Origin of the sequence: Yersinia sp. 2545 StPb PI, from assembly GCF_052217125.1 — a bacterium.
Taxonomy (GTDB): domain Bacteria; phylum Pseudomonadota; class Gammaproteobacteria; order Enterobacterales; family Enterobacteriaceae; genus Yersinia; species Yersinia enterocolitica_E.
In genome coordinates this window covers 4376123-4491465 of record NZ_JAZGPY010000001.1, presented here as the reverse complement: position 1 = coordinate 4491465, position 115343 = coordinate 4376123, and the positions used below count along the sequence as shown (strand labels likewise).

Here is a 115343-nt window from a genome sequence, read left to right as displayed (position 1 = left end):
GTGGCAAGGTCAGGCGATACCGCCGTTATTGTCCTCTTTTTCGTTTGATGCATTAGCTGCAGCCCAGCAGGCCGCACCTGAGCTGCCACGTGGTTTATTGTTGGATAAATGGGATGACAACTGGCAGGCGATGACCCGTCAGTTGGATTGTGTCTCTTTGCACATTAACTACAAACAGTTGACCGCGGAGCGAGTAGCGTTACTCAAAGCCGCCGGGCTGCGTATTTTGGTCTATACCGTCAACCAACCAGCGCGTGCGCAGGAATTGTTAAAGTGGGGCGTTGACTGTATCTGTACTGACCGTATAGATTTGATATGCCCTCGTCCTTGAAGCTACAGGGGGTTAGCTTGCTGCATACCTACCTGTAACTCCAATGACTTTGATATAAATAAAACAGGAAACAGAGTAGGTCAGTCATTCTTACATTTACGGGCTGACCTGGCCCGGCTTGACAGGAAGTGAACCATGCCCGCCTTTGTTATTTCGCTCTGGCACCAGATTGTGTTGTCTTCACCGTTATTTGTGCTGCTTGCGCTGGGTTACTGTTTGGTACGATTTGGTAAGTGGCCCTCTGCCATAACTGATGGCCTGACCCGCTTTGTTTTCTCCCTCGCATTGCCCGCTATGCTGTTTCGTATGATGTGCGATTTCTCTGAGCGCCCAGCGGTGGATGCACGCCTGCTGATTGCCTTTTTTGGTAGTTGTCTAGTGGTGTTTGTTATCGGGCGGATTGTTGCCAGCCGGATATTTCATCTGGATGGCGTGTCCGGTTCCGTTTTTGCCCTCGGCGGCATTTTCTCTAATAACGTGATGCTGGGCCTGCCTATTGCCACCATTATGTTGGGGGAGAAATCTATCCCAGCAGTGGCGCTGGTTTTGGTGTTTAACGGCCTGATCCTCTGGACATTAGTCACCATCTCGGTGGAGTGGGCGCGCAATGGCTCGCCAACACTGGAGGGCTTTGCGAAAACTGCTCGTAGCGTGCTGACTAACCCTCTGATTATAGGAATTATTTCCGGCACTTTATTCAGCCTGACTGGTCTGCAATTACCGCAGTTTATTGATCAACCTGTAACCATGTTAGGGCAGGTAGCACCGCCGTTGTCGCTGATTGTATTGGGAATGGGGCTGGCGGAATATCGCGTCACGGAAGGCTGGCAAATCAGCAGTGCGATCTGTTTTCTCAAATTGATTGTTCAGCCGATGGTGATCTGGGCATTGGCATGGGCGATGGGCCTGCCAGCGCTGGAAACGCAGGTGGTGGTATTACTGGGGTCAATGGCTACCGGCGTGAATGTGTATCTGATGTCACGCCAGTTTAATGTACTGACTGGCCCAGCCGCCGCCAGTTTGGTGATGTCTACAGTGCTTGCCGCGGTCACAACACCGTTAATCCTGACCATTATCGGCGTGGGAATGTAACTCTTAGGTGATTATTGGAATAGTACCTGAGATGAAGATAGTTCGACTGGGTTAAATACGAGCAGATGTAAACCTAGTTTGTGCAAAGTTGCGTTGTGGCTTCCGCTACAATTGCACTTTATCATTCTCAATGAGCCAAACTATCGTGTTGTTACTGGTCGTTACCACCATTTTATGGGCATTTTCATTTAGCCTGATTGGCGAATATCTGGCAGGACAGGTGGATAGTTGGTTCTCTGTGCTAATGCGGGTTGGGCTAGCCGCGCTGGTCTTTTTGCCGTTCTTGCGCTGGAAAAACATCCACTGGCGGGTGATTCTGCTGTACATGGCCGTGGGCTCAATTCAGTTAGGTATCATGTACTTGTTCAGCTTCCGTGCCTATCTCTACCTGACGGTACCGGAATTCTTGCTGTTCACGGTGATGACCCCGCTGTATGTCACTTTGATCTATGATTTACTGCGCCGCCAGCGTCTGCGCTGGGGCTATGCTCTGAGTGCGTTACTGGCAGTAGTCGGGGCGGCTATCATTCGCTACGACCATTTGAGCGAGCATTTTTGGTGGGGGTTACTGCTGGTTCAGGTGGCAAACCTCTGTTTTGCCATCGGACAAGTGGGCTACAAACGCTTGATGGAAGTCCACCCGATCCCACAGCATGTGGCATTCTCATGGTTCTATATTGGTGCTTTCGCCGTCGCGGTTGTTGCCTGGTTTGCCTTTGGTAACCCACAAAAACTACCCACGACGCAATTGCAGTGGGGCGTGTTGGTGTGGCTGGGCGTCGGGGCTTCTGCGCTAGGTTATTTCATGTGGAACTATGGCGCGACACAAGTCGATGCTGGCACCTTGGGGATCATGAATAACGTGCATGTTCCGGCTGGGCTGCTGGTGAATCTGGCGATTTGGCAAGAAAAGCCCCATTGGCCCAGTTTTATCATTGGGGCCATTGTGATAATGGCTTCGCTATGGGTACACCGGCGTTGGGTCGCTCCGCATTCTTTACAAACGGCAGACTCTCGCAAGCGTGTTGCCGGGCCGAACGAATAAAAGCTTCAGTAACCGGTTGGCGCTGCTCTCCATCACGGACGGCCGCGTATAACCGGCTCCATAAACCATTTCCCAGCGTTTTAGTGACGACCAATCCCTGACGTTCGAAACTCTCTACCACCCAATGTGGTAGGGCGGCGATCCCCATGCGTGCTGACACCATTTGAATCAGTAGCAAAGTATTATCCACATTCTTCAGCGGCGGATTTACCCCCGCGGGTTGCAGGAAATGCCGCCAGACATCTAACCGTTGCCGCTGTACCGGATAAATCATTAACACTTCTTGCGCTAAATCTTCCGGCTCGATGCGGGCCTTATTGGCTAATGGGTGGTCTGGTGCCAGCACCAGACGCACCTCAAAATCAAACATTGGCGAATAGTGCAGACCACTGCGCGGCAAGATATCTGATGTCAGCACCAGATCCAGCTCCCCTTGCTGCAAGGCGGGTTGAGGATCGAAAGTCACGCCTGATTGGAAGTCCATCGCCACTTGCGGCCAGTTTTTGTGGAAGTTATCCAAGGCAGGTGCCAGCCACTGAATACAGCTATGGCATTCGATGGCGATGCGCAGCGCAGTTTGGTGCGGCTCATTGCAGGTTTGCAGTGCCTGTTTAATTTGTGGCAGCACTTGTTCTGCGAGTTGTAACAAGATCTCTCCCTGCGTAGTGAAACGTAGCGGCTGGCTTTTACGCACAAACAGACGGTAGCCCAGACGTTGTTCCAGATCGCTGAATTGATGAGACAAGGCCGATTGTGTCTGATGAAGTTGCGTTGCCGCCGCCGCCAGCGAGCCGGTATTACGCAAAGCTTGCAGGGTGCGTAAGTGTTTCAGTTCGATCATGAGAGTCCTTCACAGTGACAGTGAACAAAATGCGCTTGTGGATTATACAGTACCTGCTGATTATGGATGTGTAAACATCTGGATGGCTAAATGGGAAATATGACGATGACAATTTTAAATCACACACTGGGTTTTCCGCGTGTAGGTCTGAAACGTGAACTGAAAAAAGCACAAGAAAGTTACTGGGCAGGCAACTCCACGCAAGAAGAACTGCTCAATGTGGGTCGTGAATTGCGCGCCCGCCATTGGCAACAGCAGCAGCAAGCAGGTATTGATTTGGTGCCGGTCGGTGACTTCGCGTGGTATGACCATGTATTAACCACCAGCCTGCTGTTGGGCAACGTCCCAGAGCGCCATCAAAATACGGATGGTTCTATTGATTTGGATACGCTCTTCCGTATTGGCCGTGGCCGTGCACCAACCGGTAAGCCTGCGGCAGCGGCGGAAATGACTAAATGGTTTAACACCAATTATCACTACATGGTGCCAGAGTTCCAACTAGGTCAGCAGTTCAAACTGGGCTGGACTCAACTGCTGGATGAGGTGGACGAAGCGCTGGCATTAGGTCACAAAATCAAACCAGTATTGCTGGGCCCGGTAACGTATCTGTGGCTGGGTAAAGTTAAAGGCGAGCAGTTTGACCGTCTCTCTCTGCTGCAAGATATCCTCCCGGTGTACCAACAAGTGCTGGCTGAATTAGCGAAACGTGGTATTGAGTGGGTACAGATTGACGAACCTGCACTGGTACTGGAGTTACCACCAGAGTGGCTGGGCGCTTATCAGTCGGCTTATCAGGCGCTGGAAGGCAAAGTTAAATTGTTGCTGACCACCTATTTCGACAGCATCGGCCATAACCTTGACGTTATTCGTGAGTTGCCAGTGCAAGGTCTGCATGTTGATGTGGTTGCAGGCAAAGATGATATTGCTGTTCTGGATGCAAAATTGCCAAAAGGGTGGCTGCTCTCGCTGGGGGTGATTAATGGCCGTAACGTGTGGCGTGCTGACCTTAGCAACTGGTTCGAGCGCCTGCAACCACAGGTTAATGGTCGCCCATTATGGTTGGGTAGCTCTTGCTCCTTATTACACAGCCCGATTGATTTAAGTGAAGAAACACGTCTTGATGCAGAAGTGAAAAGCTGGTTTGCCTTTGCGCTGCAAAAATGCGCTGAACTGGCATTATTAACACAAGCATTAAACGCGCCGAGCGAAGCCAAACTGGCCGAGTTAGCTGCGTACAGTGCGCCGATCCGTGCCCGTCAATCCTCCAGTCGTGTTCATAATACGCAGGTGGAGCAACGTCTGGCGGCCATTACTGCACAGGATATTGAACGCCAACTGCCTTATGAAGGCCGCGCTGAAGCGCAGCGTAAGCGCTTTAACTTACCGGCCTGGCCAACCACCACTATCGGTTCATTCCCGCAAACTACTGAGATCCGTGGCCTGCGTCTGGACTTCAAGCAAGGCCGTTTGGATGGGAAAAACTACCGCACAGGTATCAGCGAACATATCAAGCAAGCCATTGCTGAACAGGAGCGTTTAGGTCTGGACGTATTGGTTCATGGTGAAGCAGAACGTAATGATATGGTTGAATATTTTGGCGAACATCTGGATGGATTCGTTTTTACCCAAAATGGTTGGGTGCAGAGCTACGGTTCCCGTTGTGTTAAGCCGCCAGTGATTATTGGTGACATCAGCCGCCCGCAAGCTATCACGGTTGAATGGGCCAAATATGCTCAATCGCTGACGGACAAACCAGTAAAAGGCATGTTGACCGGCCCGGTCACTATCCTGTGTTGGTCATTCCCGCGCGAAGATGTTAGCCGTGAAACCATCGCCAAACAAATTGCACTGGCGCTGCGTGATGAAGTGGAAGATCTGGAGAAAGCCGGTATTGGTATCATCCAGATTGATGAGCCTGCGCTGCGTGAAGGCTTACCCCTGCGCCGTGCCGATTGGCAAGCGTATCTACAATGGGCCGTCGATGCCTTTAAACTGAATGCGGCTGTCGCGCAGAATGACACCCAGATTCATACTCATATGTGTTATTGCGAGTTTAATGACATCATGGATTCCATTGCTGCGCTGGATGCCGATGTGATTACCATTGAAACCTCTCGCTCCGATATGGAATTGCTCGAGTCATTCGAAGATTTTGCTTATCCGAATGAAATTGGGCCCGGCGTTTATGATATTCACTCACCGAATGTGCCAAGTGTGGAGTGGATTGAAGCATTACTACGTAAAGCCGCTCAACGTATCCCGGCAGAACGTTTGTGGGTTAACCCGGATTGTGGTTTGAAAACCCGTGGTTGGCCAGAAACCCGTCAGGCACTGGCAAACATGGTACTGGCTGCGCAGCGTTTGCGTGCAGAACAACTCTGATGCTATCTCAGTCTAATCGTTAAATTCTGGGCGCATCTCGCGCCCTTTTTATTGCCGTTATTTCACTTATTCAGATATGGGATTGGCGGCAACACCATGTTGATCAAACCAATCGAGCATCCGCTGCCAGCCATCCAGTGCGGATTCGGCGTGATAACTTGGGCGGTAGTCAGCATTAAAAGCATGCCCGGCATCTGGATAAACAATGATTTCTGCATCGGCATTTGCTGCACGCAACGCCTGACGCATAGTATCGATATGTTCTTGCGTAATACTGCCATCTTTACCGCCATACAACCCCAGCACCGGAGCACTGAGATCGACCGCGATATCCACCGGAGATTTGGGTAACAGTAAGGTTTTTTCACCAACCAGTTTGCCATACCAAGCCACTGCCGCTTTTAACTGTGGGTTATGGGCCGCATACAACCACGCAATCCGCCCACCCCAACAAAATCCGGTAATGGCCAGTTTACTGGTATCCCCGCCATGGCGTGATGCCCAATGTGCCGCATGATCAAGATCTACCATAACCTGACGGTCTGGTACTTTACCCACCAGGTTTTTCACTAATGCATTGATATCATCATATTCTTTGGCATCGCCTTGCCGGAAGAACAGCTCAGGGGCAATTGCCAGATACCCCTGTTTCGCTAGTCTGCGGCAGATATCCTGAATATGTTCATGCACGCCAAAAATTTCTTGCACGACAATAACCACCGGATATGGCCCATTTTGCTGGGCCGGTTTGGCAATATAGGCCGGTAATTCATCGCCCTGAGACGGAATGGTGGTTTCCCCGCAGTGAATGCCTTGTTGATCGGTATGGCGGATCGTCGAGGCCAGTGGGTCTACCGCAGGGGTGAAACCGCCTGCCGCCTGCCGGAGAGTCATAAGTTGATCAGTTTTCACTGTAGTCTCCTTGCGATATGAGGAAAAACCTCTGGTTTAATTACCTATTGCGCCCTGTTTTTTGCTGTTGCCGAGTTTAACTATAGGTAATCTTTGAGATTAATGAGATCAGGTTTTTTGTAATTATAATTTTTGGTGATTCATATCTTGAATTTTATAACTCAGACTAATAGTTGATAGAGTTTAACAATCGATAGAAGTTAGCAATTGATAGCAGGATATTGGTCTATCATTCCTGCTTATAGAGAAATATACCTTTCGTACTTGGCGTTGCAGTGGTGTTAGCTACAACTGTAATCAGCTTGGGTATAATTGTCATTTCTCGCCAGCTTTGTCTAAAAAATAGTCTTAACTGCCATTAAATGTGATTTTTGTCACATTTAAAATGTATCGTGTAATTCATTTCTTTTGGCAAGGTGACTGTCATCACGAAATAAAGTGATAATTTTGAGTAAAGTATTTCTTTGCACCTCCCTACAACATCTCTCATGAAAGAGGACTCTCACACATGGCTAAATCTGACGTTTTTCACTTGGGCCTGACTAAAAATGATCTGCAAGGGGCGACTCTGGCTATCGTTCCGGGTGATCCACAGCGTGTTGAGAAAATCGCTAAATTGATGGATAACCCAGTACATTTGGCCTCTCATCGTGAATTTACTTCGTGGCGCGCCGAATTGGATGGCAAAGCAGTGATCGTCTGCTCAACGGGTATCGGTGGCCCATCGACTTCTATTGCGGTTGAAGAGCTGGCACAGCTTGGTGTACGGACTTTCCTACGTATTGGTACCACTGGTGCTATTCAGCCACATATTAATGTTGGTGATGTGTTGGTTACCACCGCCGCTGTACGTTTAGACGGAGCCAGCCTGCACTTTGCGCCGATGGAGTTCCCAGCAGTGGCTGACTTTACCTGCACCACTGCATTAGTTAATGCTGCCAAATCAGTGGGGGCGACTACTCATATTGGTGTGACCGCCTCTTCCGATACCTTCTATCCGGGGCAGGAGCGTTATGACACCTTCTCTGGTCGTGTTGTCAGCCGTTTTAAAGGCTCCATGGAAGAATGGCAATCTATGGGCGTGATGAATTATGAAATGGAATCTGCAACCTTGCTCACCATGTGTGCCAGCCAGGGCTTGCGCGCCGGCATGGTCGCAGGGGTAATTGTAAACCGCACCCAGCAAGAGATCCCAAACGAAGAAACTATGAAAGCGACTGAAAGTGACGCGGTGAGAATTGTGGTAGAAGCAGCTCGTCATTTGATCTAGGCCCGCCGTCTGAGCTAATAGCGACGATTGGCGAGTCAACAAACTGTCTGTTATCGGGTCAGTCTTCTGGCCCGTTTTTTATTTTTCCGGTTTATCTGCTAAGGTCATCACTCTTATAAAGAACAATAATAAGAGGAAAATATGACGAAAACTGCTCTATCCCATCCCTCCCTAATCGCACTTGATGGCGGTATTAATTTTCGTGACCTTGGCGGTAATCAGGCTGCTGATGGGCGGCGTATCAAGCGCGGATTGCTGTTCCGCTCAGGTTCACTCGACCGCTTAAGTACCAGAGATTGTGATTTCCTCAGTAGTGGCTCCGTCGCTCAAATTCTTGATTATCGCGATGCCGATGAAGTTCAGGCTAAACCAGATGTGGTGTGGACTGGCGCCAGTTATCACAATATTCCGGCCAACCCGCTGAGCAGTGAAGTCAATGCCAATTTGGAAAAACTGACTAACGAGACATTAGCGGCATTTGATGCCCGTGGTTTTATGTTAGAGCTTTATCGCCGGCTGCCTTTTAATAATCAAGCCTATAAACAACTGGTTGGATTGTTGCAAAATTGCGCATCTTCGGAGCATGCTGCTGCGGGTGTGGTACAACATTGTGCTGTCGGGAAAGACCGTACTGGTATTGGTTCTGCACTGGTGTTATTTGCCTTGGGTGCCGATGAATCGACGGTATTGGAAGATTATCTGTTGACTGAAACCACTCTGGCCCCTTTCCGTGAGCATATGCTGGCAGAGTTGGCACTCAAACTGAATGACCAAGCGTTAGGGCAATTCGCTTTTGTCTTATCGGCCAAAGAAGAGTTTATTCAAACTGCTCTGCGTAGTATTCAACAGCGTTATGGTAGTCGTGAACAGTGGTTGCAACAGGAGTTCGGCCTGGGTAGCGCTGAGCGCAAAAAGTTACAGTCCTATTTTTTAGAGTAGTGGTTTATCTACCCGCACTCTTTCTGATCTTTATGATATTGAGTCACCACTGGGTGGCTCTTTTTAACCGCTTAATGATACAAACTACCGCTTAACCAGATCGCTGATATTTCTCTTAGGGGTCAGGCGTATGTTAACGCCTGACAAATTCCCTGGAGAGAATGCTCATGCAACATGCGATTACCTTTGTTATCGCTTCAGCGTGTATCCTTATGATCTGCTACCGTTTATACGGTATCTTTTTTGTTCGTAAGGTTTTGCGCGTCGATGACAGTGAAGTAACACCTTCCCACACCTTCGAAGATGGTAAAGATTACGTTCCAACTAAAAAATGGGTGAACTTTGGTAGCCACTTTGCGGCAATCGCTGCGGCTGGTCCATTGGTCGGCCCTGTGCTGGCAGCCCAATATGGTTATTTACCTGGTTTTCTGTGGTTGCTGATCGGTTGTGTGATCGGCGGCGCGGTTCACGATACGGTTGTGTTGTTTGCTTCCATGAAACATCAGGGGAAATCCCTGTCGGAAGTGGCAAAATCAGAGCTTGGTCCGGTTGCTGGCTGGTGTACCGGTCTGGCAATGTTGTTCATCATTACTATTACCATGGCCGGGTTGTCGATGGTGGTGGTACATGCACTGGAACGTAACCCTTGGGGTACTTTCGCCGTGTTCATGACAATCCCTATCGCTATCTGCGTTGGCTTATGGGAGCGCATGACTGGCAGCATGAAGGGCGCTTCTTATGTCGGTATCGCTGCTATCATGGTGTGCGTATTTGTCGGCCCTTATATTGAAGGAACCTGGCTGGGCGATTGGTTAATGCTGAAAGCGGATACCGTCAGTATCATCCTGCCAATGTATGCTTTCTTTGCGACCGCCCTCCCTGTGTGGATGCTATTAACCCCTCGTGGTTATCTTTCCAGCTTTATGAAGATCGGTGTATTCGGTGCGTTGATTGTTGGAGTTGTATTTATTAACCCTGAAATTCAATTCCCGGCATTGACCCAGTTTATTCATGGTGGAGGCCCGGTGTTGGCAGGCCCAGTCTGGCCGTTTATCTCTATTACCATTGCCTGTGGTGCCATTTCTGGTTTCCATGCCTTTATCGGCTCAGGGACAACACCAAAACAGATCGACAAATGGAGTGATATCTTACCCGTCGGCTTTGGTGCGATGCTGGCCGAATGTATGGTTGGGGTTATGGCCTTGATCGCGGCAACCTCCTTGCATCCTGCTGACTACTTTGCGATTAACTCTTCCGCTGAAGCCTGGAGCATGCTCGGTATGGAAGTGGTGAACTTGCCAAAACTGAGTCAGGAAATTGGCCTGGATCTCTATGGTCGTACCGGTGGTGCGGTAACCTTAGCTGTTGGTATGACGGATATCTTCATTCGTGTGCCATGGTTCAGCAGTCTGGCGGCTTACTTCTTCCAATTTGTTGTTATGTTTGAAGCGGTATTTATTCTGACTGCTGTTGACTCCGGCACGCGTGTTGCTCGTTATCTGCTGCAAGACTTCTTAGGTGATATTTGGGCACCACTGAAACGTACTGATTGGTTACCAGGTACATTGGCATGCAGTGTTATTGCCTGCGCACTGTGGGGTTACCTGCTTAACTCAGGTGATATCAACTCTGTCTGGGCGTTATTCGGCGTATCAAACCAATTAATGGCTTCTGTTGGTTTAATCATTGGTGCCACTATTATTCTGCGGTTGGCAACCAAACGTATTTACATGCTGACCTGTGTTATTCCACTGGCCTATCTGTTTGTAACCGTAAACTATGCTGGTTACTGGATGATCACTCACGTGTATTTCAACTCAGCAGCTAAGGGCTACAATCTGTTCAATGGCATCATCTCGATTATTATGATGACACTGGGCGTCATTATCCTGATATCAGCACTGAAAAAATGGCGTGAATTGTGGATCCGCCGCTCTGCTGAAATGGCTGGCAATAAAGTAGTGACGGCTAACGCCTGATATCTTTGATTCATTGTATTAACCTGCACTCTTTCTTACTTGAAGTTGCAGTGTGGCTAGTGGCTCCGGCTTAAACGAATCACTGATTTGAGTCAGATTATTAGGATTCGTTCGTTGGCAGCCTTGCTGTAACGGCAATGATCTTGAGTCTATAAACGGTCGGAATCTTCCGGCCGTTTATTTTTTGTTAAACAAAGATCACGACACATTGGGTATGCTAATAGCAACTATGTTGCTAACAGGAAAATGCATGTGACCCTGAATGATGTCATTACTATCGTTATCGATTTTGTTCGTGAACACGAAGCATGGGCGATTCCTATCGTCTTTATTCTGGCTTTTGGTGAGTCCCTCGCCTTTCTTTCTTTACTGCTACCTGCAACGGTTATCTTGCTCGGATTGGGGGCGCTAATCGGTGAAAGTGGTATCTCTTTCTGGCCCATTTGGGCCGCTGCTGCGGCAGGTGCTTTCTTTGGCGACTGGCTCTCCTATTGGGTTGGTGTCCATTACAAAGACCGAGTAGGCACTTTGTGGCCACTTTCTCGCAATCCTCAGTTACTCGTTCGTGGCCATGCATTCTTTGAGCGTTGGGGATTCTTTGGCGCGTTTATTGGCCGCTTCTTTGGCCCACTACGCGCAGTTGTTCCTTTGGTTGCCGGGATCTGTGCTATGCCAAAGTTCTACTTTCAGTTAGCCAACATCACTTCCGCTCTAATTTGGGCCTTCGGTATTCTGGCTCCGGGCGCGTTCGGCATTCAATGGCTATCTCACTGGATAGATTAAGTACGTAAGTGGCACGCCGTTCGTCAATGGATAGCTGTTTTAACCTATTTGGGGTCGCAAGGTGAGCGTTTTTTGGACTGTGTGTTATTTATGCGCACAGCTTCGCAAGATGGCATGTAACGGAAAAACACTCTGGACATCCATACAGTATCCCCTTACCTTGACTGACAATAGGTTAATGGGGAGATAACCGTGGATATCAGTTTATTTTATGGACTGGCAGGCTGCCTTATCGGTGGACTTATTGGTTGGCTAATTGCCAGCTTGTACCAGCAACGGAATAAAGCGCAACAGGATATAGAACGGCGATTACTAGAGCAGTCCTTACAGCAGGCGCAGCAGAATATTGTCGAGCTACAAACTGCTTTACAGCGCAATGAGCAGCAATTACGGCAAGATGAATTGGAACAACGTAGTTTGCACAGCCAATTGGCAGCAAATGCTGAAAAACTGCAACAGTTAGCTCATTGGCGTAATGAATGTGATCAACTCAATCAAGAACTCCGTGCTCAAAGAGAAGTGAATAGCGCCCAAGAGGCGGAACTGCGCGAAGTCACTATCCGTTTGGAAGAAACACGTCTGACTGGCGAGGAAAAACAGCGACTTCTCATTAACAGTGAACAGCGGCTGACCACACAATTCGAAAATCTGGCGAACCGCATCTTTGAACAAACTGGCCGTCGTGCGGACGAACAAAATAAACAAAGTCTGGACCGCTTATTACTGCCTTTACGGGAACAGTTGGATGGTTTCCGCCGTCAGGTTCAGGATAGCTTTGGACAGGAAGCCAGAGAGCGCCACACGCTGACCCATGAAATACGCAGTCTGCAACAATTGAATGCTCAAATGGCGCGAGAAGCACTAAACCTGACTAAAGCACTGAAAGGTGATAATAAAACGCAGGGGAACTGGGGGGAAGTCGTTCTGGCTAAAGTGCTTGAAGCTTCTGGGCTGCGTGAAGGTTATGAGTATCAAACTCAGGTAAGTGTAAAGCTTGATAGCAACAGTCGTATGCAGCCAGATGTCATTGTGCGCTTACCACAGGGTAAAGATGTGGTGATTGACGCTAAAATGTCGTTGGTTGCATATGAGCGCTATTTTAATAGCGAAGATGACGCAGAGCGGGAAGTAGCACTCAATGAGCATTTATCATCGCTGCGCGCCCATATTAGAATGTTAGGCCGTAAGGATTACCAACAACTTCCGGGGTTGCGGTCGCTTGATTATGTATTGATGTTTATTCCGGTGGAACCTGCATTTCTGGTGGCCATTGATCGCCAGCCAGAGTTGATAAGTGAAGCACTACAGCACAATATTATGTTGGTTAGCCCGACAACATTGCTGGTGGCTTTGCGGACGATTACTAATTTATGGCGTTACGAGCATCAAAGCCAGAATGCACAGCGTATTGCCGATAGGGCAGCCAAACTCTATGACAAGTTGCGCTTATTTGTTGATGATATGGAGTCGTTGGGGCAAAGCCTCGATAAAGCGCACCTAAGTTATCGTCAGGCAATGAACAAACTGTCGCAAGGCCGTGGTAACCTGATTGGGCAAGTAGAAAGTTTTCGCACTCTGGGGGTCGAGGTAAAACGGCCTATTAGCCCATTACTGGCAGAAAGAGCCAGCGCTGAGCATCAACCAGAAGGCGATTTAGCGCTATCTGATGATGCTGAGTCAGAGACATATCCAAAGCAATCAGGATTGCAGTAAGGCAACATGAGTGGCACCGCTGAGTTAGCTTATAATCAGTGACGCGGATGAGAGCTACTAATGCCGCTGTAGTTTTGTGTAAGAAGGATATAAATGATTCGGCACCGCTGAAGTATCAGGGTTAGTTGCATGGTCCTCTTCTGTATGATGTTGAGAATACTGCGAATAAGCAGTTACCTTAATACCAGGTGAGGTGGGGCTTTCATCGGAGTTCTGGTACACTTCCTCGAAAGATTGACTGAAAAGCAGGCACAGAAAATGGTAGATCAGGAGAAGGAAACCACTCATTTTGGTTTCCGCACCGTAGCCAAAGAACAGAAAGAAGGCATGGTGGCAGAAGTTTTTCATTCCGTAGCCGCCAAATACGATCTGATGAATGACCTGATGTCGTTCGGTGTTCACCGTATTTGGAAGCGTTTTACCATTGACTGTAGTGGTGTTCGGCGCGGTCAACGGGTATTAGATCTGGCGGGTGGCACCGGAGATTTAACGGCCAAGTTCTCTCGCCTTGTGGGTGAGCAGGGTGAAGTGGTTCTGGCTGATATCAATGAATCGATGTTGCGTATGGGTAGAGAAAAGCTACGTGACAAAGGTATTGTAGGTAATGTCAGTTATGTGCAGGCTAATGCTGAGGCTTTACCTTTCCCTGATAATTACTTTGATTGTATTACCATTTCATTTGGCCTGCGAAATGTAACCGAAAAAGAAAAAGCCTTACGCTCTATGTTTCGGGTATTAAAGCCCGGTGGTCGTTTGTTGGTTCTCGAATTCTCCAAACCACTTCTGGAACCTTTGAGCAAAGCCTACGATGCTTATTCCTTCCATATTTTGCCCAAGATTGGCGAACTTGTGGCCCAGGACTCTGAAAGTTACCGTTATTTAGCGGAGTCTATTCGGATGCACCCCGATCAAGAAACGCTGAAAGGCATGATGGTAGATGCCGGGTTTGAAAACGTAACCTATTCCAATTTAACCGGTGGCATTGTTGCGTTACATCGGGGCTTTAAGTTTTAACAGGAATATGGCTATGCCGCTAAAATCACTGATATCTAAATCCTTCTCACTGAAACCTATGTTGCTGTCGCAACTCATTACTGCTGCGATAGAAACATCATTAAACAGTGTGCTGTTTCGCGATAAAAGCATGAAGGCTGCACGTTTACGCTTGGTAGGGAAAGTCCTGCGGATCGAGTTACGTGAGATCAATTTTCCTTTGCTGTTGGTATTTAGTGAACGGCAGGTTGACGTGTTAAGTCAATGGGATGGTGATGCTGATTGCATCGTTAAAACGGAAGTTGCTGTGTTGGCAAAATTGCGGGATCGCCAGCAACTTTCACCTTTGATGCGTAGCGGTAAACTGATTGTTGAAGGCGATATACAAGTGGTTCAGCAAGTTGTCGCGCTTTTGGATCTTGCTGAGTGGGATCCGGCTGAGTGGCTGGCGCCCTATATCGGTGATATTGCCGCGGAAACCATCGGGCAGGTTGTGCATAAAAGTAGCTATTTTCTGAGTGGGCAATTGCAGCAGCAACAACACTATCTGGCTGAAGCAATAACCGAAGAATGGAAAGTGGCTCCAGCACCGCTGGAAGTGGTGTGGTTTAACGAAGAGGTTGATGCCACAGCCCGTGCAACTGAGGCATTGAATGCCAGATTGGCAACCATGGAGAAAAAATAATGACGCCAGGAGAACTTCGGCGCCTGTATCTAATTATTCGGGTTTTCTTGAGCTACGGGTTAGATGAGTTAATCCCGAATATCCGTTTGACGTTACCACTACGTATTGGCCGTCATCTGTTTTTCTGGTTGCCGAATCGACATAAAGATAAGCCATTGGGTGAGCGTTTACGCCTTGCCTTACAAGAATTAGGACCAGTCTGGATCAAATTTGGTCAGATGATGTCTACTCGCCGTGATCTCTTCCCACCGGAAATTGCCGATCAACTTGCCCTATTACAAGACCGGGTTGCTTCATTTGATGGCGCACTCGCACGAAAGTATATTGAAATAGCAATGGGTGGGCCATTAGAAACCTGGTTTGACGATTTTGATCAGCAAGCTTTGGCCTCCGCCTCAATTGCTCAGGTACATACGGCGCGTTTAAAAGAGAACGGTCAGGAAGTGGTCCTGAAAGTGATTCGCCCTGATATCTTGCCGATTATCAAAGCAGATGTGCGCTTGATGTACCGGCTGGCTGGCTGGGTACCTAAGTTGTTGCCTGATGGACGTAGATTACGGCCACGCGAAGTGGTGCGTGAATACGAAAAAACCCTGCTTGATGAGCTGAACCTGCTGCGTGAGGCAGCTAATGCTATCCAATTACGTCGTAATTTTGAAAACAGCCCAATGCTCTATATTCCCGAAGTCTATTCCGATTATTGCCGGGAAAGTGTATTGGTGATGGAGCGTATTTACGGCATTCCGGTATCTGATATTACGGCTTTAGAAAGCCAAGGTACCAATATGAAGTTGCTGGCCGAACGTGGGGTTCAAGTCTTCTTCACCCAAGTTTTTCGTGACAGTTTTTTCCATGCAGATATGCATCCGGGGAATATTTTTGTCAGCTATGAGCATCCTCATGATCCACTTTACATCGGTATTGACTGCGGTATTGTAGGCTCACTGAACAAAGCAGATAAGCGCTATCTGGCTGAAAACTTTATTGCTTTCTTTAATAGGGATTATCGGCGGGTTGCGGAACTGCACGTTGATTCAGGCTGGGTTCCCCGTGATACCAATGTTGAGGATTTTGAGTTCGCTATTCGCACTGTTTGTGAACCCATTTTTGAAAAACCACTGGCCGAAATATCGTTTGGACATGTGTTGTTGAATCTCTTTAACACTGCGCGCCGCTTTAATATGGAAGTGCAGCCACAGTTGGTTCTGCTACAAAAAACCTTATTGTATGTCGAAGGCTTGGGTCGTCAGTTGTATCCTCAGCTTGATCTCTGGACAACAGCGAAACCGTTCCTGGAAAGCTGGCTACGGGATCAAGTCGGTCTGCCTGCTGTTATCCGGGCATTGAAAGAAAAGGCACCTTTTTGGGCAGAAAAATTTCCTGAGTTGCCGGAATTGGTTTACGACAGCTTGCAGCAACATAAATTATTACAGCAAAGTGTTGATAAACTAACCACCCAGATGCAAGGTCAGCAACAACGTCAGGGTCAGTCACGGTATTTGTTCGGTATTGGCGCTACACTATTAGTCAGTGGTACCATTTTATTTTTGGCGGATGCGGTAGAAATCTCTACGGGATGTATTATCGCAGGCGCATTGGCTTGGTTTATCGGTTGGCGACGAACCAGTTAATTTGTTTATTGCTAAGAGTGCCGGTTAATGGGCGAGAGCATAGCTTGGGCGTTATGTATGAGTGTTATGTAAAAGTTGTTCAAGAAGTCATTCATCAGTTAAAAACGCTATGCGCGAGTTCAAAATGCGGTAAGTTAGATTAGTATCCAAAGAGGCAGTATGACGTATAATGCGGCCCTCTGTGGAATAACCCCTGTAATATAGAGGTGAATGTGATGGGCGGTATAAGTATTTGGCAGTTGTTAATCATTGCCGTGATTGTCGTTCTGCTGTTTGGCACGAACAAACTGCGGACTTTGGGGTCAGACCTGGGTGCATCCATCAAAGGCTTTAAAAAGGCAATTGGTGATGATCCACAGACTCCTCCAACTAACACTGATAAAACCAGCAATGATGCTGATTTTGCAAAATCGATTACTGAAAAACAGCAGCCGGTAGTTAAAGCTGAAGAGTCTAAGAGTCACGACAAAGAGCAGGGATAAGCTGTGTTCGACATCGGGTTTAGTGAACTGCTGCTGGTACTTGTGATCGGCCTAGTCGTGCTTGGGCCGGAAAGATTACCGGTTGCTGTAAGAACGGTTGCCGGTTGGATTCGTACACTACGTTCACTGGCGGCAACCGTACAAAACGAGTTGGCACAAGAACTTAAGATTCAAGAGTTGCAAGACAGCCTGAAAAAAGCAGAACAGGCTGGCTTGCAGAATCTGACACCGGAGTTGAAAGCTTCGATGGATGAACTTAAGGAAGCCGCAGAAGCGCTGAAACGTTCTTATCACTCAGACGTTAGCTCCCAGGCACCGCATACTATCCATAATCCACTGGTGACTGAGCCGGAAGCGATTCATGATGGTGTTACGCCTGCGGAGTCCGCAACTCAAGTTTCGGCATCACCGCAAATTCCTGATGTCGATAATGCGGGCGCGTTGGTGACAATTAAACCAACTGTTGAAACTGTGCCTGCTGGCGTTGAGAAACCCGTAGTTCAGGTTGAGGAATCTGTTAAGCCTATTCCTACTGTAGCCGGGGATCTTGTGACTGTTACGAATCCATCCGTAACCAAGGTCCAAACTACCGCAACTGACTCCCATAGCACTGATTCATTCAGTACTGAACAATCTCGAACTCACCAACCTGGCGGCGATCGGTAAACATGGCTGTTGATGATACCCAACCCTTAATCACTCATTTGATAGAACTGCGTAAGCGGCTATTGAATTGCATAATCACTATTTTGGTGGTTTTTCTGGTATTGGTATTTTTTGCCAATGATATTTATCACTTGGTATCAGCACCGTTAATCAAACAGTTGCCCGCCGGTGCCAGTATGATCGCAACAGATGTTGCATCGCCTTTCTTTACCCCGATTAAATTGACCATGATGGTCTCGGTATTTGTTTCCGCACCGATGATCCTTTATCAGGTGTGGGCTTTCATTGCCCCAGCGTTATATAAGCATGAACGCCGTCTGATGGTGCCGCTGCTTATCTCCAGCAGCCTATTGTTTTATCTGGGTATGGCATTTGCTTACTTTGTGGTTTTCCCGTTAGCTTTTGGTTTTTTTGCCAAAACAGCACCGGAAAGCGTGCTGATTGCCACGGATATCACTAAATACCTTGATTTTGTTATGGCGCTCTTTATGGCTTTTGGTATTTCTTTTGAAGTCCCAATTGCGATAATTCTACTGTGCTGGGCAGGGGTTACAACGCCCGAGGCATTGAAGAAAAAACGCCCTTATGTATTTGTCGGCGCTTTTGTTGTCGGCATGCTTCTCACCCCGCCAGATGTGCTGTCTCAGACATTATTGGCGATCCCGATGTATCTGCTATTTGAGGTTGGGGTGTTCTTTGCTCGTTTTTATACGGGTAAGCAACGCCGGGTAGATATTGACGAAGAGGATGAAGAAGCGGATAGCCATCCGAAAGTGCCTTAAATCTGTGGGTATATGCCTGGATATTTTAGCCGCCCTTTGAGGCGGCTTCTGTTTTGGAACGTTCATGTTTGATATTGGTGTGAATTTAACCAGCGCGCAATTTGCCAAAGATTACGATCAAGTGGTCAACAGAGCCAAAAATGCTGCAGTTACCGGTATGCTTATTACTGGTACTGATGCTGAAGAAAGCCAGGCAGCACTGGAGCTTACCCTTGCCTATCCCGGCTACTGCTGGTCAACTGCGGGTGTTCATCCCCATCAGGCGAGTTGTTGGCAAATAGATGTTGAACAGCAAATCAGATTATTAGCAGCGAATGCGGCAGTAGTCGCTATTGGTGAATGCGGACTGGATTTTAACCGCAATTTTTCTACTCCAGTAGCACAAGAAGTCGCATTTACAGCACAGCTGGCGCTGGCTGCCGAACTCGAACTGCCGGTATTTTTACATTGCCGCGATGCCCACGAACGTTTCATTGCCTTGCTTGCGCCTTGGCTAGATAAGCTCCCCGCTGCGGTTGTGCATTGTTTTACTGGCACGGCTGATGAGTTGGACTCTTGTCTGGCATTAGGCTTATCTATTGGTATTACCGGTTGGGTGTGCGATGAGCGTCGTGGTCTTGAGCTGCGGGCGTTACTGCCACGTATTCCTGTTCAGCAATTGTTGCTACCCCTATTTATTGCCAAGGGATTTACATCCTAAGCCGGCATCCCGCCGCAATGAACCCTGCTTTCTACCCCATATCGTACAGCAGGTTGCTGTCTGGCGACAAGAAGACCCTAAATGGCTGGGGCAGAAAACTGATGAAAACGCCCGCCGGATTTTCCGGTTGGTTTGAGTTAGGAGAACAAGATGAGCTATGCATTTCCGGGCACCTTCCCTGGTCGCCGTATGCGCCGTGTGCGCCGTCATGATTTCAGTCGTCGTCTGGTCGCAGAGAATCAGCTGACAGTCAATGATCTGATCTATCCGGTGTTTGTTATGGAGGGGACCAACCAGCAGCAAGCCGTCCCGTCAATGCCGGGTGTTTCACGTATGACGATCGATCTGCTAGTGAAAGAAGCTGAGGCCATAGCTAAGCTAGGTGTGCCGGTCATATCGCTGTTTCCAGTTATTGAATCTAGCTTGAAATCATTACATGCCGAAGAAGCCTATAATCCGAATGGCTTAGTACAAAGAACCGTGCGTGCGTTAAAGGACGCAGTACCAGAGTTAGGTATCCTTACTGATGTTGCTCTCGATCCTTATACAACCCACGGGCAAGATGGGGTAATTGATACCGATGGTTATGTCATTAATGACATAACTAAAGAGATTTTAGTCCGTCAGGCGTTATCACACGCCGAGGCTGGTGCCGAGATTGTCGCGCCAAGCGACATGATGGATGGACGCATCGGTGCAGTGCGCGATCAACTAGAGCTACAAGGGTTGGTGAATACGCAAATTATGGCCTATTCAGCGAAATATGCGTCTTGCTACTATGGCCCATTCCGTGATGCCATTGGCTCTAGCAGTAATCTGAAAGGTGGGAATAAGAAAACCTATCAGATGGACCCGGCCAACAGTGATGAGGCTTTACAAGAGATTGCTCAGGACTTGCAGGAAGGTGCTGATATGGTAATGGTTAAGCCGGGGATGCCATATTTGGATGTGGTACGTAGGGTGAAAGATACCTTTGGTGTGCCGACCTTCGCCTATCAGGTGTCAGGCGAATATGCTATGCATATGGCTGCCTTCCAGAATGGCTGGCTGCAAGAGAAACCAACCGTTATGGAGTCTCTGTTGTGCTTTAAGCGTGCCGGTGCTGATGGGGTATTAACTTATTTCGCCAAGCAAGTCGCACAATGGTTACATGACGATCATATGCAACGTTAAGCCATGGGGATGGTTGTTGATAAGGTAGGTACCGAGCGTGCCTACCTTGGCAGATATATTATTGCTTTTCGAATTGACGATTATCCAAACTTTGCATCACTTGGCTATTAAGCATGTTCAGTAACAACATTGAGCGCGCTTCACCGTCTGGTTCAGTATAAATCGCCTGTAACCCAGCAAAAACACCCTCAGTGATCGTCACGATATCGCCTGGAACCGGCACCTCTGGAGCAATGATTTTATCCGTTGTATGAGATTGCATCTCGGCAATAACAATTGCTGGGATCACCGCGGGTTGTGCGCCAAAACGGACGAAGTGGCTTACACCACGTGTTGCGCTGATTGTTGTGGTGTGAATATGTTCAGGATCGAACTCCACAAACAGATAGTTAGGGAATAAGGGCTCAGTCGCCTCAATGCGTTTCCCTCGCACTATCTTTTCGATAGTCACTATCGGTGTCCAGCAATCCACAGTTTGCCGCTCTAAATGTTCTTTGGCGCGCAAAAGCTGACCACGTTTACAATATAATAAATGCCAGTGTTTCATAATTTCACATGCCTTTAAGTACTACTTGGCAGCATAACAAAAGTAGAAGGATATATATAGAGAGGAAGAATACATCAGTCAGGATATATAGTTTGTTATACAAAGATTTAGTCTATTTTATATCGACAAAATCATATTTGTACTGATGATAATTAGCGATAAATTGCAGCATGATATTTTTTTGAGTGAGCCTGTATTCATTTTTAACAAAAAGACAGCAACTGCTATAAAGACAGCCTATAATGGCGCATCACATAGCCGCCGAAATGATCAGCATGAAATACCGTGACTTACGTGACTTCCTCTCGTTGCTGGAACAGAGGGGTGAACTTAAACGTATTAGCCAGCCCATTGATCCCTATCTGGAAATGACAGAAATTGCCGACCGTACCTTACGCGCCGGTGGGCCTGCATTACTGTTTGAAAACCCTAAGGGTTACACAATGCCCGTATTGTGTAACTTGTTTGGTACGGCCAAACGGGTTGCCATGGGCATGGGGCAAGAAGATGTCAGCGCACTGCGAGATGTTGGCAAGTTGTTGGCTTTCCTGAAAGAGCCGGATCCGCCGAAAGGTTTCCGTGATTTATTCGATAAACTGCCGAAATTTAAGCAAGTGTTGAATATGCCAACGAAATGCTTGAGTTCGGCTCCTTGTCAGGAGCAAGTTTGGCAGGGCGATGATGTCGATCTTAGCCGCATTCCAGTTATGCATTGCTGGCCTGAGGATGCAGCTCCGTTAGTATCGTGGGGGCTGACTATTACGCGTGGCCCGCATAAAGAACGGCAAAACCTGGGTATCTACCGCCAACAAGTGTTGGGTAAAAACAGATTAATTATGCGCTGGTTATCCCATCGTGGCGGCGCTTTGGACTATCAAGAGTGGTGTGAAGCACACCCCGGTGAACGTTTCCCCGTCGCCGTCGCCTTGGGCGCAGATCCTGCGACTATTCTGGCTGCGGTAACCCCGGTTCCCGATACGCTGTCTGAATATGCTTTTGCTGGTTTGTTGCGCGGGCATAAAACAGAGGTCGTAAAGTGCCTTTCCAACTCACTTGAAGTTCCTGCGAGTGCAGAAATTGTATTGGAAGGATATATTGAGCAGGGTGATATGGCGCCAGAAGGCCCTTATGGTGATCATACGGGTTATTATAATGAGATAGATAGCTTCCCTGTTTTTACGGTCACACATATTACTCAGCGCAAAGATGCAATTTACCATTCCACTTATACGGGTCGTCCACCGGATGAACCTGCGGTGATGGGGGTTGCGCTGAATGAAGTGTTTGTTCCTATTTTACAAAAGCAATTCCCGGAAATTGTTGATTTCTATCTTCCGCCCGAGGGGTGCTCATACCGGCTGGCTGTTGTAACCATCAAGAAACAATATGCAGGGCATGCTAAACGCGTAATGATGGGGGTTTGGTCGTTTTTACGTCAGTTTATGTATACAAAATTTGTTATTGTTTGTGATGATGATATTAATGCTCGTGATTGGAATGATGTCATTTGGGCAATTACGACCCGAATGGACCCATCCCGCGATACGGTGTTGATTGAAAATACACCAATAGATTATTTGGATTTCGCTTCACCGGTTTCCGGTTTAGGATCGAAAATGGGGCTGGATGCCACCAATAAGTGGCCTGCTGAGACTTCGCGTGAATGGGGGCGTCCAATTAAAATGGATGAAGACGTTCGCGCCCGTATTGATGCTATTTGGGATGAGCTCGCCATTTTCAGTGACAAAGAGACGAAACGCTAACCGGCGTCGATTTTGTCCTTGGTTTTGCATTTGATGACCCGACAGAGGGAAGGCATGACAACTTTAAGCTGTAAAGTAACCTCCGTAGAGGCCATTACCGATACGGTGTACCGGGTGCAATTGGTGCCTGCATCTGCGTTTTCTTTCCGTGCTGGGCAGTATTTGATGGTAGTAATGGACGAGCGTGATAAGCGCCCATTCTCTATGGCATCCACGCCGTTGCAGCAAGACTTTATCGAGCTGCATATCGGGGCGTCGGAACTGAATCTGTACGCCATGGCAGTGATGGACCGTATTCTGAAAGAGAAAACGCTGGATGTGGATATTCCTCACGGAGAAGCATGGTTCCGTGAGGGCAGTGAACGTCCATTGGTCCTGATTGCTGGCGGCACTGGTTTTTCCTATGTGCGTTCAATTTTATTGGCGGCATTAGCCGAGCAACCTGACCGTGAAGTATCTATCTATTGGGGTGGGCGCGAAGCCGTGCATTTATATGATCTAAACGAGCTGGAAGCGCTGTCAATTAAGTATCCACAGTTGAAAGTTATCCCAGTGGTAGAGCAGCCGGAAGATGGGTGGCGTGGCCGCACAGGAACGGTATTGAGTGCTGTATTACAAGACTATGGCTCTCTTGCTGAGCAAGATATCTATATCGCTGGCCGTTTTGAAATGGCTAAAATTGCTCGTGAGCGTTTTTGTGCTGAGCGCGGCGCTCAGGAAGCGCATATCTATGGTGATGCTTTCGCCTTTATCTAATATACCAGTCATATTTGAAGCTGCATCGGTGTTAGCTGCCTTAGTGCAACTTCAATTATTTTGGGTATATTAAAATTTTATCCATATTGTTGTTTGTATCGCGGATAAAAAAAGCCCGCCCCTGACAGGCGGGAAAACGGCAACTAAACACCAGGTACAGCGGTTATAAGGGCCTGTATTCAGGCCCTTAATATTTTTCAGATTAATTCGTTTGGAGGTTATACGCGTTCAAAAATGGTCGCAATGCCTTGGCCTAAACCGATACACATGGTTGCCAAACCGAACTGCACGTCACGGCGTTCCATCAGATTAAGTAAGGTGGTAGAGATACGAGCACCTGAACAACCCAGTGGATGGCCTAATGCAATAGCGCCCCCATTCAGGTTCACTTTGTCATCCATGCTTTCCAGCAGACCCAACCCTTTCATGCAAGCCAGCGACTGAGCTGCAAACGCTTCGTTTAATTCAAATAAACCAATATCTTCCAAGGTTAGCCCGGCACGTTTTAATGCCAATTGGCTAGCGGGCACGGGGCCATAACCCATGGTTGACGGATCGCAACCCACCACGGCCATTGAGCGAATACGGGCTCGCGGTTTTAAACCTAATGATTTAGCTCGGGATTCACTCATGATAAGCATGGCAGAAGCGCCGTCGGATAATGCAGATGATGTTCCGGCAGTCACCGTGCCATTGACCGGATCAAAGGCTGGGCGCAATGCTGCCAAACCTGCGAGATTAGTTTCCGGGCGAATAACTTCATCGAAATCAAAACGTTTCAGGATACCATCAGCATCATGCCCATTGGTGGCGACAATCTCACTGGCAAAATGCCCCGTCTGAGTCGCGGCATAAGCGCGTTGGTGAGAGCGAACAGCAAATTCATCTTGAGATTGGCGGCTGATATTGTAGATTTTTGCCAGCATTTCAGCAGTTAATCCCATCATTCCGGCGGCTTTAGCCACAGTTCGGCCCATACCAGGATGGAAGTCCACACCGTGATTCATTGGCACATGACCCATATGCTCTACGCCACCAATCAAACTGATTTGTGCATCACCCACCATGATGGCTCTGGCACCATCATGTAAAGCTTGCATTGATGAACCACACAGGCGATTAACAGTAACGGCTGGTACGCTATGGGGGATTTCTGCCAGTAAAGAAGCATTGCGAGCGATGTTAAAACCCTGCTCCAATGTCTGCTGCACACAACCCCAATAGATATCGTCAATTTCGGCCGCGTTTAGCCCAGGATTACGGCTCAGAACCTCACGCATTAAGTGAGCGGAGAGATCTTCAGCCCGAACCTGACGGAATGCGCCCCCTTTGGAGCGGCCCATAGGTGTACGGACGGCATCAATAATGACTACATTTTCCATATTTTCAGACCTCATGCCGGTTGACTGGTAGAAACATCAAGCAGCGCTGCTGCCACAGGATAATAGCTTTCGTTGTGTTCAGCTTTGGCTCTCAGCCCTGCGGGGACTTGATACAGCGCGCCAAGGTGAGCATAGCGCTGGGCCATTTCGACATAGTTTGTACTGCCGATAGTATCGAGATAACGGAACACGCCCCCGTGGAAAGGAGGGAAGCCAAGACCATATACCAACGCCATATCACCTTCGGCTGGGCTGGCAATAATGCCTTCTTCCAGGCATCGCACCACTTCATTGATCATCGGTATCATGGTGCGGGCAATAATATCGTCGTCACTGAATTTCTGAATCGGTTGGCTAACTGTTGCCAGCAAGTTATCCACAATTTCGTCATTTTCTTTACGCGGCTTACCTTTTGCATCTTGGGTATAGCGGTAGAAGCCTTGGCCATTTTTTTGGCCAAATCGTTGGTTATCGAACATCACGTCAACCGCATCGCGATAATCTTTGTTCATCCGATCAGGGAAGCCAACGGCCATCACGGCTTGTGCATGGTGTGCGGTATCAATACCCACGACATCTAGCAGATAGGCTGGTCCCATCGGCCAGCCAAACTGTTTTTCCATCACTTTATCAATTTGGCGGAAGTCAGCACCGTCTCTAACCAACATGCCAAAGCCAGCCAGATAAGGGAATAACACGCGGTTAACGAAGAAGCCTGGGCAATCATTAACCACTATTGGTGTTTTACCCATTTGTGTGGCGTATGCCACCACCGCAGCGATGGTTTTATCTGAGGTTTTGCTGCCACGAATGATTTCAACCAACGGCATGCGGTGCACGGGGTTGAAGAAGTGCATACCGCAGAAATTCTCAGGGCGTTTAAGTGATTTTGCGAGTTGGTCGATAGGGATTGTAGAGGTATTAGAAGCAAGTACCGTATCTTCGCCGATCAGTGCTTCAGCCTCTGCCAGCACCGCAGCTTTGATTTTGGGATTTTCCACTACCGCTTCCACAATGACCTGAGCACGCTCAATGCCGGTGTAATCCAGAGTGGGTTGGATAGTCGCTAAAATGTTTGCCATTTTCAGGCCATCCACTTTGCCGCGTTCCAACTGTTTATTCAGTAATTTGGCCGCTTCGTTCATCCCCAGAATCAGGGATTTGTCATTAATATCTTTCATAATGACTGGCACACCTTTCAGTGCTGACTGATAGGCAATCCCACCCCCCATAATCCCGGCGCCCAAAACTGCTGCTTGTTTCGGTGCACTAACACCTTTCGACAGTTTTTTCGCCTGCCCTTTCACAAATTGGTCGTTGAGGAATATCCCAACTAACGCGCGTGCTTCATTGGAACCTGCCAACGGGACAAAACTGTTGGTTTCCAGTTTCAATGCTTCAGCTCGGCCAAGTTTAGCGGCAGCTTCGATGGTTTTTACTGCAACCAGTGGTGCTGGGTAGTGCTTCCCGGCGACTTGCATCACCATGCCTTTAGCAATGGTAAAGCACATGGCCGCTTCAGTTGAATTGAGTTTCAGTGGGTCAAGTTTCGGCTGACGCGCGGCTTTCCAGTTCAGCTTGCCGTCAATCGCCTGTTTCAGCATGATTAGGGCGGCATCGGCCAGTTTTTCGGGGGTGACAACGGCATCAACCAAACCAATTTTTAATGCTTCAGCGGCATTCACATCTTTGCCTGCGGCAATAATTTCTAATGCACTGTCCGCACCTAACAAACGTGGTAACCGCACAGAACCGCCAAAGCCTGGCATGATGCCCAACTTGGTTTCCGGCAGACCGATCCGTGTTTCTGGCGAGGCAACACGGAAATCTGTGGCCAGAATACATTCACAGCCACCACCTAATGCATATCCATTGATCGCAGAAATGGTCGGAACCGGTAAATCTTCCAGACGGTTGAAAATATCATTAGCAAAAACCAACCACTGGTGCAGCTTTTCTGGTGGGGCATTAAACAGGGATAAAAATTCGGTGATATCGGCACCGACGATAAAGGCCGCTTTGGCGGAGCGCAACAGCAACCCTTTGAGTTCGCTTTGTTTCTCTAACACCGTTAGGGCTTCACCCAGATTGGCTACAGTTTTAGTATCCAGCTTATTTACTGAACCCGGTGCATCAAACACCAACTCGGCAATGCCGTTTTCCAACCAGTGAAGCTGTAGTGTTTCGCTTTGGTAGAGCATATCTATCTCCTGAATAAGCGCATGTGATCTGGTATGACCAGATATTCAGGAAGTGTGGATATTTTGTTAACGAATTGCAAATAAGAGATTGATTTTTTGCAGTGAAGATCACAGTCATTCAGATGGGGTAATTGATTTCTATCATATTTATTCGCAGTGGATTAGAGGGGGAAATATTCAGTTTTGGGGGGCGGGTAATGTATTTGATAGGCAGATAAGCGGTCGCTAAAACATGATTCTGGCGACTATGATAAGATGAAAAAAATTAAGTTCTAATAGCAAAGGGTACTGTGATGGAAACGCTGGCTTCTTTATATAACGAACATTTATCCACTCTACAACAGCGCACCCGCGATGTGCTGGAACGCCATCAGTTAGACGCTTTACTGATTCATTCCGGTGAGTTACAACGTATTTTTCTCGATGACCGTGACTATCCTTTTAAAGCCAATGCGCAGTTCAAAGCTTGGGTGCCGGTCACTCAAGTACCAAACTGTTGGTTATGGGTCGATGGGGTTAATACACCAAAATTATGGTTTTATTCCCCAGTTGATTATTGGCACAGTGTTGAGCCATTACCAGATAGCTTCTGGACCAAGGCTATCGATATCCAGCCATTAGCCAATGCAGATGATATTGCCCAGCAATTACCGGTGCAACGGGAGCGTGTGGCCTATATCGGTTATGCCCAACAACGTGCGCAGGCGCTGGGGTTTAGTGCTGAAAACATTAACCCGCAACCAGTATTGGATTACCTGCATTTCTATCGTTCTTATAAAACGGATTATGAACTGGCTTGTATGCGTGAAGCACAAAAGACGGCAGTTGTCGGCCATCGTGCAGCACATGAAGCATTCCAGTCCGGTATGAGTGAGTTCGATATCAATCTGGCCTATCTGATGGCTACCGGTCATCGTGATACTGATGTCCCTTACGATAATATTGTTGCGCTGAATGAACACTCGGCGGTACTTCATTACACCACGTTCGAACATCAGCCTCCGGCAGAAATGCGTAGTTTCTTGATGGATGCCGGTGCGGAATATAACGGTTATGCCGCAGATCTGACTCGCACTTACGCCGCAAACAGTGATAGCGATTTTGCCGCGTTGGTTAATGACCTTAATACCGAGCAGCTTGAACTGATCAAAACCATTAAAAGTGGTGAGCGCTATACCGATTACCATATCCAGATGCACCAGCGCATTGCGAAGTTATTGCGTACGCATCATCTGGTTATCGGTATCAGTGAAGAGGCCATGGTCGAACAAGGCATTACCTGCCCATTCCTGCCGCACGGGTTAGGCCATCCTCTTGGGCTACAAGTGCATGATACTGCTGGTTTTATGCAAGATGATAAAGGCACCCATCTTGGCGCACCATCCAAATATCCTTACTTGCGTTGTACGCGTATTTTACAACCGCGTATGGTACTGACTATTGAGCCGGGTCTGTACTTCATCGAATCTCTGCTGGCACCTTGGCGTAACGGTGAGTTCAGCAAGTATTTCAATTGGGAACGTATTGATGCGCTGAAGCCTTATGGCGGTATTCGTATAGAAGATAATATCGTTATTCACGATAACCGGGTTGAGAACATGACACGTGACCTGAAACTGGCCTGATGCAGCCTTATCTAATCCCTGCAAGTCCGGTGACTATCAGCGAAGAGATCAAAAAAAGTCGTTTTATCACCTTGCTGGCCCATACCAGTGGGGTGAGTGAAGCGAAAGATTTTGTTCAGCAGGTTAAGCAGCAGCATCCCACCGCCCGGCATCATTGCTGGGCTTTTGTTGCCGGCAAGCCGACGGATTCGCAGCAATTAGGTTTTTCTGATGATGGTGAGCCCTCAGGTACTGCGGGTAAACCTATCTTGGCTCAACTGATGGGGAGTGGCATTGGTGAGATAACCGCAGTAGTTGTGCGCTATTATGGTGGCATCAAACTCGGTACTGGTGGGTTAGTAAGGGCTTATGGTAGCGGTGTTCAACAAGCGTTAAAACAGATCGAAGTAAAATATAAAGTCCCACAGGTAGAATATACTTTGCAGTGTGACTATGGGCAGCTTGCCATAGTAGAAACCTTGTTACAGCAGGTTGAAGGCCAGATTATACGGAGTGAGTACGCACAATTCGTAACGCTTCATCTCTCTTTGCCAGCAACTCAAGCCAGTCAGGTTGGGGACAAATTGCGTGATCTCAGTCGTGGTACGTTGCAATTGACGCCCATTTCGCAATAATCCCCATCCAAGTGAATTGCTAAGGAACGTGCCGGAATGCATTTTCGTGCCATAACCCGTATTGTTGGTCTGCTGGTCATCTTATTCTCTGGAACAATGTTTATTCCCGGACTGGTGGCATTGATCTATCGTGATGGTGCCGGCCGTGCCTTCAGCGAAACCTTTTTTGTTGCTCTGGCAATTGGCCTCTTTCTTTGGTTGCCGAACCGAAAACAGAAGCATGAGTTAAAGCCTCGTGAGGGCTTTCTCATCGTGGTTCTGTTCTGGACGGTGCTGGGCAGTGTAGGGGCATTACCTTTCTTATTCTCAGAGCGGCCTAATCTTTCATTAACGGATGCATTCTTTGAATCATTCTCCGGGCTGACTACTACTGGCGCGACCACATTAGTAGGGTTAGATTCACTGCCGAAAGCCATTCTATTTTATCGCCAAATGCTGCAATGGCTCGGCGGTATGGGGATAATCGTGTTAGCGGTGGCTATCCTGCCTATCTTGGGGGTCGGGGGAATGCAGCTCTATCGGGCGGAAATGCCTGGCCCATTGAAAGATAATAAAATGCGGCCCCGCATTGCGGAGACAGCTAAAACCCTGTGGCTTATCTATGTCTTACTGACCATTGCTTGCGCGCTGTCTTTATGGGGGGCAGGGATGTCGGTATTTGATGCAATCTCCCACAGCTTCTCGACAATTGCGATTGGCGGCTTCTCGACCCATGACGCCAGTATCGGTTACTTCAACAGCCCAACTATTAACACCATTATCGCTATCTTCTTGCTGATTTCTGGTTGTAACTTTGGTTTGCACTTCGCGGTATTGAGTGGGCGCAGTTTAAAAGTTTATTGGCGTGACCCTGAATTCCGTATGTTTATCTTTGTCCAATTGACACTGGTCGCCGTGTGTACCTTGGTGCTTTGGTATCATAATGTCTATAAATCCGGTCTGGAGACGATAAATCAGGCATTTTTCCAAGTAGTATCAATGGCTACTACTGCGGGTTTCACCACTGACAGTATTTCAAAATGGCCGTTGTTCCTGCCGATACTCTTATTATGTTCTGCGTTTATTGGTGGTTGTGCGGGCTCAACCGGTGGCGGCCTGAAAGTTATCCGTATTCTGTTGCTCTACCTGCAAGGTTCGCGTGAGTTAAAGCGACTGGTCCACCCGAATGCGGTTTATACCATCAAATTGGGGCGGCGGGCGCTGCCGGAACGAATCCTGGAGGCGGTCTGGGGATTCTTCTCCGCGTATGCTCTGGTATTTATTATTAGCATGCTGGCTATTATCGCGACCGGTGTTGATGAGTTCTCTGCTTTCGCAGCGGTGACTGCGACGCTGAATAACCTTGGCCCTGGTCTGGGGGTGGTAGCTGATAACTTCACGTCGATGAACCCGGCCGCTAAGTGGATATTGGTGATCACCATGCTATTTGGTCGGTTAGAAGTTTTCACCCTGCTGGTTCTATTCACTCCAACATTCTGGCGTGAGTAATTCTGCATAAGGAACATTGCAATGAAAGTTCTGATTCTTTACTCCAGCCGAGATGGCCAAACACAGACTATTGCTTCTTATATAGCTAAACAGTTATCAGCGGCAGCTACCTGTGAAATACAGGACTTATCGCAGGTAGGGCAAATCGATCTGAATCAATACCAGCAAGTCATGATTGGTGCGTCGGTGCGTTATGGGCACTTCAGCCCAGTATTGAGTAAATTCGTCAACAAACACGTTGAACAACTTAATCAGATGCCGAGTGCGTTCTTTGCAGTGAATCTGACAGCACGCAAGCCGGAAAAGCGATCCCCGCAAACCAATTCCTATGTGCGTAAGTTCTTACTCAGTACCCCGTGGCAGCCAACGCTATGTACGGTATTTGCGGGCGCTTTGCGTTATCCCCGTTATCGCTGGATAGACCGGGTGATGATTCAACTTATTATGCGTATGACGGGCGGCGAAACGGATACCAGTAAAGAAGTTGAATATACGGATTGGCAACAGGTAAGCAGTTTTTCTCAGGATTTCTTGGCGCTACAGTACAAAAAATAGCAATAATGCCGTTTATCACGGCAAATCGTTGAAATAAAACGCGGTTGAAAAGTTTTTTCAAATTAGGGGTTGCAGGCTGTCAGGAACTCCCTATAATGCGCCTCCACTGACTGGGAACAACGAAACAGACTTCGCCGGGTCAGGAAGCGAAAAGAATGATTTTGACTTCGAAAGAAACCAAAGAAACTCTTGACTCTTCAGCGGGAAAGCGTATTATCTGCCTCCCGCGTTACCGTAAGATTCGCCGAAAGGCAAACGGGTAACGAACGCTCTTTAACAATTTATCAGACAATCTGTGTGGGCACTCGCAAGACGATATCGAAGCCTGTTTCGGCAGGCAGAAGAAATATCAAAGTCTTGAAGAGTGACCAAAGCAGTACACATTTGAACTTCGGTTCGAATGCATATTTGCAGAAAGTAATCTTTGAGCATCGCTGCTTTTATTAGCAGCAAATCAAACAAATCTTAAATTGAAGAGTTTGATCATGGCTCAGATTGAACGCTGGCGGCAGGCCTAACACATGCAAGTCGAGCGGCAGCGGGAAGTAGTTTACTACTTCGCCGGCGAGCGGCGGACGGGTGAGTAATGTCTGGGAAACTGCCTGATGGAGGGGGATAACTACTGGAAACGGTAGCTAATACCGCATGACCTCGCAAGAGCAAAGTGGGGGACCTTAGGGCCTCACGCCATCGGATGTGCCCAGATGGGATTAGCTAGTAGGTGGGGTAATGGCTCACCTAGGCGACGATCCCTAGCTGGTCTGAGAGGATGACCAGCCACACTGGAACTGAGACACGGTCCAGACTCCTACGGGAGGCAGCAGTGGGGAATATTGCACAATGGGCGCAAGCCTGATGCAGCCATGCCGCGTGTGTGAAGAAGGCCTTCGGGTTGTAAAGCACTTTCAGCGAGGAGGAAGGCAATCGTGTTAATAGCACGGTTGATTGACGTTACTCGCAGAAGAAGCACCGGCTAACTCCGTGCCAGCAGCCGCGGTAATACGGAGGGTGCAAGCGTTAATCGGAATTACTGGGCGTAAAGCGCACGCAGGCGGTTTGTTAAGTCAGATGTGAAATCCCCGCGCTTAACGTGGGAACTGCATTTGAAACTGGCAAGCTAGAGTCTTGTAGAGGGGGGTAGAATTCCAGGTGTAGCGGTGAAATGCGTAGAGATCTGGAGGAATACCGGTGGCGAAGGCGGCCCCCTGGACAAAGACTGACGCTCAGGTGCGAAAGCGTGGGGAGCAAACAGGATTAGATACCCTGGTAGTCCACGCTGTAAACGATGTCGACTTGGAGGTTGTGCCCTTGAGGCGTGGCTTCCGGAGCTAACGCGTTAAGTCGACCGCCTGGGGAGTACGGCCGCAAGGTTAAAACTCAAATGAATTGACGGGGGCCCGCACAAGCGGTGGAGCATGTGGTTTAATTCGATGCAACGCGAAGAACCTTACCTACTCTTGACATCCACAGAACTTAGCAGAGATGCTTCGGTGCCTTCGGGAACTGTGAGACAGGTGCTGCATGGCTGTCGTCAGCTCGTGTTGTGAAATGTTGGGTTAAGTCCCGCAACGAGCGCAACCCTTATCCTTTGTTGCCAGCACGTAATGGTGGGAACTCAAGGGAGACTGCCGGTGATAAACCGGAGGAAGGTGGGGATGACGTCAAGTCATCATGGCCCTTACGAGTAGGGCTACACACGTGCTACAATGGCAGATACAAAGTGAAGCGAACTCGCGAGAGCAAGCGGACCACATAAAGTCTGTCGTAGTCCGGATTGGAGTCTGCAACTCGACTCCATGAAGTCGGAATCGCTAGTAATCGTAGATCAGAATGCTACGGTGAATACGTTCCCGGGCCTTGTACACACCGCCCGTCACACCATGGGAGTGGGTTGCAAAAGAAGTAGGTAGCTTAACCTTCGGGAGGGCGCTTACCACTTTGTGATTCATGACTGGGGTGAAGTCGTAACAAGGTAACCGTAGGGGAACCTGCGGTTGGATCACCTCCTTACCTAACGATACGCATTGCGCAGTGTCCACACAGATTGTCTGATGAATGTAAATGAGCAAGAGCACCTGTTGATGAGGGTGATGATTGTGCAATAAGACCTCGGTATCGAGTTTTTACTGCATCAGTCGTTCGAATGTGTCACCACATTCTCACCTTTACACAAAAATACTGAATCAGTGATTCAGTAGAAATTTTTGTGTCCCCATCGTCTAGAGGCCTAGGACACTGCCCTTTCACGGCTGTAACAGGGGTTCGAATCCCCTTGGGGACGCCACTCCGATAATGTGTGAAAGACATTATCAACTGAATATCTTAAAGATGACTTTAACGAGTCGTGTTTAAGATATTGCTCTTTAACAATCTGGAACAAGCTGAAAATTGAAACATTACAGCCGAAATTTATCTCTCCCTAGATGTACTGAGATAAAGAGTAACCTGTAATAGAGTCTCTCAAATAATCGCAATGCCAATGGGTAATCATTGTTGCAGTGTGAGCGAGAAGACACTCAGCAAGGCGTACAGCGCACAGCAACCGGAGTGAACTTAACGTTCATGAGGATTGCGCGCACTGCACAACATAGCAGAGTGTGTTCACAGCCACACCAATAACGAAAAACACCTTTGGGTTGTGAGGTTAAGCGACTAAGCGTACACGGTGGATGCCTAGGCAGTCAGAGGCGATGAAGGGCGTGCTAATCTGCGAAAAGCGTCGGTAAGCTGATATGAAGCGTTACAACCGACGATACCCGAATGGGGAAACCCAGTGCAATTCGTTGCACTATTGCATGGTGAATACATAGCCATGCAAGGCGAACCGGGGGAACTGAAACATCTAAGTACCCCGAGGAAAAGAAATCAACCGAGATTCCCCCAGTAGCGGCGAGCGAACGGGGAAGAGCCCAGAGTCTGAATCAGTTTGTGTGTTAGTGGAAGCGTCTGGAAAGTCGCACGGTACAGGGTGATAGTCCCGTACACCAAAACACACTTGCTGTGAACTCGATGAGTAGGGCGGGACACGTGACATCCTGTCTGAATATGGGGGGACCATCCTCCAAGGCTAAATACTCCTGACTGACCGATAGTGAACCAGTACCGTGAGGGAAAGGCGAAAAGAACCCCGGCGAGGGGAGTGAAATAGAACCTGAAACCGTGTACGTACAAGCAGTGGGAGCCTACTTTGTTGGGTGACTGCGTACCTTTTGTATAATGGGTCAGCGACTTATATTTTGTAGCAAGGTTAACCGAATAGGGGAGCCGTAGGGAAACCGAGTCTTAACTGGGCGTCTAGTTGCAAGGTATAGACCCGAAACCCGGTGATCTAGCCATGGGCAGGTTGAAGGTTGGGTAACACTAACTGGAGGACCGAACCGACTAATGTTGAAAAATTAGCGGATGACTTGTGGCTGGGGGTGAAAGGCCAATCAAACCGGGAGATAGCTGGTTCTCCCCGAAAGCTATTTAGGTAGCGCCTCGTGAACTCATCTTCGGGGGTAGAGCACTGTTTCGGCTAGGGGGTCATCCCGACTTACCAAACCGATGCAAACTCCGAATACCGAAGAATGTTATCACGGGAGACACACGGCGGGTGCTAACGTCCGTCGTGAAGAGGGAAACAACCCAGACCGCCAGCTAAGGTCCCAAAGTCATGGTTAAGTGGGAAACGATGTGGGAAGGCATAGACAGCCAGGATGTTGGCTTAGAAGCAGCCATCATTTAAAGAAAGCGTAATAGCTCACTGGTCGAGTCGGCCTGCGCGGAAGATGTAACGGGGCTAAACCATGCACCGAAGCTGCGGCAGCGACACTTAGGTGTTGTTGGGTAGGGGAGCGTTCTGTAAGCCGTTGAAGGTGACCTGTGAGGGTTGCTGGAGGTATCAGAAGTGCGAATGCTGACATAAGTAACGATAATGCGGGTGAAAAACCCGCACGCCGGAAGACCAAGGGTTCCTGTCCAACGTTAATCGGGGCAGGGTGAGTCGACCCCTAAGGCGAGGCTGAAAAGCGTAGTCGATGGGAAACAGGTTAATATTCCTGTACTTGGTGTTACTGCGAAGGGGGGACGGAGAAGGCTAGGCTAGCCGGGCGACGGTTGTCCCGGTTTAAGCATATAGGCGGAGCGACTTGGTAAATCCGGTTGCTTATCAACGCTGAGGTGTGATGACGAGCCACTACGGTGGTGAAGTAGTTGATGCCAAGCTTCCAGGAAAAGCCTCTAAGCATCAGGTAACATTAAATCGTACCCCAAACCGACACAGGTGGTCAGGTAGAGAATACTCAGGCGCTTGAGAGAACTCGGGTGAAGGAACTAGGCAAAATGGTGCCGTAACTTCGGGAGAAGGCACGCTGGCATTAGGTAATGGGACTTGCTCCCGGCGCCGAAGCCAGTCGCAGATACCAGCTGGCTGCAACTGTTTAATAAAAACACAGCACTGTGCAAACACGAAAGTGGACGTATACGGTGTGACGCCTGCCCGGTGCTGGAAGGTTAATTGATGGGGTCAGCCGCAAGGCGAAGCTCTTGATCGAAGCCCCAGTAAACGGCGGCCGTAACTATAACGGTCCTAAGGTAGCGAAATTCCTTGTCGGGTAAGTTCCGACCTGCACGAATGGCGTAATGATGGCCAGGCTGTCTCCACCCGAGACTCAGTGAAATTGAACTCGCTGTGAAGATGCAGTGTACCCGCGGCAAGACGGAAAGACCCCGTGAACCTTTACTATAGCTTGACACTGAACATTGAGCCTTGATGTGTAGGATAGGTGGGAGGCATCGAAGTGTGGACGCCAGTCTGCATGGAGCCAACCTTGAAATACCACCCTTTAATGTTTGATGTTCTAACTCGGCCCCGTGATCCGGGGTGAGGACAGTGTCTGGTGGGTAGTTTGACTGGGGCGGTCTCCTCCCAAAGAGTAACGGAGGAGCACGAAGGTTAGCTAATCACGGTCGGACATCGTGAGGTTAGTGCAAAGGCATAAGCTAGCTTGACTGCGAGAGTGACGGCTCGAGCAGGTACGAAAGTAGGTCTTAGTGATCCGGTGGTTCTGAATGGAAGGGCCATCGCTCAACGGATAAAAGGTACTCCGGGGATAACAGGCTGATACCGCCCAAGAGTTCATATCGACGGCGGTGTTTGGCACCTCGATGTCGGCTCATCACATCCTGGGGCTGAAGTAGGTCCCAAGGGTATGGCTGTTCGCCATTTAAAGTGGTACGCGAGCTGGGTTTAGAACGTCGTGAGACAGTTCGGTCCCTATCTGCCGTGGGCGTTGGAAGATTGAGAGGGGCTGCTCCTAGTACGAGAGGACCGGAGTGGACGAATAACTGGTGTTCGGGTTGTCATGCCAATGGCATTGCCCGGTAGCTAAATTCGGAAGAGATAACCGCTGAAAGCATCTAAGCGGGAAACTTGCCTCGAGATGAGTCTTCCCTGGGGCTTTAAGCCCCCTGAAGGAACGTTAAAGACTATGACGTTGATAGGCTGGGTGTGTAAGTGCAGCGATGCATTGAGCTAACCAGTACTAATGATCCGTGAGGCTTAACCTTACAACACCAAAGGTGTTTTAGATTTGAGAGATAGAAATTTTCAGCGAAGTTCCGAGATTGGGCTGGCTGGCTGTGTGGAGACATATAGCGGGTTTAGTTTAGACAGAATTTGCCTGGCGGCCTTAGCGCGGTGGTCCCACCTGATCCCATGCCGAACTCAGAAGTGAAACGCCGTAGCGCCGATGGTAGTGTGGGGTCTCCCCATGCGAGAGTAGGACACTGCCAGGCATCAAATAAAGCCGAGACCCCATGCCAAAAGCGTGGGGTTTTTGCTATGGGCAGAATAGTGAAATAGGTATAAATAGTGACCTTAGAGTGGTTGCGTCGCAGGGCTCATAGTCAGACGAGTCAAATATTGCAGGGGCAGGTGAGTCAAATCCGGCCGTCACAGCGATGAATAAAACAAAAGGCTACCTTGATAGGTGGCTTTTTTTACCTTCAGTTAAAACAAAATACAATATGAGTATTATGATCGGTTAGACTAGCGCCAGAACTAGTTAGAATGAGTATCCAATGTCATGTCGAATCAACATTCCCCGCTAAAACATCTCAATACTTTTGCATTAGCAGCTTATGCGAGCAAAGTAATTAGCGTTAACTCACCTGAAGAATTGATTAATGCTTGGCATGAGTCTGTTTCTAAGCATCAGCCAGTGCTTTTACTTGGCGAAGGCAGCAACGTGCTGTTTATTGAAAACTATTCAGGAACAGTATTACTTAATCGGATTAAGGGTATCACTTCTACTGAGGATGATATTGCCTGGCACCTGCATGTTGGGGCTGGAGAAAATTGGCATCAATTGGTTTGTTATTCATTACTAAATAACATGCCAGGCCTAGAAAATCTGGCGTTAATCCCAGGTTGTGTCGGTTCTGCACCCATTCAGAATATTGGTGCTTATGGTGTTGAGCTGCAAAAGGTATGCGAATACGTTGATTTACTTGATATGGATAAGGGTACAGTGCTACGCCTTTCCGCTAAAGATTGTCAATTTGGCTATCGCGACAGCATTTTTAAGCATCACTATGGTCATGGATTTGCCATCGTAGCCGTAGGCATTAAATTGGTAAAATCATGGATCCCAACATTGGGCTATGGTGATCTAACGCGAATGGATCCATCGACAGTTACAGCAGAAGAGATATTCAACTCAGTTTGTACCATGCGGCGTAGTAAGCTACCCGATCCCGCAGTGACCGGCAATGCAGGCAGTTTTTTTAAGAATCCAGTTGTGGATGCCGCTGTAGCTGAAGAGATTGTAAAGCGCTACCCCAATGCGCCCCATTACCTGCAACCCGATGGGTCTGTTAAGCTGGCTGCTGGTTGGCTTATCGATCAATGTGCGCTTAAGGGATATCAGATTGGCGGTGCGGCGGTGCATCAGCAGCAGGCGCTAGTGTTGATTAACCTAGCAGAAGCGACAGGTCAGGATGTGATAGGCCTTGCCAGTTATATCCGTCAGCAAGTTGCTAAGAGATTTGCAATCTGGTTGGAACCAGAAGTGCGATTTATCGCAAGTAATGGTGAGGTTAATGCTGTGGAGTGTTTGTCGTGAAAGATATTAAAATCCCTTTACGGTTGATTGGCATATTAGCTGATGGTGCTTTCCATTCAGGAGAGCAATTAGGCGAAACCTTTGGGATGAGTCGTGCCGCAATTAACAAGCATATGCAAACTATCAGAGAGTGGGGACTAGATGTCTTTACTGTCCCTGGTAAGGGCTATAGTTTACCTGCACCTATTCAACTGCTTAATGAACAAACAATATTAAATTATCTCCCCGCAGGCCAGGTGGCTATCTTGCCTGTCGTCGACTCGACGAATCAATATTTATTAGACCGCATTACTGAATTGAAGTCTGGCGATGCTTGTGTGGCTGAATACCAACATGCAGGGCGAGGAAGACGGGGACGTCAGTGGATCTCTCCCTTTGGTGCGAATCTCTATTTATCTATGTTCTGGCGGCTGGAGCAAGGCCCTGCTGCTGCAATGGGATTAAGCCTGGTGGTTGGGATTGTTATGGCTGAGGTTCTACGTAAACTCGGAGCTGAGCAGGTTCGTGTAAAATGGCCAAATGACCTGTATTTAAATGATAAAAAACTGGCAGGTATATTGGTAGAACTCACAGGGAAAACAGGAGATGCTGCTCAGTTGGTAATTGGTGCAGGCATTAATTTAACAATGCGTGAATCAACGACTAACGTCATCAGTCAGGATTGGATCAACTTACAGGAAGCGGGTGTTAATATTGATCGTAATAAACTGACGGCTGAACTGTTATCTGAATTACGACTTGCAGTCGTTAAATTTGAAAACGAAGGCTTATCTGCTTTTATTTCTCGTTGGCGAGAAATGGACAATTACCTTGATCGCCCTGTGAAATTGATTATTGGCAATCAAGAGATATTTGGTATTGCTAGAGGTATTGACCAACAAGGTGCATTATTATTAGAGCAAAATGGCAATGTAAAACCTTATATTGGCGGTGAAATATCTCTACGTGGCGTTTAATCTTATAATAGATGGGAGGCTAGAACCTCCCACTTGGCTATTTTCTCAAACGTACACTCTCAACGGCATGGTTGGCACTTTTAGTCATTATTAGACTGGCACGCTCACGCGTTGGTAGTATATTTTGCTTTAAATTCAATCCGTTAATCTCTTTCCATAATTGAGTGGCAATCTTGATTGCCTCTGCTTCAGGCAATTTAGCATAATTATGGAAATAAGAATCAGGATTGGAAAATGCACCCTGTCTAAACTTAAGGAACCTGTTTATATACCAACTTTGAAGTAAATCTTCAGGGGCATCGACATATATAGAGAAGTCTACAAAATCAGAGACAAATACATGGTGCGGATCATGAGGGTAATCCATTCCACTTTGTAGAACATTTAAGCCCTCTAATATGAGAATGTCAGGTTGCTTGATGATCTTATTACCGTCAGGGACAACATCATATATTAAATGAGAATAAACCGGCGCCGTAACATAACCTGTCCCTGATTTTACTTCTGAGACAAACTTCACCAGATTATGCATATCATAGGATTGTGGGAATCCTTTTTTCTTCATCAGCCCGCGCTCATTCAGGACTTTATTGGGATAAAGAAAACCATCTGTTGTAATCAGTTCTACACTGCGATGTTCCGGCCAGCGGCTCAGTAACGCTTGCAGTAAGCGCGCGGTGGTGCTTTTACCGACAGCAACACTGCCTGCAATGCCAATGACATAGGGAATACGCTGGCCATCAGTTCCAAGGAATTGTTCCAGAACCGCCTGTCGCCGCAAATTAGAACTAATATAAAAGTTAAGCAGGCGCGAAAGTGGCAGGTATATCTGTGCCACTTCATCTAATGAAAGGTCTTCGTTAATCCCTTTGAGTTTAACGATTTCTTCTTCTGTTAGTGTCAATGGTACTGAGTCGCGCAAGGCTGCCCACTGAGTACGATCGAACTGTAGATAAGGCGTCGCTAAAGATTGATCTCTTTTTGTCATAAGCCAAATTCTGCCTGTTAACGCAGGTTGGGAAAGGCGCTGGACGCCAACTCCAGATAAGAAACAAGCTGCATATTATAGGCAGCTTGCTTTTTGGCGTAGACATTTTTGTGCTTAGTGAGTGATTTATTTGATGTACGTTGCTATTCCAATCAATTAAGAACACAGATGGTAGGTTCTACCCTTTTTATAGATAACAATCACTGTCATCAACTGGCTATGGCAGTATGTGATTGATTTACTGAAAATAAACGTTTGAAATAGATTGCGGTCGGATGATAGCTGCCATCGGGTGTGCAGGCATAATCCGGAATTTCTCCCATGCAACGATAACCTTGTGCACGGTAAAAAGATTCAGCAGGAGAACCTGCTTGAGTATCGAGATATAGCAATCCACGGCGTAGTTGAACCGCGGTACTCTCCATCGCGAGAATCAATTTGTGCCCAATACCAGTACGACGGCTACGGCTATGCACCAATAATTTCTGCACTTCGGCTCGATTTAAACCATTTGGCTTTTGGCAAAGGTCTAATTGGATAGTTCCAGTAATCCCCATCTCATCGCGTGCTATCCATAATAGTAATGCTCCTTTGGCGATGGCCGGGCGCAGACCATCGTAATAGCTCTCAGCTTCTTTCTGCGACAGAGAGCGGGAGTCATAGCCTACAGATGCCCCATGAGCTACGGCATCAATCAGTAAACTTGCCAGCTCACTGCGATATATAGGCAATGTTGCCGCATTAAGTAAAACTATCTTCATGATAAAACTCCTCAACCGCTGCTGGTCTATGCTTATGTCTATGTTTAAGCAATAAACAAGCCAAATATGAGTAGTGTGATTACCCTCATTGGAGCAATATTTTTTTAGACGAGATGCACTCAATTGGGGCACTCTCCCTTTTTTGAGGCGCAAAACTAAATTTATACTCAGTCAGTGGTACTAAAATTGGTGGCACAATGAGAGGTGAACTCATTTAAGGGGGAATTTTTCATTCATGGCGTTGATTACAAAAGCGGGTGTGCTGGATGTGAAATGAGCTAACTATGGTTAATAATACATCTGGCTTTTAAAAAGTGGCTGTTTTGTGAGCGAAAGGTCGACTTATGCAATTTTTTTGTTGCATCATAAGCTCGCTCTACCTAGAATGCGCTGCACTTGATGCCGGCATAGCTCAGTTGGTAGAGCAACTGACTTGTAATCAGTAGGTCCCGAGTTCGACTCTTGGTGCCGGCACCATTCAAGTACTAAAATTTAGGTGGGGTTCCCGAGCGGCCAAAGGGAGCAGACTGTAAATCTGCCGTCATCGACTTCGAAGGTTCGAATCCTTCCCCCACCACCATATTTACTCTTGAGTCTCAAGCCGATTCAGTGTCATGAATCTAAATGAGTCACTTAAGGGGAAGGTGAAAACCTTCGACGAAGGTTCGAGCCGAGCGTAGCGAGTCAACGACGCGCAGCGGCGGCCCGAAGGGTGAGGAGCGAAGTGACGAATAATCCTTCCCCCACCACCATATTTAACCTTGAGTCTCAGGGTGATTCAGAAGATCGAACTCCTAATACACACTCAAGGCGAGAGCACCGCTCTCGATGAAGAGTGAAGTGGCCAAGCCCTTCCTTTCAAATTTCTGCAGATTAAGTCAGGTAGCCGAGTTCTAAGATGCGGGCATCGTATAATGGCTATTACCTCAGCCTTCCAAGCTGATGATGTGGGTTCGATTCCCACTGCCCGCTCCAAGATGTGCTGATATAGCTCAGTTGGTAGAGCGCACCCTTGGTAAGGGTGAGGTCGGCAGTTCGAATCTGCCTATCAGCACCATTTCTCATTCTCTCGTCCCCTGGTTTTCTTTCTGTGTTATGGATTCAGCAAGCATGCGCTTGGTTGATGTGGTGAAACCACCGATTCCGTGTCTTAGAGGGACAATCGATGTCTAAAGAAAAGTTTGAACGTACAAAACCGCACGTTAATGTGGGTACTATTGGCCACGTTGACCATGGTAAAACTACCCTAACTGCTGCAATCACCACCGTACTGGCTAAAACCTACGGCGGTAGTGCTCGTGCATTCGACCAGATCGACAACGCTCCGGAAGAGAAAGCGCGTGGTATCACCATCAACACGTCACATGTTGAATATGACACCCCGTCGCGCCACTATGCGCACGTTGACTGCCCAGGGCATGCCGACTACGTTAAAAACATGATAACCGGTGCTGCTCAGATGGACGGCGCGATTTTGGTTGTTGCTGCAACTGATGGCCCGATGCCACAGACTCGCGAGCACATCTTGTTAGGTCGTCAGGTTGGTGTTCCTTATATCCTGGTCTTCCTGAACAAGTGTGACATGGTTGACGATGAAGAATTGCTGGAATTGGTAGAAATGGAAGTCCGCGAACTTCTGTCTCAATACGATTTCCCTGGCGACGATACTCCCGTTATCCGTGGTTCAGCGCTGAAAGCGTTAGAAGGCGAGCCAGAATGGGAAGCAAAAATTATTGAATTAGCTGAGGCACTGGATAGCTACATCCCACAGCCTGAGCGTGCAATCGATAGACCATTCCTGCTGCCAATCGAAGACGTATTCTCTATCTCAGGCCGTGGTACAGTTGTCACTGGCCGTGTAGAGCGTGGCATTGTTAAAGTTGGTGAAGAAGTTGAAATCGTTGGTATTATCGATACCATTAGAACAACATGTACTGGCGTTGAAATGTTCCGCAAACTGCTGGACGAAGGCCGCGCGGGTGAGAACGTTGGTGTTCTGCTGCGTGGTACTAAACGTGATGACGTACAGCGTGGTCAGGTATTAGCTAAGCCAGGTTCTATCAAGCCACATACTAAATTCGAATCAGAAGTTTATATTCTGAGCAAAGACGAAGGCGGCCGTCATACTCCGTTCTTCAAAGGTTACCGTCCTCAGTTCTACTTCCGTACAACGGATGTAACCGGTACTATTGAATTGCCAGACGGCGTTGAGATGGTGATGCCAGGTGATAACATTCAAATGATTGTTAACCTGATTGCGCCTATCGCAATGGATGATGGTCTGCGTTTCGCAATTCGTGAAGGCGGCCGTACGGTAGGTGCCGGCGTTGTTGCTAAAGTCATTGAATAAGATTTGACGCGACATGCGATAAAAGGGCATCATTTGATGCCCTTTTTCTACGTTGTCATGCTAGAACCTATCTCATCAGTGGTTTTTTCATCATAATTACTGGTGAGATGGGCTCTGGAAATACGGCGAATAGTGCCGAGTGGTGCCGATTAGAGAGTCTCTAGAGCATCCTTCGGCTTGGTTTGCTTTGCGATGCGAAGCAAAGTTGTTGTTCTGAATCATAGTGACAGGTTGGTTTATGAGTGCGAATACCGAGGCTCCAGGGAGCGGACGCGGCCTGGAAACGGCTAAATGGCTAATCGTTGCTGTATTATTAGTTACAGCTATTGTTGGTAACTATTATTTCCGTGATTACAGCCTGCCGTTGCGTGCGTTGGCAGTTGTAGTAATTATCGCTGTTGCCGGTGCTGTTGCATTGATGACGGCAAAAGGTAAAGCCACTGTAGCGTTTGCTCGTGAAGCACGCACGGAAGTGCGTAAAGTGATTTGGCCTACCCGTCAGGAAACTCTGCATACAACGTTAATCGTTGCTGCGGTAACTGCTGTAATGTCACTGATTCTATGGGGGCTAGATGGTATCCTAGTCCGCCTGGTATCATTTATTACTGGCCTGAGGTTCTAAGATGTCTGAAGCACCAAAAAAGCGTTGGTACGTCGTTCAGGCGTTTTCCGGTTTTGAAGGCCGCGTAGCTCAATCGCTGCGTGAGCATATCAAGTTACATGACATGGAAGAGCTGTTTGGCGAAGTCATGGTTCCAACGGAAGAAGTCGTCGAAATTCGTGGTGGTCAACGTCGTAAAAGTGAACGCAAATTCTTCCCAGGCTATGTACTGGTCCAGATGGTGATGAACGATGCCAGCTGGCACTTAGTGCGTAGCGTGCCACGTGTAATGGGCTTTATCGGTGGTACATCCGATCGCCCTGCACCAATCAGTGATAAAGAAGTTGATGCGATTATGAATCGTCTTCAACAAGTGGGTGATAAACCACGTCCTAAAACACTGTTTGAACCAGGTGAACTGGTGCGTGTCAGCGATGGTCCATTTGCCGACTTTAACGGTGTTGTTGAAGAAGTGGACTACGAGAAGAGCCGCCTGAAAGTATCTGTTTCTATCTTTGGCCGTGCAACACCGGTCGAGCTGGATTTCAGTCAGGTAGAAAAAGGCTGATTCATTTTTCAGCAGTGATTGAAATTTGAGTCTTGTCTTAGGCGCGAAATTAAAATATAATTTCGCGCCTTTTGTTTTTAGATGTCTTGCTTTTTGTCATCAGTGGCAACTTATTTCATCGTAAATAATAGCGAGACAAAACACGGGGAGCCTCGAACGCGAGGCGATACTACCCAAATCGAGGAAATCGTAAATGGCTAAGAAAGTACAAGCCTATGTCAAGCTGCAAGTAGCAGCTGGTATGGCGAACCCAAGTCCACCAGTTGGTCCAGCTTTGGGTCAGCAGGGTGTTAACATCATGGAATTCTGTAAAGCGTTCAATGCTAAGACTGAAAGCATTGAAAAAGGCCTGCCGATCCCTGTTGTTATTACTGTTTATTCTGATCGCTCTTTCACTTTCGTTACTAAAACCCCGCCAGCAGCAGTTCTGCTGAAAAAAGCGGCAGGTATTAAGTCTGGTTCTGGCAAGCCGAACAAAGACAAAGTAGGGACTGTGACCGGTGCTCAGGTCCGTGAAATCGCAGAAACCAAAGCTGCGGATATGACTGGTGCTTCAATTGACGACATGATGCGTTCAATCGAAGGTACTGCTCGTTCCATGGGCCTGGTAGTGGAGGGTTAATAAATGGCTAAGCTGACCAAGCGCATGCGCGTGATCCGTGACAAAGTTGATGTGACTAAGCAATACGATATCAACGAAGCTGTTGCCCTGCTGAAAGAGCTGGCTACTGCTAAATTCGTAGAAAGTGTAGACGTTGCCGTTAACCTCGGTATCGACGCACGTAAATCTGACCAGAACGTTCGTGGTGCAACTGTGTTGCCACATGGTACTGGCCGTTCAGTACGCGTTGCTGTTTTCGCTCAGGGTGCAAACGCTGAAGCTGCGAAAGAAGCAGGCGCTGAATTGGTAGGTATGGAAGATCTGGCTGATATGATCAAGAAAGGCGAAATGAACTTCGACGTTGTTATTGCTTCCCCAGATGCAATGCGCGTTGTAGGTCAATTGGGCCAAATCTTGGGTCCACGTGGCCTGATGCCTAACCCTAAAGTGGGTACTGTTACTCCTAACGTTGCTGAAGCAGTTAAGAATGCTAAAGCAGGTCAGGTTCGTTATCGCAACGACAAAAACGGTATTATCCACACTACCATTGGTAAAGTTGATTTCGACTCAGATAAGTTGAGAGAAAACTTAGAATCTCTGGTTGTTGCGCTGAAGCGTGCTAAACCTGCTACAGCGAAAGGCGTTTATATCAAGAAAATCAGCCTCTCCACCACCATGGGTGCTGGCGTTGCAATCGATCAAAGCGGTCTGTCAGCAGTAGTGATCTAATCACGAATTGATTTTATCGCTTTACGTGGGCGTAAGGTTTGTCTAGAATCTTACGCCCATGCTTCTGTTGATGGGGTTACTTATCAGCAGAACACCAGAATTTTCGGTTGGAGCTTGGCCTTATCCAAGCCTCCGTCCAAGACCGCAGGTGTGTCGTAAGACACTTAATTTCCTGCGTAGACGGTGACAGAACCTAAAGCATTTTTTTCTTTCCTATAAAGAATTGTCCTTGCTGAATTCTGCTCACCGTGTTTCAACGCCCGTTCATTGCATTTTGTAGTGGATTGGGTGACGTGAGTTCCGGGGAATTACTCTCCGGTTAATCCAGGAGCAAGAACTAATGGCACTAAATCTTCAAGGCAAACAAGCGATTGTTGCTGAAGTTAAAGAAGTAGCCAAAGGTGCGCTGTCTGCGGTTGTTGCGGATTCTCGTGGCGTTACCGTTGACAAAATGACTGAACTGCGTAAAGCAGGTCGTGAAGCTGGCGTTCACATGCAAGTTGTTCGTAACACCTTGCTGTGCCGCATTGTTGAAGGCACTCAATTCGAATGCCTGAAAGACACGTTTGTTGGTCCAACCTTGATCGCATTCTCTTCTGAACACCCGGGCGCAGCTGCTCGTCTGTTCAAAGCATTTGCTAAAGATAATGCAAAATTTGAGGTTAAAGCAGCAGCCTTTGAAGGCGAGTTAATCCCTGCGGCTCAGATCGACCGCCTGGCAACTCTGCCAACCTACGAAGAAGCAATCGCACGTCTGATGGGAACCATGAAAGAAGCCGCTGCTGGCAAATTGGTTCGTACTCTGGCTGCGCTGCGTGATCAGAAAGAAGCTGAAGCGGCTTAATCGCCCTCACTTTTGTCAGTCACTGCTTTTTAACGTATAAACTATTTCTGTATTTTAGGAACACTTGTTATGTCAACTATCACTAAAGACCAAATTCTGGAAGGCGTTGCAGCTCTGTCTGTAATGGAAATCGTTGAACTGATCTCTGCTATGGAAGAGAAATTCGGCGTTTCAGCTGCTGCTGTTGCTGCAGGTCCTGCTGCTGCTGCTGAAGCTGTAGAAGAACAAACTGAATTCAACGTTGTTCTGGCTTCATTCGGCGACAACAAAGTTGCAGTAATCAAAGCTGTTCGCGGCGCAACTGGCCTGGGCTTGAAAGAAGCTAAAGATCTGGTTGAGTCTGCACCTGCAGTTCTGAAAGAAGGCGTGAACAAAGACGAAGCTGAGTCTCTGAAAAAATCTCTGGAAGAAGCTGGTGCTTCTGTTGAGATCAAGTAAGTTTAGCTTTGAGTTCGCAGCCTAACTTATAGGCTGATGGCTGGTGACTTTTTAGTCATCAGCCTTTTTGCGCTGTAGGGCGTTAGTCGCATTTCACACTGTTTAGCGGCTGACTAACCCCCCAATATTCCTTTCTATTTACGACTTAATATACTGCGTTCTCAGCTACGACCCACTCGGGTAGCTCGGTAGTCAAAGTAACGCGATGAAATGGTTTAAGAGTGATAGAAAAGAGTATTTCGAGAAGTGTTTCAACTTCTCATTCTAAATAATAGTGTTGCATGAACTGTCCTATGTTCGGGGCAGACAGAGTGGGTCGACTTTTCAGCGAGCTGAGGAACCCTATGGTTTACTCCTATACCGAGAAAAAACGTATTCGTAAGGATTTTGGTAAACGTCCACAAGTTCTGGACATACCTTATCTCCTTTCTATCCAACTTGACTCGTTCCAGAAATTCATCGAGCAAGATCCCGAAGGGCAGCACGGTCTGGAAGCAGCATTCCGTTCTGTTTTTCCAATTCAGAGCTACAGTGGCAATTCGGAGCTGCAATACGTTAGCTACCGTCTTGGTGAACCTGTATTTGATGTTAAAGAGTGCCAGATCCGTGGTGTGACCTATTCCGCACCGCTACGCGTTAAGCTGCGTCTGGTAATCTATGAGCGCGAAGCTCCTGAAGGTACGGTCAAAGACATCAAAGAACAAGAAGTCTACATGGGTGAAATTCCACTCATGACCGAAAACGGTACCTTTGTCATTAACGGTACTGAGAGGGTTATCGTATCTCAGCTACACCGTAGCCCTGGCGTATTCTTTGACAGTGATAAGGGTAAAACCCATTCATCGGGTAAAGTGCTGTACAACGCACGTATCATCCCTTACCGCGGTTCATGGTTAGATTTCGAGTTTGACCCGAAAGACAACCTGTTTGTCCGTATTGACCGTCGTCGTAAATTGCCTGCAACCATCATTCTGCGCGCATTGAGTTTCACCACTGCACAGATCTTGGATCTGTTCTTCGAGAAAGTGGTCTTTGAGATTCGTGACAACAAGCTGCAGATGGAATTAGTTCCAGAGCGCCTGCGCGGTGAAACGGCATCCTTTGATATTGAAGCGAATGGCAAAGTTTACGTCGAGAAAGCGCGTCGTATTACTGCGCGTCATATTCGCCAGCTTGAAAAAGACGGCATTGATCGCATCGAAGTTCCGGTTGAATACATTGCTGGTAAAGTGGTTGCAAAAGACTATATCGATACGAACACCGGTGAGCTTATCTGTGCAGCCAACATGGAGCTGTCACTGGATTTACTGGCTAAACTGAGCCAGTCTGGCCACAAGCATATCGAAACATTGTTCACCAACGACCTGGATCACGGTGCTTATATCTCCGAGACCCTGCGTGTTGACCCAACCAGCGATCGTTTGAGCGCCTTGGTTGAGATCTACCGCATGATGCGTCCTGGTGAGCCACCAACACGTGAAGCTGCTGAAAATCTGTTTGAGAACCTGTTCTTCTCTGAAGACCGCTATGATTTGTCAGCGGTTGGCCGGATGAAGTTCAACCGTTCCCTGCTGCGTGACGAAATCGAAGGTTCCGGTATCCTGAGCAAAGAAGACATCACCGAAGTGATGAAAAAGCTCATCGATATCCGTAATGGTCGCGGCGAAGTGGATGATATCGACCACTTGGGCAACCGTCGTATTCGTTCCGTTGGTGAAATGGCTGAAAACCAGTTCCGTGTAGGTCTGGTTCGTGTTGAGCGTGCAGTTAAAGAGCGTTTGTCTCTGGGTGACCTCGACACTCTGATGCCTCAGGACATGATCAACGCCAAGCCGATTTCGGCGGCGGTGAAAGAGTTCTTCGGTTCCAGCCAGTTGTCACAATTTATGGACCAGAACAACCCGTTGTCTGAGATTACGCATAAACGCCGTATCTCTGCATTGGGCCCGGGCGGTTTGACCCGTGAACGTGCTGGCTTTGAAGTTCGAGACGTACACCCGACTCACTACGGTCGCGTATGTCCAATCGAAACGCCAGAAGGTCCAAACATCGGTCTGATCAACTCCTTGTCTGTCTACGCACAGACCAACGAGTATGGTTTCCTGGAAACACCTTATCGTCGCGTACGCGATGGTGTGGTGACCGATGAAATTAACTACCTGTCTGCTATTGAAGAAGGCAATTTCGTTATCGCTCAGGCGAACTCCAACCTGGACGAAGACGGCCGCTTCATTGAAGACTTGGTCACTTGTCGTAGCAAAGGCGAATCAAGCCTGTTTAGCCGCGACCAAGTAGACTATATGGACGTTTCCACTCAACAGGTGGTGTCTGTTGGTGCTTCTCTGATTCCATTCTTGGAACACGATGACGCCAACCGTGCATTGATGGGTGCGAACATGCAACGTCAGGCGGTTCCTACTCTGCGTGCTGATAAGCCGCTGGTGGGTACTGGTATGGAACGTGCAGTAGCGGTTGACTCAGGGGTAACCTCTGTAGCCAAACGTGGCGGTACGGTTCAATACGTAGATGCATCCCGTATCGTTATTAAAGTTAACGAAGACGAAATGTATCCGGGCGAAGCAGGCATTGATATTTATAACCTGACCAAATACACCCGTTCAAACCAGAACACCTGTATCAACCAGATGCCGTGTGTGAATCTGGGTGAGCCAATCGAGCGCGGCGACGTGCTGGCAGATGGCCCATCAACAGATCTGGGCGAACTGGCATTGGGTCAGAACATGCGCGTAGCGTTCATGCCTTGGAACGGTTACAACTTCGAAGACTCCATCTTGGTCTCCGAGCGCGTGGTACAAGAAGATCGCTTCACCACCATCCACATTCAAGAACTGGCATGTGTGTCCCGTGACACCAAGCTGGGGCCAGAAGAGATAACGGCTGATATCCCGAACGTGGGTGAAGCTGCACTGTCCAAACTGGATGAGTCCGGTATCGTGTATATCGGTGCTGAAGTGACTGGCGGCGACATTCTGGTTGGTAAGGTAACACCTAAAGGTGAAACCCAACTGACGCCAGAAGAGAAGCTGTTACGTGCGATCTTCGGTGAGAAAGCGTCTGATGTTAAAGACTCTTCTCTGCGTGTACCAAACGGTGTTTCCGGTACGGTTATTGACGTACAAGTCTTTACTCGCGACGGTGTAGAAAAAGATAAACGTGCGTTAGAAATCGAAGAGATGCAACTGAAGCAGGCTAAGAAAGACCTGACTGAAGAGTTGCAGATCCTGGAAGCGGGCCTGTTTGCACGTATCCATGCAGTACTGGTTTCTGGTGGCATCGAAGCTGACAAGCTGAGCAAGTTACCACGTGATCGTTGGCTCGAACTGGGCCTGACCGACGAAGACAAGCAAAACCAACTGGAACAGTTGGCAGAGCAGTACGACGAAATGAAATCCGAATTCGAGAAGAAGATGGATGCCAAGCGTCGTAAGATCACCCAAGGTGATGATTTGGCACCAGGCGTGCTGAAGATCGTCAAGGTGTATTTGGCGGTTAAACGTCAGATTCAACCGGGTGACAAGATGGCCGGTCGTCACGGTAACAAAGGTGTTATCTCCAAAATTAACCCGATCGAAGATATGCCTTACGATGAAAACGGTACGCCGGTAGACATCGTTCTGAACCCGCTGGGCGTACCATCGCGTATGAACATCGGTCAGATTTTGGAAACCCACTTAGGGATGGCAGCGAAAGGCATTGGCGAGAAAATCAACGCCATGCTGAAGAAGCAGGAAGAAGTTGCCAAACTGCGTGAGTTCATCCAGAAAGCCTACGATCTGGGCGACAACGTTTGTCAGAAAGTTGATCTGAGCACCTTCACCGATGACGAAGTATTGCGTCTGGCTGAGAACCTGAAAAAAGGTATGCCAATTGCAACACCAGTCTTCGACGGCGCGACAGAGAAAGAGATCAAGGAACTGTTACAGCTAGGTGGTCTGCCAACTTCTGGTCAGATTACTCTGTTTGACGGCCGTACCGGCGAGCAATTTGAACGTCAGGTTACTGTCGGCTACATGTACATGCTGAAACTGAACCACTTGGTTGATGACAAGATGCATGCGCGTTCTACCGGTTCTTACAGCCTGGTTACTCAGCAGCCGCTGGGTGGTAAGGCTCAGTTCGGTGGTCAGCGCTTCGGTGAGATGGAAGTGTGGGCGTTGGAAGCTTATGGCGCCGCGTACACATTGCAGGAAATGCTTACCGTCAAGTCCGACGATGTAAACGGCCGTACCAAGATGTACAAAAACATCGTGGATGGCGATCACCGTATGGAACCAGGCATGCCGGAGTCCTTCAACGTATTGTTGAAAGAAATCCGCTCGCTGGGCATCAATATCGAGCTGGAAGAAGAGTAACTCTTCGCCAGACGGCAGACTCTTACAGCCGGGAGTCTGCTGGTGGTTCGCACTGGTCACAGGGGCGCTCAAATTTCGTTTTGAGCGCCTATCAGGTCTAACTCCGACAGGAGCCAATCCGTGAAAGACTTATTAAAGTTTCTGAAAGCGCAAACTAAGACCGAAGAGTTTGATGCGATCAAAATTGCTCTGGCATCGCCAGACATGATCCGTTCATGGTCGTTCGGTGAAGTTAAAAAGCCGGAAACCATTAACTACCGTACGTTCAAACCAGAACGTGACGGCCTTTTCTGTGCCCGTATCTTTGGCCCAGTAAAAGATTACGAATGCCTGTGCGGTAAGTACAAGCGTTTGAAACACCGTGGTGTTATTTGTGAGAAATGCGGCGTTGAAGTGACTCAAACCAAAGTGCGCCGTGAGCGTATGGGTCACATCGAACTGGCTTCTCCAACTGCGCACATCTGGTTTCTGAAATCGCTGCCATCCCGCATCGGTTTACTGCTGGATATGCCATTACGTGACATCGAACGTGTACTGTACTTCGAATCCTATGTGGTTGTTGAAGGCGGTATGACCAACCTGGAACGTCGTCAGATCCTGACTGAAGAGCAGTATCTGGACGCGTTGGAAGAGTTTGGTGATGAGTTCGACGCGAAAATGGGCGCCGAGGCGATTCAGGCCCTGTTGAAAAACATGGATCTGGAAGCTGAGTGCGAGATCCTGCGTGAAGAATTGAACGAAACAAATTCTGAAACCAAGCGTAAGAAGCTGACTAAGCGTATCAAGCTGCTGGAAGCGTTCGTACAGTCTGGCAATAAGCCAGAGTGGATGATCCTGACCGTGCTGCCTGTGTTGCCGCCAGATTTGCGTCCATTGGTTCCGTTGGATGGTGGTCGTTTTGCGACTTCTGATCTGAACGATTTGTATCGTCGCGTGATCAACCGTAACAACCGTCTGAAGCGCCTGCTGGACTTGGCGGCTCCTGACATCATCGTACGTAACGAAAAGCGTATGCTGCAAGAAGCAGTAGATGCATTGCTGGATAACGGCCGTCGCGGTCGTGCGATTACCGGCTCTAACAAGCGTCCGTTGAAGTCACTGGCTGACATGATCAAAGGTAAGCAAGGTCGTTTCCGTCAGAACTTGCTGGGTAAACGTGTTGACTACTCAGGTCGTTCGGTTATCACCGTTGGTCCATACCTGCGTCTGCATCAGTGCGGTCTGCCTAAGAAAATGGCTCTTGAGCTGTTCAAACCGTTCATCTACGGCAAGCTGGAATTGCGTGGTCTTGCTACCACCATTAAAGCCGCCAAGAAGATGGTTGAGCGTGAAGAAGCTGTGGTTTGGGATATCTTGGATGAAGTTATCCGCGAACACCCAGTGCTGCTGAACCGTGCACCAACCCTTCACCGTTTGGGTATCCAGGCGTTTGAACCGGTTCTGATCGAAGGTAAGGCAATCCAGTTGCACCCATTGGTTTGTGCGGCATATAACGCCGACTTCGATGGTGACCAAATGGCTGTTCACGTACCGCTAACACTGGAAGCTCAGTTAGAAGCGCGTGCGTTGATGATGTCTACCAACAACATCCTGTCACCAGCGAACGGCGAGCCAATCATCGTTCCTTCTCAGGACGTTGTATTGGGTCTGTATTACATGACCCGCGACTGTGTTAACGCCAAAGGCGAAGGCATGGTTCTGACTGGCCCGAAAGAAGCTGAACGTATTTATCGTGGTGGCCTGGCATCGCTACATGCTCGCGTAAAAGTGCGTATTACTGAAGAAATTCGTAATGTCGAAGGCGAAAGCATTACGCGTACCAGCATCATCGATACGACAGTTGGCCGTGCTATTTTGTGGATGATCGTCCCGAAAGGCCTGCCTTACTCTATCGTGAACCAGCCGCTGGGCAAGAAAGCTATCTCCAAGATGCTGAACACCTGTTACCGCATCCTGGGCTTGAAGCCAACGGTTATCTTTGCTGACCAGATCATGTACACCGGTTTTGCTTACGCAGCACGCTCAGGCGCCTCTGTAGGTATCGATGACATGGTTATCCCAGAAGCGAAAGCAGGGATCATCGAAGAAGCTGAAACTGAAGTTGCCGAGATCCAGGAGCAGTTCCAATCTGGTCTGGTAACCGCAGGCGAACGTTATAACAAAGTGATCGATATCTGGGCCGCGGCTAACGAACGTGTTGCCAAGGCGATGATGGATAACTTGTCGGTAGAAGATGTTGTCAACCGTGACGGCGTTGTCGAACAGCAAGTGTCATTCAACAGCATCTTTATGATGGCCGACTCCGGTGCGCGTGGTTCTGCTGCACAGATTCGTCAGCTGGCAGGGATGCGTGGTCTGATGGCCAAGCCAGATGGTTCGATCATTGAAACGCCAATCACTGCGAACTTCCGTGAAGGTTTGAACGTACTTCAGTACTTCATCTCAACCCACGGTGCGCGTAAAGGTTTGGCGGATACCGCATTGAAAACTGCGAACTCCGGTTACCTGACCCGTCGTTTGGTTGACGTGGCACAGGATCTGGTGGTAACCGAAGACGATTGTGGTACCCATAACGGTATCGTGATGACCCCGGTTATCGAAGGTGGTGATGTTAAAGAGCCACTGCGCGATCGCGTTCTGGGTCGTGTGACTGCAGAAGAAGTTATCAAGCCGGGTACGGCTGATATTCTGGTTCCGCGTAACACCCTATTGGACGAAAAATGGTGTGATCTGTTAGAAGAAAACTCCGTCGACAGCGTTAAAGTTCGTTCAGTAGTAAGCTGTGAAACTGACTTTGGTGTGTGTGCAAACTGCTATGGTCGCGACCTGGCACGTGGTCACATCATCAACAAAGGTGAAGCAGTTGGTGTTATTGCAGCGCAGTCAATCGGTGAGCCGGGTACCCAGCTTACGATGCGTACGTTCCACATCGGTGGTGCGGCATCTCGTGCGGCAGCAGAGTCCAGCATTCAGGTTAAGAACAAAGGCAGCTTGAAACTGAGCAACGTCAAGTTCGTTACCAATGCAGCGGGCAAGCTGGTTATTACTTCTCGTAATACCGAGCTGAAGCTGATCGACGAATTCGGCCGTACTAAAGAAAGCTACAAAGTGCCTTACGGTGCTGTAATGGCTAAAGGCGATGGCGCAGAAGTCCAGGGCGGCGAAACCGTTGCTAACTGGGATCCGCACATCATGCCAGTTGTGACCGAAGTGAGCGGTTTCATTCGCTTCGCGGACATGGTTGACGGCCAGACCATTACCCGCCAGACCGACGAACTGACTGGTTTGTCTTCTCTGGTAGTACTGGATAGTGCAGAGCGTACCGGTAGCGGTAAAGACCTGCGTCCGGCACTGAAAATCGTTGACGCCAAAGGCGACGATGTATTGATCCCAGGTACTGATATGCCTGCTCAATACTTCCTGCCAGGTAAAACGATTGTACAGCTGGAAGATGGCATTCAGATCGGTGCGGGTGATACCCTGGCGCGTATTCCTCAGGAATCAAGCGGTACCAAGGATATTACCGGTGGTCTGCCACGTGTTGCTGACTTGTTCGAAGCACGTCGTCCGAAAGAGCCTGCAATCCTGGCTGAAATCAGCGGGATCATCTCGTTCGGTAAAGAGACCAAAGGCAAACGTCGTCTGGTTATCTCACCGTTGGATGGTAGCGATGCATACGAAGAGATGATTCCGAAATGGCGTCAGCTCAACGTGTTCGAAGGTGAAATTGTAGAACGCGGTGACGTGGTCTCCGATGGCCCAGAATCTCCACATGACATTCTGCGTCTGCGTGGCGTTCACGCAGTTACCCGTTACATCACCAACGAAGTGCAGGAAGTTTACCGTCTGCAAGGCGTTAAGATTAACGATAAACACATCGAAGTTATCGTTCGTCAGATGTTGCGTAAAGGCACCATCGTTGATTCAGGTAGCACTGACTTCCTGGAAGGCGAGCAGGCAGAAATGTCTCGCGTTAAAATCGCTAACCGTAAGCTGGCAGCCGAAGGCAAAATCGAGGCTACGTTCACGCGTGACCTGCTGGGTATCACCAAGGCATCCTTGGCGACCGAGTCCTTCATCTCTGCGGCTTCGTTCCAAGAAACCACGCGCGTTCTTACTGAAGCGGCAGTTGCCGGTAAACGTGATGAACTGCGTGGCCTGAAAGAAAACGTAATCGTGGGCCGTCTGATCCCAGCCGGTACCGGTTACGCTTATCATCAGGATCGTGCACGCCGTAAAGCTCTGGGTGAAGTTCCCGTTGTACCGCAAGTTAGCGCGGATGAAGCAACGGCTAACCTGGCTGAATTGCTTAACGCCGGTTTTGGTAACAGCAAAGACTAATCTCTTTGTTGTTCACCAACGTAAAAACCGCTCCTTACGGGGCGGTTTTTTTTTGCTTTTTTTAGGATTTAAACGGCCGGTTTATTGCAGAGAACGCCCTAAATGGCGATCCCAATCCTTCCACACCGGCTGTAACCCCGCCTGTGTCAATGCCAGTGCTACCTGCTCCGGTGTGCGATTATCATGCGGAGCAAATTGCTCAAGTTCTGGATGATTATCTGCATACCCACCAGGCTGAGTTTTGGAACCCGCACTGACATTATTAATCGCGACCGGAATGACATTGTCGCGGAAGAAAGGTGATTCACGGGTAGATAGCGACAGTTCCACATCCGGGGCAAACAATCTAAAAGCACAGATCAATTGCAGCAGTTGCGGCTCACTCATCAGAGATGCTGGCTCGATACCGCCCGCACAAGGTCGTAGTCGTGGAAACGAAATAGAGTAGCGACTTTGCCAATAGGTCTGTTGCAGATAAAACAGATGCTCCGCCAGCATATAACAGTCCGTGCGCCAACTATTAGACAGCCCGATCAACGCACCTAGTCCGATCTTGTCGATCCCAGCCCGACCGAGACGATCTGGGGTTGCCAGTCGCCAGTGAAAATCTTGCTTGTGCCCGCGCAAGTGATGTTGCTGGTAAGTCGCTGGGTGATAGGTTTCCTGATAAACCATCACACCGTCTAATCCCAACGTTTTTAGCTCCGCATACTCTTCTTGCGCCAATGGTTGAACTTCCATCATCAGTGAACTGAATCGACTACGGATGACTGGGAAGTGACGACGAAAGTAATCCATTCCTACTTTTGCCTGATGTTCACCAGTGACCAGTAGCAGATGTTCAAAGCCTAGCGCTTTGATAGCATCACACTCACGGATGATTTCTGCTTCATCTAAGGTTTTGCGCTTGATGCGATTGCTCATCGAGAAACCACAATAAGTGCAATCATTAGCACACAGATTAGAAAGGTAGAGCGGCACATAAAAACTCACCGTGTTACCAAAACGCTGGCGGGTTAATTGTTGAGCCTTCTGCGCCATCGGTTCGAGATAAGCCAGTGCTGCGGGCGAAATCAACGCCATTAAGTCGTCGCGATTCGGTTTGACGGCATTAATGGCCCGTTCAACATCAGCGGCGGTTTTACTGTTAATACGCAGAGAAATATCATCCCAATCTAATTGTTGCCAGTGTTGGCTGAAATCTTCAGACATGATGCTCCTCCTCTAACTGGCTGAGAAAGCCAGTCAGTGGGCTGGTGGCAATGGCCTTGCCAAACTGTTGGTTGCCAAGCCCCGCCTGACGCGCCAATTCACCGGATTCAACCGCCAAACGGAAAGCATGCGCCATGTGTACGGGTGAGCGTGCCACGGCAATTGCGGTATTGACCAGCACGGCATCAGCTCCCAATTCCATTGCCTCAAGCGCATGGCTTGGCGCACCAATTCCAGCATCGACTACCACGGGCACTTTGGCCTGCTCGATAATGATTTGCAGAAAGTCGCGGGTACGTAAGCCCAAATTTGAGCCAATAGGTGCACCCAATGGCATGACGGCAGCGCAGCCTGCTTCTTCCAGCCGCTTGCACAATACCGGGTCCGCACCACAGTAAGGCAAAACAACAAATCCCTCTTTCACCAGTATTTCGGCGGCTTTCAGGGTTTCTATTGGGTCAGGCAGTAAATACTTCACATCGGGATGAATTTCCAATTTTATCCAATGGGTACCCAGCGCTTCACGCGCCAGACGGGCGGCAAATACAGCCTCTTGCGCAGTTTTGGCCCCCGAGGTATTAGGCAGCAAACGCACACCTAATTGTTGCAAGGGCGCAAGAATTGCATCGTTCCCTGCCCGTAAATCAACCCGTTTCATCGCCATAGTAATCAGTTGTGACCCCGAGGCGCGCAATGCTTCCAGCATTAGTTCCGGGGTGGAGAATTTTCCCGTACCGGTAAATAAACGTGAGGTAAAAGTGGTATCGGCGATCTTCAGCATGTCAGCCCCCGGCAATCGCTTGGAATAGCAAAATGTTATCACCCGCGTGTAACTGGTATTTTTCCCAGTCAGTGCGGGGGACGATGACCTGATTAACCGCCAGAGCCGTACCCGGCTGGTGGCGTTTGAGCTGATTGAGCAGCATTGCAGCGGTGATATTGCTCACCACTTCTAATGGCTGATCATTGAGCACAATCTGTATATGACCCGTTTTCACTGTGCACCTCCGCAGGCAGGGCAATGCTTCGCCCGAGTCAGTTGCAGGGTGCTCCAGCTCTGCTGCTTGCCATCGAATAAGCGCAATTTCCCACTCAGTGCCGACGGCAGCCCTGCCAATATCTTGATGGCTTCCAGTGCTTGCAAGGTACCAATGACGCCGACCACCGGCCCCAATACGCCAGCAGTACGACAATTACGCTGCGGCAATTCCTTATCGGGATAGAGGCAGGCGTAGCAGCCTTGAGAATAAGGCGGCTCAATGACCAGCAGTTGCCCGCTGAATCCCACGGCACTGCCGCTGATTAATGGCTTTTGTGCGGTGATACAGGCTGCATTTACCTGATGGCGCGTCTCCATGTTGTCGCTGCAATCCAGCACTAAATCAGCGTTAGCCACGGCATCAGCCAATGCCGTACCTAACAGCCGAGTATCAAATGGGATAACCTCAATCAATGGATTGAGGCTTTGCAAATGACGCTGGGCTAACCGTGCTTTACTTTGGTTAGCGGAGGATGTTTGGCTGATATCTGTGGTGCGATACAGGATCTGGCGCTGTAAATTGCTCAGTTCCAGTTGGTCATCGTCGGCCAGTAATAACTTACCGACACCGGCTGCCGCCAGATAGAGCGCAGCAGGCGAACCAAGGCCGCCAAGACCGATAATCAGCACACAGGCACTTTTCAGCTTCAACTGGCCCTCAGGGCCGATATCCTCCAGTAATAACTGGCGGCTGTAGCGCAAGAATTCGCTGTCACTCAACTCATGCTTGTTTGTCATCAGCCAGCTCCTTGCCCTCAATCAGGTGCAGTAATTGTGCTGTTGCCTGCTGCCAATCGTCACTCAGGGTAATAGCACTGACGACCGCTACACTACCGACACCCGTGGCCAGGACCGCCGGTACGCGCTCAATGCTGATGCCGCCGATGGCAACTGTCGGGTAGTCTGGCGTGTTGTCGACCATCTGCTTGAGTACCGTCAACCCTTGTGGTGATGACGGCATTTGCTTGGTTTGTGTGGGGAAGATGTGGCCCATGGCGATATAAGAGGGCCGGACAGCTTTAGCTATCGCCAGTTCCTGCTCATCATGGGTTGATACGCCCAGCCGTAATCCAGCTTGCTGAATCGCGGCCAAGTCGGCTGTTTCCAGATCTTCCTGACCCAGATGAACACCATAGGCACCATGCTTAATCGCCAGCCGCCAATAATCATTGATAAATAAGCGTGCCTGATAGCGTTTGCCTAACGCTATGGCAGCGGCAATGCCTTGTTCTACCTGCGCATCATCTAACTCTTTGATACGTAGTTGTATTGTGGTTACGCCTGCGGCAAGCAGGCGCTCTATCCAAAGTAGGCTATCGACGACGGGATAGAGACCAAGACGCTGTACCGTCGCAGGGAAACCTTTCTTTGCAGAAAATGAGGCATGATTAGACAGGTTCATTATTGGCCTCGCTCTTGAGGTTAACGGGGCTGTGATACAGCTCGCTGCCGCGAGAGCGGAACTCCGCTGACATCTGTTCCATACCTGATTGTAAAATTTCGATCGGTTGGGCTGCTGTTTCTTGTGTCGCTGCTAGCTCTTGCGCCACAGCCTGTTCTTGCGTAGCGGCATAGTCGCGGACTTCCTGAGAGATTTTCATCGAGCAGAATTTCGGCCCGCACATTGAGCAGAAGTGGGCCACTTTGCCGGACTCCTGCGGTAGGGTTTCGTCGTGATAGGCTCGTGCGGTTTCTGGATCAAGCGCCAGATTGAACTGATCTTCCCAGCGGAATTCAAAGCGCGCTTTCGACATGGCATTATCGCGGATCTGCGCACCGGGGTGGCCTTTGGCCAAATCTGCGGCATGGGCGGCGATTTTATAAGTAATAAGTCCTTGTTTCACATCCTCTTTATTAGGCAGGCCAAGATGTTCTTTCGGTGTGACGTAACACAGCATGGCACAACCGAACCAGCCAATCATGGCCGCCCCAATACCTGAAGTGAAATGATCATAACCCGGCGCAATATCCGTAGTTAGCGGGCCTAAGGTATAGAATGGTGCTTCATGGCAGTGTTCCAACTCTTCGGTCATATTGCGGCGAATCATCTGCATCGGCACATGACCGGGGCCTTCAATCATCACCTGCACATCATATTCCCAGGCGATTTTGGTCAATTCACCCAAGGTATGCAGTTCAGCGAACTGGGCTTCATCATTGGCATCCTGAATGGAACCAGGGCGTAGGCCATCACCCAGTGACAGTGAGACATCATAGGCCGCACAGATCTGGCAGATTTCGCGAAAATGCTGATACAGGAAGTTTTCCTGATGATGGGAAAGGCACCACTTCGCCATAATTGAACCACCACGGGAGACGATACCGGTCAAGCGTTTGGCGGTCATCGGTACATAGCGCAACAACACACCGGCATGGATAGTAAAGTAATCCACCCCTTGCTCGGCCTGCTCTAACAGTGTGTCACGGAACATTTCCCAGGTTAGGTTCTCGGCCACACCATTTACTTTTTCCAGCGCCTGATAGATAGGAACGGTACCAATAGGGACCGGGCTGTTACGTAGGATCCATTCACGGGTTTCATGGATATAGCGGCCAGTGGACAGGTCCATCACGGTATCGGCACCCCAGCGGGTTGACCACACCAGCTTTTCTACTTCTTCTTCGATGGAGGAGGTCACCGCAGAGTTACCGATATTGGCGTTCACTTTCACTAAAAAGTTACGACCAATAATCATCGGCTCAGATTCTGGGTGGTTTATATTGGCGGGAATGATAGCTCGGCCCGCCGCCACTTCCTGACGTACAAATTCAGCCGTGATATTTTCTGGCAGGTTAGCGCCAAAAGCCTGTCCTGGATGCTGCTGGCGTAGTACCTCACCACGAATACGTTCACGGCCCATATTTTCTCGCAGCGCGATAAACTCCATCTCTGGCGTGATGATACCCTGACGGGCGTAATGCAGTTGGGTGACGCATTTGCCTGTGATGGCTTTCTTCGGGTGTGGCAGATGCTCAAAACGCAAATGATCCAAGCCTTCGTCGGCCAAACGTTGTTGGGTGAAGCCAGAGCTGACAGAGGTCAGTGCGGCGCTATCCTGGCGTTCAGCTATCCAGCTATCGCGTAATTTGGGTAACCCGCTGTGAACATCCAGTTTGGCATTTGAGTCACCATATGGGCCGGAAGTGTCATACACCGGGATGGCTTCGTTATCTTCATAGCGTGGTGCGTCTTTGCCACCGCCAATCAGTGTCGGACTGAGCTGGATTTCGCGCATCGGTACCAGAATATCTGGCCGTGAGCCTTGTAGGTAAATACGTTGGGAGTTGGGGAAAGTGACACCTTGCAAAGTATCAATAAACTGTTGAGCTTGTTCACGTTGTTGTTTACGTGGAATAGGTTTACGTGGGCGTGATGAACTTTTAGTGGTTGTATTATTAGACATAGCAATTCCTACCAGTGTGGTTTATAGGGAAAATTGCTTGTCTGGAGCTTGGCGGGAGTAACGATGTTGGCCAGTAACCGGCAGCTACCTGTAAGGATAAAGACCGGGCCTGTAGCGATAAATTACTCTTGTTCCCTTCGCGGGTATTAACCCGATCAGGTTCCGCGGATCCCGAATTAACGGTCTCAGCCTGCGTTTGCTTTCCTAAGAAAACAGGTGCTAGGCACTCCGACAAGAAACCCCAGTATATGAGGTTGAATTAAAACTACAAGCCCGTGCTGTTCAGCGGGCTATTTTACCGGCCCTGTTTGAATAACTGGCTGGGCGGCTTGCCATGACTCGGCTGCCCATTGAATCAATTGATCTTCCAAGCGGAAACGGGCATCAAGGGCTTCGCCGATATCAGATAATGCTTGTTGAAACTCGATACAACTGTCCTGATCGATCTCAATGTTGGTATAACGATCATGGAATGTCATGATCGTTTGAGTATTATTTTTTAACGCAGGATACACTTTGGTCGTCAGCGCCATTTTTGGGCTAGACGCGCCTTCCACCTGTTTGATAATTCTGTCATAGATATGAAAATGCCCGGAAGAGAGATAATCCACTAAATTATGGCAAAAGTTCTCCAGCGCTTTTTCGTTAAGCGGGGTATGCTTTTCTTTTTGCGGCTTAATACCGATCACTGTGCAATATGAAACTAACAGTTCTTTACGCGCATGAAGCCATTGATCAATTAATTCATTACTGCCGCCAACGCGTTGAGTCAGGCTTTCTAGTCGGTTGAGCATGAACGACTCCGTGAGTAAGGAAAAGTAATAGTGGGTTACAAAAATGTAACAAGCCGGATTCTAGATTGCCAGTGAAGTCGAGGTTGTGCAACAACGATATGGAACTACAACTTACAGGTAAAGAAAGTGGCTGGTGGATTGTCAGTCATGAAAACAAATTATGGTTGCCGAAAGGGGAGTTACCACAAGGTAATGCCGCTAATTGGTCATTGCAGGGCGCAGCGGCAAGGCAAATCGGTGAATGGCAAGGGCAGGCGGTATGGTTGATCCGTCAGATGATGTCTACTGATATGGGTTCCGTGCGGCAATTACTGGATGTGGATCGCGGCTTGTTCCAATTGGCTGGGCGTGGTGTGCAACTGGCAGAGTTTTATCGTTCTCACCGTTTTTGTGGTTATTGCGGTCACCAAATGCAGGCCAGCCGTTCCGAGTGGGCTTGTCTGTGTAATCACTGCCGTGAGCGCTATTACCCACAAGTCGCCCCTTGTGTGATTGTTGCCATTCGCCGTGATGATGAAATTTTATTGGCGCAGCATGTACGGCATCGTGGCGGCATTAATACCGTATTGGCAGGCTTTGTCGAAGTGGGTGAGACTCTGGAGCAGGCGGTTTCCCGTGAAGTTTTAGAAGAAAGTAATATTCACATTAAAAATCTGCGCTACGTAACATCACAGCCTTGGCCGTTCCCCCATTCACTGATGATGGCGTTTATGGCCGAGTATGACAGTGGTGAATTGCGACATGACCCTAAAGAGCTGCTAAATGCCGGTTGGTATCGTTATGACCAATTGCCATTACTGCCGCCGCCAGGCACCGTAGCACGACGATTAATTGAAGATACCGTGGTGTTATGCCGCGAGCACCGTGAGTTGATCTAATCAGAAGGGAGTGCTGAAGCGCTAACCTCATAGCCGACGCAGTTTAAACCCCACGAGAGTGAGTCATTATCACGCCCTTAATAGCGGCGGCAGTTAGCAGGAAAGTATTATCTGACATGCTACAATATGGTCCGCTAAAAGATGGCCGCCAGATAATTAAGGGAGCTCCACCATGAATGAGTTGAAAAACGATCGCTATCTGCGAGCCTTATTGCGTCAACCGGTAGATGTAACGCCGGTATGGATGATGCGTCAGGCGGGCCGTTATTTGCCGGAATATAAAGCTACCCGCGCGGTTGCCGGGGATTTTATGTCGCTGTGCAAAAATGCGGAACTGGCTTGTGAAGTGACGATGCAGCCATTACGTCGCTATCCATTGGACGCCGCGATTCTGTTTTCAGACATTCTGACCATCCCCGATGCTATGGGGCTGGGGCTCTATTTTGAAACCGGTGAAGGCCCACGCTTCCAATCCCCGATTACTTGTCGCGCCGACGTCGAAAAGTTACCCATCCCCGACCCAGAACAGGAATTGGGTTATGTGATGAACGCGGTAAGAACCATTCGCCGTGAGCTGAAAGGTGCGGTGCCATTAATTGGTTTTTCCGGCAGCCCATGGACGCTGGCAACCTATATGGTTGAAGGTGGTAGTAGCAAAGCGTTTACCAAACTGAAGAAAATGATGTATGCCGAGCCGCAAACCCTGCATCTGCTACTGGATAAACTGGCCGATAGCGTCATCTTGTATCTCAATGCGCAAATCAAAGCTGGCGCTCAATCTGTGATGGTGTTTGATACTTGGGGCGGGGTACTGACAGGGCGTGATTATCTTGAATTCTCCTTGAACTACATGCATAAAATCGTCGATGGCCTGATCCGCGAAAACGACGGGCGTCGGGTGCCGGTGACCTTGTTCACCAAAGGTGGCGGGCAATGGCTGGAAGCAATGGCTGCTACCGGTTGTGATGCATTAGGGTTGGATTGGACCACGGATATCGGCGATGCGCGCCGTCGGGTGGGTGATAAGGTCGCTCTGCAAGGCAATATGGACCCCTCTGTGCTATACGCACCACCTGCCCGTATTGAGCAGGAAGTGAGTACTATTCTCGCAAGTTTTGGCCAGGGTGAAGGGCATGTGTTTAATCTGGGGCACGGCATTCATCAGGATGTCCCGCCAGAACATGCAGGGGCTTTTGTTGATGCAGTGCATACATTATCAAAGCCTTATCATCAAAACTAATCGCTTATACCCAAAGTCATTGGGGCGGCAGGTAACCGTACTGTAGCTTCAAGCTCGAGGGAGGTTGGCCGATGATAGATACCAAAGCGTTACGGGCAGAACAGTTACAACGAGCATCTGAAATTATTCTTCACGATGATTTTGATAGTGGGTCAGTGCACTTTATTGCCGGTGCGGATGTTGGTTTTGAGCAGCAGGGGGAGATTACCCGTGCTGCTATCGCGATTTTGCGTTATCCCTCGCTAGAACTGGTGGAATATCAGGTTGCCCGCGTGGCAACTTCACTGCCGTATATCCCCGGTTTACTCTCTTTCCGTGAATATCCTGCATTATTAGCCGCCTGGGAGCAGTTGCAGCAACGGCCTCAACTGGTGTTTGTTGATGGGCAAGGTATCGCACATCCGCGTCGTTTAGGCGTTGCCAGCCATTTTGGGCTGTTGGTTGATGTCCCGACCATTGGTGTCGCCAAAAGTCGCCTGTGTGGGCACTCTCTGCCGCTAGAGAGCGATAACGGCGCATTACAACCACTCATTGATGGTGATGAGCAACTTGGCTGGGTGTGGCGCAGCAAAGTCCGTTGCAATCCACTGTTTATCTCGCCCGGTCATCGGGTCAGTGTTAGCAGTGCTTTGGCGTGGGTACAGGCTTGCATGGCGGGCTACCGTTTGCCTGAGCCAACCCGTTGGGCTGATGCTATCGCCTCAAACCGCCCGCAATTTCAGCGTTGGGTGCGGAAAAATCCTGATTTACTTGGCAACCATAGGGATATGATTTAATTTCGGGTACACTGCCGCGCAGATAATGAATAATGAGAACTTATAATGATACGTAATCCGATTCATCTACGTCTCGAGAAGCTAGAAAGTTGGCAACACCTGACTTTCATGGCTTGCTTATGCGAGCGGATGTATCCCAACTATCAGCAATTTTGTCTGGAAACTGAATTTGGCGACTCGGCTGTTTACCGGCGCATTCTGGACCTGATCTGGGAAACTTTGGTCGTAAAAGACGCAAAAGTTAACTTTGATAGCCAGTTAGAGAAGCTGGAAGAGGCAATTCCTTCAGCCGATGACTATGCTATCTACGGTGTTTATCCTGCCATCGATGCCTGTATTGCATTGGGCGAGGCCATCCATTCGCGTTTGAGTGGTGAAACACTGGAACATGCTGTCGCTATCAGCGAAGCATCAATTCGTACCGTTGCAATGTTGGAAATGACGTTGGCCGGTAAAGAAATGACCGATGAAGAACTGAAAATTTTGCCTGCGATTGAAGAAGAATGGGATATCCAATGGGAGATTTTCCGTCTGTTAGCTGACAGTGAAGAGCGCGACTTAGATCTGATAAAAGGGCTACGATCTGACCTGCGGGAAGCGGCTGTTAGCAACATTGGCATAAATTTAACGCAATAAGGCAAGAAAACGTGATTTAACGCCTGATTTGTCACGTCTTAAGGCTTCACATCTGCCCCCTGTCTGTTCTACATTTGGGGGGCGAAAAAAAGTGGCTATCGGTGCGTGTATGCAGGAGAGTGCTGTCCATCGGCATATCCGTCGCACTCGATGCTTTGCAAACGATAAACACACTGTAAGGATAACTTATGAATAAGACTCAACTGATTGACGTAATCGCGGACAAAGCGGACCTTTCTAAAGCACAAGCTAAAGCTGCTTTGGAATCCACACTGGCTGCAATTACCGAATCTCTGAAAGACGGTGATCCAGTACAATTGGTTGGTTTTGGTACTTTCAAGGTAAACCATCGTAATGAGCGCACTGGCCGCAACCCACAGACTGGTAAAGAAATCAAAATTGCTGCAGCTAATGTGCCAGCGTTTGTTTCTGGTAAAGCACTGAAAGATTCTGTTAAATCTTAATAGTGTGTCAGTGAAAATAATAAGCAGGGGGGTGGCAAAGCCCCTTTTGTTTATGCAGCGGGTGCTGATGACCCTCGGTTTAGCCTTTGGTCTCAGCGCCTGTAGCAGTCAGTCAGGTTCCCCTCAATTTAGTGCCAGCGGATATATCGCCGATAGCGGTGTCGTTCGTTTATGGCGTCAGGATAATGCGCAGCAGCAGCCACAAGTGCTGATGAGCGTCTACAGCCCCTATTCCGGGGACAATACTCGCGTAACCTTCTACGAATATCAAAATGGCATTTTGCGGGAAATTCGGCGCAACGATTTGGGTCATAACCCGCAGAGCGTCGAGCTACGTTTTGATGAACAAGGACAGGTGAGTTTTATGCAGCGCCAACTGGCCGAACGGCGTGAGCAGCTCTCTGCGGATAATATCGCGGTCTATCAGTTGGAAGCGAAACGAATTCTCGAACAGAGCAGTGCACTGCGCGCCGGAAATGTCAGGTTAATTCAGGGACAGTGGCGAGATGGTGTGGTTACCACCTGTGATAAGAAGACGTTGCGATTGAAAGTTGACGATAACTCACAGGCATGGCTGAGCAAACGGGGAGAGGGCAGTGCGCAACCTCTGGGCGTCGCGTGGTTGGATTCGTCGGAGGGTCAGCAATTGCTGTTGGTTGCCAATCAGGACTTCTGCCGCTGGGAGCCGACAGCCGGTAGTTTGTAAGACCTGATAAGAAGCAGGGCACAGCAAGCTGCGCCCGTAGAATACAAGGGTAGATTTATTTACCGCGAGCAATCGCCCGATAACCAATGTCTTTACGGTAGAAAGCCCCTTCCCACTGAATATTTTCAGCTAACCGATACGCGTTTTGCTGTGCCTGGGCGACGGTGGCACCCAGCGCAGTTACACACAATACGCGACCGCCGCTAGTGACGACTTCATTATTGCCATTCAGTCTGGTTCCGGCGTGGAACACTTTGCCGTCAGCTACCTCCTGCTGTGGTAATCCATGAATGACATCACCGTGGCGATAATCTGCCGGATAACCGCCAGCGGCCAACACCACACCCAGCGATGGGCGCTCATCCCAGTCAGAGGTCTTCTCATTCAATTTGCCTTGCGCACCGGCTAAGCACAATTCAACCAAGTCTGAACGCATGCGTAGCATGATGGGTTGAGTTTCCGGGTCACCAAAGCGACAGTTGAACTCAATCACTTTTGGTTGCCCGTCAGCGGAAATCATCAGACCGGCATAGAGGAAGCCGGTATAGACATTACCTTCTGCCGCCATACCGCGCACTGTCGGCCAGATAACACTTTCCATCACTCGCTGATGAACTTCATCAGTGACTACCGGTGCCGGGGAATATGCCCCCATACCACCGGTATTCGGGCCGGTATCACCATCGCCAACCCGCTTATGGTCCTGGCTGGTGGCCATTGGTAATACATTTTCACCATCAACCATCACGATAAAGCTGGCTTCTTCGCCGTCGAGAAACTCTTCCACCACGATACGGTGGCCTGCATCACCAAAGGCATTGCCTGCCAGCATGTCATGAACGGCGGTTTCAGCTTCTTCCAACGTCATCGCAACAATCACGCCTTTACCGGCGGCCAGCCCATCTGCCTTAATCACGATCGGTGCACCGATTTCACGAACATAGGCTAAAGCAGGCTCCACCTCGGTGAAGTTCTGGTAAAACGCAGTTGGGATATTGTGGCGCGCCAGGAAGTCTTTCGTGAAAGCTTTAGATCCTTCCAACTGAGCCGCGGCTTGCGTTGGCCCAAAAATGGTCAAACCGGCTGCGCGGAAAGCATCAACCACACCAATAACTAACGGTGCTTCCGGGCCGACAATGGTCAGGCCAATATCATGGTTCTGGGCAAAGGCCAACAGACCCGCAATATCCGTTGCCGCGATATCGACATTTTCTAAACCAGATTCTAGCGCTGTGCCGGCATTGCCCGGTGCGACATAAATTTTGCCCGCTAAAGGCGACTGTGCTGCTTTCCAGCCCAGCGCATGTTCACGCCCGCCATTACCAATAATCAAAATATTCATCAGATGACTCCGTTAAGCGGGTTAATTAATGGCGGAAATGGCGCATGTCGGTAAAGATCATAGCGATGCCATGCTCATCAGCCGCAGCAATGACTTCATCGTCACGGATTGAACCGCCCGGTTGGATAACACAACTGATCCCGACAGATGCAGCAGCATCGATACCGTCACGGAACGGGAAGAAAGCATCGGAGGCCATGGCAGAACCGGCCACTTCTAATCCTTCATCCGCTGCTTTGATACCAGCGATTTTGGCAGAATAGACACGGCTCATTTGGCCTGCGCCTATACCGATAGTCATATTGTCGCGCGCATAGACAATGGCATTGGATTTTACGAACTTGGCTACTTTCCAGCAGAACAGTGCATCACGCAGTTCTTGCTCCGTCGGCTGGCGCTTGGACACCACACGCAGATCGGCTGCAGTCACCATACCTAAATCGCGGTCTTGGACCAGCAAACCACCATTGACGCGTTTGAAGTCCAGACCGGTAGCACGCTCCTGCCACTGGCCACAGGTCAGAACACGGACATTTTGTTTGGCGGCGAGCAATGCCAGTGCTTCAGCGCTGACCGCGGGTGCAATAATGACTTCAACAAACTGGCGGCTGATAATGGCGCTGGCGGTTTCGGCATCCAATTCACGGTTAAAGGCAATAATGCCGCCGAAAGCAGAGGTTGGGTCAGTTTTATAGGCTTTTTCATAAGCGGCGAGCAGAGAATCAGCAATCGCCACGCCGCATGGGTTGGCATGCTTGACGATCACACAGGCAGGCTCACTGAACTCTTTCACACATTCTAACGCCGCATCGGTATCTGCGATGTTGTTATAGGAGAGCGCTTTACCCTGTAATTGCTGTGCGGTAGCCACAGATGCCTCTTTAACCTCTTCTTCTATATAGAAAGCCGCTTGCTGGTGGCTGTTTTCACCGTAGCGCATATCTTGTTTCTTTATATAGTTAAGATTCAGTGTGCGTGGGAAGTGGCCTGATGGCTGCTCTGTGTCACCATGATAAGCTGGCACCAGCGCGCCGAAGTAGTTGGCGATCATGCTGTCGTAGGCGGCGGTATGTTCAAACGCCTTGATAGCCAGATCAAAGCGGGTTGGATACGTCAACGAACCCTCATTATTATCTAGCTCAGTAATAATGGCGGGGTAGTCACTACTCTTGACCACGATAGCGACATCTTTATGGTTCTTGGCAGCGGAGCGCACCATGGTAGGACCACCGATATCGATATTCTCAACTGCATCTTCCAGTGAGCAATCCGGGCGAGCAACTGTCTGAGCGAACGGATATAGATTCACGACAACAATATCAATCGGCTGAATGCCATGTTGAGCCATGATGCCATCATCCTGACCACGACGGCCCAAAATGCCGCCATGCACTTTTGGATGCAACGTTTTAACGCGTCCGTCCATCATTTCCGGGAAACCGGTATAGTCAGAAACCTCAGTGACGGGCAGACCCGCATCGGCCAGCAGGCGGGCAGTTCCACCGGTGGAAAGTAACTCGATGCCACGCTGAGAAAGTGCGGCGGCGAATTCGATGATACCGGCTTTGTCAGACACACTGAGTAGAGCACGGCGGATTGGGCGGCGTTGTTGCATGGTTTTATCCCTTGGCTTTGGAGTCGCAGTTATTCTTCGCAATCATTTAATAGAGCGTTATCTGAATCCTACCTTCTTATATAGATAACTATATAGAGAGGAACAAACTCAGATAACGTCCCAAATAGGGAGCAATGCCACTCTTTGCTGCTTTCAGCAGGGCGATTCATCCTCTACCACAATAAAATACGCTTTATCCTGAGTGGTATTCCCCAGTTTTATAAAAAATCACATCATGTCATCGATATTTTGCCGACAAGGTCACTCTTTTTCGCCGCGGGGAATTGTAGCGAAAACGATTGCGTGATGCTCGTCAATTTTGAGTGCAGATTCAATCTGTGGATAAGTTTGTGCACAACTGGGTATAAAGCGGGGTTTTGCTGTGGAATGCAGCAAACAGTCATTTTTATTGAAATTAGCGGTTGCGGGCGGCGCGGAACTCCCTATAATGCGCATCCATCGAGACGGCACACAACGAATCAAGTAGCTAAGTGACCGGCAAAGAGAACAGAGAAATTCAACGAAATTAGTAGTTGACTCTGAATGAGGAAAGCGTAATATGCGCACCTCGCGTTACCAACCACCGGTTGCTAACGCACTGCTCTTTAACAATTTATCAGACAATCTGTGTGGGCACTCGCAAGACGATATCGAAGCCTGTTTCGGCAGGCAGAAGAAATATCAAAGTCTTGAAGAGTGACCAAAGCAGTACACATTTGAACTTCGGTTCGGATGCATATTTGCAGAAAGTAATCTTTGAGCATCGCTGCTTTTATTAGCAGCAAATCAAACAAATCTTAAATTGAAGAGTTTGATCATGGCTCAGATTGAACGCTGGCGGCAGGCCTAACACATGCAAGTCGAGCGGCAGCGGGAAGTAGTTTACTACTTCGCCGGCGAGCGGCGGACGGGTGAGTAATGTCTGGGAAACTGCCTGATGGAGGGGGATAACTACTGGAAACGGTAGCTAATACCGCATGACCTCGCAAGAGCAAAGTGGGGGACCTTCGGGCCTCACGCCATCGGATGTGCCCAGATGGGATTAGCTAGTAGGTGGGGTAATGGCTCACCTAGGCGACGATCCCTAGCTGGTCTGAGAGGATGACCAGCCACACTGGAACTGAGACACGGTCCAGACTCCTACGGGAGGCAGCAGTGGGGAATATTGCACAATGGGCGCAAGCCTGATGCAGCCATGCCGCGTGTGTGAAGAAGGCCTTCGGGTTGTAAAGCACTTTCAGCGAGGAGGAAGGCAGTCGTGTTAATAGCACGATTGATTGACGTTACTCGCAGAAGAAGCACCGGCTAACTCCGTGCCAGCAGCCGCGGTAATACGGAGGGTGCAAGCGTTAATCGGAATTACTGGGCGTAAAGCGCACGCAGGCGGTTTGTTAAGTCAGATGTGAAATCCCCGCGCTTAACGTGGGAACTGCATTTGAAACTGGCAAGCTAGAGTCTTGTAGAGGGGGGTAGAATTCCAGGTGTAGCGGTGAAATGCGTAGAGATCTGGAGGAATACCGGTGGCGAAGGCGGCCCCCTGGACAAAGACTGACGCTCAGGTGCGAAAGCGTGGGGAGCAAACAGGATTAGATACCCTGGTAGTCCACGCTGTAAACGATGTCGACTTGGAGGTTGTGCCCTTGAGGCGTGGCTTCCGGAGCTAACGCGTTAAGTCGACCGCCTGGGGAGTACGGCCGCAAGGTTAAAACTCAAATGAATTGACGGGGGCCCGCACAAGCGGTGGAGCATGTGGTTTAATTCGATGCAACGCGAAGAACCTTACCTACTCTTGACATCCACAGAACTTAGCAGAGATGCTTCGGTGCCTTCGGGAACTGTGAGACAGGTGCTGCATGGCTGTCGTCAGCTCGTGTTGTGAAATGTTGGGTTAAGTCCCGCAACGAGCGCAACCCTTATCCTTTGTTGCCAGCACGTAATGGTGGGAACTCAAGGGAGACTGCCGGTGATAAACCGGAGGAAGGTGGGGATGACGTCAAGTCATCATGGCCCTTACGAGTAGGGCTACACACGTGCTACAATGGCAGATACAAAGTGAAGCGAACTCGCGAGAGCAAGCGGACCACATAAAGTCTGTCGTAGTCCGGATTGGAGTCTGCAACTCGACTCCATGAAGTCGGAATCGCTAGTAATCGTAGATCAGAATGCTACGGTGAATACGTTCCCGGGCCTTGTACACACCGCCCGTCACACCATGGGAGTGGGTTGCAAAAGAAGTAGGTAGCTTAACCTTCGGGAGGGCGCTTACCACTTTGTGATTCATGACTGGGGTGAAGTCGTAACAAGGTAACCGTAGGGGAACCTGCGGTTGGATCACCTCCTTACCTAACGATACGCATTGCGCAGTGTCCACACAGATTGTCTGATGAATGTAAATGAGCAAGAGCACCTGTTGATGAGGGTGATGATTGTGTAATAAGACCTCGGTATCGAGTTTTTACTGCATCAGTCGTTCGAATGTGTCACCACATTTTCACCTTTACACAAAAATACTGAATCAGTGATTCAGTAGAAATTTTTGTGTCCCCATCGTCTAGAGGCCTAGGACACTGCCCTTTCACGGCTGTAACAGGGGTTCGAATCCCCTTGGGGACGCCACTCCGATAATGTGTGAAAGACATTATCAACTGAATATCTTAAAGATGACTTTAACGAGTCGTGTTTAAGATATTGCTCTTTAACAATCTGGAACAAGCTGAAAATTGAAACATTACAGCCGAAATTTATCTCTCCGTAGATGTACTGAGATAAAGAGTAACCTGTAATAGAGTCTCTCAAATAATCGCAATGCCAATGGGTAATCATTGTTGCAGTGTGAGCGAGAAGACACTCAGCAAGGCGTACAGCGCACAGCAACCGGAGTGAACTTAACGTTCATGAGGATTGCGCGCACTGCACAACATAGCAGAGTGTGTTCACAGCCACACCAATAACGAAAAACACCTTTGGGTTGTGAGGTTAAGCGACTAAGCGTACACGGTGGATGCCTAGGCAGTCAGAGGCGATGAAGGGCGTGCTAATATGCGAAAAGCGTCGGTAAGCTGATATGAAGCGTTATAACCGACGATACCCGAATGGGGAAACCCAGTGCAATTCGTTGCACTATTGCATGGTGAATACATAGCCATGCAAGGCGAACCGGGGGAACTGAAACATCTAAGTACCCCGAGGAAAAGAAATCAACCGAGATTCCCCCAGTAGCGGCGAGCGAACGGGGAAGAGCCCAGAGTCTGAATCAGTTTGTGTGTTAGTGGAAGCGTCTGGAAAGTCGCACGGTACAGGGTGATAGTCCCGTACACCAAAACACACTTGCTGTGAACTCGATGAGTAGGGCGGGACACGTGACATCCTGTCTGAATATGGGGGGACCATCCTCCAAGGCTAAATACTCCTGACTGACCGATAGTGAACCAGTACCGTGAGGGAAAGGCGAAAAGAACCCCGGCGAGGGGAGTGAAATAGAACCTGAAACCGTGTACGTACAAGCAGTGGGAGCCTACTTTGTTGGGTGACTGCGTACCTTTTGTATAATGGGTCAGCGACTTATATTTTGTAGCAAGGTTAACCGAATAGGGGAGCCGTAGGGAAACCGAGTCTTAACTGGGCGTCTAGTTGCAAGGTATAGACCCGAAACCCGGTGATCTAGCCATGGGCAGGTTGAAGGTTGGGTAACACTAACTGGAGGACCGAACCGACTAATGTTGAAAAATTAGCGGATGACTTGTGGCTGGGGGTGAAAGGCCAATCAAACCGGGAGATAGCTGGTTCTCCCCGAAAGCTATTTAGGTAGCGCCTCGTGAACTCATCTTCGGGGGTAGAGCACTGTTTCGGCTAGGGGGTCATCCCGACTTACCAAACCGATGCAAACTCCGAATACCGAAGAATGTTATCACGGGAGACACACGGCGGGTGCTAACGTCCGTCGTGAAGAGGGAAACAACCCAGACCGCCAGCTAAGGTCCCAAAGTCATGGTTAAGTGGGAAACGATGTGGGAAGGCATAGACAGCCAGGATGTTGGCTTAGAAGCAGCCATCATTTAAAGAAAGCGTAATAGCTCACTGGTCGAGTCGGCCTGCGCGGAAGATGTAACGGGGCTAAACCATGCACCGAAGCTGCGGCAGCGACACTTAGGTGTTGTTGGGTAGGGGAGCGTTCTGTAAGCCGTTGAAGGTGACCTGTGAGGGTTGCTGGAGGTATCAGAAGTGCGAATGCTGACATAAGTAACGATAATGCGGGTGAAAAACCCGCACGCCGGAAGACCAAGGGTTCCTGTCCAACGTTAATCGGGGCAGGGTGAGTCGACCCCTAAGGCGAGGCTGAAAAGCGTAGTCGATGGGAAACAGGTTAATATTCCTGTACTTGGTGTTACTGCGAAGGGGGGACGGAGAAGGCTAGGCTAGCCGGGCGACGGTTGTCCCGGTTTAAGCATGTAGGCGGAGCGACTTGGTAAATCCGGTTGCTTATCAACGCTGAGGTGTGATGACGAGCCACTACGGTGGTGAAGTAGTTGATGCCAAGCTTCCAGGAAAAGCCTCTAAGCATCAGGTAACATTAAATCGTACCCCAAACCGACACAGGTGGTCAGGTAGAGAATACTCAGGCGCTTGAGAGAACTCGGGTGAAGGAACTAGGCAAAATGGTGCCGTAACTTCGGGAGAAGGCACGCTGGCATTAGGTAATGGGACTTGCTCCCGGCGCCGAAGCCAGTCGCAGATACCAGCTGGCTGCAACTGTTTAATAAAAACACAGCACTGTGCAAACACGAAAGTGGACGTATACGGTGTGACGCCTGCCCGGTGCTGGAAGGTTAATTGATGGGGTCAGCCGCAAGGCGAAGCTCTTGATCGAAGCCCCAGTAAACGGCGGCCGTAACTATAACGGTCCTAAGGTAGCGAAATTCCTTGTCGGGTAAGTTCCGACCTGCACGAATGGCGTAATGATGGCCAGGCTGTCTCCACCCGAGACTCAGTGAAATTGAACTCGCTGTGAAGATGCAGTGTACCCGCGGCAAGACGGAAAGACCCCGTGAACCTTTACTATAGCTTGACACTGAACATTGAGCCTTGATGTGTAGGATAGGTGGGAGGCATCGAAGTGTGGACGCCAGTCTGCATGGAGCCAACCTTGAAATACCACCCTTTAATGTTTGATGTTCTAACTCGGCCCCGTGATCCGGGGTGAGGACAGTGTCTGGTGGGTAGTTTGACTGGGGCGGTCTCCTCCCAAAGAGTAACGGAGGAGCACGAAGGTTAGCTAATCACGGTCGGACATCGTGAGGTTAGTGCAAAGGCATAAGCTAGCTTGACTGCGAGAGTGACGGCTCGAGCAGGTACGAAAGTAGGTCTTAGTGATCCGGTGGTTCTGAATGGAAGGGCCATCGCTCAACGGATAAAAGGTACTCCGGGGATAACAGGCTGATACCGCCCAAGAGTTCATATCGACGGCGGTGTTTGGCACCTCGATGTCGGCTCATCACATCCTGGGGCTGAAGTAGGTCCCAAGGGTATGGCTGTTCGCCATTTAAAGTGGTACGCGAGCTGGGTTTAGAACGTCGTGAGACAGTTCGGTCCCTATCTGCCGTGGGCGTTGGAAGATTGAGAGGGGCTGCTCCTAGTACGAGAGGACCGGAGTGGACGAATCACTGGTGTTCGGGTTGTCATGCCAATGGCATTGCCCGGTAGCTAAATTCGGAAGAGATAACCGCTGAAAGCATCTAAGCGGGAAACTTGCCTCGAGATGAGTCTTCCCTGGGGCTTTAAGCCCCCTGAAGGAACGTTAAAGACTATGACGTTGATAGGCTGGGTGTGTAAGTGCAGCGATGCATTGAGCTAACCAGTACTAATGATCCGTGAGGCTTAACCTTACAACACCAAAGGTGTTTTAGATTTGAGAGATAGAAATTTTCAGCGAAGTTCCGAGATTGGGCTGGCTGGCTGTGTGGAGACATATAGCGGGTTTAGTTTAGACAGAATTTGCCTGGCGGCCATAGCGCGGTGGTCCCACCTGATCCCATGCCGAACTCAGAAGTGAAACGCCGTAGCGCCGATGGTAGTGTGGGGTCTCCCCATGCGAGAGTAGGACACTGCTAGGCATCAAATAAGCAAAAGAGGCTACCCTAACGGGTGGCCTTTTTTGTTTGTCTGTTGTGCAGGTTCGATTCGAGCATGATATGCAGTTTGAACATTGAATAACCTTTTCTTTTTGCTTTCTGTCATTTTTATAACCCCCGCCACAGAAAATAACCTTTTTTACCTTAAAATCATTCAATCAAAAATTGAAACGATGTTTTGATTGTGAGGTTTGAATGAATACCGGTCTATTTGTCTGCTCGCTCGCCCTGTCAGCGATACTTACTGCCGCAACAGCACAGGCCAGTCCTGTGACGTATCAAAAAGAAGCTATTACTGAAAATAATCTGCCAGTATTTTATCCTCAGCTAAAAAAACAGATGACTTATCAAAGTTCATGGCTGGCAGGGAGATACACTGACTTTGCACAGTGGAAGAGTGACACCAGAAAGATCTTCCGACAAGCATTGCTCACCCCTGACTCAACAATTGCATTTTCAGCAGAGAAAATAGATCAGCAGGACCGTGGCCGCTATATTGCTGAAAAAATAGCATTAAACATCACAGATGAAAGCCGTGTCCAGGGCTTGCTATTAACACCGAAAAGCAAAGGCCCTCATCCGGCGATTGTTCTTTTGCATGACCATGGGTCTAAATTTGATATTGGCAAAGAGAAAATGATCCGGCCTTGGGGCGATAGCGCGCAGCTTGCCTCAGCGCAGGCTTGGTCGGATAAATTCTTTAGCGGTAAATTCATCGGCGATGAGTTGGCAAAACGCGGTTATGTCGTGCTTTCTATTGATGCTATTGGCTGGGGTGATAGAGGCCCTATCAGCTATGAGCAACAGCAGGCTTTAGCTAGTAACTTCTTTAATCTTGGCCGTTCATTAGCGGGCACGATGGCTTATGAAGATATACGAACGGTTGATTTTCTGGCGACACTTCCATCAGTTGACCGCCAACGTATTGGTGCTCTTGGATTTTCTATGGGAGCGTATCGTGCCTGGCAGTTAGCTGCATTATCGGATAAGGTCGCGGCCACTGCGGCTATCTCTTGGTTTGGTAACTATCAAGGTTTGATGACCCCAGGTAATAATGTACTTCGTGGGCAATCCGCTTTTTACATGCTCCACCCTGGTATTGCCAATAAGTTGGATTTCCCTGATATTGCCAGCTTAGCAGCACCAAAACCGATGCTTCTTTTTAACGGCGGGAAAGATAAATTGTTCCCATCGGATGCGGTCGAGCAGGCTTACAGTAAAGTGCATGCAATCTGGCGGTCACAAAATGCGGAATCACGCTTGGTCACTCGTAGCTGGCCTGCGTTGGGGCACGTATTTTACCAAGAGCAACAAGATGTGGTTTTCCCTTGGTTAGACCGCTGGTTGAAGCCATAAAAAAGGCCCCGAGGGGCCTTTTATCCGCCGAATACGATCAGTGAGAGCTACTTTGAGAGGCACCCAACCCCGTTTGTGAACGGACAAACTGTGCTTTGAAGCGCAGACGTTCTTGCTTACCTTCTTCTGAATTATCGGTGACGGAGAAGAACCATATCCCGACAAATGCCACTATCATTGAGAATAATGCTGGGTATTCATATGGATAAATTGGTTTTGCGTGCCCTAGAATGGTTACCCAGATAGTTGGGCCTAAAATCATCAGGAGCACCGCAGTCAGTAACCCCAACCAGCCACCAATCATTGCACCACGCGTGGTCAGTTTATCCCAATACATTGAAATGAAGATGATTGGGAAGTTACAACTGGCGGCAATGGAGAATGCCAAACCTACCATGAAAGCAATGTTTTGCTTCTCAAACAAAATCCCCAAGCCGATTGCCACAAACCCTAAAATAACGACTGTGATTTTAGAAACTCTCAGTTCATCGCGTTCATTTGCTTTACCCTTCTTGATGACACTGGCGTAAAGGTCATGAGAAACAGCAGATGCCCCCGCTAATGTCAGACCGGCAACCACCGCCAAAATAGTTGCGAAAGCAACTGCCGAGATAAAGCCTAAGAAGAAGCTACCCCCCACGGCATCAGCCAGATGCACTGCTGCCATATTATTACCGCCAAGCAGTGCCCCCGCCGCATCCTTAAAGGCTGGATTCGGGCCGACCAACAGGATTGCGCCAAAACCAATAATAAAGGTCAATATGTAGAAGTAACCGATAAAGCCAGTGGCATAGAACACGCTCTTGCGGGCTTCTTTGGCATCACTTACCGTAAAGAAACGCATTAGAATGTGTGGTAAGCCTGCGGTACCAAACATTAATGCCAAGCCGAGCGACAATGCTGATATTGGGTCAGAGACTAGCCCTCCAGGGCTCATGATCGCCAAGCCTTTAGGGTGAACTTTAATGGCCTCACTGAATAAGGTATTGAAGTTAAAGTTAACCGACTTCATAACCATAATGGCCATAAACGAAGCACCCGCCAGCAGTAACACCGCTTTGATAATCTGTACCCACGTTGTGGCTAACATGCCGCCAAACAAGACGTACAGTACCATCAGGATGCCCACCAACACGACAGCTACATGGTAGTTCAAGCCAAACAACAACTCTATCAGCTTACCGGCACCGACCATTTGAGCTATCAGATATAAAGCGACCACCACTAACGAACCACAGGCAGATAATGTTCTTATCGGCCTTTGTTTCAAGCGATAAGAAGCCACATCAGCAAAAGTATAGCGACCCAGATTACGCAGCCGCTCGGCAATTAAAAACAGAATAATTGGCCAGCCGATTAGAAAGCCGATGGAGTAAATCAAGCCATCATAGCCAGAGGTATAAACTAGCGCGGAAATACCCAGAAATGATGCCGCAGACATAAAGTCCCCAGCAATGGCCAAACCATTTTGGAAACCGGTTATGCGCCCGCCAGCGGTATAATAATCACCCCGGGAACGGGTGCGCTTTGATGCCCAGTAGGTAATATATAATGTCGCGCCAACAAACAGTACGAACATAATGATCGCTTGGATATTGAGCGGCTGGCGATGAACTTCGCCGGTAATTGCTTCTGCCTGTGACAGCGCAGGCAGAGTCAGTAAGGAAAGTACGGACCAATGGCGAGTCTTCATTGCTTCACCTCACGAAGAATTTCTGCCGTCAGACGGTCAAACTCGCCATTAGCACGAATAACGTAAATACCTGTAAGAACAAAAGAAATAACGATCAACCCCACACCAACGGGTATGCCGCGAGTAATGCTGGAGCCTGCATATAGCGGGGTACCGAGCCATTGTGGTTCGAAAGCAATAAGGAAAATGAAACCGACATACAGCGCTAGGGTAATGAGCGACAGTATCCAGGCAAAGCGGCCACGCTTTTGCACCAACTCTTTGAAACGCGGGTTATTTTCAATCTCTTGATAAATGCTGTCATTCATCAGAGTCTCTCCTTTGAGGCATTAATTAAGTTTGCCGCCGGTAGGCGGCACAATTTACGACGGTGTTTGCATTGATTGTTTTTCTTCCAGTAATTTGTCCACTACGCCCGGATCGGCCAGTGTTGAGGTATCCCCTAAGTTGCTGGTATCGCCAGCCGCAATTTTGCGCAGAATACGGCGCATGATCTTGCCTGAACGGGTTTTTGGTAGTGAATCAGTCCAGTGCAAAATATCTGGGGTCGCAATTGGGCCAATCTCTTTACGCACCCAATTACGCACCTCGGTATACAGCTCTGGTGTTGGTTCCTCACCGTGATTCAGCGTGATGTAGGCATAGATAGCTTGCCCTTTAATACTGTGTGGGACACCGACGACGGCAGCTTCGGCAATTTTCGGGTGTGAAACCAATGCGGATTCAATTTCAGCGGTCCCTAGGCGGTGACCTGAAACGTTAAGTACGTCATCGACGCGGCCGGTTATCCAGTAGTAGCCATCTTCGTCACGGCGAGCGCCATCACCACTGAAATACATGCCTTTAAAGGTTGAGAAGTAGGTCTGCTCAAAACGGTCATGATCGCCGAATAAGGTTCTGGCCTGACCCGGCCAAGAGTCGGTTATCACCAGATTGCCTTCGGCTGCACCTTCTTGCAGGTTACCTAAGTTGTCGACCAACGCTGGCTGTACCCCAAAGAAGGGGCGAGTAGCTGAACCGGCTTTTAACTCTGTGGCTCCTGGCAGTGGCGTTATCATGAAACCGCCCGTTTCAGTTTGCCACCAGGTATCAACAATCGGGCATTTACTGTTACCAATCTTGTTGTAATACCATTCCCATGCTTCCGGGTTAATAGGTTCACCAACTGAACCCATAATGCGTAGGGAGTCGCGTTTTGTCCCTTCGATGGCTTTGTCACCTTCGGCCATTAAGGCACGAATGGCGGTAGGAGCGGTATACAGAATATTAACCTGATGTTTATCGATAACCTGACCCAAGCGATTGACGCCTGGATAGTTAGGAACACCTTCAAACATCAGAGTAATAGCACCGCAAGCCAGTGGGCCATACAGCAAATAGCTGTGGCCGGTGACCCAACCAACGTCCGCGGTACACCAGTAGATATCGCCGGGGTGATAATCAAAAACGTATTTAAAGGTCAACGCGGCATAAACCAGATAACCGCCGGTGGTATGTAAAACCCCTTTTGGTTTGCCAGTAGAACCCGAGGTATAAAGGATGAACAGTGGGTCTTCGGCATTCATCTCTTCTGGCGGGCAGTCGGCGGAGGCTTCTTTTATCAGGTCATGCCACCACAAGTCTCTCCCGTCTTTCCAATAGCTGGCATTGCCAGTACGTTGGAAGACGACCACATTTTTGATACTGGTGATAGCTGGATTTTTTAGGGCTTCATCGACATTTTTTTTCAGTGGAATTGCGCGACCAGCACGAATGCCTTCATCGGCAGTAATCACCAGTTTTGAGTTAGAGTCGATAATTCGGCCAGCAACGGCATCAGGTGAGAATCCACCAAAAATAACAGAGTGCACGGCGCCAATACGCGCGCAGGCCAGCATAGCAACAGCGGCTTCTGGCACCATCGGCATATAGATTGCAACCACATCACCTTTCTTGATGCCCAGTTTTTTCAGCACATTAGCAAACTGGCATACATCGTGGTGAAGCTGTTTATAGGTGACGGTTTTTGATTGGTTAGGATCATCACCTTCCCAAATAATTGCGGTTTGATCGCCACGCTCTGCCAGGTGACGGTCAAGGCAGTTAGCTGCAAGATTCAGTGTGCCATCTTCGAACCAGCGGATGCTGATATGACCGGGGTCAAAGGAGGTGTTTTTAACCGTTTTATACGGTTTAATCCAATCAATAATCTTGCCATGTTCGCCCCAAAATTCATCTGGGTTCTGCACAGATTGTTGATAATATTGCTGATATTGTTCAGGGTTTATCAGGGCATGCTCTGCAATTGCAGTTGGAATAGGGTGTTTATGTATTTGGCTCATAATAGTTCTCCTTGAGATTGTTAATAATATGTCAATCAAAAGTTAATTATAGTGTGGAGGGCCGTTTTGTTTCTTTTTTGGGCGGCAGATCACGCATAAAAGATGTTGATTTAGAGACTTACTTAATGTGCTGCGTGGTGAATCGATATCTTAATGATAGGAGACGCGCCTTGTGATCATGCAATAAAGGAAAGGAAATGTGCAGATCAGCTCATTTCTAGCGTGAAATAAGAATATTGAAGGGGGAATGTCACTAAAAGTACTAACGTAGCGTGACTAATGCAATTTAATAGTAGTTGTTAACCAAAAAATTAAAAATTAATTTACAATCATCGGAAAGTTTATATTTTTATATTTTACTGTAATTAGAATTACATATATATATCAACTGAGAATATGAATATATAAATACAAAGCCCAATGGAATAAATATGCAATTTACTATTTTCTCTATTTGAATAAATTTCTCTTATTTCGCTGAAAAAAAATCGACTTTGGTTGCGAAACCTCCAGAATAAGCGGAGAATTAAAATGGCTGAATTTAACAAAATAAAAACAAAATAAGTGAAAAAATAAAACACAATGAGAGTTTATCATGTAATTTAATTTAGCTTGTTTTTTATACAGACAGTTGCGATGTTATTTGTCTCTGATGGATTTTATTATTTTAATAACAAATATTTACTGTGGTCTAAAGATTTTTGGGGCTGAAGTTATGCCTCAGCATCATGTGGGCTTAGTGTAAACAAGGCTTGCAGAAGAGTGTCCAGAAATGATACTGATTTATAACGTGGTCGGCTGGCGGGAGGCTGAACCATACGTTTTATCAACTATAGCCCCGTATTTAATGATTAAGTATTCTATTTGAAATGCTTGGTAACTTGCATTTTATAGGATGCTTTGAGGAATTTTTAGGGTATGAAAAGTGTAAAAATAGGTCTGGCCTGGCAAATACTCATTGCGCTGGTATTAGGTATTTTGGTTGGTGCGGTTCTGCATAATCAAATTGAATCCAGAGAGTGGTTAGTTAGTAATATTTTAAGTCCAGCAGGTGATATCTTCATCCGCTTAATTAAAATGATTGTTGTACCGATAGTTATTTCGACCTTGATCGTGGGTATTGCTGGTGTTGGTGATGCGAAGAAGCTTGGGCGAATTGGCCTGAAAACCATTATCTATTTCGAAGTTATCACTACCATCGCCATTATTGTTGGGATCACCTTGGCGAATGTGTTTCAACCGGGGCACGGCATTGATATGTCGGCATTGACGGTGGTCGATATCTCCCAGTATGAAAAGACCACTGAGCAAGTACAAAGTGGTAGCCACAGCCTGGTGAGCACTATCTTGTCGCTCATTCCTGCCAACGTCTTCGCTTCCATGGCGAAAGGCGATATGTTGCCAATTATCTTCTTCTCAGTGTTGTTTGGTTTAGGGCTGTCTTCATTGCCAAAAGAAACCAAAGAGCCACTGTTGAATGTGTTTAAAGCAATTTCTGAAAGCATGTTCAAAGTCACTCATATGATTATGCGCTATGCGCCTATCGGGGTGTTTGGTTTGATCTCGGTGACGGTTGCCAATTTTGGTTTTGCCTCGCTTATTCCATTGGCCAAGCTGGTTATTTTGGTTTACGCCGCGATTCTATTTTTTGCACTGGTCGTGCTGGGCACCGTTGCCAGATTATGTAAATTACGTATCTGGACATTGATTCGAATTTTGAAAGATGAGCTGATTTTAGCTTACTCTACCGCCAGTTCAGAAACTGTATTGCCACGAATCATCGAGAAAATGGAAGCCTATGGCGCGCCAAAATCGATTACCAGCTTTGTGGTTCCGACGGGCTATTCCTTCAACTTAGATGGTTCTACCCTTTATCAGAGTATTGCCGCCATATTTATTGCCCAGTTATATGGTATCGAGCTGTCCATTGGGCAAGAGATCATTCTAGTCCTAACCTTAATGGTGACTTCTAAAGGGATTGCTGGTGTTCCGGGAGTTTCGTTTGTTGTCTTGTTAGCAACGCTAGGCAGTGTAGGTATTCCACTGGAAGGTTTGGCCTTTATCGCTGGTGTGGACCGTATTCTGGATATGGCACGTACCGCACTGAACGTGGTGGGGAATGCGTTAGCGGTGCTGGTTATTGCCAAGTGGGAACATCAGTTTGACCATAAAAAAGCCAAGGCATACGAGAAGGCGTTATTTGCACCAAAACAGACGCCGGTTAACCAAAGCTAATACTCTTTACCCTTGATGTTCCGGTGATGTTAGTCGCTCGTATTGGCCCGAATCATTTACTCATATAAGATCATTCGGGCTGATTTATTCGCTGCTTGGAGTTGGGCATTGATATTTGTAGGCCCCCTATCGATGAGCGACAGATAGGGGGTTTTTATTTGTGTCTATCATCAATAAAACACCAGTGACATTATTCATTTAGTCCTAAGCGGTATGACCAATGGATAAGCTCAGCGACTTTGTGCACATCCAGTTTTTTCATCATATTAAGGCGGTGGGTTTCTACGGTTTTTTGGCTGATAGAAAGGTGAACCGCGATAATACGATTACAAGCACCCTCGGTAATCAGTTTTAGGATCTGTCGTTCTCGTGGTGTTAGTACTGGTTGGCTGGCATCGCTACCTTGTGCCAGTTTATTAACCAGAGAACTATTGAGTGCGGGATCAATATAGCGTTTACCCACCGCCACCGTTTGAATGGCGGCCAGCAGAATTTGCTGTGGGCTTTTTTTCAGAACATAACCTAGCGCGCCACTGCTTAACGTTTTGCTGGCGTGATGTTCCTCATGACGGGCTGTTAATGCCAGAATCCTCATCGTCGGCCAGCGGCGAAGCAGTTGAATAATGACATCAAGGCCATCCATGCCAGGCAATCCGAGATCTATAATCGCAATGTCTGGTTCTGTCTGGCGGCATAAATTGTATACATCCAGCCCATTATCAGCTTGGCCAACAATTTGATAACGTGGATAAGCTGCCAACATATTTTTAATACCATTAATGATTAGTTCATGATCGTCGACAATCAGTAATTTCGTATTCATAAAGTTATTCCCTTTACCTGATGATTGAAATGGTGTCGCGGGGCTCCCGCGGTTGAAACAGAAAATGGATTATCTCGTCGAGGTGATCGATATCTTGCTGTGTAATGAGTTCATGATTTTCGACTGCTATTTCCAGCTGAATCACAGCGTCTTGTAACTCAATAAGGCCCGCTTGCCCGGCACAGCCTTTTAAGGTGTGAAGCTGGTGCGATAACGTGGGGGTATGGGTGAGAGACTCTCTCACTTGCTGCACTAATAGTTGCAATGATTGTAATAGTTTAAGGCGCAATGAGCTGTCAGCCAGATTCAATAGTGGCCTCGGTGTTGATAACTGGGGAGAGAGAGTGACCCCGCGTTCGAGCTGGAATTGTGCGGTCAGATCCAGTACTTCTGCCAGTTGGCTGAAAGTTACTGGTTTAGAGAGATAATGATTCATCCCCGCCTGACTGGCCCTTATCTTTTCCTCAGGATTGGTATTGGCACTTAATGCCGTAATCATGCAGCGATTATCCTGGTTGGTCGCATCATCACGCCAATAGCGGGTTGTTGCCAGCCCATCCATACTTGGCATACGAATATCCATCAGCACCAGATCAAAACGCTGCGTTTGGCCGAGGCGTAGTGCGATTTCGCCACTCTCTGCCAGAGTCACTTGATGCCCCAATTGGCGCAGCATCATGCCGGTGATATCTCGATTGGTTTCAGCATCATCGACTAACAATATGGTCATATGCCAAGGTTGTAGTGGGAGAGCATGTGGTATCTCTTGCTGAGATGAGGCGGGCTGCTTCTCTCCGTTAAGATGCTTTTTAACGTTGCTATATAAGCGACCGGGTAGGTAGCACAGCTCTTTATCGTTAAAGGGGGTCTGCGGCAGGTGTACTGATTGATTACCTTCTGGCGGGCAGGTTATCCCCCACGAAGATAATTGAGCATGTAATGGCTGTGGTGCACATATTTCACCTTTAAACGGTTTGAGCACTATTATCCCACAAAATGGCAGACTTAATGAGAAGCGACTACCGTGGTCTGGTAGGCTAAAAAGTGTAATATTCCCCCCCATCATTCTTGCCAGATTATCTGCAATAGTTAGTCCCAACCCCGTTCCCTGCCCGTGCTCATGGGTCTGGACAAAAGGGTGGAATATCTCTTGTTGAAGCTGCAAATCAATACCACAGCCGGTATCTTCAACAGTGAAGCAGAGCTGCTGGCCCTTACGGACTACATTGAGCCTAATATGGCCACATTGCGTGAATTTAACGGCATTGCCCAATAAGTTAACCAGAATCTGCTTTAAGCGTTGTTTGTCCAACTCCAGTTCCAGCGGCACATCCGAACTGACGTAAGTAGAGAGGGTGATGGCTTTACTCAAGGCCTGGCTATGAATAGTTAACATGGCCTGATCCAATAAGGGCAATAAGGCGGTTTTCTCTTGAGACAAGGCCATTTGCCCCGACTCAATACGTGAAAAATCCAACAGGTTGTTAACTATCATCAGTAAAGAATGTGAGCACTGGCGAGCGGTCTCGGCCAACCGATATTGCTCGCAGGTCAGTGGGGTATTTTGTAATAACTCAACCGCACCTAGCGTGCCATTTAAAGGGGTACGAATTTCATGACTGATAGTGGTTAGATGGACACTCTTACGGCGATTAGCCTGTTCGGCCAGCTGTTTTGATTTTGCCAGTGCCAGCGTGCGTTCCTTTACTTTCATTTCAAGGGTGTCGTACTGCTCATTCAAGGTGTCTAGCAAGTTGTTATAAGCACGAGCAATCTGCCCTAACTCATCCATGCGTTTCACTGGTAAACGCGGCTCCATCGCTTGTGGGCCGGTGGCACCAATAATATTGATGAAGTTCCATAGGGGAATAGCGAGGTAATATCGCAGTAATAAAGAGAGCACTAACGTGAGCAGCAGCAAAATAGCCAGTGCAAAGGGGAGTTGATGTAATGCGGGTTTGGCCGCTTCCCAGGCAAAACCGACGCGGGGATAAATAACTAACTGTTGCCAACCGGGGCCTTTTAACTGGGTTCTTAATACCAAATAATCAGGTGTTTGTTGCCAACCATCATGTAAATTTCGGTCTTTTAGCTGGCGAAGAATCTCATGTAACTGATGCGAAGGTATATTTTGCTGAGATATCGGTAACAACTCGCCACTCTTATCCAACCATAAATTAATATCTCTCTGTTCAACTGGCTGATTATCCGTCACCAACTCATTCAGTTTTAATGAGAATCCAGCTAATGAACCGGCGTGGTCACATGCGGCAACAGAAACATGCCAGCCTCGTTGTGGGCTATAAGTCGGCATCCCCCAAAAAATATTGTCATGGGTAGGAAATATTGGCAGTAAAAGTAATTCTTTACGTCGCTGGTTCAAATAGTTATTTGATACCGCCTGTGGTCTGAATATGGTAATACCTTCTTTGTTTTTAATCGTGAAACTGTCGAGATAATAAGTTTGACCAGAAGTTCCATATGCCTGAGCGATGCGAAGGTCATGTCTGGATTGGATGGCATTACACATTCCTGAACTAAAAGGAATATTGTCGCTCGGATCATCATCTGTATGTCTAATAGGCAATCGCCAGGTGGCTTGGTAACTTGTCTGGCGACTTATCAATGCGGTTGCGTCCCGTTCTGCGCCTTCAAATTGGTAATTACTTAAATCTGCGCGTAATGATGCCATGTGGGTTAATTCATTCACCAAACGTTGGCGTGTATCCTCATATGAGAAGAATGCCATGGCCGCAATTGAAATAAGCCATATGGCCATTAAGGTCATGCCCAGTAATAGTGTCAATCGAGTGACGAGTGATGATGAATTTTCCATAAAGTCACCTGACTGTTTTTTTTAGTACGCCACAGCCAAAATTTGATATCAAGAAATACACTGATTTCATTACTGCTCGTTATAGATTCATTTAGTTCTGTAAAAAGAGTAAATCAGGGTTTTACCTTATAACGAATATTTAATTACGGAGGATAATTAAATCGTACTGATGCAGGAGTTACCGCCGATGCTTGAAATGTTGAAGAGACAACCCTTAGTTAACGACATTGATTTATCAGATATTAATATTGTTCAATTCACGTTGAAGGGAATTCCTGCCAAAGCGATGGATTACCATCATTCTATTTGTATTGGTGTTTTTTTTATTGAGAGAAAAATGATATCCAATACTGTTATTCGATATATTGCACTTATGCTGGTGGCGCTGGAGAATACGCAGGATTTTGCTTTACAGTTTAACGATGGCAATTGGTGGTTATGGGGGCGATATACACTTGATAATAGCGAGAGGATCGCCGGTGAGAATCAAGATCTCTCGATGAAATTAGAACAAATTCATGCCGTTATTCAGCATTTAAGTGGCTTGGTAGCCACATTGAGTACTTCCCAAACAAACGTCTTAACCAAACCGAAGAAGCATGTCAGCAAGGCTATCTCATGAAAGAACTTGCCAGTTTAATATTACTGTTTTCAGTGTCACTGGCCCATGGACAAGCTATTCCCTGGCAAGGAGAGCCTTTCTTTATTTATAGCCGGGGTATGAGTGTATCTAACCTATTAAAAGATTTAGGGATGAATTATGGCATCCCGGTAGTCATTAGCCCGGAAATAAACGAACACTTTAGTGGGAAAATTCGCGACAAAACACCAGAAGCAATCCTGTCTAAATTAGCCGGTCTATACAATCTTACCTGGTACTATGATGGTGAAATACTCTATTTTTACAAAGCTCAAGCCATCCGAAGGGAATTTATATCGCCAGATGGATTATCAACGACAACTTTAATCAAATATCTACAACATAGCGGAGTAGCCGCAGGAAAAAACTGTGCGATAAAGGCTATTTCTCGTCTGGATGCTATTGAGGTTACAGGTGTTCCTATCTGTATTGAACGGGTGACGACATTGAGCAAAATGCTTTCGTCTCAAGCCCGTAAGCAAAACCAAAATAAAGAAACAGTGAAAGTCTTCCTGCTAAAATATGCCTCTGCGGCTGACTCTAATTATCAGTATCGTGATCAGCAAGTTAAATTACCGGGCTTAGTCAGCGTATTGCGCGAGATGAGTCAGGGCAATAGTCTGCCTTTAGTTGCAGGAAAAGAACAAGATGAGGCGCATACCAGCATGCCTCTTTTCTCGGCTGATCCTCGGCAAAACGCAGTTATTATCCGTGATCGTCAGGTCAATATGCCGGTCTATCGTAGTTTGATCGCCCAGTTGGATCAGCGGCCAGTTCAAATAGAAATATCAGTGACCATTATTGATGTTGATGCCGGAGATATTAGCCAGCTTGGTATCGATTGGTCCGCATCTACTTCCATTGGTGGCGCGGGTATCTCGTTTAATAGTAATTCGGGGAAAAATAGTGCTGATGGTTTCTCCACTGTAATTGGTGATACTGGGAACTTTATGGTTCGCTTGAATGCGTTACAAAAGAATTCACGTGCCAGAGTCTTATCACGCCCTTCGGTGGTCACCCTAAATAATATTCAGGCGGTACTGGATAAAAACGTAACGTTTTATACTAAGTTGCAAGGCGATAAAGTGGCAAAACTTGAATCGATCACCTCTGGGTCATTATTGCGAGTGACACCGAGAATGATTGATGCCGATGGTGTAAAAGAAGTTTTGCTTAATCTTAACATTCAGGATGGGCAACAGCAGGCGCCAATAAGCAGTAGTGAACCGTTGCCGGAAATACAAAATTCAGATATCTCAACGCAAGCCACGTTGCGTGTTGGGCAAAGTCTGTTATTGGGTGGCTTCATCCAGGATAAACAAATTGAGTCGCAAAACAAAATACCGCTACTGGGCGATATTCCATTATTAGGTGGGTTATTTCGCAGCACTGATAAGCAATCTCACAGTGTTGTCAGGTTATTTCTGATCAAAGCTGTACCGGTTAATACAGGGGAATAGCATGGCAGTACGGTTTAAACTCCGCCTGTTAAATGGTGAACTTAATGGGCGTGAGCTGATGTTACCTGAGGGGGAGTTTACGCTAGGGGGTCAGCAGTGCGACGTATTATTACCCTTACTTCAGGGGCAAATATTGACCTTGAGAATAAGTGATGAGCACATAACTTTGCAGACATCTGGGGATGTCTGGGTTAAGGGGGAGCGGTATGATTTACAACAGAAACTCCCACTCGGACAGGCGATTGAAACCGGGGGATTAATCTTGGTTGTTGGTGAGGCGGGCGATAATTTAAGTGATATTCATTATATCCCTCGCGCTCGGCCACGCTTATTACTCTGCTTATCTGTACTGGCATTTATCCTATTGTTACTGCTATCGGTAGTTATATTCTGGTTTATACAGCAGCCAAAAGCGCTACTGGCTTATCTTCCTCCTGATATTCCAACACAACTCTCAGAGCAGTTAAAGCAACCCGCTTTACAGGGGATAAAAGAAAACTGGTTATTAGATGGCAGTGTTGTTTTGAGTGGTCACTGTAGCTCATCACCCGCAGTGATTAAGTTGCAGAATTTCCTGGTTCTTAACCGTATTGTTTTTCGTAATCAATTAGTCTGTGATGACCATCTGCTCAGTAGCGTCAAGGATGTATTACACCAGTATGGCTATCAGGATATAGAGGTCGACACGGGGAAACATCCAGGGCATATCACAATCCATGGTGCTATTGAAATGGGGGGGCAATGGTTAAAAGTTCAGGAAACACTGGCGACAGTGGCTGGGTTAAAGGGCTGGGCGGTTATTAATAGCCATGATGGGCAAATTGCGCAATTAGTTGAGCGCTTGAGGGAACTGGGGTTATTAGGCTATCTCAGTATGGCGCAAAGTAATAAGGAAATCATTATCAGCGGTATATTGTCGCTCAGCCAACAACAACAACTGATGGAAATGTTGACAGCATTGGCCCGGCAACAACCGGACTTTCTGGCGGTGAGGTATCAGAATATTCCCACGTCAGATCAAACTGCTCAGCTTCTTCCCGCTGCAATTGTCAGCTATGGCGGAAATAAATTTTCAGGATTCGTGCAATTAGCTAATGGATTACGCTTACAGCAAGGGACGGTACTGGCGAATGGCTATAAAGTTATTTTTATTGGAGAGCAAGGCATATCATTACTAAAATCTAACAATTTAATCCATATACCCATGAATTTTTAAGGATTAGGAGATCAACGAGTGTCGCATATTACTGAACTGGAAGATGCTATTAAATATGACGAGAAAAAAATACAACAGAAGAATGCGTTGTTGGAAAATGGGAGGTTATTAATTTCACAACAATTGTCTCTACAGCAAACACCTGATAATTATAAAACTCTTAACAATATGATGCTGGCCCTAAGTAGTGCGGAGAAGATAATAGCAACACTGTCAACTCGCTATGGAAATTAAAAAACAATCATCATGCCATTTTATGGAAAAAATGGAATAAATATAAAAGACAGATGCTTTTTAGTGAGACAAAATAATATTATATATTTATCAGTGCATCAGGAAATTCAATATGAATGATAATGATTCTATTCAGAGCATGTTAGGGGACCTACACAGTCGGTATAGTAAATTACTGTCTGATCTAGGGAAGTTGAAGGGCTTCCAGCAACAAATCGAATTACTGAAAGAAAAAGCCAAAAATGACAGTAAAGCAAGAGAGACGTTAATTCGCTTGAATGAAGCCTTTCCGAATGGTTTAAATCAAGAAAAAGCACAAATGGTGGTATCTATTGCAAACATGAAAGTACAGTTTAAACAACTGGAGACGCAGCTCAGAAATATAAGTTCAGGTGAGGCAATGTAGTTAATCTCTTCCTGAAATATCATTATTATCTTGAGTTAAGGAGTATTTCTATGGTCGCGAACACTGATGTAAATAAATCAGATAACACTTCCTCGTATGTTAACCAATCTTCCAATAATGAATTTAATTTTTCCGTTTTGGAAAATAAATTTAATAGTCTTCACAATAATATTAATAATGTTGGCAGTAATCTGAGTAATAATCTAAGTGAGCATGCTGATATTTTCAGTATGGGATTGAGTGCCTTTTATGAGTATCTTGACGTACTTGAATCACTTGCCAGAAGTGCCTATGACGCTATGCACACCCGATCAAAATATGCCAATGATATACAGGATAACGCTAATCAGGTTGATTCCGTCATTGCCGAAGCGGCTAAAGGTGACGATAAAACAACCAAGCCGCTACCGGATTCAGTTATCGAGTTTATGCGGGAGCATGGCATCAAAGTTGATAAGATGAGTATTGATGAGTATTTAAAGAAGAATGGGCCAGAACTGGATAAAGGACAATTACAGGCAGTAAAAGCGGCATTAGATAATGAAAAGACCCGCGCGTCAGATACCATGACTCAAGAACAATTACAGTTACAGAAGTTTATGCAAAGTTATAACGTTAATGTTAATAACATCAGTACATTACAGACAGGTTTAAAAGATATATTAACGACGATTGCCCGCAATCTTTGTTAACCAAGTTATGGCCGTAAGGATGATTCGATATGAATATTGAACCTACTGATCAACTTATTAATTTTATGCGACGTGGCGGTTCTCTGCGTATGTTGGCAAATATGTCGGAGCAAGACTTGACGTTAATATATGAATATAGCGTACAACTTTGTCACGGCGGAGAATATGACAGCGCAAAAAAACTGTTAAATATATTGATTCGTTTCGACCATTGGAATTTTGCTTATTGGTTAACATTAGGTTCGTGTTATCAACAAACCGGGGATTGCCATCAGGCGATTTATTGCTTCAGCCGCGCGGGGCAAATTCAGGTCGATGACCCTCGTCCATCTTGTTTCGCTGGGGAATGTTATTCCGCTTGCGGCAATACTATTTATGCTGAAAAAGCATTCCGTGCCGCATTGAACTGGTGCCATGCTCACCCTGAGCAGGCTCAAGTCCGCCAGCAAGCTGAACGGGGACTGGCGGCATTATTACTGGAGGTGAGACATGCCTAATAGTATTGCATTTAAAGCCGACACACAGACTGATTGGGCACTGGCTGCCGCAGGTAAAAGCACACCTTTGGCACCGGCGAAAATGCCAGATTGGTGGGCAATTTCCGGGTTGTCACCCTCGGCGGATATGAATATGACGTCACCCAAGGTGACGCAGCAAAAAGCCCAGGCCGCCTTGGATCGCCTGCTGGTCGCCTTACCCCGTTCCGGCGCCAAAGCAGGGGACAGTGGCCGGCTTTCCCTTGATCAGTTGGGCAGTACAGATATGCAGCTTATCCTCTCGATGGCTGGCAACCTGAGCCTGGTTTTTTTTTCTGATTCCTGTAAGTCAATCCGCCAGCAGATGGAGCGGGCGACGGATGTGCAGACTTTTTTACGCGATAAACGGGTTAATGAGTATCAGCAACAGATTGATAAAGCAGTTCAGCAAGCGGATAAAGCTCACAAGGCTGGTATTTTCAACATGGTGCTTGATTGGGCCATCGGCTTAGCCGAGATAGTTTACGGTGCGATTAAGGTCTCTGCCGGGGTATTAACCGGGGATCCGGTGGCAATGGCTTCCGGGGTCGCATATTTGGCGGCGGGGACCGCCGGTTTGGTTAAAGCCGCCGCCGAAACGGCGATGCTGGCTGGAGCCTCAAAAGAGAAATGTCAGGAAGTTATTGATGTTGCAGGTAAAGTTCAACTCGGTTGTGAATGCTTTGCTATGGCAATCGACCTGTTTCAAGCCGCCCGCGCGATTAATGCCGCTCGAGCGGTGACCAAAGGGGCGGGTGATGTGCTAAAAGCGGGCGGAGCTGATGCGTTGACCGAAGCGATGAAGAATCTAAGTCAACAAAAAGTGCAACAGTTAACTGAACAGTTCGCCAAGAATGCCTGTAAGCAGATAACTGAAACGGAAATGGCCTTGATGCACAATATCAGCAACTCTTTTACCCACGCTGGCGTTGAAAAACTGGTGGGCGATGTGACGAAAGATCTGGTTAAAACCGCGATTAAGAAAGGCACTACGCTCACTGCGGAACAATTTACTCGCCAATGTACCAAGGAAATTATGAAGGAGATGGTTAAGAAAATAATAAAAGATATCAGCCTCTCACCATTAAATATAATGCAAAAAGTTACTCAAGGGTTAGTGCAGGTTAATAGTGGCCAGTTGGCGATCCAAAATGGAGGGCTGCAAAAAGAAATTGAAAAATTGATGCTTGATCAAGACTTCACGCAGTTTATGGATCAATGGGTTGAGCGGAATAAACAGCAGCAAAGTAAACAACTCAAAGATATCTCTCAGAGCGCACAAGACACATTGGAGAAATTAAGCGATAACATCCATCAAAGCGGCATGCTACAAACGAGAGTGGCAGGTTCATTAATATAATGAGGTTATAATGAATACACCTATCAGCCAGGACATAAAAATAAACGACAAAGCCCTACAGGCTGTCGATGATGATGGGAAATTAGATAATAATATTGGCAATATCATTAGTGATATCTCCGATATTATTTCCCAAATGTATGCATTATTTAAAAAAATGCGTGATTTACTGAGTGCCTATGGTGGGAAACAATTCGAACTTCTATTTAATATCAAAGCTACTGCTATGAAAAATCAACGCGAAGCTATCGATAAAACAGCATCAGCGGCCATCGCCAGCGGAGTTTGCTCCATGCTATCCGGTATATTTAGCGGCGTCGGTGCTGGAGCAGGCGACCGGTGGGGCGGTATTGGTGGGCATATTAGTAATGCTACTGGGCAATCTATTATCGGTATTGGGAAACTGGCCGAGGGTGATAAAGCCCGTGCTGCGGAAACCTTGCGCATGGCGAGTATTCTGCAAAGCTCTAGCTCTGATAGTTATTCAAAAAATTCCAATGAAATACAGGATAAAATAGTAGAGCTAAGGCAAGCATTCAAGGAATTTGGCAATACCTTGACTAACCTAATAAACCATATTTCCATGGCGGTGAAATTATGATATATGAAATTTAACTCTCAGTGCATTGAGCAATACTTACTCAGTAAAGGCTGTGTGACTCAAGCAGCCTTTTTCGAAAATAGCCCTATAAAATTAGGGCGTGAGTTTTTATTTGATGCATATCGGGTAATCTACCGTATTGAACAGCATGAATTAATTATTTGTTCTTTGGAGATTTCCACTGAAAAAAATACGACGGGGAATTTTTTGGCATTATTTAATTTCCTGCTCCATTTAGGTGAGGAAATTACTGATATATCGATAGTCAGGATGCTGATTATTAATAATGTCGCTAATCAGCCGTTGCGGTTGATCCGCAGTAGACTTATTCGAATATTAATAGTTAAAGGAGCATTCAGTAAAAATATCGATGGTAATGATTGGCTACTATTTGATGTCAGTACGGGGAAATAGAATTAAGGAGGCCCAATGGACGATTTTTCTGCCGATGATTTCCAGTCCCTGTGTGTAAAGATAAATAGTGTATTGAAAGAACAGAATATTATTCAGTACCCAATGAGTGATTTTAAGCAGCAACCTGATCCGCAGGAAGTAGAAACGCGCTATACACGGGGTTATCAGGCCTGGCTGGCAGATGACTATACTGCTGCGATTAGCGATTTTTCTTGGCTTACACTCTGTTGCCCCTTAGTGTCACGGTTTCATCTGGCTTTGGCCGCAGCTCTGCAAATGCAGCAAGAATATGCTCTGGCGCTGAGTGCTTATGCCGCCGCGCTATTACTGGATGCAAATGATCCTGAACCGGTATATCAAATGGCGGTTTGTTTACGCGCGCTGGATAAAGGGGCTGATGCCAGAGAAGCATTACAAACCGCCATTGAAATGAGTTATCTGAACCCTGAGTATGCGTCTACAGCAACGAAAGCCAATCGATTATTGAATGAAATATAAATGAAATAATACGAATGTTATGGCCAATATTTAAAAGGGGATAGCGATGGATGGCATAGACAATATTAATTGTGTTAATGATTTATCTGAGCCTAATGCGGTAGTTAAACCGAATATCGAGGGGAGACCCTCTATTAGCCCCCCTGAAGCATTAGCAAATGACTTTCTGAACAACACTGTTCCGAATGCTAAGGACAAAATAATTGAAATTTTTGTGACTCAAAAAGATATTGTTATTAAAGAGCATGAAATCAGCGTTAAGTTAGCCAAAAAACAGTTTTTCATCAATGTGATTGAGTTGACGGTTTCTCTGGCTTCATTTGTTGTCAGTGTTGGCATGAGTATTTGCAGTGGCGGGGCGGCGACCCCGGTTGCCATAATTACTGGGGTGAACTTAATGTTATCACTGTCTAACCTGGCATGCGCCTACCATAACTGGAATTGTGCCAGTAAAAATAAAGAGGGGCTAACCATGGGCAGTGATGCAATTCAGCAAGCTGCCTTTATGCTCGCTAAATCCTGTGGTGTTTCATCCGATAATTGCAAAAAAATCGCGCGCTACACATCGTTCTTTATTCGTGTTGGTATCGTGGCCTCTTTAGCAGGTATAGGGCTACTAACGCACCCGGTCGTTACCAACAGTTTATGTTTACTTGCTAAAAACTATAATCCAATAGTGGCCTCTATAACCAGTATTATTACTGCCGGTGCGCTAGGTGTGTGGATAAGTAATGATCATGATCAGAAAAAAGAAATAGAGGGTATTTTAAGGAGTAATGAGCTGGAAGCAAATGAAATACTAATAACAACTCATGCTGAGGGGGCTGCATATCGAAAAATCGGTATCATCAAGGATAATGTACAAACAAATTTCGCTTAGGGTGAATGCCGGATAGTCTCTTTAGTGTTATTTGTTAACCTTGTATAAGGTTAATTACTCTCTAAGGGATATGATGAAATAAATACAGTTTGTTTTATTTCGGCAAGAGGGAACATTACGTAGCAACGGAGAATGTTATACCGTACATGCGGGGAATTTGGTTGTTACCCACGAGTTGGCTACGGTATCTTCTTTCTCACAGAGCACTTTTATTTCAATATTGTGTCATTCGATAGATCTTTTACCTATATATCAAAACTTAGCCAGTAAAATGGTGCAGTCGAATAAATTTCGCTTACCCCATAAAATATCTGATCACTACAAAATATTGCCAGCAAATAAAGATGTTATTCACGCAACTGAACAGTTAATTGATATTGAGCGCTCAGCATCATTACGCTTTCTTTACCTGTATTGTTTAGGTCTGGATTCAGTTTATTTCTCCAGATTGTTGGAATCAATTGTGGGTACCAATAATGAGTTACTGGAGTTTTTTGAACAAAATCGCCTCAATCCCTGGACGGTATCGCGCTATGCCGATGAATTAGGTATTTCCACCCGTAAATTGAATTTTCTGTTTTACGAAAAATTCGGTATGTCTGCAAAGCAGTGGTTACTGGATCAGCGTTTGAAAAAAGGCTGTGAATTGCTGTTATCTACACAGCTACGCGTGGCAGATATCGCCATGGAATGCGGTTTTAGCAATCACGCACATTTTTCTGATAGCTTCCGTCGCCGTTTTCAGCAGTGCCCATCGCATATGCGGTCACTTATGGAATAGGGAGGTTTGATGGATATAAACGCATTAATGAACGAAATGACGAATAGCATTAATAAGATAAGTCAGGACTTTCAAAACCAGATGGCGGCCGGTAATCCCTCTGATCCTGAACATATGCTCAAGATGCAATTTGCCATGCAGCAGTATTCGTCTTACATCAACTTTAGCAGTGCGCTGATGAAGAATATTAAAGATATGACCAGTGGGATTATTGCCAAAATATGATCTTACTTTCAGCACAATGTCGCCAGTTGGTGGTTGAAGCCGCCTTGGCCGGGGTGAATCACAGCCTACAGGCTGAAGCCCAAAATATCCTTAATGTGTTACCCCAACTGATACCGGATCCACAAGTTCGCTTGGTCTGTGAGGCAATGCTGTTATTCGGACTTAATGACCGAGTGGCAGCACTGGCGTTACTGGCAACATCCAAATCCGAAGATGCGCAGGCCATGTTGGCGTTGCTACAACAAGGGATCTCTGCTGCTGACTCAACGTCATTGGCGTTGCCGATAACAACGCGGCAGCCTCTGGTACTAAAGGCATAACACCGCAACGGTATAAAATTGCTTATCAACAAGGAGATCATCAGATGGAAATTGATGCCATTCAGGCTGCTTCAATGTTGAATACCCCCCTTCAGCCAGCGGCCGGTGAGCCGCAACAAATCGCCAAATTTACGCAGTTAATGCAACAGGCGGAACCTGGCACGGCAATGATGTTGCCATCCCAATTCTTGGGCGTTCAGTCGCAATGGATGTACGCCACATTAGCAGTAGATTTAACGGCTAAAGTGGCCGGTGTTCTCGGGCAGAACATCAATAAACTGGTCAATATGCAATGAAACAGCTGCGGCGTGCGATAGCACTCTTGCTGGTGGTTATCTCCCTTTCAGGCTGTGGTATGGAGCTATATAGCGGGCTTTCTGAGGGGGAGGCCAACCAGATGCTGGCGTTGCTGATGTTGCACCAGATTAAAGCCGAAAAGCAGTCCGAGAAAGGCGGGACGGTAGGGCTGAGTGTCGATAAAAGTCAGTTTATTAATGCAGTGGAACTGCTACGACAAAATGGTTTTCCGCGCCAGAAATTTACGACCGTGGATACGTTGTTTCCGTCGAACCAGCTCGTGACATCACCTGGCCAAGAGCAGGCCAAGATGGTCTATTTGAAAGAACAGCAGTTGGAAAGCATGTTGAGCCATATGGATGGGGTGATTCATGCCGATGTGACCATTGCCATGCCAGCGCCGACCGACGGGAAAAGCAGTGTTCCCCACGCCGCCTCAGTGTTTATCAAGTATTCCCCCGAGGTCAATTTACAAAGCTATCAGCCACAAATTAAAAATCTGATCCGCGATGGTATCCCCGGTATCGATTACTCACAGATTAGTGTGGTGATGCAGCCTGCCAATTATCGGTTTATCGCCGCTGAGCCACACCAGCACGCTGAGGCACAACTGAGCTTGCAATGGCTATTACGCCACGCCGGTGCGATACAGATAGCGTTAGGGCTGGTATTGGTGCTGCTGGCTGGGTTGTCAACGGTGTGCTTATTACGCTATGTGCGCCGATAAATCGCTAATGGAAGGGGAAAAGGGATGATATTACCGTTAACCGCTGATATCCGGCATTTGCATCAGTTAGCCTGGCGACCCGCACAGTTTGCCCATCCTCTATGGTTGGCAGCGATGGGAATTAAAACAGAGAACTACTGTTATGGCCGCAGTAAAGCGCTGGACAGAGTGTTGGATAATGCGCTAATTCAGCAACGAAAATTCCCACAGCAAGCCCTGCCTGCGGTGCTGAGCAAGCCGCAGCGAGAGCGAATGGCAAGCTATCCGCGCTTATCTGCCCACTGTCTGGCGCTGGGGTTGGTTCATTTACAATGTGGTGATTATTTGCGCCTACGGCGTTATCGCGAGAGGCTTTCGCCGCTGTTGGATGAGGCTGATATTCAACAACTCATTGGTATGGGATATCAGGGTCACCTGCCTGCCAGCTTAAGCTCACAGCATCTGCCCATGGTTGCCTTACGTCTGGGGCATAGCCTGGCACATCAGGTACGCCACGATGATGTGGTTTGGCGTGCAATCTCTATCTCATTACCTCCTCAGCCCCGTGCGTTATTTTTGTCCCAGGCCTTCTCTTTTGCGGTTGACGGTTGGTTAACCCGACTGGAGCGTTTGCTGTGAACCCTTTTCATCTCAGGATAGAGAAGTTTGATTATTCGCTGCCAGCGGGGCGAGTCATTGCGGCGGTTCAGTTACAGGAAATGGCGCAGAGTCGCGATATTTTGTCTGCTGCTCGGGTGCAGGCAGCCGAGATTGTGCAAGCAGCGCAGGATGAGTGCCGCGTGTTGTTGGCGCAAGCACGGCAACAAGCAGACATGCTGATGGTTAAAGCGCGGAGTCAAATAGAAGCTGAGGTGGTGGCACAACATGTTGGCTGGCTAGTGGCGGCGGAGCAATTGGAGGCATCCTTGATTACACAAGCCCGTCAGCAGATTCTGGCAGCGATTGCGTCGGTGGTAACTGCCTGGGCCGGTCAGCAATCTGTGGAACAGATTTTGATTCATCGGCTGGGGGCGCAAGTGGAGAAAATGGCGCACGATGAAATGTTGGTTTTACAGGTTCACCCGCAGCATCTGCCCGCCGTGGTCTCTGCTCTGGGTGAACGGGTGCAGTGTGTGGGGGATGAGAGCATGCCTGAAGATACCGCCCGCTTAGGTTCGCCAATGCTGCAAGTCAGCCTTTCTCTGCGTAGCCATTTGGCGCAACTTATCCTTTGGCTACAGGAGCCAGCTCATGATTAGTGCCAATAATGTGTCAGAGACCTTGGCAGTTCACGGCTCTGACCAACATGTGGGGAAGGCTCATGGCGAAGTAACCCCCGCACACTCAGTCATGGAATTGGCCAGCATTGAATTATCTGAAGTGAGACAAACCGCGCTGGAAGAGACGATGGAAGAGATCGGGCTGAGTCTCGGCTCCCGTTTGAAAGATCAAAAATCCATTGAGGCTGAGGAGCGTAATCTGCGCCGCCAACAGCTATTGGTGAAGTTGATAACCCAGCTCTCCGGTAGCAACGATATGCTGTTTTCACAGAACATTCCGCTTGATGTGGATATTGTTTCGCTTGCCAATAAGCTTCGACAGGGTGAGCTATCGGCAGGGCAGCAAGTGTTACTGTTGGCCGCCATGCTGGCACACAGCAAAAATAATCCATTACGCCGCCGCAGCTTATCGCAACTACTTGGCCCACTACTTGAGCGTGAAGGCTGGGAGGTTGAGCTATTTGGTCTGTTGGAGCTAGGCGCAGAGGGTAGCCGCTCGCTGGGAGCCGTCAAACAGTTGTTTCAGCAAAGTATTCATCAAAGTGAATTGTCGCTGGCGGAGTGGTTTACCCGGGTGAGTCGTTGGCCACAGCGCCAGCAACGTGTTCGGGTACTCATGCGTGCCGTCGCGTTTGATTTGTCCTGTCGGCCGTTCGCTCAATACGGTGAGCGTTTGTCCGCGACACTCCACCAGTTGCGCCGTTTGCTGATGTTTCTCGGGTTGGAAGACCATTGCAGCCAGGTGGGGAATGTCTGTGGCGTGGCAGGAGATATGATTCTGAACGAGGTACTGGCAGTGGTGGGGCAACCCTGGTTATTCAGTAGCTGGTTGCAGCCACGAATTGAAGCGATTACCGGTTCGGATGCCAAAGCACAGCGAGGATTCATTCGTCGGTTTTATGAGTTGTTTAAATTGATGCCAGTGGATTGTTTCAATGATCAGGAACAACAAGCACAAATTTTAGCCACCTTGCTGGAGATATGACTTTTCGTTTCAGGCGAACCCCCGATGGTTGATAAGGCATTAGCTGCTTATTCTTTTCATTGTTTATTCTCGTCATTTTTCAACTTGCAGGTGTGCTGGCTGCGCTCACGACCCGACCCGGCCACAACCGATTTGTCTCTTGCTTGCCGCCGGCCTGAATTTTGAAATCTATTATGTATAGCGAAAAGTTGCATCAAAAGGACATTGGTTATGGAGATGGATTTAGTTGTTACCCGTAACCTTCAATTGTTTATCCGCATGGCGGAATTGCCCTGCTCGGCTATCACCTCTCGCATGCAGTGGCAGATAGAAAAACGGATTATTTTCCTTGAGTGGCGAGCATCAAGGTTACTGCTCACTTGCGGTTTACAACAACGGCACTACAACCATGATGATCTGCTGCGGCTCCAGCAATGCTGGCGGCTTGAGCGATTTAATGGCGTGCCACAGCGTATCTACTTACTGAAAATGGGTATTATGGTCAGTTGCTCCCCGCCAGCATTGTCCGATGCTGAGTTTTGGTATCAGCTCTACCGGCAGCAGTGTGCCTTGCTGTGCCGACTGCCGGGAGCATGTCCATGAGGCAATCGGCGTTGATACGTGGCTTGCTGATGATAACTGCGCGGCAGGATATTTTTCTGGCGATCATGCTGTTGGTAGCGATCTTTATGATGATCCTGCCTCTGCCAACCGTGTTGGTAGATCTGCTGATTGCGATCAATCTGGCTTTCTCAGTCATCCTGCTAATGATCTCGATTTACCTGCGCGATCCCCTCGAATTCTCGGTTTTCCCGTCGTTATTGCTGATTACCACGCTCTATCGCTTGGCGCTGACTATCAGTACTACGCGCTTAGTGCTGCTCCAGCATGATGCCGGTGAAATTGTCGAGGCATTCGGTCAGTTTGTGGTTGGCGGTAATCTGGCTGTGGGGTTGATCATTTTTACTATTATCACCGTGGTCCAGTTTATCGTGATTACCAAAGGCTCAGAGCGAGTGGCAGAGGTCAGCGCCCGTTTCTCGCTTGATGGCATGCCCGGTAAGCAAATGAGTATTGATGGTGATATGCGGGCGGGCGTGATTGATGCGGCCGAGGCTGGGCGGCTAAGGGAGAGGGTGCAAAGAGAGAGCCGGTTGTTTGGGGCGATGGACGGCGCGATGAAGTTCGTTAAAGGCGATGCTATTGCCGGGATTATTGTCATTCTGGTGAATATTATTGGCGGCATCACCATCGGTGTGCTGCAACATAATATGTCGGCGGAACAGGCGATGATCACCTATGCGGTGCTCTCGGTTGGCGATGGGTTATGTGCCCAAATCCCATCGTTACTTATCTCCATTACTGCTGGGATTATCGTGACCCGCGTTCCTGGCGGCGATAAGCAGAGTTTGGCTAAAGATCTGGCGGTACAAGTGGGGCGTCAGCCAGATGCTTTATGGTTAGCCGCCGCCATCCTGACTGTTTTTGCTTTGTTACCCGGTTTTCCATTCCTGATCTTTATCATACTGGCGGCGCTGGTGGCCGCGCCTGCCTTTTTACTCTATCGCAAGAATCAGTCAATACGGCACAGAGGTACGGTAACGGGGGCTGGTGACAGTGGCTTATCTGCGGACCATGCAATGACACCAGGTGCGATACCTTTGATGTTGCATTGTGCGACCAACCTGGATTATCCCGAGTTGGCCCGAGATATTGATAGCTTGCGTTGGCGCTGGTTTGAGCATCTTGGCGTGCCATTGCCGGAGGTGGAGATCCGCAGTGATCCTACCTTGATTGAGAACAGCCTATCGATCCGGGTCTATCAGGAGCAAGTGCTGGAACTGACATTACCATCAGATGATTTGCTACTGACTCAGCCCAGTGCCCAGCTAGAGACGCGCAGCCAAAGGTTAGGCAGCAGAATGGGCACTTTTGAGTGGTTAGCTGCAGATCAGGGCAGCCATGCCAGCATCTTGGGCATCCCATATGTACAAGGGCATAAACGTATTATCTCTTGCCTGACACGGGTATTTGAGCGACATACGGCTGAATTTATTGGTGTGCAGGAAACCCGTTATCTGATGGATGCGATGGAAGGGCGTTACGGGGAATTAGTGAAAGAACTACAGCGCCAGATGCCGCTGGGAAAAGTCGCGGAGATACTGCAACGGCTAGTGGAGGAGGATGTGTCGATCCGGGATTTGCGCGCCATTTTCGGCGCGCTGGTGGTCTGGGCACCGAAAGAGAAAGACAGTGTCATGTTAACCGAGTACGTGCGCATCGCCTTACGCCGCCATGTGTGTCGCCGGTTCAGTAAAAACAGCGTCTGGTTACCGGTATTGCGGCTGGGAGAGGGGGCTGAGAACTTGATTCGTGAATCTATTCGCCAAACCTCTGCGGGTGCTTACTCGGCGTTAGCCGATAAACACTCACGCTTGATCCTCGACAAGATAAAAGCCGCTGTTGCACAAAACAGTGATGTTGTCCTGCTGACCGCCATCGATGTACGGCGTTTTCTGCGCAAAATAGTTGAGCGGGATATTTTCACGCTGCCGGTACTTTCCTGGCAGGAATTGGGTGATGAGATGAATATCAAGGTGGCAGGCACTATTGAGTTGATTGGTGATGAACTTGATGAAGCTGCCTGATAGTCCAACACTAAGTGCTCAGTTGCATCAGCAATTGCGCTTATCGTCTCTGCCGCCGGATGGTATGGCCTATCGCGGGCCAATACTGGATGTTGGCCCAACCCTATTACGCGCCAATCTGCCCGGTGTGGCGCTGGGGGAGTTATGCCGTATTGCGTCACCGGACATGCTGGCCGAAGTGGTAGCTATTGAACAACAGACCGCGTTGCTATCGCCATTCGCCTCTTCAGCCGGTTTGCGCAGCGGTCAGTGGGTGTCACCACTTGGGCATACCCACCGTGTCAAGGTGGGGCCATCACTGGTTGGGCGGGTTTTGGATGGTTTGGGGGTCGCCATGGATGGCGGCCCTCCGGTTATCGGGCATTGGCGTGAGTTGGATTGCCAACCCCCGGAGCCACTAACCCGCCAGCCGATTCGGCAAATACTGACCACCGGGATCCGGGCCATTGATGGCGTATTGAGCTGCGGTGAGGGGCAGCGAGTCGGTATTTTTGCGGCGGCAGGGGTCGGGAAAAGTAGCTTGCTGAGTATGCTCTGTGCGGGCAGCAATGCGGATGTCATGGTGTTGGCGTTAATTGGTGAACGTGGCCGTGAGGTGCGGGAGTTTCTTGACCAGGTGCTCACTCCTGAAACCCGTGCTCGCACCGTAGTGGTAGTCGCAACCTCTGATCGTCCGGCTCTGGAGCGGCTGAAGGGTATTTATACTGCTACTACCGTGGCCGAATACTTCCGTGAGCGCGGGTTGAAAGTGTTGTTAATGGTGGATTCGCTAACCCGCTATGCCAGAGCGGCTCGAGAAATAGGGCTGGCGGCCGGTGAACTGCCTGCTGCGGGCAGCTTCCCTCCCAGCGTCTTTGCGGCATTACCCCGCTTATTGGAACGGGCCGGTAACAGTGAATGCGGCAGTATCACCGCTTTTTACACCGTACTGGTGGAAGGGGACGATATGAATGAGCCGGTGGCTGATGAGGTGCGTTCGCTGTTGGATGGGCACATTGTGCTATCCCGCCGACTGGCCGGTGCCGGGCACTATCCGGCTATCGATATTGCCGCCAGTGTCAGCCGTATCATGCCGCAAATCGTCACGGTAGAACATCTGGCGCTGGCACAGAAATTGCGCCAAATACAAGCCTGCTATCAAGAGATCGAACTGTTGGTTCGCGTGGGTGAATATCAGGCGGGGCAAGACCCGCAGGCTGATGACGCACTGCAACGTTACCCGAAGGTCTGTGCCTTTTTGCAACAGGAGAACGCCTTATCGTGCCATTCCGACACCGTCAGCCTCAACCACACCTTGGAACAACTCGGCCAAATAATCGATTGAACCACCCCGCGCTGGATATTTTGCAGCGCTTGCTCTGTTTACGGCAACGCAAGGAGCGCCGGTTACGCCAACAACTGTTCTGTTTGCAGCAAGAACAACAGCAGCAGGAACTGCAATTGATACAGTGCCGTCGCGAACGCTACCAGTTATGTCAGCAGTTACAACAACTTGCGCAATGGCGCGGTAGGCTGCTCCCCGCGCAAGCGGATCAGCAGAGAGTTTTACAACATCAGGTGTATCAGGCGGAGCGGCAGCAGCAAAAGCAAATTAGCGCGTTGCACGCTCTGGGGCTGCAACAACGGAGCGCTATAGCAGCACAACAGGCGCTGATACGGAGTAATCAGCGTGAACAGGAAAAATTAAGGATGTTAATAAAAGATGAGTCGAATCGATATTGAAGGTGCATTACCTCTGCTCAGTGAGCATTATTTGGGCGGAAATTCGCAGCAGCGGGTAGCTAATGAGAGACAAAAACAGCAATTTGCCCGTTATCTCTCTCCGCGCGTTCTTCCCATGGCGGAGATGGCCGATGCAATTACCACGGTGAGAGACCGTGGCTTGATATCCACTGATTACTGCATTGCCAGTGGGCCGTTGCGTGGGACAAGGGTCAGTGTCAGCCTGGCCGTTCAGGGGTTAAATATTGTGCTCAGTCACACCAATGGTGAATTGGTTGAACGTTTGCAACGTATACAGTCGCGCTGGCAACGGCAACTGTACTTGTTAGGCTTCCCCTGCTGGTTGGAGGTCATCCATGTTCGAGAGTCTGACGGCTGAATTACGCCAACTCAGCGCCGTTATTGGTCATGGACGGCATTCGGCTGGGGTGTCTGCAACCTTCATCAAAGCTGGGGGAGAGGGGGTTTATCTGCCACTGCAATTTAACGGGCAGGAATGTGGTTTGTGGTTATCGCAGTCATGTTGGCAGCACTGGCTGGCCTATGCGCTGGCAACGGATGATGCCCCTCTTTTGGCGGCAGAATTGGTGAATGCAATGGCGCATTGGGCCGTCAGTCCACTGCTTGCGTCGCTACCCGAGTTGGTCCTTCATGACATTACTCCTCAGGCGATGACACTGCTAACGCAGTGGGCGGTGGGGCTGACTTTCGAACTGGAAGGGCAGCAACTCAGTGTCGTGCTGTGTAACTGGCCGCCGGTGGCATTAATAGCAAGGTTATCTCACTGGCAGAGTGAGGCGCTACCCGCTCAACAAGATGCTGTCTGGCAAGCTGGCTTAGTGGTTGGTTGGAGTCATTTATCCTTACACCAGTTGCAACAAATCAGGCCTGGAGATGGGGTTCGGATACTGGCGGCCGCTGAACTGGAACAGCGGAATTGTTGGTTATGGCAGAGGTCATCCGCGCAGATTTATATCAAATTAGAGGATGGAAACAAAGTGACAATTCAACAGGTTAATGACGATATTGACCGGTTGCTGGCGCTGGATATTGCCACGGTGACCCAAGAGCCACCGGCGGTGGCGCTAGAGCAATTACCGCAGACACTCGTCATGGAAATAGGGCGGCTGACACTGCCGCTGAGTGATATCAAGCAGTTAGCCGTCGGGCAAACACTGGACTGTAAAACCGCCTTCTATGGTGAAGTGAATATTCGTTTGCATGGGCAATCGGTCGGCAGTGGCAGCCTGTTGTGTTGTGATGAGCAGTTGATTGTGCGGATTGAGCAATGGTTTCTCACCGCTCACCCTTGATAATGCAGCGCTGTTGGGCTGAGGCTCTGAGGTTATTCAGGTCATGACCTGATTCCGGCTAAGGCGGGCTGGGCAAATACTGTGGGTATTGTTTTTACTCAACAGGCCAGCCTTTTGCGGAACCGATTATGGAGTTACTGAATTCGTCCTCTCAATTGATTGTCCTACTTTTTTTGCTGTCGGTGCTGCCACTGCTGATGGTGATGGGCACCTCATTCCTCAAACTATCGATAGTTTTTTCTTTGTTACGTAATGCGCTGGGTGTTCAGCAGGTGCCCCCTAATATCGCTATTTATGGACTGGCCTTGGTGTTAACCATTTTCATCATGGCACCGGTTGGCTTAGATGTGCATGCCCGACTGCAAGATGAGCCGCTCCCCAACGACATTGGCGCTTTGCTACAGCAAATTGATGAGCATGCTCTGGCGCCATACCGCGATTTTTTACAACGTAATACCGATACAGAACAAGTCACTTTTTTTAACGATATCGTCCAAACCAAATGGCCCGAACGCTATCGTAATAGTGTAAAACCCAATTCACTGCTGATATTAATGCCCGCATTTACGCTAACCCAACAGACTGAAGCATTCAAAATTGGGTTGTTGCTCTATTTGCCGTTTGTGGCGATCGACTTAATTGTGTCCAATATTCTGTTGGCCATGGGCATGATGATGGTGTCACCCATTACCATATCACTCCCATTCAAGTTATTGATTTTTATTCTTATTGATGGCTGGGGATTGCTACTGGGTCAGTTGGTGGGGTCGTATTTATGACTCTCGACCGAGGGATTTATCAATGAGTAATGCCATTGTTGTTCATCTGGCGACCCAACTGTTATGGATAGTTTTACTGCTCTCGATGCCGGTGGTGGTGGTGGCCTCCGTGGTCGGGTTAATTGTCAGTTTGTTGCAGGCACTCACCCAAATCCAGGATCAGACATTACAGTTTTTGATTAAATTACTGGCGGTGTCAGCCACGTTATTGATTACCTACCATTGGATGGGATCGACACTGCTGAATTATACCCAGCAGACCTTTTTGCAAATCACCAGTATGCGGTCCTGAGATGCCAGACTCTCTGTACTGGCTCGAGGCGCTGGGGTTGGCGATGATGCGCCCTTACGGCATGTTGCTGATATTACCCCTGTTTACTGCGCGCAGTCTGGGCAGTAGCTTATTGCGTAACGGCCTGGTTTTTGCCATCGCTTTGCCGGTCACACCACTGTTTTTCTCCCTGCCACTGATAACCCACGATAGCCTCATCGGTTGGTTTGGGGTGCTGTGTGTTGAGCTATTGATTGGGGTGATGATTGGCTTTGTCGCGGCGCTGCCTTTCTGGGCCATCGATATGGCGGGGTTCCTGATTGATACTCTGCGTGGTGCCACCATGTCCACTTTGTTTAACCCCAGTATGGGCATGGAATCGTCTATTTTTGGTGTGTTGTTTACGCAAATATTAACCGTACTGTTTTTATTATCTGGCGGTTTCAATCTGGTATTGGCAGCACTCTATGGCTCCTATGAGATTCTGCCTGCTGGCAGTGGTATTCGCCCCTCATCAGCGATGCTGCACTTTCTACAAAGTGAGTGGCTACTGATGCAGGAACTCTGTCTGAGCTTTGCGTTACCCGCGATGCTGGTGATGGTATTAGCTGATTTATCTTTAGGATTAATCAATCGCTCGGCACAACAACTGAATGTTTTCTTTCTGGCGATGCCGATTAAAAGCGCATTGGCTCTGCTTTTGTTACTGATTAGCCTGCCTTATGCACTACATCACTATCTGGTGGGTATTAACCAGACCGAACAGAAGATAAACACACTTATCCCGTTGATAAATGAGGCTGCTGATGGGGGGTGAGAGCAGTGAAAAGAATGAAAAACCTACCGCGAAACGCCTGAAGGAAGCCAGGGAGAAAGGGCAGGTGATTAAAAGTGTTGAGATAACCTCCGGCGCCCAGTTAGTGGTGCTGGTGGTTTACTTTCTCCTGACAGGCTACACGTTGGTCGATCAGGCCATAGTACTTATCCGTAGCTCCATCAGCCAATTACAACAACCGTTGGCCATGGCACTGGCCCGCATTGGTGCGGAGTGCATGGCAGTACTTATTCATATTATGGGGATATTAGGCGGTGCGCTGATTTTAGTCACCATTCTGGCCGGTATCGCGCAAATCGGGCCGTTATTAGCAACCAAAGCGGTAGAGTTTAAAGGCGAACATATCAATCCAATCAATAATGCCAAACAATTATTCTCACTGCGCAGTGTGTTCGAGTTAATCAAATCATTATTGAAAGTAGGGGTGCTCACGCTGATTTTCGGCTATTTATTGCTGCACTATGCGGTTTCTTTTGGTTATCTGGCTTACTGCGGAAGCCGCTGTGCGATCCCCGTCTTTGCCACATTAATGAGCTGGTTACTGGGTGCTCTGGTTGCTTGTTATGTGGTTTTCTCTTTGATGGATTATGCCTTTCAACGCTATAACACCATGAAACAACTCAAAATGTCTCTGGAAGAAATCAAGCGGGAACATAAAGACAGCAACGGAGACCCACACATCAAACAGAAACGCCGGCAGTTACAGCATGAAGTGCAAAGTGGCAGTTTCGCAAAAAACGTCAGACGCTCTACAGCAGTGGTCCGTAATCCCACCCATTTTGCGGTTTGCCTGTTTTATCACGCTGATGATGCACCCTTGCCCGTGGTGATTGAAAAGGGTCATGGCGAACAGGCCGGGCTGATCATTGCATTAGCAGAGGAGCAGGGTATCCCGGTGGTGGAAAATATTGCGCTGGCACGGGCATTACACCGCGATGTGGCCTGTGGCGATACCATACCAGAGCAATTCTTCGAGCCGGTGGCGGCTATCCTGCGCTTGGCATTGGCATTGGCATTGGATTACCAGTTGCCAGCGGGTGAAGATAGCTGATCGTGGATGTTTCCTGCCTCTCCGGCACTGTTACTGACGTAACCTTTGATTAACATCTAACTTACGTCACAACATACTTCATTGAATGGATAATTGGCTTATTATATCTAGGTCTATTTTATCGTCGCCGCGAATAGTCTTGATATCGCAAGTGACTGTATCTATTTGGAGGTATCAGTGTGAGCTGGCAAGTATTTAAATCTCAATATCTGGTGCGCTTTTGGGCGCCACTACCAGCGGTCATTGCTGCTGGTATCTTATCGACTTATTACTTCGGCTTAACTGGTACCTTCTGGGCGGTGACTGGCGAGTTTACCCGCTGGGGAGGCCACCTCATGCAGTTGTTTGGCGCGCATCCGCAAGAGTGGGGTTACTTTAAAGTTATCGGATTGGAGGGGACGCCGTTAGATCGTATTGATGGCATGATGATTATCGGCATGTTTGCCGGATGTATCGCGGCGGCTCTGTGGGCTAACAACGTTAAGTTGCGCAAGCCTCAACACGGTATTCGCATCGCACAAGCGCTGGTTGGCGGCATTATTGCGGGTTTTGGTGCGCGTCTGGCGATGGGCTGCAATTTGGCGGCTTTCTTTACCGGGATTCCACAGTTTTCACTACATGCCTGGTTCTTTGCCCTTGCGACGGCGGCCGGCTCCTACTTTGGTGCCAAATTTACGCTGTTACCTCTGTTTCGCATCCCGGTAAAGTTACAAAAAGTGACGGCTGCATCGCCCTTGACGCAGCATCCGGCCCGCGCCGCACGCCGTTTTCGTCTTGGTATGGTGGTGTTTGTTCTGGCACTAAGCTGGTCGTTGATTGAGCTGTTCCGTCACCCAAAACTGGGCATCGCCATGTTGTGCGGTATTGGTTTTGGCTTGCTGATTGAACGTGCGCAAATTTGTTTTACCTCTGCGTTCCGTGATTTGTGGATAACCGGGCGTACTCACATGGCAAAGGCCATTATTCTTGGGATGGCGGTCAGTGCGATTGGTATTTTCAGTTATGTCCAACTGGGGGTAGCACCTAAGATTTTGTGGGCCGGGCCGAATGCGGTGATTGGCGGTTTGCTGTTTGGCTTTGGTATCGTGCTGGCCGGAGGCTGTGAAACCGGCTGGATGTATCGCGCGGTCGAAGGGCAGATTCATTATTGGTGGGTGGGGCTGGGTAACATTATCGGCGCGACCATTTTGGCCTATTATTGGGATGATTTCGCCCCTGCTTTGGCGACCAATTATGACAAGGTGAACTTGTTGCAGACCTTCGGGCCAATAGGCGGATTGTTGGTGACTTACCTGATGTTAGCCATTGCCTTTGCTGCCATGCTGTGGTGGGAAAAACGTTTCTTCCGTAAACAGAAAGCGGCCACATCCGTTCTGGCTAAGGAGCTACTATGAGTCATTCCTCATCGACAACGACCGTCATCGTACCTGATTACCGCTTAGATATGGTGGGTGAACCGTGCCCATATCCCGCGGTGGCGACGCTAGAAGCCATGCCGCAACTGAAGCCGGGCGAAATTCTGGAAGTGATCAGCGACTGTCCGCAATCGATTAATAATATCCCATTGGATGCGCGAAACTACGGCTATACCGTGCTGGATATTCAGCAGGACGGCCCTACGATTCGTTATTTGATTCAGCGCTGAGATAAGTAAGTCTATGGCTCTGATTTTTCCTTTGGGGTTAATGCCTTATCTGCTCAGTGGCCGGGGTGTAATCTGAAAATGTTTAGTTTGAGTGAGGCGAAATAAGTGATTAGGTGGCCATGAGCATTATTGTTATTAATAATACTCATGGTCTACCCGATTAGTTCAACTCAGTTGCGGTTTTGCTGGGTGTTGCCACCGCAAGAGACACGCCTGCGGCCCTAAGCCGTTTTAATATGCTGAATAACAAAGAGCTTTTGGTATTACTGACCATTCGTGGACTGGGGACTAGACCGGTCACACTGAGGACAATACCGTCCGGGCTTAACTGACTGAATTTCACTGATGGAGCCGGGGTATCAAGTATCGACTCGTGTTCTTCATAAGCTTCTATCAACAGTGCCTGTGCCAGTTCAACATCCAAATCCAGCGGGAAGGTCAGGGCAATGGTCACCACCCCTTGAGCATTAGCCATGGTGGCGTTACGCACATTCTGCGAAATCAATTGGGAGTTCGGGACAATAACTGTTGAGCGGTCACTGAGTTGGATCTCAGTAGCGCGAACATTGATGCGGCGAATGTCCCCTTCAACCCCACTGATACTGATCAAATCCCCCACTTTGACTGGCCGTTCGGTCAGCAAAATAATGCCGGAAATAAAGTTCTTCACAATCTCCTGCAAGCCAAAGCCGATACCCACCGACAGTGCACTGACAATCCAGGCTAATTTATTCCATTGGATACCCAGTACCGATAAGGTCAGTAGAATCACCAGCACGTAACCGATGTTACTGAAAAGCGTTACCGCCGAGGTCTTTATACCGGAATCCATCTGGGTTTGTGGCAAGAACTCATTATTCAGCCAACGCCGTGCGGCTTTGAGCACGTATAAGCCGACCAGTAAGCAAACCAGCGCATTAAATAAGTTAGTGGGAACAATATTTAATTTTTCCAGACCTTCGCCACTTAATAACTCTACCGCTTTTTGCAGTAGTGAAATCGGGGTAGTGGAACCAAAGGTGCCATTAAGTAATGCGATAATAGCCAACAATATCAGCAGTACTTTGCTGGAGGCGGAGAGTAACGTTGCGGCCTGGGCTAAATGGCGGTCATCAATATTCAGTGATTGCTTAATGGCTTTACCGGCGCTGCTGGTGGGCGAGAAAATGCTTTCCGCCAAATCAACACACAGATGAACTAATAAATATAAACAGGCGATGACCAGACAGCTCCACACCAACTTGTAACTTAAGAATTTCGCCAGTGCGATATAACCGACTAACAATGACAGTAATATGGCTATTGCCGTAATGCCGATGGCGAAATGAATCAATCCCGCTAGCGTGGAATAGGCTTCAGGTTTTTCGCCATTTACCACCAGATTACGCCGTACCCGATTAGCACGTAACGGAATAATCGCCGCAGTAAGCGCCACCAGCAGCGCCGAAATACCATTACTAAAAATTGCCCCAGACACACTGATATTGATCATATTGTTCATCTGATCAAGGGCACCAAAAATCATGATGCAACTGGCTAGCAGAGGGGGGAATAGTCTCAGTGATGTGGCCACTTCATCAGCGATGGCAGGTAACCGCCATGAGGGGCGTTGGTTGGATAAAAATGCCCGCCCAAGGCCCGCGATTAAAGCGGAGAAGAACATGAGCTGAACAAATGCCAGCGCAAAATCCATCACTACCTGTGAGACATCTGGCGTGCGAGTAAAGGTTTGAGTGATACATTGCGCCACTGTGACGGTGATCAACACCGTACAAAGCGTGGTGGCTGAGGCCATAAAGCTGCGGCGTAGCGGGCCTGGTGGTAAGCATTTGGTACAAAACCAGGCGGTCAGCACATCGAGAAATTTAAAACCAAATATGCTGATTAAGAGTGCTAGCAGCAGATACATCGTGGTGCCGAAACGCCATTCGGGTTCCCAGGCGGCGCTCCAGGCATCGGCCAGCTCTTGGGTAAAATCTTTCAGTCGGCGGTCATCGTCAACATTGGGATTGACGATCGGTGCCCAGAAGTTCGCACCCAAAATGCTGCCAGAATTTAAGGCAATTTGTGATTTCAACGCGGTGCGCCGTAACGCGATGATCTGTGTTGCCAGGTTTTCCGCGTTGGTTTTGATAGCTTGGGCCTGATCATTCTGGCCATCTAACTGGATTTTACGGGTATTCAATATCCGCCGCTGCTGGGCGACTACTGGGGTCTCTGCCAATGCTCCGGCGGCAGGTAACGGGCCTAAAACCTCCAACTGTGTTTGCAGTTGTTCCCGCTTGGGCTTCAGGTCGGCTATCAAGATATCAGCATCACGCGCCAGTGCCAGTGCGGTCTCGTTTAGCACACTCAACTGGTTATCGGAGGTACTGGCAGAGACACTCTGTTTCAGCTTATCCAACTGTTTTTGTAGGCTAATCAGTTGTACTGATACTGCCGGTTTTACTGGCACCTCACTGTTTTCAGCCGTAGCATCTGATGCTATGGCGGCAACGCTGGTACCTGATATTGACGCAAAAATAAGCGTTAGCAGCAGCCACAGCAGCGGATAATTTCTACGTGCAACAACGTACCCAATCTTTTTCATAAAACCGATCAGCCTGAAAGTGAGTGCCACAATTAACCCAAAAATCCGATAGGTGTGCTGTTAAAGCCAGCCTGACCGCCATTGTGGCACATTCTGCACCTTACGGAATAATCTTACTCCGATAATTACTCCTCTCACTCAAATGATAAAGATAATAATTATCATTGAAATTAACACTCTCATTTAATAGATTGTGCGCTGAACTTATGGACCCACGATATGTGGCACGCAGGCAATATTATTGCGCTGTGAAATAGCAATGGATGCTGATTATAACCATCTATTTTATATGCCTAATTATCTGGGGAAGATAACTATGTTTTCGGTTTTTGTCATAAAGCGTTCTGCTATTTTATGTTCATTGGCGATGTGTATTCCTTTCGCTTCGCTGGCTGAAGATACGATAGAAGTCACGGCCAAAGCAGGTAATACTGCTGATCTCCCGACCTCGGGCTACACCGCGATAACCACCAAAGGGGCGACTAAAACTGATCAACCCTTAATTCTTACCGCCCAGGCGGTATCGGTGGTGACGCGTCAGCAGATGGATGACCAAAATGTCGCTACGATTAATCAGGCGCTGAATTACACTCCTGGCGTGTTCACCGGTTTTTCCGGCGGAGCCAACCGCTATGACACCATCGCACTGCGGGGTTTCCATGGCGGTGATGTGAACAATACCTTCCTCGATGGTCTGCGCTTACTCAGTGACGGCGGCAGCTTTAACGTGTTGCAAGTAGACCCGTGGTTCCTGGAGCGCATTGATGTCATCAAAGGCCCCTCTTCGGCACTATATGGTCAGAGTATCCCCGGTGGTGTGGTGGTGATGACATCTAAACGCCCACAGTTTACTTCTGAAGGCCATTTCCGCCTGACGGCCGGTAATAACAATACACAAGCGGTTGCCTTTGATTATACCGATGCTATATCCGAGCATTGGGCGTTTCGTCTCACCGGGATTACCCGTAACAGTGACACCATGTACGACCATCAGCGTGAAGAACGCTATGCCATCGCACCCTCATTGTTGTGGCAGCCGGATGAGAATACCTCTTTGTTATTGCGGGCTAATTTGCAAAAAGACCCTTCTGGTGGTTACCACAGTTCGGTGCCGGCTGATGGTAGCATCTATGGGCAGAAATTAAGCCGTGGCTTCTTTGATGGCGAAAGTAACCACAATGTATTTAAACGTTGGCAGCAAATCTATAGCTATGAATTTTCACATAAATTTGATGATGTTTGGTCATTCCGCCAGAATGCCAGTTACACCCATTCCAATACTCAGTTAGAACAGGTTTATCAGGGAGGATGGAATAGCGATCGCACTCTGATGAATCGTTATTATTCCGGTGAGGACTCCTCGCTCAACGCGTTTGCTATTGATAACCAACTGGGTGCTGATTTTGCTACCGCCGCAGTTGAACATAAAGTGATGCTGGGCTTTGATTTCCAGAAGTTCAGCAATAATCTGCGCAGCGACAGCGCTTTTGCGACCACACTGAACCCTTACACCGGT

Annotated in this window: 97 protein-coding genes, 6 tRNA genes, 6 rRNA genes, 1 other RNA gene, 1 pseudogene and 1 riboswitch (2 of these 112 running past the window's edge); of the genes and pseudogenes, 89 read left to right on the top strand and 22 right to left on the bottom strand. The window is 48.3% G+C overall.

Going from position 1 to position 115343, the window contains the following annotated elements; translation table 11 throughout:
- The 3 genes from ugpQ to V1955_RS20830 all read left to right on the top strand — a co-directional run.
- A protein-coding gene (ugpQ, locus tag V1955_RS20840) for a glycerophosphodiester phosphodiesterase (protein WP_083161996.1) crosses the window boundary here: on the top strand, nt 1–331 show its final stretch. The gene continues 410 nt to the left of window position 1, outside the view; 331 of the gene's 741 nt are visible here — the last part of the coding sequence; its start codon lies beyond the left edge, outside the window; the stop codon is at nt 329–331.
- Nucleotides 332–466: 135 nt separating this feature from the next.
- Nucleotides 467–1423: an AEC family transporter gene (locus V1955_RS20835; protein WP_083161997.1), complete on the top strand. Its 957-nt coding sequence runs from the start codon at nt 467–469 to the stop codon at nt 1421–1423.
- Between the two features lie 145 nt (nt 1424–1568).
- Nucleotides 1569–2468: a carboxylate/amino acid/amine transporter gene (locus V1955_RS20830; RefSeq protein ID WP_442821468.1), complete on the top strand. Its 900-nt coding sequence runs from the start codon at nt 1569–1571 to the stop codon at nt 2466–2468.
- Here V1955_RS20830 and metR read toward each other — a convergent pair.
- Nucleotides 2356–3309: an HTH-type transcriptional regulator MetR gene (gene metR, locus V1955_RS20825; RefSeq protein ID WP_083161998.1), complete on the bottom strand. Its 954-nt coding sequence runs from the start codon at nt 3307–3309 to the stop codon at nt 2356–2358. The two genes, V1955_RS20830 and metR, sit on opposite strands and share 113 nt — an antisense overlap.
- Before the next feature lie 105 nt (nt 3310–3414).
- Here metR and metE point away from each other — a divergent pair, with 105 nt between their 5' ends.
- The gene (gene metE, locus V1955_RS20820; RefSeq protein WP_442821357.1) at nt 3415–5691 is read left to right on the top strand and encodes a 5-methyltetrahydropteroyltriglutamate--homocysteine S-methyltransferase; all 2277 of its coding nucleotides are present in this window, start codon (nt 3415–3417) and stop codon (nt 5689–5691) included.
- 66 nt (nt 5692–5757) lie between these two features.
- Here metE and V1955_RS20815 read toward each other — a convergent pair whose 3' ends face one another.
- Entirely contained in the window at nt 5758–6603 is an 846-nt protein-coding gene (locus V1955_RS20815; protein ID WP_420073036.1) for a dienelactone hydrolase family protein, read from the bottom strand.
- 508 nt (nt 6604–7111) lie between these two features.
- Here V1955_RS20815 and udp point away from each other — a divergent pair.
- The 13 genes and pseudogenes from udp to hemB all read left to right on the top strand — a co-directional run bounded on the left by udp (nt 7112) and on the right by hemB (nt 20399).
- Nucleotides 7112–7873, top strand: a complete 762-nt coding sequence (gene udp, locus V1955_RS20810; RefSeq protein WP_442821356.1) for a uridine phosphorylase — start codon at nt 7112–7114, stop codon at nt 7871–7873.
- Nucleotides 7874–8014: 141 nt separating this feature from the next.
- Nucleotides 8015–8812, top strand: a complete 798-nt coding sequence (locus tag V1955_RS20805) for a tyrosine-protein phosphatase (RefSeq protein WP_083162000.1) — start codon at nt 8015–8017, stop codon at nt 8810–8812.
- A gap of 167 nt (nt 8813–8979) precedes the next feature.
- The gene (locus V1955_RS20800; RefSeq protein WP_372560033.1) at nt 8980–10791 is read left to right on the top strand and encodes a carbon starvation CstA family protein; all 1812 of its coding nucleotides are present in this window, start codon (nt 8980–8982) and stop codon (nt 10789–10791) included.
- 252 nt (nt 10792–11043) lie between these two features.
- Nucleotides 11044–11574, top strand: coding sequence for a DedA family protein (locus V1955_RS20795; protein ID WP_083164014.1), 531 nt, complete (start codon nt 11044–11046; stop codon nt 11572–11574).
- 192 nt (nt 11575–11766) lie between these two features.
- The gene (rmuC, locus tag V1955_RS20790) at nt 11767–13287 is read left to right on the top strand and encodes a DNA recombination protein RmuC (protein WP_193784764.1); all 1521 of its coding nucleotides are present in this window, start codon (nt 11767–11769) and stop codon (nt 13285–13287) included.
- A 258-nt stretch (nt 13288–13545) separates the two neighbouring features.
- Complete coding sequence (ubiE, locus tag V1955_RS20785; protein ID WP_083162004.1) at nt 13546–14301, top strand: bifunctional demethylmenaquinone methyltransferase/2-methoxy-6-polyprenyl-1,4-benzoquinol methylase UbiE; 756 nt, start codon at nt 13546–13548, stop codon at nt 14299–14301.
- A gap of 13 nt (nt 14302–14314) precedes the next feature.
- Nucleotides 14315–14965: a ubiquinone biosynthesis protein UbiJ gene (ubiJ, locus tag V1955_RS20780; RefSeq protein ID WP_083162006.1), complete on the top strand. Its 651-nt coding sequence runs from the start codon at nt 14315–14317 to the stop codon at nt 14963–14965.
- On the top strand, nt 14965–16596 hold the full coding sequence (gene ubiB, locus V1955_RS20775) for a ubiquinone biosynthesis regulatory protein kinase UbiB (protein WP_442821355.1): 1632 nt from the start codon (nt 14965–14967) through the stop codon (nt 16594–16596). Before ubiJ ends, ubiB begins: the two co-directional genes overlap by 1 nt.
- Before the next feature lie 215 nt (nt 16597–16811).
- Complete coding sequence (gene tatA, locus V1955_RS20770; RefSeq protein WP_083162010.1) at nt 16812–17078, top strand: Sec-independent protein translocase subunit TatA; 267 nt, start codon at nt 16812–16814, stop codon at nt 17076–17078.
- 3 nt (nt 17079–17081) lie between these two features.
- A complete protein-coding gene (gene tatB, locus V1955_RS20765; RefSeq protein WP_083162012.1) occupies nt 17082–17744 on the top strand; it encodes a Sec-independent protein translocase protein TatB in 663 nt (220 codons plus the stop codon).
- A gap of 2 nt (nt 17745–17746) precedes the next feature.
- Entirely contained in the window at nt 17747–18526 is a 780-nt protein-coding gene (gene tatC / locus V1955_RS20760) for a Sec-independent protein translocase subunit TatC (protein ID WP_083162014.1), read from the top strand.
- 64 nt (nt 18527–18590) lie between these two features.
- Nucleotides 18591–19362, top strand: a pseudogene (tatD, locus tag V1955_RS20755) (3'-5' ssDNA/RNA exonuclease TatD).
- Nucleotides 19363–19376: 14 nt separating this feature from the next.
- Nucleotides 19377–20399, top strand: a complete 1023-nt coding sequence (hemB, locus tag V1955_RS20750) for a porphobilinogen synthase (protein ID WP_083162018.1) — start codon at nt 19377–19379, stop codon at nt 20397–20399.
- 58 nt (nt 20400–20457) lie between these two features.
- Here the strand turns inward: hemB and rfaH are convergent, their stop codons facing one another.
- A complete protein-coding gene (gene rfaH, locus V1955_RS20745) occupies nt 20458–20946 on the bottom strand; it encodes a transcription/translation regulatory transformer protein RfaH (protein WP_083162020.1) in 489 nt (162 codons plus the stop codon).
- A gap of 266 nt (nt 20947–21212) precedes the next feature.
- Here rfaH and ubiD point away from each other — a divergent pair, with 266 nt between their 5' ends.
- A complete protein-coding gene (gene ubiD, locus V1955_RS20740) occupies nt 21213–22709 on the top strand; it encodes a 4-hydroxy-3-polyprenylbenzoate decarboxylase (protein WP_083164017.1) in 1497 nt (498 codons plus the stop codon).
- A 54-nt stretch (nt 22710–22763) separates the two neighbouring features.
- A complete protein-coding gene (gene fre / locus V1955_RS20735) occupies nt 22764–23465 on the top strand; it encodes an NAD(P)H-flavin reductase (protein ID WP_083162022.1) in 702 nt (233 codons plus the stop codon).
- Between the two features lie 218 nt (nt 23466–23683).
- Here fre and fadA read toward each other — a convergent pair whose 3' ends face one another.
- Both fadA and fadB read right to left on the bottom strand, forming a co-directional pair.
- Nucleotides 23684–24847, bottom strand: a complete 1164-nt coding sequence (gene fadA, locus V1955_RS20730; RefSeq protein WP_372569738.1) for an acetyl-CoA C-acyltransferase FadA — start codon at nt 24845–24847, stop codon at nt 23684–23686.
- Nucleotides 24848–24858: 11 nt separating this feature from the next.
- The gene (gene fadB / locus V1955_RS20725; RefSeq protein WP_372569737.1) at nt 24859–27048 is read right to left on the bottom strand and encodes a fatty acid oxidation complex subunit alpha FadB; all 2190 of its coding nucleotides are present in this window, start codon (nt 27046–27048) and stop codon (nt 24859–24861) included.
- 293 nt (nt 27049–27341) lie between these two features.
- On the opposite strand from fadB, the gene pepQ reads away from it, so the two are divergent.
- The 10 genes from pepQ to birA all read left to right on the top strand — a co-directional run bounded on the left by pepQ (nt 27342) and on the right by birA (nt 39392).
- Nucleotides 27342–28673: a Xaa-Pro dipeptidase gene (gene pepQ, locus V1955_RS20720; RefSeq protein ID WP_442821354.1), complete on the top strand. Its 1332-nt coding sequence runs from the start codon at nt 27342–27344 to the stop codon at nt 28671–28673.
- Nucleotides 28673–29287 (top strand): IMPACT family protein, encoded by a 615-nt coding sequence (locus V1955_RS20715; RefSeq protein WP_083162030.1) that lies wholly within the window; start codon nt 28673–28675, stop codon nt 29285–29287. Before pepQ ends, V1955_RS20715 begins: the two co-directional genes overlap by 1 nt.
- Before the next feature lie 36 nt (nt 29288–29323).
- Nucleotides 29324–30775 carry a Trk system potassium transporter TrkH gene (trkH, locus tag V1955_RS20710; RefSeq protein ID WP_083162032.1) on the top strand — a complete coding sequence of 484 codons (1452 nt, stop codon included), beginning with the start codon at nt 29324–29326 and terminating at the stop codon, nt 30773–30775.
- A gap of 21 nt (nt 30776–30796) precedes the next feature.
- On the top strand, nt 30797–31330 hold the full coding sequence (gene hemG / locus V1955_RS20705) for a menaquinone-dependent protoporphyrinogen IX dehydrogenase (protein WP_442821353.1): 534 nt from the start codon (nt 30797–30799) through the stop codon (nt 31328–31330).
- A gap of 467 nt (nt 31331–31797) precedes the next feature.
- A 16S ribosomal RNA gene (locus V1955_RS20700) occupies nt 31798–33340 on the top strand.
- A gap of 198 nt (nt 33341–33538) precedes the next feature.
- Nucleotides 33539–33614, top strand: a tRNA-Glu gene (locus tag V1955_RS20695).
- Nucleotides 33615–33972: 358 nt separating this feature from the next.
- Nucleotides 33973–36880, top strand: a 23S ribosomal RNA gene (locus V1955_RS20690).
- A 112-nt stretch (nt 36881–36992) separates the two neighbouring features.
- Nucleotides 36993–37108, top strand: a 5S ribosomal RNA gene (gene rrf / locus V1955_RS20685).
- The 16S, 23S and 5S rRNA genes sit together here with 1 tRNA gene alongside, the layout of an rRNA operon.
- Before the next feature lie 290 nt (nt 37109–37398).
- Nucleotides 37399–38436: a UDP-N-acetylmuramate dehydrogenase gene (gene murB / locus V1955_RS20680; RefSeq protein ID WP_083162036.1), complete on the top strand. Its 1038-nt coding sequence runs from the start codon at nt 37399–37401 to the stop codon at nt 38434–38436.
- Nucleotides 38433–39392, top strand: coding sequence for a bifunctional biotin--[acetyl-CoA-carboxylase] ligase/biotin operon repressor BirA (gene birA, locus V1955_RS20675; RefSeq protein ID WP_083162038.1), 960 nt, complete (start codon nt 38433–38435; stop codon nt 39390–39392). Before murB ends, birA begins: the two co-directional genes overlap by 4 nt.
- 37 nt (nt 39393–39429) lie before the next feature.
- On the opposite strand, the gene coaA is transcribed toward birA, so the two are convergent.
- Together coaA and V1955_RS20665 are read right to left on the bottom strand one after the other, a co-directional pair.
- Nucleotides 39430–40380: a type I pantothenate kinase gene (coaA, locus tag V1955_RS20670; RefSeq protein WP_083162041.1), complete on the bottom strand. Its 951-nt coding sequence runs from the start codon at nt 40378–40380 to the stop codon at nt 39430–39432.
- 209 nt (nt 40381–40589) lie between these two features.
- Complete coding sequence (locus V1955_RS20665; protein WP_083162043.1) at nt 40590–41141, bottom strand: GNAT family N-acetyltransferase; 552 nt, start codon at nt 41139–41141, stop codon at nt 40590–40592.
- Between the two features lie 401 nt (nt 41142–41542).
- Here V1955_RS20665 and V1955_RS20660 point away from each other — a divergent pair.
- The 14 genes from V1955_RS20660 (at nt 41543) to rpoC (ending at nt 55986) form a co-directional block, all read left to right on the top strand.
- Nucleotides 41543–41618 (top strand) — tRNA-Thr (locus V1955_RS20660).
- Between the two features lie 18 nt (nt 41619–41636).
- Nucleotides 41637–41721, top strand: a tRNA-Tyr gene (locus tag V1955_RS20655).
- 44 nt (nt 41722–41765) lie between these two features.
- A non-coding RNA gene (locus V1955_RS20650) (RtT sRNA) lies at nt 41766–41893 on the top strand.
- 148 nt (nt 41894–42041) lie between these two features.
- Nucleotides 42042–42116: transfer RNA gene (locus tag V1955_RS20645), tRNA-Gly, on the top strand.
- A 6-nt stretch (nt 42117–42122) separates the two neighbouring features.
- Nucleotides 42123–42198 (top strand) — tRNA-Thr (locus V1955_RS20640).
- A 108-nt stretch (nt 42199–42306) separates the two neighbouring features.
- Entirely contained in the window at nt 42307–43491 is a 1185-nt protein-coding gene (gene tuf, locus V1955_RS20635; RefSeq protein ID WP_042568960.1) for an elongation factor Tu, read from the top strand.
- 238 nt (nt 43492–43729) lie between these two features.
- A complete protein-coding gene (gene secE / locus V1955_RS20630; protein ID WP_005192343.1) occupies nt 43730–44113 on the top strand; it encodes a preprotein translocase subunit SecE in 384 nt (127 codons plus the stop codon).
- A 1-nt stretch (nt 44114) separates the two neighbouring features.
- On the top strand, nt 44115–44660 hold the full coding sequence (nusG, locus tag V1955_RS20625) for a transcription termination/antitermination protein NusG (protein ID WP_002210671.1): 546 nt from the start codon (nt 44115–44117) through the stop codon (nt 44658–44660).
- A gap of 193 nt (nt 44661–44853) precedes the next feature.
- Entirely contained in the window at nt 44854–45282 is a 429-nt protein-coding gene (gene rplK / locus V1955_RS20620; RefSeq protein ID WP_004712403.1) for a 50S ribosomal protein L11, read from the top strand.
- A gap of 3 nt (nt 45283–45285) precedes the next feature.
- Nucleotides 45286–45990 carry a 50S ribosomal protein L1 gene (rplA, locus tag V1955_RS20615; protein WP_049614735.1) on the top strand — a complete coding sequence of 235 codons (705 nt, stop codon included), beginning with the start codon at nt 45286–45288 and terminating at the stop codon, nt 45988–45990.
- 340 nt (nt 45991–46330) lie between these two features.
- Entirely contained in the window at nt 46331–46834 is a 504-nt protein-coding gene (rplJ, locus tag V1955_RS20610) for a 50S ribosomal protein L10 (RefSeq protein WP_083162045.1), read from the top strand.
- A gap of 69 nt (nt 46835–46903) precedes the next feature.
- On the top strand, nt 46904–47272 hold the full coding sequence (gene rplL / locus V1955_RS20605; protein WP_004876762.1) for a 50S ribosomal protein L7/L12: 369 nt from the start codon (nt 46904–46906) through the stop codon (nt 47270–47272).
- Between the two features lie 344 nt (nt 47273–47616).
- Entirely contained in the window at nt 47617–51645 is a 4029-nt protein-coding gene (gene rpoB / locus V1955_RS20600; protein WP_083162047.1) for a DNA-directed RNA polymerase subunit beta, read from the top strand.
- A 120-nt stretch (nt 51646–51765) separates the two neighbouring features.
- Nucleotides 51766–55986, top strand: a complete 4221-nt coding sequence (rpoC, locus tag V1955_RS20595) for a DNA-directed RNA polymerase subunit beta' (RefSeq protein ID WP_005192331.1) — start codon at nt 51766–51768, stop codon at nt 55984–55986.
- 81 nt (nt 55987–56067) lie between these two features.
- Here rpoC and thiH read toward each other — a convergent pair whose 3' ends face one another.
- The 7 genes from thiH to rsd all read right to left on the bottom strand — a co-directional run bounded on the left by thiH (nt 56068) and on the right by rsd (nt 62435).
- A complete protein-coding gene (gene thiH / locus V1955_RS20590) occupies nt 56068–57198 on the bottom strand; it encodes a 2-iminoacetate synthase ThiH (RefSeq protein ID WP_083162055.1) in 1131 nt (376 codons plus the stop codon).
- On the bottom strand, nt 57191–57979 hold the full coding sequence (locus V1955_RS20585; protein ID WP_442821352.1) for a thiazole synthase: 789 nt from the start codon (nt 57977–57979) through the stop codon (nt 57191–57193). The genes thiH and V1955_RS20585 overlap by 8 nt, the downstream gene beginning before the upstream one ends.
- Nucleotide 57980: 1 nt before the next feature.
- Nucleotides 57981–58196, bottom strand: a complete 216-nt coding sequence (gene thiS / locus V1955_RS20580; RefSeq protein ID WP_442821351.1) for a sulfur carrier protein ThiS — start codon at nt 58194–58196, stop codon at nt 57981–57983.
- Nucleotides 58193–58975, bottom strand: coding sequence for a HesA/MoeB/ThiF family protein (locus tag V1955_RS20575; protein WP_050313018.1), 783 nt, complete (start codon nt 58973–58975; stop codon nt 58193–58195). Before V1955_RS20575 ends, thiS begins: the two co-directional genes overlap by 4 nt.
- Nucleotides 58959–59639, bottom strand: coding sequence for a thiamine phosphate synthase (thiE, locus tag V1955_RS20570; protein ID WP_420073057.1), 681 nt, complete (start codon nt 59637–59639; stop codon nt 58959–58961). The genes V1955_RS20575 and thiE overlap by 17 nt, the downstream gene beginning before the upstream one ends.
- Nucleotides 59626–61641, bottom strand: a complete 2016-nt coding sequence (thiC, locus tag V1955_RS20565) for a phosphomethylpyrimidine synthase ThiC (protein WP_442821350.1) — start codon at nt 61639–61641, stop codon at nt 59626–59628. The genes thiE and thiC overlap by 14 nt, the downstream gene beginning before the upstream one ends.
- A 115-nt stretch (nt 61642–61756) precedes the next feature.
- A riboswitch (TPP riboswitch) is annotated at nt 61757–61882 on the bottom strand.
- A gap of 49 nt (nt 61883–61931) precedes the next feature.
- Nucleotides 61932–62435, bottom strand: a complete 504-nt coding sequence (gene rsd, locus V1955_RS20560) for a sigma D regulator (RefSeq protein WP_083162065.1) — start codon at nt 62433–62435, stop codon at nt 61932–61934.
- A gap of 98 nt (nt 62436–62533) precedes the next feature.
- Here rsd and nudC point away from each other — a divergent pair, with 98 nt between their 5' ends.
- From nudC to V1955_RS20530, 6 genes are all read left to right on the top strand, one after another.
- Entirely contained in the window at nt 62534–63313 is a 780-nt protein-coding gene (gene nudC / locus V1955_RS20555; protein ID WP_083162067.1) for an NAD(+) diphosphatase, read from the top strand.
- Between the two features lie 172 nt (nt 63314–63485).
- A complete protein-coding gene (gene hemE, locus V1955_RS20550; protein ID WP_083162069.1) occupies nt 63486–64553 on the top strand; it encodes a uroporphyrinogen decarboxylase in 1068 nt (355 codons plus the stop codon).
- 71 nt (nt 64554–64624) lie between these two features.
- Entirely contained in the window at nt 64625–65329 is a 705-nt protein-coding gene (gene nfi, locus V1955_RS20545; protein WP_083162071.1) for a deoxyribonuclease V, read from the top strand.
- A gap of 45 nt (nt 65330–65374) precedes the next feature.
- Nucleotides 65375–65965 (top strand): YjaG family protein, encoded by a 591-nt coding sequence (locus V1955_RS20540; RefSeq protein ID WP_442821349.1) that lies wholly within the window; start codon nt 65375–65377, stop codon nt 65963–65965.
- Nucleotides 65966–66153: 188 nt separating this feature from the next.
- A complete protein-coding gene (gene hupA, locus V1955_RS20535; RefSeq protein WP_004876782.1) occupies nt 66154–66429 on the top strand; it encodes a nucleoid-associated protein HU-alpha in 276 nt (91 codons plus the stop codon).
- 52 nt (nt 66430–66481) lie between these two features.
- Nucleotides 66482–67135 (top strand): DUF1481 domain-containing protein, encoded by a 654-nt coding sequence (locus V1955_RS20530; protein WP_102970519.1) that lies wholly within the window; start codon nt 66482–66484, stop codon nt 67133–67135.
- Between the two features lie 55 nt (nt 67136–67190).
- Here the strand turns inward: V1955_RS20530 and purD are convergent, their stop codons facing one another.
- Nucleotides 67191–68477, bottom strand: a complete 1287-nt coding sequence (gene purD / locus V1955_RS20525; protein WP_442821348.1) for a phosphoribosylamine--glycine ligase — start codon at nt 68475–68477, stop codon at nt 67191–67193.
- 25 nt (nt 68478–68502) lie between these two features.
- Nucleotides 68503–70092: a bifunctional phosphoribosylaminoimidazolecarboxamide formyltransferase/IMP cyclohydrolase gene (gene purH, locus V1955_RS20520; RefSeq protein WP_083162075.1), complete on the bottom strand. Its 1590-nt coding sequence runs from the start codon at nt 70090–70092 to the stop codon at nt 68503–68505.
- 559 nt (nt 70093–70651) lie between these two features.
- Between purH and V1955_RS20515 the strand changes: the two genes are divergently transcribed.
- From V1955_RS20515 to V1955_RS20490, 6 genes are all read left to right on the top strand, one after another.
- Nucleotides 70652–70792 carry a hypothetical protein gene (locus V1955_RS20515; protein WP_162484277.1) on the top strand — a complete coding sequence of 47 codons (141 nt, stop codon included), beginning with the start codon at nt 70652–70654 and terminating at the stop codon, nt 70790–70792.
- Nucleotides 70793–70891: 99 nt separating this feature from the next.
- Nucleotides 70892–72434, top strand: a 16S ribosomal RNA gene (locus V1955_RS20510).
- A 198-nt stretch (nt 72435–72632) separates the two neighbouring features.
- Nucleotides 72633–72708, top strand: a tRNA-Glu gene (locus V1955_RS20505).
- A 358-nt stretch (nt 72709–73066) separates the two neighbouring features.
- Nucleotides 73067–75974 (top strand): 23S ribosomal RNA (locus V1955_RS20500).
- A gap of 112 nt (nt 75975–76086) precedes the next feature.
- A 5S ribosomal RNA gene (gene rrf / locus V1955_RS20495) occupies nt 76087–76202 on the top strand.
- A gap of 213 nt (nt 76203–76415) precedes the next feature.
- Nucleotides 76416–77576 carry a dienelactone hydrolase family protein gene (locus V1955_RS20490; protein ID WP_420073850.1) on the top strand — a complete coding sequence of 387 codons (1161 nt, stop codon included), beginning with the start codon at nt 76416–76418 and terminating at the stop codon, nt 77574–77576.
- A gap of 37 nt (nt 77577–77613) precedes the next feature.
- Here the strand turns inward: V1955_RS20490 and actP are convergent, their stop codons facing one another.
- Genes actP through acs form a run of 3 tightly spaced genes read right to left on the bottom strand, consistent with a single transcriptional unit; the run spans nt 77614 to nt 81590 of the window.
- Nucleotides 77614–79269: a cation/acetate symporter ActP gene (actP, locus tag V1955_RS20485; protein WP_083161141.1), complete on the bottom strand. Its 1656-nt coding sequence runs from the start codon at nt 79267–79269 to the stop codon at nt 77614–77616.
- Nucleotides 79266–79577: a DUF485 domain-containing protein gene (locus V1955_RS20480; RefSeq protein ID WP_083161139.1), complete on the bottom strand. Its 312-nt coding sequence runs from the start codon at nt 79575–79577 to the stop codon at nt 79266–79268. The genes actP and V1955_RS20480 overlap by 4 nt, the downstream gene beginning before the upstream one ends.
- A 54-nt stretch (nt 79578–79631) precedes the next feature.
- Nucleotides 79632–81590: an acetate--CoA ligase gene (gene acs, locus V1955_RS20475; RefSeq protein ID WP_083161137.1), complete on the bottom strand. Its 1959-nt coding sequence runs from the start codon at nt 81588–81590 to the stop codon at nt 79632–79634.
- A 918-nt stretch (nt 81591–82508) separates the two neighbouring features.
- Between acs and gltP the strand changes: the two genes are divergently transcribed.
- Entirely contained in the window at nt 82509–83825 is a 1317-nt protein-coding gene (gltP, locus tag V1955_RS20470; protein WP_083161135.1) for a glutamate/aspartate:proton symporter GltP, read from the top strand.
- A 190-nt stretch (nt 83826–84015) separates the two neighbouring features.
- On the opposite strand, the gene V1955_RS20465 is transcribed toward gltP, so the two are convergent.
- Nucleotides 84016–84648 (bottom strand): two component system response regulator, encoded by a 633-nt coding sequence (locus V1955_RS20465; RefSeq protein ID WP_083161133.1) that lies wholly within the window; start codon nt 84646–84648, stop codon nt 84016–84018.
- A 13-nt stretch (nt 84649–84661) separates the two neighbouring features.
- Entirely contained in the window at nt 84662–87484 is a 2823-nt protein-coding gene (locus V1955_RS20460; protein ID WP_420072888.1) for a two component system sensor kinase, read from the bottom strand.
- Between the two features lie 187 nt (nt 87485–87671).
- Here V1955_RS20460 and V1955_RS20455 point away from each other — a divergent pair, with 187 nt between their 5' ends.
- The 32 genes from V1955_RS20455 (at nt 87672) to yedF (ending at nt 111237) form a co-directional block, all read left to right on the top strand.
- Complete coding sequence (locus V1955_RS20455) at nt 87672–88106, top strand: hypothetical protein (protein WP_083161131.1); 435 nt, start codon at nt 87672–87674, stop codon at nt 88104–88106.
- Complete coding sequence (locus V1955_RS20450; protein WP_083161129.1) at nt 88103–89584, top strand: EscC/YscC/HrcC family type III secretion system outer membrane ring protein; 1482 nt, start codon at nt 88103–88105, stop codon at nt 89582–89584. Before V1955_RS20455 ends, V1955_RS20450 begins: the two co-directional genes overlap by 4 nt.
- 1 nt (nt 89585) lies before the next feature.
- On the top strand, nt 89586–90800 hold the full coding sequence (gene sctD / locus V1955_RS20445) for a type III secretion system inner membrane ring subunit SctD (protein WP_083161127.1): 1215 nt from the start codon (nt 89586–89588) through the stop codon (nt 90798–90800).
- Nucleotides 90801–90818: 18 nt separating this feature from the next.
- Nucleotides 90819–91034: an EscE/YscE/SsaE family type III secretion system needle protein co-chaperone gene (locus tag V1955_RS20440; protein WP_442821347.1), complete on the top strand. Its 216-nt coding sequence runs from the start codon at nt 90819–90821 to the stop codon at nt 91032–91034.
- A 112-nt stretch (nt 91035–91146) separates the two neighbouring features.
- A complete protein-coding gene (locus V1955_RS20435) occupies nt 91147–91440 on the top strand; it encodes a chromosome partitioning protein ParA (RefSeq protein ID WP_442821346.1) in 294 nt (97 codons plus the stop codon).
- A gap of 50 nt (nt 91441–91490) precedes the next feature.
- Nucleotides 91491–92132, top strand: a complete 642-nt coding sequence (locus tag V1955_RS20430) for a chemotaxis protein (RefSeq protein WP_442821345.1) — start codon at nt 91491–91493, stop codon at nt 92130–92132.
- Nucleotides 92133–92161: 29 nt separating this feature from the next.
- Nucleotides 92162–92629 carry a SycD/LcrH family type III secretion system chaperone gene (locus V1955_RS20425; RefSeq protein ID WP_083161119.1) on the top strand — a complete coding sequence of 156 codons (468 nt, stop codon included), beginning with the start codon at nt 92162–92164 and terminating at the stop codon, nt 92627–92629.
- Nucleotides 92622–94007 (top strand): type III secretion system translocon subunit SctE, encoded by a 1386-nt coding sequence (gene sctE / locus V1955_RS20420; protein ID WP_372568536.1) that lies wholly within the window; start codon nt 92622–92624, stop codon nt 94005–94007. Before V1955_RS20425 ends, sctE begins: the two co-directional genes overlap by 8 nt.
- Before the next feature lie 10 nt (nt 94008–94017).
- On the top strand, nt 94018–94608 hold the full coding sequence (locus V1955_RS20415) for a chemotaxis protein (RefSeq protein WP_372568537.1): 591 nt from the start codon (nt 94018–94020) through the stop codon (nt 94606–94608).
- A gap of 3 nt (nt 94609–94611) precedes the next feature.
- Complete coding sequence (locus tag V1955_RS20410) at nt 94612–95022, top strand: pathogenicity island 2 effector protein SseE (protein WP_083161115.1); 411 nt, start codon at nt 94612–94614, stop codon at nt 95020–95022.
- A gap of 15 nt (nt 95023–95037) precedes the next feature.
- Complete coding sequence (locus V1955_RS20405) at nt 95038–95520, top strand: SycD/LcrH family type III secretion system chaperone (protein WP_083161113.1); 483 nt, start codon at nt 95038–95040, stop codon at nt 95518–95520.
- A gap of 46 nt (nt 95521–95566) precedes the next feature.
- On the top strand, nt 95567–96400 hold the full coding sequence (locus V1955_RS20400) for a hypothetical protein (RefSeq protein WP_083161111.1): 834 nt from the start codon (nt 95567–95569) through the stop codon (nt 96398–96400).
- Between the two features lie 82 nt (nt 96401–96482).
- The gene (locus V1955_RS20395; RefSeq protein WP_442821467.1) at nt 96483–97181 is read left to right on the top strand and encodes a helix-turn-helix transcriptional regulator; all 699 of its coding nucleotides are present in this window, start codon (nt 96483–96485) and stop codon (nt 97179–97181) included.
- A gap of 9 nt (nt 97182–97190) precedes the next feature.
- Nucleotides 97191–97406, top strand: a complete 216-nt coding sequence (sctF, locus tag V1955_RS20390) for a type III secretion system needle filament subunit SctF (RefSeq protein WP_083161107.1) — start codon at nt 97191–97193, stop codon at nt 97404–97406.
- On the top strand, nt 97403–97726 hold the full coding sequence (locus V1955_RS20385) for an EscG/YscG/SsaH family type III secretion system needle protein co-chaperone (protein ID WP_420072892.1): 324 nt from the start codon (nt 97403–97405) through the stop codon (nt 97724–97726). Before sctF ends, V1955_RS20385 begins: the two co-directional genes overlap by 4 nt.
- Before the next feature lie 44 nt (nt 97727–97770).
- Nucleotides 97771–98022 (top strand): type III secretion system inner rod subunit SctI, encoded by a 252-nt coding sequence (gene sctI, locus V1955_RS20380; RefSeq protein WP_442821344.1) that lies wholly within the window; start codon nt 97771–97773, stop codon nt 98020–98022.
- Nucleotides 98019–98750 (top strand): EscJ/YscJ/HrcJ family type III secretion inner membrane ring protein SsaJ, encoded by a 732-nt coding sequence (gene ssaJ, locus V1955_RS20375; RefSeq protein WP_442821343.1) that lies wholly within the window; start codon nt 98019–98021, stop codon nt 98748–98750. Before sctI ends, ssaJ begins: the two co-directional genes overlap by 4 nt.
- Nucleotides 98751–98774: 24 nt before the next feature.
- The gene (locus tag V1955_RS20370) at nt 98775–99368 is read left to right on the top strand and encodes a type III secretion system domain-containing protein (protein WP_083161099.1); all 594 of its coding nucleotides are present in this window, start codon (nt 98775–98777) and stop codon (nt 99366–99368) included.
- Nucleotides 99365–99988, top strand: a complete 624-nt coding sequence (gene sctL, locus V1955_RS20365; RefSeq protein ID WP_442821342.1) for a type III secretion system stator protein SctL — start codon at nt 99365–99367, stop codon at nt 99986–99988. Before V1955_RS20370 ends, sctL begins: the two co-directional genes overlap by 4 nt.
- Nucleotides 99981–100994 carry a TyeA family type III secretion system gatekeeper subunit gene (locus tag V1955_RS20360; RefSeq protein ID WP_372568543.1) on the top strand — a complete coding sequence of 338 codons (1014 nt, stop codon included), beginning with the start codon at nt 99981–99983 and terminating at the stop codon, nt 100992–100994. Before sctL ends, V1955_RS20360 begins: the two co-directional genes overlap by 8 nt.
- 210 nt (nt 100995–101204) lie before the next feature.
- Nucleotides 101205–101576: a type III secretion system protein gene (locus tag V1955_RS20355; RefSeq protein ID WP_083161093.1), complete on the top strand. Its 372-nt coding sequence runs from the start codon at nt 101205–101207 to the stop codon at nt 101574–101576.
- Nucleotides 101573–103621: an EscV/YscV/HrcV family type III secretion system export apparatus protein gene (locus V1955_RS20350; protein ID WP_083161091.1), complete on the top strand. Its 2049-nt coding sequence runs from the start codon at nt 101573–101575 to the stop codon at nt 103619–103621. Before V1955_RS20355 ends, V1955_RS20350 begins: the two co-directional genes overlap by 4 nt.
- Nucleotides 103608–104945, top strand: coding sequence for an EscN/YscN/HrcN family type III secretion system ATPase (locus V1955_RS20345; RefSeq protein WP_442821341.1), 1338 nt, complete (start codon nt 103608–103610; stop codon nt 104943–104945). Before V1955_RS20350 ends, V1955_RS20345 begins: the two co-directional genes overlap by 14 nt.
- Nucleotides 104942–105343, top strand: a complete 402-nt coding sequence (locus V1955_RS20340; protein ID WP_442821466.1) for a type III secretion protein — start codon at nt 104942–104944, stop codon at nt 105341–105343. The genes V1955_RS20345 and V1955_RS20340 overlap by 4 nt, the downstream gene beginning before the upstream one ends.
- Complete coding sequence (locus tag V1955_RS20335) at nt 105324–105722, top strand: hypothetical protein (protein WP_442821340.1); 399 nt, start codon at nt 105324–105326, stop codon at nt 105720–105722. Before V1955_RS20340 ends, V1955_RS20335 begins: the two co-directional genes overlap by 20 nt.
- Nucleotides 105700–106656 carry a YscQ/HrcQ family type III secretion apparatus protein gene (locus V1955_RS20330; protein ID WP_442821339.1) on the top strand — a complete coding sequence of 319 codons (957 nt, stop codon included), beginning with the start codon at nt 105700–105702 and terminating at the stop codon, nt 106654–106656. The genes V1955_RS20335 and V1955_RS20330 overlap by 23 nt, the downstream gene beginning before the upstream one ends.
- Before the next feature lie 128 nt (nt 106657–106784).
- Nucleotides 106785–107435, top strand: a complete 651-nt coding sequence (sctR, locus tag V1955_RS20325; RefSeq protein WP_442821338.1) for a type III secretion system export apparatus subunit SctR — start codon at nt 106785–106787, stop codon at nt 107433–107435.
- 22 nt (nt 107436–107457) lie between these two features.
- Nucleotides 107458–107727, top strand: coding sequence for an EscS/YscS/HrcS family type III secretion system export apparatus protein (locus tag V1955_RS20320; RefSeq protein WP_050085721.1), 270 nt, complete (start codon nt 107458–107460; stop codon nt 107725–107727).
- Nucleotide 107728: 1 nt separating this feature from the next.
- A complete protein-coding gene (gene sctT, locus V1955_RS20315) occupies nt 107729–108523 on the top strand; it encodes a type III secretion system export apparatus subunit SctT (RefSeq protein ID WP_442821337.1) in 795 nt (264 codons plus the stop codon).
- The gene (locus V1955_RS20310) at nt 108513–109592 is read left to right on the top strand and encodes an EscU/YscU/HrcU family type III secretion system export apparatus switch protein (RefSeq protein WP_442821336.1); all 1080 of its coding nucleotides are present in this window, start codon (nt 108513–108515) and stop codon (nt 109590–109592) included. Before sctT ends, V1955_RS20310 begins: the two co-directional genes overlap by 11 nt.
- 179 nt (nt 109593–109771) lie before the next feature.
- On the top strand, nt 109772–110986 hold the full coding sequence (gene yedE / locus V1955_RS20305; RefSeq protein WP_372568548.1) for a selenium metabolism membrane protein YedE/FdhT: 1215 nt from the start codon (nt 109772–109774) through the stop codon (nt 110984–110986).
- Complete coding sequence (gene yedF, locus V1955_RS20300; protein ID WP_083161077.1) at nt 110983–111237, top strand: sulfurtransferase-like selenium metabolism protein YedF; 255 nt, start codon at nt 110983–110985, stop codon at nt 111235–111237. Before yedE ends, yedF begins: the two co-directional genes overlap by 4 nt.
- A 160-nt stretch (nt 111238–111397) precedes the next feature.
- Here the strand turns inward: yedF and V1955_RS20295 are convergent, their stop codons facing one another.
- The gene (locus V1955_RS20295; RefSeq protein ID WP_102970490.1) at nt 111398–113857 is read right to left on the bottom strand and encodes a DUF3772 domain-containing protein; all 2460 of its coding nucleotides are present in this window, start codon (nt 113855–113857) and stop codon (nt 111398–111400) included.
- A 286-nt stretch (nt 113858–114143) separates the two neighbouring features.
- On the opposite strand from V1955_RS20295, the gene V1955_RS20290 reads away from it, so the two are divergent.
- Nucleotides 114144–115343, top strand: partial view of a TonB-dependent siderophore receptor gene (locus tag V1955_RS20290; protein ID WP_442821335.1) — the 5' portion only. Its footprint extends 933 nt past the window's final position; only the first 1200 of its 2133 coding nucleotides appear in the window; it begins with the start codon at nt 114144–114146; its stop codon lies off the right edge, out of view.

Excerpts from the sequence above, each read along its gene's own strand:
- coaA (WP_083162041.1), bottom strand. The coding sequence starts at position 40,380 with ATGACAAAAAGAGATCAATCTTTAGCGACGCCTTATCTACAGTTCGAT.
- V1955_RS20330 (WP_442821339.1), top strand. The coding sequence starts at position 105,700 with ATGTTCGAGAGTCTGACGGCTGAATTACGCCAACTCAGCGCCGTTATT.
- hemG (WP_442821353.1), top strand. The coding sequence starts at position 30,797 with ATGAAAGTTCTGATTCTTTACTCCAGCCGAGATGGCCAAACACAGACT.
- V1955_RS20345 (WP_442821341.1), top strand. The coding sequence starts at position 103,608 with ATGAAGCTGCCTGATAGTCCAACACTAAGTGCTCAGTTGCATCAGCAA.
- yedF (WP_083161077.1), top strand. The coding sequence starts at position 110,983 with ATGAGTCATTCCTCATCGACAACGACCGTCATCGTACCTGATTACCGC.
- V1955_RS20515 (WP_162484277.1), top strand. The coding sequence starts at position 70,652 with ATGCGCACCTCGCGTTACCAACCACCGGTTGCTAACGCACTGCTCTTT.
- sctE (WP_372568536.1), top strand. The coding sequence starts at position 92,622 with ATGCCTAATAGTATTGCATTTAAAGCCGACACACAGACTGATTGGGCA.
- thiE (WP_420073057.1), bottom strand. The coding sequence starts at position 59,639 with ATGAACCTGTCTAATCATGCCTCATTTTCTGCAAAGAAAGGTTTCCCT.
- rplJ (WP_083162045.1), top strand. The coding sequence starts at position 46,331 with ATGGCACTAAATCTTCAAGGCAAACAAGCGATTGTTGCTGAAGTTAAA.
- tuf (WP_042568960.1), top strand. The coding sequence starts at position 42,307 with ATGTCTAAAGAAAAGTTTGAACGTACAAAACCGCACGTTAATGTGGGT.
- V1955_RS20835 (WP_083161997.1), top strand. The coding sequence starts at position 467 with ATGCCCGCCTTTGTTATTTCGCTCTGGCACCAGATTGTGTTGTCTTCA.
- V1955_RS20715 (WP_083162030.1), top strand. The coding sequence starts at position 28,673 with ATGCAGCCTTATCTAATCCCTGCAAGTCCGGTGACTATCAGCGAAGAG.
- nfi (WP_083162071.1), top strand. The coding sequence starts at position 64,625 with ATGATAGATACCAAAGCGTTACGGGCAGAACAGTTACAACGAGCATCT.
- purD (WP_442821348.1), bottom strand. The coding sequence starts at position 68,477 with ATGAATATTTTGATTATTGGTAATGGCGGGCGTGAACATGCGCTGGGC.
- V1955_RS20415 (WP_372568537.1), top strand. The coding sequence starts at position 94,018 with ATGAATACACCTATCAGCCAGGACATAAAAATAAACGACAAAGCCCTA.
- ubiD (WP_083164017.1), top strand. The coding sequence starts at position 21,213 with ATGATCAGCATGAAATACCGTGACTTACGTGACTTCCTCTCGTTGCTG.
- ubiJ (WP_083162006.1), top strand. The coding sequence starts at position 14,315 with ATGCCGCTAAAATCACTGATATCTAAATCCTTCTCACTGAAACCTATG.
- pepQ (WP_442821354.1), top strand. The coding sequence starts at position 27,342 with ATGGAAACGCTGGCTTCTTTATATAACGAACATTTATCCACTCTACAA.
- metR (WP_083161998.1), bottom strand. The coding sequence starts at position 3,309 with ATGATCGAACTGAAACACTTACGCACCCTGCAAGCTTTGCGTAATACC.
- V1955_RS20435 (WP_442821346.1), top strand. The coding sequence starts at position 91,147 with ATGAATGATAATGATTCTATTCAGAGCATGTTAGGGGACCTACACAGT.
- V1955_RS20450 (WP_083161129.1), top strand. The coding sequence starts at position 88,103 with ATGAAAGAACTTGCCAGTTTAATATTACTGTTTTCAGTGTCACTGGCC.
- sctF (WP_083161107.1), top strand. The coding sequence starts at position 97,191 with ATGGATATAAACGCATTAATGAACGAAATGACGAATAGCATTAATAAG.
- murB (WP_083162036.1), top strand. The coding sequence starts at position 37,399 with ATGTCGAATCAACATTCCCCGCTAAAACATCTCAATACTTTTGCATTA.
- rfaH (WP_083162020.1), bottom strand. The coding sequence starts at position 20,946 with ATGAAACACTGGCATTTATTATATTGTAAACGTGGTCAGCTTTTGCGC.
- ubiB (WP_442821355.1), top strand. The coding sequence starts at position 14,965 with ATGACGCCAGGAGAACTTCGGCGCCTGTATCTAATTATTCGGGTTTTC.
- tatC (WP_083162014.1), top strand. The coding sequence starts at position 17,747 with ATGGCTGTTGATGATACCCAACCCTTAATCACTCATTTGATAGAACTG.
- rplK (WP_004712403.1), top strand. The coding sequence starts at position 44,854 with ATGGCTAAGAAAGTACAAGCCTATGTCAAGCTGCAAGTAGCAGCTGGT.
- rplA (WP_049614735.1), top strand. The coding sequence starts at position 45,286 with ATGGCTAAGCTGACCAAGCGCATGCGCGTGATCCGTGACAAAGTTGAT.
- hupA (WP_004876782.1), top strand. The coding sequence starts at position 66,154 with ATGAATAAGACTCAACTGATTGACGTAATCGCGGACAAAGCGGACCTT.
- nusG (WP_002210671.1), top strand. The coding sequence starts at position 44,115 with ATGTCTGAAGCACCAAAAAAGCGTTGGTACGTCGTTCAGGCGTTTTCC.
- V1955_RS20490 (WP_420073850.1), top strand. The coding sequence starts at position 76,416 with ATGAATACCGGTCTATTTGTCTGCTCGCTCGCCCTGTCAGCGATACTT.
- sctD (WP_083161127.1), top strand. The coding sequence starts at position 89,586 with ATGGCAGTACGGTTTAAACTCCGCCTGTTAAATGGTGAACTTAATGGG.
- V1955_RS20310 (WP_442821336.1), top strand. The coding sequence starts at position 108,513 with ATGGGGGGTGAGAGCAGTGAAAAGAATGAAAAACCTACCGCGAAACGC.
- secE (WP_005192343.1), top strand. The coding sequence starts at position 43,730 with ATGAGTGCGAATACCGAGGCTCCAGGGAGCGGACGCGGCCTGGAAACG.
- metE (WP_442821357.1), top strand. The coding sequence starts at position 3,415 with ATGACAATTTTAAATCACACACTGGGTTTTCCGCGTGTAGGTCTGAAA.
- V1955_RS20480 (WP_083161139.1), bottom strand. The coding sequence starts at position 79,577 with ATGAATGACAGCATTTATCAAGAGATTGAAAATAACCCGCGTTTCAAA.
- V1955_RS20455 (WP_083161131.1), top strand. The coding sequence starts at position 87,672 with ATGCTTGAAATGTTGAAGAGACAACCCTTAGTTAACGACATTGATTTA.
- V1955_RS20575 (WP_050313018.1), bottom strand. The coding sequence starts at position 58,975 with ATGACAAACAAGCATGAGTTGAGTGACAGCGAATTCTTGCGCTACAGC.
- gltP (WP_083161135.1), top strand. The coding sequence starts at position 82,509 with ATGAAAAGTGTAAAAATAGGTCTGGCCTGGCAAATACTCATTGCGCTG.
- acs (WP_083161137.1), bottom strand. The coding sequence starts at position 81,590 with ATGAGCCAAATACATAAACACCCTATTCCAACTGCAATTGCAGAGCAT.
- V1955_RS20540 (WP_442821349.1), top strand. The coding sequence starts at position 65,375 with ATGATACGTAATCCGATTCATCTACGTCTCGAGAAGCTAGAAAGTTGG.
- actP (WP_083161141.1), bottom strand. The coding sequence starts at position 79,269 with ATGAAGACTCGCCATTGGTCCGTACTTTCCTTACTGACTCTGCCTGCG.
- V1955_RS20350 (WP_083161091.1), top strand. The coding sequence starts at position 101,573 with ATGAGGCAATCGGCGTTGATACGTGGCTTGCTGATGATAACTGCGCGG.
- V1955_RS20530 (WP_102970519.1), top strand. The coding sequence starts at position 66,482 with ATGCAGCGGGTGCTGATGACCCTCGGTTTAGCCTTTGGTCTCAGCGCC.
- V1955_RS20665 (WP_083162043.1), bottom strand. The coding sequence starts at position 41,141 with ATGAAGATAGTTTTACTTAATGCGGCAACATTGCCTATATATCGCAGT.
- V1955_RS20465 (WP_083161133.1), bottom strand. The coding sequence starts at position 84,648 with ATGAATACGAAATTACTGATTGTCGACGATCATGAACTAATCATTAAT.
- V1955_RS20585 (WP_442821352.1), bottom strand. The coding sequence starts at position 57,979 with ATGCTGAAGATCGCCGATACCACTTTTACCTCACGTTTATTTACCGGT.
- V1955_RS20360 (WP_372568543.1), top strand. The coding sequence starts at position 99,981 with ATGATTAGTGCCAATAATGTGTCAGAGACCTTGGCAGTTCACGGCTCT.
- fre (WP_083162022.1), top strand. The coding sequence starts at position 22,764 with ATGACAACTTTAAGCTGTAAAGTAACCTCCGTAGAGGCCATTACCGAT.
- V1955_RS20335 (WP_442821340.1), top strand. The coding sequence starts at position 105,324 with ATGAGTCGAATCGATATTGAAGGTGCATTACCTCTGCTCAGTGAGCAT.
- nudC (WP_083162067.1), top strand. The coding sequence starts at position 62,534 with ATGGAACTACAACTTACAGGTAAAGAAAGTGGCTGGTGGATTGTCAGT.
- V1955_RS20385 (WP_420072892.1), top strand. The coding sequence starts at position 97,403 with ATGATCTTACTTTCAGCACAATGTCGCCAGTTGGTGGTTGAAGCCGCC.
- sctI (WP_442821344.1), top strand. The coding sequence starts at position 97,771 with ATGGAAATTGATGCCATTCAGGCTGCTTCAATGTTGAATACCCCCCTT.
- thiH (WP_083162055.1), bottom strand. The coding sequence starts at position 57,198 with ATGTCTGAAGATTTCAGCCAACACTGGCAACAATTAGATTGGGATGAT.
- udp (WP_442821356.1), top strand. The coding sequence starts at position 7,112 with ATGGCTAAATCTGACGTTTTTCACTTGGGCCTGACTAAAAATGATCTG.
- V1955_RS20400 (WP_083161111.1), top strand. The coding sequence starts at position 95,567 with ATGGATGGCATAGACAATATTAATTGTGTTAATGATTTATCTGAGCCT.
- hemB (WP_083162018.1), top strand. The coding sequence starts at position 19,377 with ATGAGCTATGCATTTCCGGGCACCTTCCCTGGTCGCCGTATGCGCCGT.
- V1955_RS20320 (WP_050085721.1), top strand. The coding sequence starts at position 107,458 with ATGAGTAATGCCATTGTTGTTCATCTGGCGACCCAACTGTTATGGATA.
- fadA (WP_372569738.1), bottom strand. The coding sequence starts at position 24,847 with ATGGAAAATGTAGTCATTATTGATGCCGTCCGTACACCTATGGGCCGC.
- thiC (WP_442821350.1), bottom strand. The coding sequence starts at position 61,641 with ATGTCTAATAATACAACCACTAAAAGTTCATCACGCCCACGTAAACCT.
- V1955_RS20410 (WP_083161115.1), top strand. The coding sequence starts at position 94,612 with ATGAAATTTAACTCTCAGTGCATTGAGCAATACTTACTCAGTAAAGGC.
- ubiE (WP_083162004.1), top strand. The coding sequence starts at position 13,546 with ATGGTAGATCAGGAGAAGGAAACCACTCATTTTGGTTTCCGCACCGTA.
- V1955_RS20405 (WP_083161113.1), top strand. The coding sequence starts at position 95,038 with ATGGACGATTTTTCTGCCGATGATTTCCAGTCCCTGTGTGTAAAGATA.
- V1955_RS20370 (WP_083161099.1), top strand. The coding sequence starts at position 98,775 with ATGATATTACCGTTAACCGCTGATATCCGGCATTTGCATCAGTTAGCC.
- V1955_RS20800 (WP_372560033.1), top strand. The coding sequence starts at position 8,980 with ATGCAACATGCGATTACCTTTGTTATCGCTTCAGCGTGTATCCTTATG.
- V1955_RS20460 (WP_420072888.1), bottom strand. The coding sequence starts at position 87,484 with ATGGAAAATTCATCATCACTCGTCACTCGATTGACACTATTACTGGGC.
- V1955_RS20425 (WP_083161119.1), top strand. The coding sequence starts at position 92,162 with ATGAATATTGAACCTACTGATCAACTTATTAATTTTATGCGACGTGGC.
- rplL (WP_004876762.1), top strand. The coding sequence starts at position 46,904 with ATGTCAACTATCACTAAAGACCAAATTCTGGAAGGCGTTGCAGCTCTG.
- ssaJ (WP_442821343.1), top strand. The coding sequence starts at position 98,019 with ATGAAACAGCTGCGGCGTGCGATAGCACTCTTGCTGGTGGTTATCTCC.
- rsd (WP_083162065.1), bottom strand. The coding sequence starts at position 62,435 with ATGCTCAACCGACTAGAAAGCCTGACTCAACGCGTTGGCGGCAGTAAT.
- tatA (WP_083162010.1), top strand. The coding sequence starts at position 16,812 with ATGGGCGGTATAAGTATTTGGCAGTTGTTAATCATTGCCGTGATTGTC.
- V1955_RS20805 (WP_083162000.1), top strand. The coding sequence starts at position 8,015 with ATGACGAAAACTGCTCTATCCCATCCCTCCCTAATCGCACTTGATGGC.
- sctR (WP_442821338.1), top strand. The coding sequence starts at position 106,785 with ATGGAGTTACTGAATTCGTCCTCTCAATTGATTGTCCTACTTTTTTTG.
- V1955_RS20355 (WP_083161093.1), top strand. The coding sequence starts at position 101,205 with ATGGAGATGGATTTAGTTGTTACCCGTAACCTTCAATTGTTTATCCGC.
- hemE (WP_083162069.1), top strand. The coding sequence starts at position 63,486 with ATGAATGAGTTGAAAAACGATCGCTATCTGCGAGCCTTATTGCGTCAA.
- trkH (WP_083162032.1), top strand. The coding sequence starts at position 29,324 with ATGCATTTTCGTGCCATAACCCGTATTGTTGGTCTGCTGGTCATCTTA.
- rpoB (WP_083162047.1), top strand. The coding sequence starts at position 47,617 with ATGGTTTACTCCTATACCGAGAAAAAACGTATTCGTAAGGATTTTGGT.
- sctT (WP_442821337.1), top strand. The coding sequence starts at position 107,729 with ATGCCAGACTCTCTGTACTGGCTCGAGGCGCTGGGGTTGGCGATGATG.
- V1955_RS20430 (WP_442821345.1), top strand. The coding sequence starts at position 91,491 with ATGGTCGCGAACACTGATGTAAATAAATCAGATAACACTTCCTCGTAT.
- fadB (WP_372569737.1), bottom strand. The coding sequence starts at position 27,048 with ATGCTCTACCAAAGCGAAACACTACAGCTTCACTGGTTGGAAAACGGC.
- purH (WP_083162075.1), bottom strand. The coding sequence starts at position 70,092 with ATGCAACAACGCCGCCCAATCCGCCGTGCTCTACTCAGTGTGTCTGAC.